Source organism: Haloquadratum walsbyi J07HQW2 (assembly GCF_000415985.1).
GTDB classification, from domain to species: Archaea; Halobacteriota; Halobacteria; order Halobacteriales; family Haloferacaceae; genus Haloquadratum; species Haloquadratum walsbyi_B.
Genome location: NZ_KE356561.1, coordinates 2002657 through 2117999, shown reverse-complemented (window position 1 = coordinate 2117999; position 115343 = coordinate 2002657). Strand labels below are relative to the sequence as shown.

The window sequence follows — 115343 nt, the reverse complement described above, 5'->3', positions numbered from 1 at the left end:
CAGTATTATTTATCTTCATTATCTGTCTTATCCCAAAATCAAGTGCCGTTTTCTCACGGTCATAATATTCTCAGAGATAATCGTCTCTACAGGTTTGGTTGGGACAACGCTCTCTCGAAGCGTCATCGTATCGCCAGTATTCATATTCTGCCCTACTGAGCCGTATGCAAAAAGCCCACGGCTTTGAGCCTATTTGCACAGAATTACTGTCTGCCTATAAGAAAATTAAAGAAGAAAGAGACACGACGATGTTCAAATTAATATCTTACAACTAGAGCCACTGAACAGTTACAATATTAATACACAGACGTACGCACTATGATTCAATCATTGGTCGTGTTCCGACGATATCACTCAACCAGGCGATAACTGCATCAGCCATCGCACCGCGACGGTGAATAATATTTTCTGCAGGGTCGACAACGGTGCTTTCAGTCCCAGTTGTTTCACCACCGTCGAGGACAATCGCTGCATTCTCTCGAATCGACTGATCTAACATATCTGGATGAACAATACTTCCAGTTCCACTCTGATTTGCACTTGTGGCTGTTACTGGCGTTGGAGCCACATTTTTGAGTAATGATAATGCAATATCATTGTCTGGGATTCGAATCCCAACTCGGTTTCGTCCGGCAGTGAGGACATCCGGAATCGTGGTCGAGCGTTCGACAACGACAGTGATCGGTCCTGGAAGAAATGCCTGAATGAACTGTATTGCTCGCTCACTTGGTTTAGCGTGGCGCTTGACTGCGCTTATGTTTTGAACAGCGAGAGATAATGGATTATCATAGTTTCGTCCTTTGATATCGAATACGCGTTCTATGGCATCACTGTTCGATGCGTCGACACCCAGTCCGTAGACAGTGTCTGTCGGATATACCACCGGTTCTCCAGATTTAATCGCTTTCACCGCGGTCGAAAGCGCAGTTGAATTATTTTCCATTGTTTGTCCGACTAGATCGGTACCGGTATTACTGTCAGTCCCACTTTGTGATCTCTTGTCGTCTACGTTTGTTCGTCGATCTGAATTATCCCTACCTGAATCAGGTGTCATTACTATTTCCTAAGTGTGTTCGCTGATAGCAGTCGCAATTTCATCATAATCTGGAAACGCTGGCCACTCCGTCGCAACCCACACGTATTGCACCGTCCTCTCGGTATCAAGAAGGAATATAGCTGGTCGATGCTCTGTTACTCCGGTCATATCATCAAGTGGGTTTGGAATGTTGTACTGCTCTGCGAGTTCTGCAGATGGGTCAGCATAAAGTCGTGCATCTATTTCACGCGATTCAAGCAAACTTGAGTGCTCATACGGCGATGAAACTGATACCCCAATGAGTGTTACATCGTCTCCAAACCCATGATCATCGATTGCATTCCACATGTATGTCGTTGGGAATGCACCATCCATTGGATGAAATACTAACAACGTTGGTCCTGACTCAGTTACCGTCGATAATGCCGTGTCTTCCCAGTACTCATCATTTACGAGTGGTCGGGTGAAATCCGGGACCGTTTCTCCAACCTCGGGGTGTGATACGGATGGTAAATCTGTCACTGAAAAATCAAGATCAGCCATTAGACCTCCTCCATCGGCTTCTCAGTGCTCGTTTCGGAATTAGGACCGTATGTTTGCTCTAAGTACGTGACGATATTTCCTGATTCTGACATTATTACACCAGTGTTTCCATCAATCAATGCTGGAACGGTTCGTTTTCCTGAAATCCGTTTAACCACATCCCGGTCTGAATGCATCGGCTCGACGAAACGCGAATGATATGACAGGTCAAGATCCTCGAGTAGACGAATCACCCGCTCACAGAATGGACATGCTTCGAGTCGATACACGGTTATTGACGTATCACTATTGACACTGTCAGCACTCATACTATACTATATACATGAGCGACTTCTAAGCGCTTCGCCTGTTGTATCCGTGCTCAGTCCGCAGTATTTGAATTTAACCCACAACTAACAGTAGGCTTGTTGAACTCTTGTATGAGATTTTCAATCACTCGGGTGCACAAGGGTGACATGTTCACCGAGACCGATATGTTGGTTTGTGTATGCATCATTGATCAGTATCTCCACGGTAGAAGATATCATATAGCGATTCTAGCGATCAATTGTTCGTGTGGAGGCTGTCAAGCGAGACCTCGCGGTTTCTCGATTGTAGAGAATCTATTTAATCACGCCTAAAAATATTTCATTTCAGACATTTTGAGGGGCAAATTTTAATTTATGGACTAAACAACATATTGTAGTTGTATGGGCTTATCACCGTCACTTTCACTCTTCATTGGTCAACTCGCCCCGATTCCAGTCACACAAACGACAGTTACAGTCGCTGGTGGATTTGTAATTGTATTATTAATTGGGTTCTCTGCATTTTTTTCATCATCAGAGATTGCAATGTTTTCGCTCGCGAAACATCGCGTTGACGCTCTTGTTGAGGATGGTGTCCCCGGTGCCGGTACTGTCGATGAACTTAAATCAAATCCCCACCGTCTCCTTGTGACAATTCTTGTTGGCAATAATATTGTCAATATTGCAATGTCTTCACTTGCGACAGCGCTTGTGAGTTTATATTTTGACCCTGGAGCCGCAGTATTAGTTTCAACATTTGGCATTACATCACTAGTATTACTTTTCGGGGAGAGTGCACCGAAATCATATGCTGTCGAAAACACAGAATCTTGGGCATTACGAATTGCTCGACCACTCAAATACTCTGAATACGTACTGCTCCCGCTCGTTATCATTTTTGACCGTCTTACTCGCATCATAAACCGCATTACTGGTGGTCGTTCTGAGATTGAGACATCATATGTTACTCGTGATGAGATTCAAGATCTCATTCAAACAGGCGAACGAGAGGGTGTTATCGAGGAGGATGAGCGAGAAATGCTCGATCGTATTTTTCAGTTCAATCAAACGATCGTTAAAGAGGTAATGACACCTCGACTCGATATGACGGCTGTCGCAAAGGATGCGACAGTTGAAGAGGCAATCGAGACGTGCATCCACTCCGATCACGAACGTGTCCCTGTTTATGACGGGAATCTTGACAACGTCATTGGCACCGTTACTGTTCGTGATCTTGTTCGAGAGAAACACTATGGTGAGGGTGATATCATTTTGACTGACATCGTCCAGCCAACGTTGCATGTGCCAGAATCGAAGAATGTTGATGAACTCCTCACTGAGATTCAGGACAATCGGCTCCGGATGGTAATTGTCATTGATGAATTTGGAACGACAGAGGGGCTCGTTACGCTTGAGGACATGGTCGAAGAGATTGTCGGTGACATTCTCGAGGATGATGAAGAAGAAGCATTTGAATTTATTGATACAAATGAGACGCTCATCCGTGGGGAAGTCAACATTGACGAGGTCAATGATGAGCTTGGTCTTGACCTTCCCGAAGGCGAAGAATTCGAAACACTCGCTGGATTTATTTTTAACCGAGTGGGGCGCTTAGTTGAGGAAGGTGAGCAAATCAGCTTTGATGGAATCACCATTTGTATCGAACAGGTTGATAACACACGAATCATGAAAGCACGTGTGATAGATCCCGGTCCATCCACCGCAGAACAACATTCACAGTCCGAATCAACATCAGAATCACAACCCGAACCAGAAATGCAGACTTCCAACGATGATATCGTAGAACCAGAGTCAAAGCCAGAGTCTGACACGGACGCGGACGCAGACGCCACCTCTACTCAAGATGTTGAGGCTAATTGAAAAGATCAAGCACCCACTCAATCACTATCCTAAATATCGCGCAGGCATACATAAAGACTTCCCAGTTACTATACGCTGACTGTCAACTCATCATATACTATCGATGATAACAAATAGACCATATGAGAGTGCGAACGCAAGTGCAAGCGAGCCAATCCATGCAAGCGCTGTTTTGACCATCTTCTCTCGACTTACATCGGATCCGCCAGCAGCATAGCCGCTTCCGATAATAGCACTCACGATAATCTCATTGAATGAGACTGGAATCCCAAGTGCAACCGCGGTTTGTGCAATCGCGAATGACGGAATCATCGCAGCAATTGATCGGCGTGGTCCAAGTGAGGAGTAATCTTGTGCGAGTGCCTTAATCATTCGAGGGGCACCAGTCCATGACCCGATGAGAAGTCCAATTCCCCCGCCAAGAAGCACGAGTGGTAGTGGAATAGCAACCACATCCAGAAGTGGTACGAGTGGTCCAAGCGCAAGACCGACTTGACTCCCACCAGCTGAGAACGCGACAAGTCCGCCAAGGACAAGCAGGAATCGCCGCTGTCCACGTGCCGTGCTTTGTTTCATATCTTGATATACTAATACCGCGCTGATGAGTGTGAACCCAATCGTTATGATGAGCGCTCCAATCAGAAGGTTACCTCCGGTTCCTCCCACTAGCAGTGTTTCAGCACCGGCATTTGCGATTGACCGCCCACGCTCACCTCCAAGCACTGCAAATCGAATATTTGCAACGAGTGCTCCGACTAGTCCTGCGAGGGCTGGAATGGCTATTTGTTCAGCAACAATCTCGTGTCGTAGCACCCGAGCGGTTAGGTAGGCAGTCCCACCACCAACAATTGGTGTGAGCGTCCATAGCGTCATGATCTCTCGATATTTCAATATTGCCGGTGATCCGCCATTTGCAAGCCCAACACCAACTACGGCCCCTGTGACAGTGAATGCGGTCGCGATTGGATACCCAGCAAACACACCAACTGCAACAAGTGCTGCAGCGGTGAGTAACGCAACAATAGATGCTGTTGCAGTGAGCACATTACCGATTACAAGTTCCGACCCAACTGCTTGTGTAACATTTGCTCCCTGTAATACAGCACCCGCAAGCCCAAGCAATCCAACAATGAATCCAGCCCGCATTATTGAGATTGCATTCGCTCCGACTGCCGGTGCAAATGGCGTTGATCCTGAGGACCCAGCGCCAATTGACCATGCCATGAACAAACTTGCTGATGTAGCGACACCAAGCGTCAAGAGTGTTCCAACGCCGACCATTATCGCCCGTCAGCTCTCCCGATAGCTCTCATCATACCCCTCACGAAGCCCGGTAAGTATCCGTCTGATGAATAAATATGAGAAGAAGGTGAACCCAAGTAGCATTGCGAGCAGCACAATGAGTGCTGGATGTGACACCACAAATTCAACAACGGTGTCAACTTGTCCAACAATTGTATTGATGTATGCTCGCTCTCGGAAGAGCATATCCGGCTGTTTCATAGGCGTGAGTATAGTCGTTTCGCCATTCCAGTGAGTGCAGATGAATATTATTAACTAGAATTATTTGCCTACTTGGAACTTTCGACAGACCATACTCGGGATTACTGATTATACGGTGTCGTCAGTTGTTATCCGACAACTCGTGAAATATGCGATATGCGATATGCGATATAATCGTATTACTGCAGGGGTGCGACCTCTATTCATAATCTCGCATAAAGTGAATCCACTGAGATGAATCCAAAGGATGCAATTTCTGAAGATATGTCTCTAAAGTGAATTATACTTGCTCGCCAACAGTCTTATCGGCTATTTCAACGAATGTTGAGCGTTCACTCATCGGGATTGTTGCTCCCGCAGCAATATCATGACCTCCACCCTCACCACCGACAGCGCTTGCTGCTTTTTGCATCACTGCTGAGAGATCAAGTCCATTACGAACAAGCCGTTGTGACCCACGTGCACTCACTTTTATTTCTGTGTCTGATTTCTCAGCAAATGCTAAGATAGGGAGATCACCCTGAATCCCCTCACCTCCAACCGCCATCCCAGCAACAATACCGACAATTGTCTCCCGGATTCGCCCACCGGCATCAAACCACTGTATATTTGATTCGGTCGTTGTCCCCTTCGAAGTGACCCACTGAAGTCCCTCTGAAAGATTCTGTCGATGTGTCTGTAATAAATGACGGGCTTGTGTCAATGCAGCGCCACGGTTACCAAGACACACTGCAAGTCCAACATCGGCTCTGCCATACCGAGCGGTTGCATTCAGTAACGTTGAGAATTCACTCACATCGCGCAACTCTGTGCCAGGCGCCTCTGCAGTGAGTGTATATGTTGTTCCGACAAGATCATTGATCTGCTCACCTGGAACGCCAGACGCAATTGCACGGTCAATGAGTCCGCTCACAACAGTTTGCCGTTCATTCATCGTCAGATCAATCCACCGACGCCACTCGCCATCTGACCGCGTTTGAATATCAATATCATTGAGGAACGTTGCAACGCCGGATTCATTATTTGTGATTCCCGGTATTTGCACATCGCTTGCGTATTCAAGCAGTTTCGGAAGTGGACGAGTCTGCCGGCCGTATATGCGGAGATCTGTCGTTTCCTCAATGACGCCCGCGGCTACTCCTTCTTCAACGATCGCTGCGTTCGCACCGGTAAGTCCACCTACTGAACTTTGCATATCACCGACCGCCCCGACAACTGCAAGAGCAGCGAGATCCCGGTTATTTTCCTCTGTGCTAGCATTCGCGAGTGCTCGCGCGAGGACATAACTTGTACCTGCCCCTGAAAGTTCACTTGCTCCATCAATCCCGACCAACAATGGGTTCAGATGATGCTGTGATTGAACTGCTGGATTGTCATCACTGGTCAGCGCTGGCTGGTGATGATCAGCAATGACCGCCTCAAAATGTCCACCACTGACATATGGATCCATGATATCGAGCTGTCCACTCCCAAAATCAGTGAATAAGATGGTATCGTAATCAGTTGCTGCGATTCGTTTGATCTCGTTGGCATCAAGTTGTTTTGCAAACACCGTCTCACACGGAATATTAGCCCGTTCAAGTGCTTTTGCTGCAATCGCAGCACTCGTCAATCCATCAGCGTCAATATGTGAGGCAATGAGAACACACTCTGCTGCGTGGAGACGTTCTGCACAGGCGATTGCTTTTTCCTCAAGCTCTGGGACCGGGATGATATCTGATTGCGATGCTGTATCCGCGTTTACACTCACGGTTACTATACATTCTTTCGGCACAGATTTAATTCTAACGAGGCTGTCATTAATTTCTACAGATAAGCAAGGCGAGTGCCCTGGGGTCGGGGCTTTGATACTGTACTGATGTGACCCCGAATCGTAAAGCCGGCATAAATAGTTACTACGCTATATAACTCATGGGACAGGACAGACAGAAAATCTCACAGACGGATCACCGACCTTCATTTACTGCTGGCTGCGATAGTCTGGAAATGTGGTCCTTCTCACCATCCGCCAGTGGCGGTGCGACGGGGACGGGGGTTTTACCGGGTCATGGTAGAGTGACCGGCTCCCACGGACACATCGGGTGTTCGGATGTTACTTCCAGCCGACCCCTCACGGAGGACAAAAAGGTCGGGAGGAATTGACTGAAATTCCCTTGCCGGGGCGCAGGGCAGGGCAGCGTAGCCTAACCAGGGAATCAGAGTCGGGGCTTGTCCCCGAGGTAATTCACAATCACGGTCTCTATCGATTCAATCAAATCACAGAATCGGAAGGACCCGTGAAACAACGAGTCACCAAAATCCGGGACGAGTCACCCGAACTGAAAACATGGAGTACAGACTTGAACGACGTGTACTCAAAAGTTTTACAAACCCATGCTGAGCGCATCACTCGAAACATCACCAACCTTGGGAAACTCAAAGCGAAGGGCTGCAGCGCAGGCTCGCTGAACTGGAAGAACCCACGTGAGTACTGGAGTGTCACGTAGAGTACGAGTCTCGCAACTAGGACAAACAACGACAGGTTGCGAACATCCACGCTCGGATGAATCAGAAGAACTGGGAATTCAAGAACAAGCTCGCACAATACTACACGGCCCATCATAAAGCAGTGTTCCTCGAAGACGTGAATGTGAGAGAGATGCTGAAAGGCTCGCAAAACGCCCGGAGCAAGGCTGAATCTGGCGCGGCTTCATCAGTATTTTCCAACACCATGGTAAAAAATGGGTGCTACGTGGTCACAGTCAACCCCGAGAACACAACCTTGGATTGCGCGTTGTGTGGGACGAGTGTGTACAAGCGGTTATCAGTTCGTGAACGCTCATGTCCAACGTGTGGGTTTGAGACGGGGCGGGGCGGGGCGGGGAGGGATTGGAATGCGGCGTTGAACGTCCTCTCACGAGGACTAAAGAAGCGAGGAGTAGGAGTGGTAGTGATTCACTCCGAAGAAACGCCTGTGGGAAGTGTAATCGCTGTGTCCGCTGACAATGGCAAGGATTAGTCCATATGATTGTGGATGCAAGTCGCGTCACAGAAGCAGGAAGCTCCGCCATCAAGGAAGCAACACGGAATGTCGTTGAGTAGGGCGGGGTAGTTCACTTGGGGGTTTCTGACACGACCTGTCGGCGGTGTTTCTTGAGGCACCAGGTTGTGCAGTTGAACTGGTCAAATATCACGAACCACTGGACGAGTCTGCTGTAGGTGTCGGTAATAATGGTATTGGTGCACATCATTTCGCGTTTGAGGCTGACGATATCGATGTATGGCATAATCGGGTAGTCAATGCCGGCGCCGCGGTGACGAGCGAGCCTGCTGATTTCGGTATCACGCCACGATTTTATTGTAAAGATTCCAAGGAGAATATTGTTGAACTACTCGAAGCAAAGTAATAGTTGATTCGGGTCACAACATAGCTTCTCTGAGGATACAGTCATGTCTCCTGGAGAATTAAAAATAAAATAAAATAAAATAGCTATATAAATAGAATATCTCTCGTAACTATATTCGTTGACTTCCGTGCTATTATTACTGTAAGATGATCAACAAAACGAACAATATTTCCTACCGACTAATATAAACGATAAGACCTAATAGTACTGCTGCAATTCCACTTAGTCCTGCGAGTAGAACCCACGCGAGATTATATCCTGATGTTTCAACAATAATTCCGAACAATGGTGGTGTCAGTACACCACCAATGTTGATTGCTATCTGCCCCCCTGCAGTCGCAGCGCCAAGCTCAGTATCATCAACAAGATCTGCCAGACACGAATAAAACACCCCTGGAGAGCCGTGAATCGATAATCCAAGACCGATGAATGCCACAATAACGACTAATATTGACTGTGGACCGACTGCGAGTGTAATAAACAGCACTGTCCCAAGTGTTAGTTGAGCAGCGGCGACGAGTGCGGATCCCTGTGAATCAGCCATCTGATGACTACGTAATCGATCAGCGAGACTTCCAGCCGCAATACGGGCAGCACTACCGGTAAGTTGTGTCAGTGCGAGCACACCACCTCCTATAATGGTGGCGGTGATCCCAAGATTTCCAACGCGTGAACCAAGACGCACGACATCAACAACGTACAATACAATATATCCAAGCATGCTGAAGATCGATGCGCCAATAAATAATCCAGCAACAATAAGCAGCGCATATCTTCGACCCTTGATTAGCCCCCACATATCTGGGATGGTAATTTCGCCCGATCCGGGCTTACCAGTGTATGTTCTGCCAAACCCGAGTGTGTACCCTCCGGCGATGATGGCGATTATCCAAAACCCGACCGGCCACACCACTACTGCGGCGACGCCGGTGATAACAATAGATGCTGCTGCGCTCCCCGTTGTGACACCAACTTGTTTCAGCCCCATTGCAAGATTTGCTTGTCCAGCGGGGGCATTGGCGACAATACCACGGTTTGAGGCTGGCATCGCCGTTGAGTACGCAGCACCAAGCACCCCAGCCGCTATGAGAATTGTCAGATATGTTGGAGCAAACGAGACGCCAACTGCTGCAGCCGCGAGCCCAAGGAGTCCAACGATCATCACGGGGCGCTCTCCATATCCGTCCACAGCAGCTCCGCTTGGAAACAACGCAAGGGTATATCCGATGAGCGCTGCAGCGAGAAATAACCCAACAAGTGATTCTGAAAGCGCGAATGTATTGCGAACGAAATCAGTCGCTGCAAAGATGCTATAATAACACAAACTCGCAGCAGTCTGCCATCCAGCGACAAGCCCAACCGGTCGCCACCGCTCCGAGAAAACGCCACTCACAACGGGCGTCTCTGCCATCTAGCGGTTTCATAATGTCGATTTTGCGATACACTCATCTGTCTATCTCTATATTCAATAATCATCTATCAAGCATAGGATTGTGAAACTGATATTGAAATGTGGGTTATCGGCTAAATAACGATGCATGAACTGGCGCAAATCCATTATCATCATCGGTACTTGACTCAGCCGTATCATGCACTGCTCGACCATTGATACCATCAGCGAGGAAATCTCGGAGTGGAGGTCCAACTTTGTCAGGCTCGACTAAAAACGCATCATGTCCGTGATCAGACTCAATCACGTGATGTGCAACCGGTGTCGATACAGAGCGAAATGACTCAGCGAGCGTTTCAGACTGCTCAGTCGTGAAATGCCAATCGCCAGTAAATGATACTAATAACGTCTCCCCCTCAAAGGCAGCAATGGCACGAGCGTCGTCTTCGTATCCCTCTGCAAGATCATAATCATCCATTGCACGTGTGAGATATAAATATGAATTTGGATCAAACCGTTCAACGAACTTCTCAGCCTGATAATCCAGATATGACTCAACATCGCGGTATGGAAAAAACGCCGCTGCTGGGTCGACAGGGAATGAGTCGCGACGGGCATCACGACCGGCTGCTCGACGGGAGAACTTCTGTTGCATTGATGATTTTGAGAGATACATCACGTGCCCTATCTGACGAGCAACTGCAAGACCGTCTGTCGGTGTTGTATCAGTCGTATAATACTCACCATCATTCCAGTCAGGGTCAGTCGTAATCGCTCGACGGGCGATTGCATCAAGTGCAAGTGACTGTGCATCAAGCCGAGCGGCAGCGGCGACAGCAATAATACATTCAGCATCATCAGGATATCGTCTTGCCCAATCGAGCGCGTTCATGCCACCGACACTTCCACCAACAACAGCACGAAGTCGACCGACGCCGAGTGTATCAAGAACCTGACGTTGTGCTCGAGTCCAATCTCCAACGGTCACCGGTGGGAATTCTGTTGCATAGACTTCACCTTCTGAGTCCGTCGACGCTGGACCAGTTGTTCCATAACATGATCCAGGAACATTTGCACAAACAACATAGTATTCGGTCGTGTCAACCGCCTTTCCTGGTCCAACAATATCATTCCACCAAGCACGGGCTTGACCATCAGCTTCCTCACCGGTGTAGCCAGCAACATTTTGACTGCCGGTAAGTGCATGACAGATCAAAACTGCATTATCGCCATTAAACTCGCCATACGTCTCGTATGCGACTTCAAGTGACTCGATTTTATCACCGCAGGCAAAGTCGAATTGACCAAGATCTGCTTTCCCACTCGCAGTTTTCATTCTGAGGAAACTACCTCTGTTGGTGTATTTTTATTATCACTGTTCTCTTCTGATATTATCGTTGCTGAGTGGATTGCCTGATTAAGATCATCGATAATATCATTGGGGTCCTCAAGCCCAACCGATAACCGAAGCATATCCGACGTAAGTCCAGCTGCTTGTTGTTCTTCGGTACTCAACTGTGCATGTGTTGTTGATGCTGGGTGAATAATCAGTGTCTTTGCATCGCCGACATTTGCAAGGAATGATATCAATGATGTTTCTTCACAGGTCCGCTTTGCAACCTCAAACCCATCTTCAAGTCCAAATGTGAGCATCCCTCCATAGCCTGCTTCGACAATGTCAGTCCCGAGATACTGCGTTGCTGTATCATGGGTTGGATGGTCGCTAAATCCTGGATATGAAACCCACGCCACGTCCTCGTGATCACGAAGGAACGTAGCAACCGTCCTTGCGTTCGCACAGTGACGTTCCATGCGAAGTGGAAGCGTCTCAAGACCTTGGATTGTCTGCCATGCATCGAACGGCGATTGTTGATTACCAAGTGTCCGAAGCGCACGCTGGCGGGCGACATGTGCGAAGGCGGCTGCTCCGTATCGGTCAACGAAATCAATCCCGAATGTAGGATTCTCGCCTGAGAGCTCATCATAATCAGCATGCTCCCATGGAAATGTTCCGCCGTCAACGAGGATTCCGCCGATAGTCGTTCCAGACCCATGCAGCCATTTTGTTGTTGACTCCCAGATGATATCTGCACCATACTCAATTGGCCGTGACAATGCCGGTGTTGCGAACGTATTGTCAACAACAAGTGGTGTCTTAGCCGTGTGTGCAATATCAGCGATTCGCTCGATATCTGGTGTTTTCAGTGATGGATTTGCAATCGTTTCGATGTGAACAAAGGCAGTGTCGGTGTCGATTACCTCACTATATTTATCATATGCGAGCGTATCGACAGTCCGGATTGTGATTCCACGTCGGGTCGCCATCTGGCGAAAATACGTCGCTGTACCACCATACATATCGGCTGCAACCACGATATTGTCTCCAGCGCGTGCAAGAACGCTTGTCGCTGCATCGAGTGCAGCCATTCCAGACGCGGTTGCAACAGCAGCGACACCCCCCTCAAGAGCCGCTAGTCGGGTTTCAAGACTGCGGACAGTTGGATTTGAAATTCGTGAGTATACGTCGCCGTCAGCATCTGGTGCGAGTGCATATAGATCAGCAGCCGTCTCAGCATCCTCAAAAACATATGAGGTAGTCTGATGAAGCGGTGGAGCGCGTGCCCCTGTTGTCTCATCCGGGTCCTGCCCGGCATGCAGGCTCCGGGTTCTGAACCCATCAGTCATGTATGATATGCATAATCGCGCACTATCTTATAACCGTTGGTTACGGAATAATAGCTATCGTTTGGTATTTTACTCTGTGGACACGTCATGTATTACCCTATTATCGATACAGACACAAGATTCCTTACTACAATTACACGTACGACTGGCAGGCGATTATGATAATCGCCTGGAACACTATGGTACAATATGATCAATAGACTGCTGTTGGCACTCAGACGGGCATACAGACCCAAAGCGATATTCACAAATACATATAGTTATATCTCCACAATAATTTCTGATTCGATTACTCCGATAATATCAATTAGTAAGAATATTAGTATGGTTGTATCACCGGTATCTGACCTTGCTTTCTTTCATCAACAACCACAACTCATCTGCGACGGCGGTCAAACTACTCAGACAATCGACGACGATGGTGAGACAACTCTCGGATACGCCGATCCAGATAACCCATATCTGACCGACCCAGATAGTGATTTCCGTCCAATTGAACAACTCTCAGAAGAAACCGCAATCGAGCAGACGACACAACTCCGTGAGGCAATTAGAGAGCATAATCATCAATATTACATCAAAGCCTCACCTATTATTTCTGATCGATCGTATGACTTACTTTTTGATCGGCTTCAGGCACTTGAAAATACCCTTGCTCTCAATATTGAAACGAGTCCAACACGTCGTGTCGGCGGTGAACCGGTTGATGAACTTGAGACAGTTGAACATGTCACCCCGATGCTCTCAATCGATCAATCAACGGCTGTTTCTTCGGTTCGAGATTTTGATGAACGCATTCGGGATGCTGTCGACGACCCACAGTATATCTGTGAGCCGAAATTTGACGGTCTCTCTGTTGAGGTGATCTATGAAGATGGCGAGTATATTCGTGCAGCGACACGTGGTGATGGCAGCCGCGGTGATGATATAACCACACAAGTGGAAACAATTGGTGCAGTGCCACTCAAACTCCATGGTGACTATCCCTCATATCTCGCTGTTCGTGGGGAAGTGTATATGCCGAAAGCGGGCTTCCATGAATATAACCGCAAACGAGTCGAACAAGATAAGAAACCATTCGCGAATCCACGAAATGCTGCCGCTGGGACGCTTCGGCAACTTGACCCAAATGTCGTTGCTGATAGACCGTTATCATGTTTTTTCTATGATATTCTTGATGCAACAGAAGTCCCACCCAATCAATGGACAACGCTGAATCAGTTACAATCATGGGGCATGCGGACGAATGAACGAATCAGTCGTGTCGATTCAATTGATGATGCGATTGCCTATCGAGATATGCTTCAAGCAGCGCGGGCAGAATTAAATTATGAAATTGACGGTACTGTAATCAAAGTCAATGACCGAGACAAGCGAGAGATGCTAGGGGCGACAAGTCGGTCGGTCCGATGGGCATTTGCGTACAAATTCCCTCCTCGTGCGGAAATTACACACATTACAGATATTGTCGTTCAGGTTGGGCGGACAGGACGATTAACACCTGTAGCATTGCTTGATCCAGTCGATGTCGGCGGTGTCACTGTATCACGTGCATCGCTACACAACCCTGAAGAAATAAATCGACTCAACGTAGGTATTGGTGATGAGGTACGGGTTCGCCGAGCCGGTGATGTCATTCCCGAAGTCGCTGAGGTAACAGAGAAACGTGCAACGGATGCATTCAATTTTCCAGAACGGTGTCCGATCTGTGACAGTCCCGTTGAGCGAGATGGTCCCTTAGCATTTTGCACAGGTGGACTTAGATGCAACGCACAACTCGTCCGAACAGTCATTCATTATGGAAGCCGCTCAGCACTGGACATTGAGGGACTCGGAGAAGAACGCGTCAAGCAACTTGTCGATGCAGGTGTTATCACAGAACTCGCTGATCTATATACACTGTCAGTCACGGACCTATCTAATCTTGAGGGATGGGGCACAACAAGCGCAGAAAATCTTATTCAGGCGATCGCCGATACACAGCCACCTTCGCTTACGAACTTTCTCGTTGGTCTCGGCATCCCGGAGGTCGGGCCGAGTATTGCACGGAATCTCACAGCGACGTTCGGTGATTTTGAGGCTATTCTTGACGCCGATGAAGCCGATCTCCGTGATATTGAGGACGTTGGACCGACCATCGCAACACACATCGTTGAATTCTTTACAAACGAACAGAACCGCACTGCTATTGATAATCTTCTTTCAGCAGGTGTTAAGCCAGAAGTACAGCAGTCAACAGCAACGACAAACGCAGCACTATCTGATCTGACATTTGTATTTACTGGCTCACTCTCAGTTTCACGGGCAACAGCAACAGAATTTATTGAGCGCCATGGTGGGAATGTAACCGGGAGTGTCTCAAGTAACACTGATTATCTCGTCATTGGTGACAACCCTGGCAGAACAAAACGAGATGACGCTGAGACAAACGACGTGCCTGAGATTGACGAGACAGAATTTACAACACTGCTTGCAGAGCGTGATGATACACTGACTTGGCCGCCATAAGCTATTATAAGCACAGAGCCGAGATTCATCGAATCCCACCGGCTTGGTATAGATAGTTAAATAATAAACATCTGATAGCTACAGATCCCGACGCTCAAATGCGACATATCCTACAACAATAGGGAGAATCGCCCACAGAATAAAGACAAATAGCAGTGCTCCCCCAGAGAAATACAGTGGGACAGACGATTCAAACTGCGATGCAAGCAACGAACGTTGTTGTAATGATGTATTCACAAGCCGAGCACTAGCCGGTGAACTATACAACTGTGCGGCAAGTGTCTCATACAATCGAAGGGGATTCACATACGATATTGCAAGTGTAAGTGTTGCCTGTGTCGTCTCTGATAATGAGAGTTCATTTATTTGATTAGTCGCTCTTGAGAGGATTCGTGGGATTCCACTGGCAACTGCTCCCCACAGAAGTGCAAACACTAAATACAATGCCATCGCTGAGAGAGTTGCCTCCCGGTTTGAGTTCGCTGCCGCAGAAATGCCGAGACCAATAGCGGCAAAAACAATACCTAATAACATTGTAAGTGCGATATGTGGAAGAAACATCCCAAGTTGAAGCTGGGTTCCCGTTGTGATGAGTATCACAAATGTAACCACAAATGCAATAACCAGCGATGCAACAACCACAGCAGTACGACCAAGGAACTTACCAACAACAACATCTTGCCGATCGTTTGGAAGCGAGAGAAGCAGTTTAATCGATCCTGATGCACGCTCATCAGTAATTGACCCGTATGTTGTCGAAAGCGCAATAAATCCGAGAATAAGTCCAATGAGTCCTGTAAATGAAAAATTAAATAACCCGAGGTTAATGAAAGTGCCAAACAGGAGTGATACTTCTTGTGCCTCTGAACTGAATATAAATCCGAAAACTACCCCTGTTGTACCAGCTATGAGGATGGTGAGAACAAGCGTTGCCCCCTGTAGCCACCGTGAGCGGACTGCATCACGAAATTCTTTTGTTGCTACTGCTTCCCAAGTCATTGCTCAACGGTTCCCTCATCTGTCTCAGTTGGAACGGTTGCTGTGTTTGTGCTTTGAGTTGTTTCTCTGTTTGATTCTGCCGAATTAACAGCATCATCACTCTCAGTGTATGCAAGAAATAGATCCTCGAGTGATGCTGATTCGGTCTCAAAGTCGGCAACATCGATTCCGACTGTCTCTAGTTCCGTTATCACAGCTGTCTTTGCAGCACTCTCACAGGAAACTTGAATCGATTGTGATCCATTTTGCGTCACTGTATCAACCCCTTTGATATCTGAAACTGTATTCACTGCGGTATCTATATCACCTGCAGCAAGCGTCAATGAAACAATCGTCTCAACATCGGCGGCTTTCCGAAGTCCATCAATTGAGTCCACTGCGATCAAGTTGCCTGCCTGCATAATTCCAACACGATCGCAAACTGCTTCGACTTGCTCAAGCACGTGACTTGAAAAAAATACGGTCGTTCCGTTGGCTGCTTCTTCACGTACAATATCGCGCATCGCTTTCGTTCCCGCAGGGTCAAGTCCAGATGCAGGTTCATCAAGAATAAGCAGATCTGGATCACCACTCAGCGCCATCCCCAGTGCAAGCCGTTGTTGCATCCCCTTTGAATATCCACTGGCCGGTCGGTCGGCAGCATCGATAAGTCCAACACGGTCAAGTATCGCTGTTGGATCAACATCAACCTCCTTTGAGTCGACTGCGAATTCAATATGAGCCCGTCCAGAAAGACGGTCATAAACATCGAATCCCTCCGGGAGAACTCCAGTTCGGCGGCGAACAGCGACGCTATCTGTATGTGCGTCAACACCAAGTGCTGTGACCGTTCCAGTCGTCGGTCGAACAAAATCAAGCAACATATTAATTGTCGTCGACTTACCGGCACCGTTTGGACCAAGAAATCCAAATACTTCGCCAGTCTCAATCTTCAAAGAGAGATCTGAAACAGCAGTGATATCGCCGAACTGCTTTGTCACCCCGTCGAACTCAATCGCACTCATACTGTACCATTATACAGTCTGCCGGTAAACTGTTCGGTAATAGCATCCGAGCGTCTTTATTCATGCCCTCTGTCTCTCATTTCAGTCAATATAGATAATAAACTGTAGCATCATTATTAATCCAGAACTGATCTGTTTCCATCGCTCATAAAATTAATCAAACCCTGGATTGAGATCCCGGAAGATATTCATATTGTCACTATACCCTCGATCCTCCTCATAATGTTCCTGTCGAATACAATATGATGTTTCATGTTTTTGCTACTGATTGTGCATGGCACCGACGTGTCTGGTCGGGTTGACCGAATGCATACCTGACACGGTTCGTATAATCACACTGAAACGCTAGTTACCAGAGACTCAGAGCAGTCAACAGAACTTCGCATACAACTCAGTCAAATACGTACCTATCGCGTTACTCTCAAGCCGGTGGACCCGATAAAATCTATTGATGAAACAGCGGGAACTGCGTGAACGTGCAGCCGAGCTACCGGCTGAACCAGGAGTTTATCAATTTCTTGAGGATGATACAGTTCGTTATGTTGGGAAAGCACTGGAACTCTGTGACCGCGTTCGCTCATATGCTGATCCACGAAGTGAGCGAATTAGACAAATGGTCGCTCGTGCAGATGATATTGATATTGCACTCACTGAGACCGAAACGCAGGCATTATTGCTTGAGGCAAATCTCATTAAACGGCATCAACCGCGATACAATGTTCGATTAAAAGATGATAAATCATACCCGCTTGTACAGCTCACGAACCATTCAATACCACGTATTGAGGTGACGCGCGATCCTGCTCCAGATGCAACTGTTTTCGGACCATACACGGAGGTGAAACGACTTGAAACAGCGGTCAAAGCGCTTCGAGAGGTGTATGGTCTCCGAGGGTGTTCTGATCATAAATACAAAAACCGTGATCGCCCGTGTCTTGACTATGAGGTCGGTCTTTGTGCGGCTCCCTGCACTGATGAAATCGACACAGCTGCATACCAGTCTGCTGTTGAATCTGCGGTTCAGTTTTTTGAGGGCGAAACGGGGATACTCTCTGATCCGCTTCGTCGCGAAATGCAAGCAGCTGCGACGGCAGAAGAATTTGAGCGAGCGGCAAATATTCGGGATCGACTCACTGTGATTGAGTCATTCCATGGTGGCGGTGAAGCTGCTGTGTCAACTGAGAATACCGATCATGGCGTCGATACTACGAGTGAACGTGCTGTTGATGTTCTCGGTGTTTCTATTGAGGGGACAACCGCTACAGTCGCGCGATTACATAGTGACAATGGTCAACTTGTGGATCGGTCTCAACACCGACTTGATGCACCGACTGGTGAAGATCGGGCGTCGGCAGTATTAACAGCGTTTCTAACCCAGTATTATGCTGAACGATCGCTTCCAGATGCTATCTTGTGCTCGGAACATCCGGGCGATAACGACGTTCGTGAGTGGCTCACTGCTGAGGGTGTTAATGTCCGTGTCCCGGGAACAGGAAGAGAGTCGACGCTCATTGACCTTGCACTCAAAAACGCGCGAAGTGGATCAGTACACGAAAATGAATCTGCTGCCCTTGCAGATGCGCTTGGTCTCTCATCGATTACCCGAATTGAAGGATTCGATGTCAGCCATAGTCAAGGACGTGCGGTTGTCGGCAGCAATGTCTGTTTTGTTGATGGGTCTGCGACAACCGACGCATACCGGCGAAAGCGCTTAACGGATAATAACGATGACTACGCACGGATGCAGGAGCTTCTCACGTGGCGAGCAAAACGAGCTCGTGAAGGACGTGATGAGCGCCCCGACCCAGATCTTATCGTAATTGACGGTGGCAAAGGACAGCTTCGCGCCGCCAATGAAGCACTTGAGACAACAGGCTGGGATATCTCAACGATTGCGCTCGCCAAGGCTGATGAACTCGTCGTGGCTCCCGATGGAGTTCATGACTGGAATGCTGATGCACCCCAGCTACACCTACTCCAGCGAGTTCGGGACGAAGCACATCGATTTGCTGTCCAATATCATCAAAGTATCCGTGATGACATTCATACCGTCTTAAACGATGTTCCAGGTGTTGGTGAACAAACGCAACAAGCGTTATTACGGCGGTTTGGAAGCGTTGAAAATGTTCGCTCAGCTTCACGGGATGCCCTCTGTGACGTCCCCGGCATTGGTAGACAGACTGCCGACACGATCGCTAATCGGCTATAACTCGGAGCTATACGATTCAGTCTATTGAATTCTCTCACTGCTACAACAATACATTTTTTACTCATCGTAACTGTACCGCTCTCATTGTAGATGAAGTAACTGTATCAGAAACCATGGGTATGTACAGATCTAGACATGCTCTCAGTTCTGAGGCTATGTCATATATAATATGTATCGTGGATTTCAACGTCCATACTCACTATGAGTCCATGCTATGATGAGCAATTATAGCTATGTCCACTCATCAAGTAATGGCGCCTCTGTTGTCCGCATTGACAGCCATGCGTCATCGCATGTAACATCTGCGATAACGAACTCTGATTGTGTAGGAGTAGCATCCACCGAGGACATCACCTCGGCGCGTGACGCGTCGGACTGTGTCGTCACATCGGGCGTCATGTATGGTAATCTATCTCACTCACATATAAATCCGTCGGATTCAGATAGCCATCTCTTCGATAAATGTTCACAAATACAATATAATGTACCACAATAGCTGCCTACTTACAGTATTTAGTGAACATACGGCTAAATATATTCATTATTTTGTTACGTGTATCCCGAGAATAAATCATAACGATATTGATATGCATAATGTTATTATAGACCTGTTGATCCTACCGTTAATTGATAATCAATAATTTCTAACTCGAAATGAAGTATTTTTCCAGCGAGTTTGTGATTAAAATTAAACTTAACAGTATCATCATGAACGGCAACAATGTCATCATGATGTTTATTTTCAGCCTCAACGTGCAATCCAAAATTCTGTCGATTGTCTCTCCAACATCGATAATAAATGCTAAGAGCTCATCACCCTCAGCCGCCAATTCGTTCTGCATCGAAACTTCCTGTCGTGATGTACTAAACTCAGTCCCATCGGCGAAGCGACCAACATATTCGACGATTATATGATCACCATCCTCACCCGTCATATTCTGTAGGATAATTTATGACCCCGTGAAACTGTCACTTCGCTTGATTCTCCAACGAAATACACATTGTCAAAATCTAATCCTTGCCTGCTCATCGTTCAGCACAACACCCATTCGTGAAGAACGAGGCGGTGATTATTGTAGATCAGTATTTTACCAGCGAAAACCGCTAGTAGAATATCCATACCCCTGACATAATCGTAGTAGCGATGGTGCAAATATACTTGCAATAAATCAAAAATAGACTTTTTTTACCGGATTCATAGTTGAATTCTCTAAATTCACATCAAAAAGCCAATTATTTGTTGATTCATGATTAGGAATAGAAATTATGTTGTATGAATATTAATGCTTATTCGGGAACGTAAGTGAGTGGGTGATATGAAATCTGAAAGCACCATCGACACGGAGTCATCAGACATGGATGACGGAATCAGCAAGCCATCGACTATCGGTCGGGTGTTATTTGGACTCGGACTTACATTACAAGCATCTGAGGACTTCCGCGATATGGATGAAACAATCGAGTACGCTGAGTCTGCAGATGTGCCCATGCCAGAACTTCTTGCACCGCTTGCCTCTGGAATGATGTTTATAAGCGGTCTTGGGGTTGTCCTCTGGCGATTCCCGCGACTCTCGACTGGCGCTACTGTTAGCTTCTTAGCTATCGTTACATCAACAATGCATGACTTTTGGAATGCTGATGAAGAGTCTCGTGATGGAGAGCGACTTGCATTTTTTGGCAATCTCGCAATGTTTGGTGCTGCATTGGTCTTTCTCCGAGAGGCATACGGCTATGAATAAAAATATCTGAACGGATATATATTGGAAGTGTCACTTCTCAATCTGCTCTCGTTCCTATTGATTGTTTGAGACATACATGTTTCTTTCACATGCACAACAGTAATATAACATATTAGCGATTCAAATAGGTCGTCCGGTTTATATCAACCTCGTGGCAAAATATAGTATGGCTGCGAATCGGAAAGGGGACCGTCGTGAGCGTGAGCTGGTAAATCGACTCGATGAAGCCGGCTTTGCAGTGATGCGCGCACCAGCATCGGGATCTGCAACCGAACGTGACCTCCCGGATGTTCTTGCAGGAGACGGTGATACGTTCTATGCAATTGAGGCAAAATCAAGTTCTGGGAGACCAATATATCTTACCGGCGAAGAGATTGAATCACTCATCTATTTTGCACAAAATTTTGGGGCAAAAGCGCGAGTCGGGATTCGGTTTGACCGTGAATCTTGGTTCTTCTTTCATCCTGGCGATCTCTATGTGACTGATGGGGGCAATTATCGTGTTAAGAAAGAAACTGCACTCAATGATGGCGAGGGATTTGACTCCTTCGTTGGTGGATTATCTCGGTCTTGATTGAGCGATGTTGACTCCGATGCTGATGTTCATGTTGATAATAATACCGCAGAAAGTGTGGACGAATGAGCATGAGCACAATCCTGCGATTAAGCAATACTAGTCTCACGGTCTTAGCGATCGGAGTTAACGATATTTGAGGTCTTTTTCAGTGATTCATTTATTTGTACTTCCACAGACATGATTCCGTTAGGTGGTGTACTCCGCATCAATGTTATCCGGTGAACAGCCCCACCGTATTTGTCAGCGGTCAGTTTCATCACCGCCGTGAATCCTGAGGCTTTCGGATTATACTTTAGTAATCGGCTACACGAAAAATATGATATCATCTATCGATTGCCAAGATGAAATCCACGGAATCAACATGATCGACAGGACAGGCGCACAATAGTGATTATGTCCTCGAAAGTATTTTAGAACGGCCACTAGAAGACCGAGTATGGATATTGATGCGGAGATGCGTCGAAAAATTGTCGTCTCCACCAGCTCAGTATTGTTATTCTTAGCAGTTTTTGTTGGGATTGGAATTACGTTTGGTCCGGACTTTGGCTCACAGGGAGCACTCGCTCTCGTCGCTTCGATTGCACTGTTTATTATCGCAATGGGCGGCGTCGGTGTGTTTCTTGATGAATGACTACATTACATATAACAGCATAGCAGAATGTCTGTACTGCCATCTGGATCTGTCTGTCAGTAATTATACATCACCGTAACCCTCAGAGTACTCCAATGGATTATCGGTTGCCTGTATCGCCTCAATATAGTATGATACTGGGTCTGTAATCTCCGCACACCGTTCATCTGGGTCTATGCAATCACCGTATGCCTTCATTGTTGTACACGAGGGGGGTGGATACTGTGTCCCTGCTCCCTGTCGGTCAGTCAAATATTGCACCCGTGTTGCGATTCGTTCGCGAGTCGTTGAGCTTGTTTCTTCTCTGTCGCTATGTGCAGTTTCCGAACCAGTGATCTCTTTATTCGTATCATGTCCTAATATTGATAAGACGGTCTCTACGTTAGCGTCCATCGCAACAAGAAATGACACGAGTGCGAACTCAGCATGATTATCTAGCTCTTCACCCTCACGTGCCCGATTGATGAGTGCCTGCATGCATGGCGGAAATTGACCTGGAGCAACGATGTCAACGTCTGCACTGACCCGGTCGGCTGCAGAACTATCACCTACGAGTTCCCGTAGATCAGCAACGGCGTCGGTAAGTGCATCTATAATTGCATCACCACCATCGCTTCCCTGAACGTCAAATGGAAGTCCTGAAGCAACCCGGTCTTCGATTGCTGATTCAATCAACACAAAGAGTTCTGACGCATCAACATATACCACCCCATCAGTGACTTCTCGTGCAGTCAATCGCCACTTCGTACCCCACTCCCGGTCTGCAAGTGAAAGATACGCTCCAAGTTCAATCCAGTAGCCATTTGGGTCTGAATGCTGCACTATCGGTGCGCCTAACTCTTTTTTTTGTTCTGTCAAGCTAGTCGCTTTATTAGATTGTGCCTTATAAACCGCTGAATTAAGCTCGAATTCTCTGAGGACCGCCTCAAATGAAATTGAGTGCTGTTGTGTGCTCTGCAATTGGTCTATATCATCATTATCTGCAATATCTGTCTGTAATCGGTCTCGCGCTGTCGCTGCTTCAGCGTGTGCATATTTACTAATCGCTGCTGGAATGTTAATAATTGAAACAAGAATTCGGGCAACCGGATAAGACAATACCTCTGTCTGAATACTCCATCGTCGGGGTGTCTCCGAATCGACCGTTCCAGAGAGGAGGGCGCGTTTAACCCGCTCATGACCACGGTCAACGGCTGGTGCGTCAGCTGTGATTATGGATGCTGGTGAGACATCTGCATCTCGGACGGCTGTTTGCGCTGCCTCAAAGAACGGATACCGAGCGTGACGCGGATCCACGTAGTTACTTGTGTATACTCAATACGCTGGAATAAGCGCGACGGTCCGACGCATCTAAATCAGTGCACCGTCACAGCATCGTCGTGCCGCAGTTTGAGTATCCCTGCCCTGACTGTCGATCAACGAGCAGTCTCCACGCATCTGAATGTCAGTTTGAGGGAACACCATGGTCAGCTGTAGAAAAAGCCTATACAGATATTATTATTCAATTAACCGCAGGACCAATCGATCGTGAGCTTCTGCCGACAGTTATTGACGGTGAATGGAGCGCACTTCATAATGCAGCGATTGAACGGCTGACACGGGATGAGCGCGTCACTGAACGAAATGGTATTGTCAGACTTCGAACAGCAGAAGAGTTTCGTGAGGAGGTCTCGGAGCCAACTCGTGAGCCAATGCGAACAATCTATCAACAAGGAAGCGTCCCAGGCTGTCATGATAATGCTGTTTTCGCAATGATTGCATGGTATGAGATGGTTGGTCTATCCTGGCGTGAAACTCGCGAGAATGTAATTACATGGCTGGAACAAAGTGGTGCATGGGCACGGGGTGGGTTTGACGAAACAACACCTGCTGAACTTGTCGATGACAAACGACATGTCTTCGATGCTGGGTACGGCTGGAAAGAAAAAGCACAGGCAGCAAAGCGTATTATTGATCGTCATCATTAGACGAATCAGTAACTCAGTTTTTGATGAGTGAACTTCTGCATTCCAACACAGAACTTCTAGTAATGAATCGATAGTAGACGATAGATTAGAATCAACTCATACGGGGAGTATGAAGATATAGCATAACAGATTACTCGTACCATACACAGTGATCTAAGCACCAGCTACACTCTATTTACCTTTTTATTCGTATGTATAACTGATAGATTCGTAGCGTTTCTAATTTTTGCTATCACGTACATATAGGAGTGACATTTGTATCGATTAATATGACAGAGTCTAATCGCTTTGAATCCGGGGTGCGAGCATATATGTGATCTCACCATATCCCTCTGCGATTCCATAATGAACTTTCACAGGGAACTCTTGTCCTAACTCAATCGTTACCTCTGCATCTTTTGGAATAGCCTTATTCATGTCCTTGAGATAATCAAGCGAGAATAACGAATCAGCCTCGCCGGCGGTAAGGGCAATGAGATCCTCTGTATCAAGTTTGAAATCAACATCATCAGTATCCCCTTGCGCTTCGATGTGGTATGCTTCGGTATCAGGGGCAACACGTAGCCGAACATGATCAGAAACCATATCAGCTGCTTTGATACCACGATCAAGTTGTGCTCCCTCAAGCATAATCTCAGCGGCAAGATCAAGATCAGGGATATCGGGTTCTTGTCGAATTGAATCAGGATCAATCAATGCAAGCGTCGATGAGAGTCCATCCATCTGGATATTAAGCTTTCGTGTTTCCTCATCAAGTTCGAGTTCAATCAATTGGTCACCACTTGCCATGCCAATAAAATCCTCAAGTTTTGAGAGGTTAACACCAATGACACCGTCGTCGGCTGTATACGATTCGAACGCGGCTGTATCAAGGGCTAAATCGACCATCCCGACATTAGCCGGATCCACGGCCCGAATCGCGAGTTCGCCTTCGTTGAGTCGGATCTTGCACTCATCGACGAGTACGCTCACGGAATCGAGCGCATCTTGGAGTGTTGACGCGCTCACGATGGCCTTGAACATATATCCTCTGATACGGTATAGGTCTTAAAAATACCCCTGATTTGCAGAAAGCATTCTTGGGATATATTGATACAATAGCCAATTATCGATCAAGAGCGGCAATAATATAGAATATATGCGGGATAACCTCGAATATGAATTATTTAACCAGCACGTTGTATGTCACGAGATAGATACATTTTCATATGTTCAATCAATTATCTGTTAGAAGACCATACTCTTATTTCCGCAATGACTGGGTCTGTTGAAAATAATCATACTGTTTGAATCATCCGACGTATCTATGTAACCGCACAGCGTTTCTTAATATACAGATATGATCAAAATGAACTTGGCTATTCTCTTGCAGAGAATATCAAAAACTAACCCAGGAAGTACATGACCGGTCGCGATGAGTACTACAACCGGGCGAAGCAGGAGGGATATCGAACACGATCAGCGTATAAGATTCAACAAATCGATGGTGACGCTGGGATATTTGCTCCCGGGAATACTGTAATAGACCTTGGTGCCGCTCCAGGCGGGTGGTTGCAAGCTGCCGCGGAAGCTGTTGGTCCATCTGGGACCGTCATCGGGGTTGATTTTCAACGAATTCGTGATCTTGACTCTGATATTGTTGAGACAATCCGTGGAGACATGACCGATAAATCAACGAAAGAAACCCTTCGTAAGCAGGTAGGCGATGCCGATGTAGACGCTGTCATCTCTGATATGGCACCGAATATGACTGGTGAATACTCAGTTGACCATGCGCGTTCGATTCATCTAGCTCGACAGGCATTTTCAGTCGCCACTGACCTGCTCCCAGCCGGTGGTGATTTTGTGGTAAAGGTATTCGATGGACGTGATCTTGCAGACTTTCGTCAGGACGTCGAGACGGAATTTGAGTACGTGAAATCAACTCGACCTGAGGCGTCTCGAGATACATCATCTGAGCAGTATCTTGTCGGAAAACATCGCGTTACGGCGCCCGTCAGTAAAGGTGACAAATTAGATGCAACAGTTGTTGACATTGGTAGCGAGGGTGATGGGATTATCAAAATTGACGGGTATACGCTCTTTGTTCCAGATGTTGACGATGGTGACTCCATTCGAGTCCGCGTCACTGATCTAAAATCAAACGTCGGGTTCGCAGAAGTTATTGAATAGTGGACGCTGACAATGAAATGAATTATATCATATCTATCGTTTCTTATATGATATATTCTAGAGATCACAGAATGACTCTTTGAGGCTTGACACAGGATAGCTCACATCATCAGCGTGTATATCAATGAGTTGTTGAGGTGTAAGTGATTTAATGAAAATCTCAGTAATAATATATTGTCCGCTCATAGTTTCGTCTTGACTATACCGATACAGGCATAATAAACTAAATTATAAATAAATTATTGAACTCCAGCAGTCCGGCTCGTATTAATTATGTATTTGGCTCAACCCCGCGATCACGGTCTGTCGCACGGTCGCGACGACCACCGACTGTTATGATGAACAACACCACAAGTCCGACTGCATATGCAGCCATCAGCGGGACGGTGATAAGGAACATCGTAAGAATATCAGCAGGAGTAAATATTGCCGCGATAGCAAGCATTGCGACTGTTACTTCGCGCCAACGACCTCGCATCGAATTATAACTAATACCAGCATTATTCAGTAATATCATAGCAATCGGAACGTCTGCAAGAAGCCCGATTCCAGCAGTTGTGAAGAAAATTAACCAGAAGAAATTGGTAATTCGATATGCGACAATCATATCGGATACAACGGCACTGTTGACGAGCCAAGAGATGACTGCTGGTGCGATTATTGTATATCCAAGAATGAATCCTCCGATGATTCCACCGCCGATTGCACCTGTCCAAACAAATACCATACGGCGGCGTTGCGCGATGATCTCTCGTTCACGTAATGCTGGCCAGGCATAATATGCAGCGAGCGGGAGGGTTGCAACAGCCGCAATGATTGTTGATAACTTCACCTCGAAAATGAGTGCCTCCATTGGATGGAGGGCAACTACATTTAATACCTCCTCAGGACGCACCTGTGCAGGAAGTCGGCGAAGGAAATCATCATACACTCGTCTGATACCACCAGTATAAAGCCATCCAAAGGTAACCGCAAGCGTTGCCATAAACACTGCAACAAGTCGGAATGCATTTGAAGTGACTGAATTGAGAATAAATGTTACATCCTTATAATATCCAGTAAATTCCTCTTCAGTGGTTTTTGTTGTTTCATCCGTGTCAGTATCAGTGTCGGCTTCTGTTTCCGTTTCACTTTCATCAAATTCCGAGAGGAACGTCTTTCCAGCGCGACTTGTCCTATCACGAATGGCTCCGATTGTGCCCTGTGATTGTTGTGAGGAATTAGCTGAATCAGGTGTGGTGTCTTCTGCATCTTCACCGTCTTGATCGAATCTATCGATGATTGCTTGTGCCTTCGTGCGGTTTCCAGCATCAATTGCGTCACTGGCGGCTGCCATTGCTTCTGGCTCACTCATCGCAGCAAACACCTCTGGGGGTGCAGCTTGGATTCCTGCCTCATCAAGGGTATCAAGATCAACTGATGCAGGGTCCCCGACGCCTGCCTCAACGGCTGCAAGATCATCTATGTTATTGTATACGGCGTATCCAACCCCGATTACACCTGTAATAACTCCGGTTATGAATACGTAGACGCTAAGGAGCACGCTACTTTCGGGTATTACTACTCGATACTGACTCTCAAGCATACCGAGTGCCATATTCGCAATACTAGCACCACCAGAGACAAAGAAGGCATATGCCAATCCTCCACCGAGAATAGTGAAGCCCGCAATAATATTCCAATGTGCGTTGATACTTGCAGTGATATCAATCTGTTTGCTCCCGCGGCGGGCAATAGTCACAATCTTCGTAAGATACAGACTAACACCATACAGTACGAGCACAGGGACTGCCCAGAGAATCTGTGTAAATGGATCCGGCGGAGTGAAAAGAGCTCCAGCAGCAAAGACACCAAGGACGGCATACCGCCATTTATCGCGAAATGTTTCATACGGAACAATATCGACATATGATAACCCAGGCATCGCCAGCGGGAGTTGACTAGCGAATCCGAATGAAATTGTCAGGAGAAAAATAAACTGTGCCCATTTAACGATTGAGTATGTTGGTGCGAACCCTGCAGCGACGGCGTTCTTTGCGAGAAATGAGAACGTAAATGGGAAAAACAGGAAATAGCCGTATGCAACGCCGACGGTGAACAGACCACCACCGATCATAGCAATAATAACCAATTTCCACCATGCTACTGGTGCAGATGGCCACAGTCCGCGCTGTTCTAGCGCATCACGACTGTAATAAATGAACACTGGTGCAGCAATGATAAGTCCGACAACAAGACCAATCTTTGCTTGAAGCAGAATGACATCAAATGGTGTTTGTGCAATGATTGAAACAGCACCTTTGATCTGTGCACTCATCTGTGCGACTGTCACCGATTTTAAAAACTCCCAAACGGCAAGTCTGAGCGTATAAAATGTACCGAGGAATCCAATCAAAAAGAAAATAAATACCTTTTGTAAGTCCTTTTGTGCAGCTCGCAACATTGCGCCTGCAGTTTCCCGGCCGGTGCCGAGCGCCTGCCGCGCATCATCATCGAGCGCACTAGCCATGTTTGAATAAGCTCACTCGTCGTTATCAATCTTTTTCACTGGTACCTCAACAACGGCTTGAATCTTCAACCACAGTATCCTGTATAATTTTCATGAATTGACTGCTAATATTTTTATTAGCTACGTATACTGAGACACATACCAAACGAGAGTTCGTCAATTCCTATAGGCAAAACAGTAAGTATGTCGGATGGAGCGGGGAAACCCTCGATATTTTCGACTTTATCATAAGTATATAACTGGTGCTTTCAGCTGCCGATTGTACTCAATATCAGTCCATCCGGAAAGGCATATAAGAAGCGGGCGGCGATTCACAGGCGAATGGGCGAGAATTCGGAGACATCGGCTGACACGCCCGACGATGAACACGTCATAAAAGGCGCTTCCGACGAACCGGACGCTGACACGTCGACCGATACAAATGATATTACAGCAAGCGATGCTGGTGGCGATACTAATACTGACACCGATACCGATACCGATATCGACTCCAATATTCACACACACAACGAGGCTGATTTTCACCCATCAGATTCCTCAACTGGCATAGGCGAAGATGCGTCGCCTGTTGTAGACGATCATAGCGACCAGCAAAAACACACTGAGTCATCAACGCCAGATACAGACACAAACTCAGATACATCACAGATATCATCAACAGGACCTGAATCGAATTGAATCTGAATTCGAACCCGAGTCTGAGACCGCAGGATCATCGACTACTGACACTGATACAACGACACAGTCTCCGATAGATGACGATACGGCATCGAGAAATGATGAGCAAGGCGACATTCTTAGTAATACCGACAATACGCCCGTTGACTCAACAGTAGGGAAGCCGCCATCTACTATTGCCGATACGGATGGAGGCGAGCCTGCTTCAGGTAATATGTCTATGGTTGAAACTGAGACAGGGCCCGGGCAGACGGATTCATATACCCCAGATGTGGACGATGGAATCGTTGGCGAGGGGCCAGAGAGCGACGAGGAGATGCCATTGGCTGATCACATCGAAGAGATGATCAGACGAGTGGCAATCGTCCTAGGTGTTTCCGGTATTGTAACGATGCTGTTGTATCCCGGAGCAGATCTTGTAAATACAGCCTTTGGCTTTGAACTTATCAGTTCAACTGAAGTTATTGATTTCTTGTGGAATAAACATATTCCAGGTGCGCCTGGGATTGAGGCTCGTCGTCCTCGTGTCTATGGTCCACTTGAGTTGCTACTCACCGAGCTAAAAGTCGCTGCACTAGGTGGGTTAATAATTGGCTTACCAGTGTTCGTATATGAAACGTATCTATTCATGCGACCCGGGCTGTTTCCACAGGAGCGGCGTTACTACCTTGCTGCAGTTCCGACAAGCGTTGTTCTTGCGTTTATCGGGATTTCTTTTGCACACTTTGCGGTTCTTCCAGCCATATTTGCATACTTTACTTCATATACAACAGGCACTGCGGTCGTCGCTTTCGGGCTCCGAGAGACATTCAATCTCATTTTGATATTGATGGGATATAATGCAATTATTTTCCAGATTCCACTATTCATTCTCCTGGCGATTATGATGAATCTCGTCACACGACGGTGGTTACTAGACCGTCGGCTCATCTTCTGGGGAACGTTCCTTGGACTCGCATTTCTTATTAGCCCGGATCCAACCGGCATGGCACCGATTATTATTGGTGTAACGATGATTGCTTTGTTTGAACTGACACTTCTTGTGTTAGGCTGGGTTCGACCTGATAGCCCACACAGCGGGTGACTATGTTTTTCCGGTGAAATCAGACAATAATTAATTTTCACTCGGTTGGATATGAGGATTCAAGTACAGCATCAACGGAGAATCCGGCATCCTCATTAGTATTCGAATCATTCTCTGTATTCGCGGTTGAGCTATTGTTTGGTGTTGTTTCAGTATTCTCGTCATTACCCTCCGGACTAACGCTCCCAGTTTCATATCCGTGGAGATCAAGTGTCACATGCTCGAAGCCGAGTTCCCGAAGCCGCTCACGAACCGCAGTGACAAAGTCAACATCCAGTGCATCAGCAAGTTCATTGCTGCCAATCTCAATCCGTGCGAGACCATCATGATCGCGGACACGGAACTGTGAAAACCCCCACGTTCGGAGTGCTGCCTCAGCAGCCTCGACGCGATTCAGTCGGTCCTCAGTTACCTCAAGCCCTGTTGGAATTCGTGACGAAAGACAAGCCATCGATGGTTTCTGTGCGACAGATAACCCATAGGCTGCTGCGATGATCCGTACGTCTTCTTTATCAAGTCCATGCTCACGCAGTGGAGATTTAATATTCAATTCATCAACTGCATCGAGACCCGGTCGATGCCCTCCATCGGTATCTGAGGCATTTGTTCCATCACAGACCGTCTCGATTCCATGCTCGTGTGCAGCATCATACATACGACCAAGTCGCATTGTTCGACAGTGATAGCACCGATCCGGTCCATTTTCGACGAAATTTGCGTCATCGAGTTCTGAGAAAGATACAATTTCATGTGGCAGACCAATCTCACTTGCAACCTGACGCGCATCTTCGAGTTCAGCCGCTGGAAGTGTCTCAGACTTAGCTGTACATGCAATGGCGTCTCTCCCGAGCGAATCGAACGCTAATGCAGCGACAACCGCTGAGTCGACACCACCAGAAAACGCAATGAGAACACTATCACAATCCGCAAGCGAATCCCGAGCAACTGTCGCACGGTCAAGTGCTGTAGTAATCTTCTCTGTATGAGCATCGACATCAATACTCTCATCTCGATTGACTGGAGAAGCGAGCGCATCTGTGTGTATATCAGTATTCATCGACGCCATATGAGATTGAGACGATGATACTGTATCTGTATCTGTATCCTGTATCCGTATCCGTATCCGTATCCGTGTTTGCGTCTATATCTACATCTGCGTCTATGTTATCTCCTGCACTCCCGTTGGATGACATAACTGCTCATATCACAGCAAGGTGCAAAAACACATTGTCACACATAATCCAATTAACGGACATGTCTGATATCACTCGCCATGTTAAACTCCTCTGAACTCAACTCCTACCCGGTGACTTCTTTACTCGAAGATAACCTATGAGAGCCAATCAGTCGTGAGGGCTTATCGAAGTTTCCAGATAATAATTCCGGTCAAATGATAGATCATTGAATTATACTGCGTTGATATGATCGAGAAAGTCATGAAATATGAAATGATGACCCGCAATGTTTTGTCGAGGGGGATTCGAATGAGTGCTGAATGCAGTTCGAGGATATCCCCGGTGTCGGTCCGAAAACAGCCGCGGCCCTCGAAGAGCTTGATGACGCTGAGCGGGCGCTCCGTGACGGTGATATCGCGGCGCTCGCACGGTCACCTAAAATTTCAAATGGGCGAGCAACGGCTGTCGCGCGAGGTGTAATTCGGAAACGACACCACGATGATAGTGATTTTCTGACGACAAAACGTGCTCGAGAGGTATATCAAGACGTCCTTGCGTTGCTTCGTGAGCGAGCAGTAACCGAGTATGCAGCAAACCGGCTAGCTACGTTCTATCCAACGGCATCCTCAAGCCGTATTAGAGAAGCCCGTGCGTTTGTGACGACAGCAATTACCACTGAGGTTCCCATTGATGATTCAATTCAGGAAGCACTCAGTGACGTCGAGCCGCTCACAAGACCGACAGTATCACGCATTCGAGACCGCTGTCTCGCGACATCCGACCCTGAGCGGTACGCAGAAGCCGATGACGTATTCCCTGAGATCTCAGTTGAAGTTGTTGAAGATACGCGTGAACTTGCAGAACTCGCCCGTTCATACTCGACTGTAATTGTACTTGATGAGCGGTTCGCTGGAGTTGATATTGAGGGTGATATCAAGATCCGCCCTGATGCAACTGACATACCCAATGAGATCGTTCCAGAGCGTATTTTGCAGTACTTTGCAGCCAATCGCGATCAAATCCTCGCTGCTGTGAATGTGCATGAACAAACAGATCTTGACCCACCTTGCTCAATTTCTACCCTTCGTGATGCACTCACACAAGTCGATACTGATGGGACCGTCATCGGAGATGCAGAATTGACCCGACTCACGACTGCTGTTGCTGATCTTGATGCTGCTGTTGCGACTGCTGAGTCAGTCGCGAATGACCGTCTTCGTGATGCGATTCGCGAACGAGATGTGACCATTGAAGGGACTGATTTTCTTTCACTTGTTGAACAGGGAGCTCGTATCGATTCATTATTTGGACGTGAATTGAATGATGAATATGACGCTGCTGTCGCTGCTGCGCGAGAACATCTCATCGAAGCAATTGAACTGCGTCCATCAGAAGCAGACTTCGCAGAGCGTGCATTCCCAACGGACCCAACATTTCCTGTCGAACACGAATCATCAGTCATCTCGCGGTTGCGAACCGAACTTACGACAGCACGTGACCGAAAAGCAGCACAACGAAAACGTGAGGTCGCAGACAAACTCATTACACTTCAACAACCCGTCCAAAAATTAGTACGCGCTGCACTTGAACTGGATGTCAAACGTGCAATTGCGAAATTCGCACATGACTTTGAGTGTACGATGCCTGTTTTTATCGATGATACTGCGACTGGAACTGATAATGAAAAGAATCATACCGGTAACGATACCCAGACAGACACGACTGAAGATTCTGCTGCTTCCGACATTGACTGTGTGTCTGAGACTGCAGAGATGACTGGATCTGATGGGTCTCTCAACCGTGGATTCAGCATCACTGGCGGTCGGTCGCCACTTCTTGATATTGCATTCTCGGACATCGAGGCTATTGATTATCATGTTTCTGGTGTTACACTTCTTTCCGGTGTCAACTCAGGTGGAAAAACATCCACGCTTGATCTTGTTGCACTCATTGCTGTTATGGCACATATGGGATTCCCGGTGCCTGCAACCAGTGTCCATTTAGAGCGATTTTCAGAGCTACATTATTATGCGAAGACGCAGGGAACACTTGATGCGGGTGCATTCGAGAGCACGTTACGAGACTTTCGTGATCTCACGGATGGAGCGTCTAACCGACTTGTTCTTGTTGACGAACTCGAAAGTATTACCGAGCCAGGAGCGTCTGCAAAGATTGTCGCTGGAATCTTAGAGGCATTAGAGGATCAATCAGCAACAGCCGTTTTCGTCTCTCATTTAGCCGATGAAATCCGTGAGGCTGCTGACTTTCCTGTTGCTGTTGATGGGATTGAGGCTGTCGGACTCGAAGATGGAGAGCTCATCGTGAATCGGTCACCAGTAAAAGATCGGCTTGCTCGCTCAACACCAGAACTCATTGTTGAAAAATTAGCCGACAACGATGGTTCTGAATCACAGTTTTATTATCGACTACTACAGAAATTCTGAATTGGTACTAAATTACCTATATTTGTTGAGATTCTCCCCGTCGTAAACGGCGAGGATTCCTGACAGTTGGCATATTACGATTCGCAACACCTGTCCGCTCGGGTGGAACGACCCAGAGGCAGAGGTTTGATTGAACAGGGAGGCTACTGACCGTGCCAACCGACCGTTACTCATATGCTCCGTTGGAGTCGAAGGTGGAGGATTCTGAGTTATTTTCCTCCGACTGTTCACCGCACCTGTGCATTCATCGTCGCTCCGCACGAGTCATACACGTACAGCCCACGCTCCACACGATTGGCGCTTCCCTTTCCGGTCACAACATGAACACGTCTTTGACGTGTCCCGCTCGCTCTTTCGGTCAGCGACAATACCATGTCCTTCGGCCTGGTACTCTAACAGCGTCGTGAAACGGTCGAACTCCCACCCACCCGTGGAGTTTCTTGCTCCCCCGCTTGCCTCTCCGAGAGTCACAGGTCTCGTCGCGTTGGCGTGGATTGTACCGACCCGGTGACCGACTCAGCGAGCTCTTCGAGAACTCGTTGACTTGGCTGAGAGTGGAGATCACTGCATCGGTCGTGTTCGTTAAGTTCGGATTTGAGTTCACTGTCGTCAGGGATTTTTCCATCCTCGTCCCACTGATCCTGCGTGTAGCATCTGGCGACGTTCCACAGTTTCGACGCCGACGCGGATAACCCGCAGTCATCGAGGTCATCACTCACTTGAGAGTGATTATCGACTGTCGCTCGATAGGTGTGGGTCGTCTCCAACATCGAACTATATGCATAATTAATTGCAAAATATTGTGGATCAAATCTAACGACCGGGCGTGGAATATCCAGCAGTGCCATCGAAGGTGGTTAGCAGAGGAATTGTCGGCTGTATCATCCTAAGGGGCGAGGTCAGGGTTTAGCCTTGTCTCTTTCATAATCACCAACCGTTAAGTGACCACAACAACCTCTTGCACTCGATGAATAACGACCCCGATGAGGGGATGTTGTCGTGGGATGAGTCCATCTTCAGAGATGAACATGTCTTTGAGATCGATTATATGCCAGAGACGTTTGACCATCGTGAGACACAGCTTGAGAACCTCAAATATGCGCTTCGACCGGCAGTTCGTGGGTCACGACCACTAAATACTGTTGTCCGTGGTCCACCAGGAACAGGTAAGACAACTGCTGTGCAGAAGCTTTTTGCTGAACTCGGGGCGCAGATGGGAGTTCAGACCGTCCGTATCAACTGCCAAGTCGACTCAACACGATATGGTGTTTTTTCACGTATCTTTGAGCACATATTCGAGTATGAACCACCATCATCGGGTCTGTCATTCAAGAAATTATTCAGCCAGATTACAGACCGACTGGCAGACTTAGATGATATTCTTGTTGTTGCGCTTGATGATGTTAATTATCTATTTTATGAAAATGAGGCATCTGATGTTTTGTACTCATTACTGAGAGCACATGAGACACATATCGGTGCGCGGATTGGTGTTGTGATTATTTCCTCAGATCTTACGCTTGAAGTTATTGAGGAGCTTGATGATCGGGTTCAAAGTGTCTTCCGACCTGAAGAGGTGTTTTTTCCAGTATATGATATCACCGAAATTTCTGATATTCTCCAATCCCGGACCCGAGATGGATTTTATGATGAAGTAGTTGATTCATCAGAGCTTGATCGGGTTGCAGAGCTAACTGCCGAGACTGGCGACCTTCGAGTTGGGATTGATCTTCTTCGACGCGCAGGTCTCAATGCTGAGATGCGCGGAAGTCGAAGTGTCACGAATGAGGATATCGAAACAGCATATGAAAAATCGAGACATGTTCATCTTTCCCGACGACTTCGAGAACTCTCTGAAACAGAGCGAGAACTGATTGAGGTTGTCGTTGAGCACGATGGTGACCGTGCTGGAACTGTGTATGAAGCATTTCACGAACAGACCGGACTTGGATATACACGTTACTCTGAAGTCGTTAATAAACTCGACCGCTTAGGCGTAATTGAAGCAAGCTACACCGATATTGATGGTCGTGGGCGGACACGGTCGATCTCAATTGCGTATGATCTCGATGCAGTCGCTGAACGTCTGTGAGTACTGTACATGCCTACTATTCTAGTATAAGCTGCATTTGGCTATCATCATATATCTGAGTTGATATTATACATGATCAGCATAGTATATATTTTGCTGTAAACTCAAGATGACAGTGCAGTTGATATGACAATAACAGTCACTGCACAAACACGTTTGTATTTACGTTAATCTAATCAAATCAATATCAAGATGAAAACAACAGGTGGCTCAGACGAGCAAAAACAACGAGCTGGTGAGAAAGCAGTTGAATATGTGAACGATGGCGATATTGTTGGTCTAGGGACTGGAAGTACGGCTGCAACAGCAATTGATGCCCTTGGAGATGCGGTTACAGCAGGGTATGACATCCGTGGTGTACCCACATCTCTTGCAACACGCGATCGTGCAATTGAGCAAGGAATTCCACTCACTCAGATTGAAGCCGTTGATCAAATCGATATTGCAATTGACGGTGCTGATCAAGTCGATAATGAATCAACTCTAATTAAAGGTGGAGGCGCTGCACACGCCCGCGAAAAGGTTATTGATGCAATCGCCGATCAGTTCATTGTTGTTGCTGATACCTCAAAACTGGTTGAAACGGTTTCAGAGCCCATCCCGGTGTCTGTTCTTCCGATGGCACAGACACCAGTGAAACGCCATCTTGAATCACTTGGAGCAACACCAACACTTCGATCAGCAGACAGGAAGGACGGACCAGTGATCACTGATAATGGAAATCTTGTATTTGATTGCGCATTTGGATCAATTGAAGACGCTGAATCAGTTTCACAATCCCTTGCTGGAATTCCCGGTGTTGTAGCACACGGGCTGTTTGTTGACCTTGCAGACATTGTCTGTGTCGGGACTGAAGATGGGGTTGACATATATCCTAAGGAATAAACTTGTAAGATCAAAAATAGCGTAGCCTGTACTGTATAATATAATTTAGCAAAAATACGATTATTGCGTCTCGTCGTGAGGCATATTCCGGGCACAGCCCGGTTCATGCTAGTTTACAACGGTTCGGTGCGCTCTATTGAATTTTGAGCGAGCTACAGGTCGCGAGGCTGAACGGTTTTTCGGTCGTTCTGCTCGGCACGACGGGCTGCATCCTCCAGTAGTTCAGTCACTTCACCATCGAGTGCATCGTAGAAGTCAGAAGCGACATTCTTGTCTTCGAGCGCTTCTTTGACGGCCGCTTTAACGATTAAGTCTGCCATACGCTACTGCTTACACTGGCCCTATATAAAATATTTTCCAAAATCCCCCGCTCTCCGGTTATGACTGTCGTATACGACCGTTTGATTCAAATTGTTTATATACGGTCTATACCACGGACCACTCTTTACTACCGAGTTGATCATGAAAGAACTATCATCAACTGCTTACTCACCACTATGATCGCTCATTACTTGAGGCGGAGACTAAAGCTCTCTGTCGCAATCAAGAGCGCTATCTAAACTATCGTGACTTAATCATATATCAACTCGCTCGTATACTAACGATCGGTGATCGACTGGGGCGCTGTTTCTAGATTGAGCTACATCTGATCGTATAGCAGAAGCCGTCTGATACTATTACAATGGTATACACCAAATCTAGTATATCTTCTCGCGTTTTGGCGCTTTCTTTTTCAATAACTAGGGATGCATACTGTTTATTTAAATTCAGGCGTATGACCCCTTCCTCAAGGAGCGACCGAAGTGAGCGAGTAGGGAGGGGAGGGGATACGCCCGAAAACACACACGGTAAGTAACCTAATGGTACGCAGTATAACGTGGATGCAAATCGTGCGGTGAATATGGCTCGAAAGAGCATAGGTAAGCCCAATTCAGAACTATTCAGCTTTGCGGAGGGTGTCGAGTCGAGGAGAGCGGGCTGTGGACACCACGCCCCACAACAAAGAAACCTCTCTGAGCGTGCATCTGCATCTGCATCTGGGCAGACATTGACGGAAACGTCGGTTTCGTTGGAAGCCCTGTCGGTAAGGAACGCCCGGCGACGAGCCGTGTGAGTGAATAGGTCGGGGGAATTCACTATCGATGCAGTGTTTCTTTTATTATCACAGTTGATACTAGATTCAATCAAAAACAGATGCCATGACGACTGCACAAGCAATGGACAGCTCTCGTAGTAAATCGATTCTGACGCTAGATAAATATACTAATATTTTATTCAGTAAAATGTGAATTACTCTCATAATATAAGCAGTATCATGGACAAAAATGGTACTCTCACGTGCGCGCGCGAACCCATTTATATAAGTCGTTCATAATATATATACCGGCGATAATGATTTGCCGGATGTACACATATGACAAGCTGTGACCATTGCGGATCGCACGTTTCCGACCGCTTCGAACGCGTATTTGCCGATGAGAATGGGCGACTGCTTGCCTGCCCTAATTGTTCAGCGAATGCAGGAATCGCAGAAGCGGCTCGACAGCGAACCCGTTCTGTATGAGCATCAAAAGAATCCTCAAACGCATAGTATCGACATATAACGAGTTTAAAACACCTGATTCGTCTATTTTTATTTAATTACGCCATCTATCTGCTATATATACCTCTCATGTGATACTTATTTTTCAACCGGAAGCGATAGGTATGCCTCGGGCACGTGTGCACACAATGAGTGATGAGTACTCAATTCTACTTACAAATGATGACGGTATCGACGCACCAGGACTCGCAACACTCCGGACTGAATTAACGGCACTCGGTAATGTGACGGTTGTTGCTCCGGAAAGTAATCAAAGTGGTGTCGGACGAACACGAAATCCTACTGCTGTTGTTCGTGATCATCCATGGGGATGTGCATTAACTGGGACACCTGCAGACTGTGTTGCATACGGGCTTCGTGGTCTCGAAAATGATATTGATATAGTCGTTGCCGGAGTGAATAACGGTCCGAACGCCGGTAATTACGTTGTTGGACGATCTGGGACAGTCGGTGCTGGAATTGAAGCCGCATTCCTTGGGACGCCTGCGCTTGCTATCTCGGCGTATCATTCAACAGATTTCTTTATTTCACCACCAGAAGAGTATGATTTTGCTCGCCCAGCACGGATTGCCCGTCGATTAGTTGATCGAGCTCTCAATGCAAGTGTGTTTGAAGATGTTGACCTATTAAATGTCAACGCACCAGTCGATTCAGCAGATCCACCTGTAATGCTAACTGATCCATATCATGATTATGAACAGGAAGTTGAACAAGCCTCAGCCGATGAGATTTCCGATGATGTCAAACTTGGATCAAATGAACATTTGGTCCAACTTCGCGATCGAACATGGCCAGGGGCTGTTGGATGGGAAAGTCCATTCCCACCAACAGATGAACATCGACGGCGGTATCCGGTCGGGACCGACAGACGGGCTCTGGTTGATGCAGCAGTGAGTGTTTCTCCATTATCCGTCACGCATGGATCCCCAGATAGTGCAGCTCTTGCAACTGTTGTTGAAACCGTTGATGCTACATAATTTACCTGAGGCGTGTTGATAAACGTAGAATCATGATATTGATATTAGTACTCCACCGATATTTGATATCTACACAATTGGTTAATTTATGATGTCATTTGACGGCGAAACATATGAGTAGTGATCATTACGTATATATAATTGAATGTAGTGACAATACTCTGTATACAGGTTATACAACAGATGTTGAGCGTCGAGTTACAGAGCATGACGCCGGTGAAGGTGCAAAATATACTAGAGGGCGAACACCGGTTCAACTCGTCTATGTTGAGTGTTTTGACGCTCGATCAGCCGCTCTCTCACGTGAATATGAGATCAAATCATACACCCGCAATAAAAAACAACAACTGATTGATAATAACCCAGACGTCGATCTTTGAAGTCAAGATCGTGTTTGCATATCGGCGCCCACTACCACTCATTTTACTATGATATCTGTTTTCAATCCGCTCTATATCATCTGACAAAATCGATATTAAGTAGATAAAAACCACTTTACTCTGTATGTCCATCCGCCAAAAGATGACATATTGACCTCTTCTGCTACCTGAAGACGAAAGTATCTATTTGTCGCTCTATAGGTATAAAAAGCGGACTGCCGCACTTTTTTATCATTACTGACTGAGAAGTACACATGGAACATATCTCATTTGGGACCGACGGATGGCGCGCCACACTTGACACATTTACTGATGATCGCGTTCGCATCGTCGGACAGGCTGTTGCAGATTATCTCCATGCTGAGGGATTTACTGCCCCGGTTGCTGTTGGGTATGATGCCCGAGAAACATCTGAGGGATTTGCTGAATCGCTTTCTGAGGTACTTGCGGGTAATGGATTTGACGTCATCCTTCCAGAACGTGACCGCCCAACACCGCTTATCGCGACAGCTGTCGTTGACCGTGAACTCGCTGGTGCATTGATGATAACAGCGTCACACAACCCCGCAGAGTACAATGGTGTGAAATTTATTCCCTCCGATGGCGCTCCTGCCCTCCCCTCGGTGACCGATGCAGTTGCCAGTCAACTCACTGAGCCTGACCTGCGTCATATGAGCAACTGGGGGACAATCAAGCGGGTTGATCTTCAAACGCCGCATGCTGAACAGGCACACAGTCTTGTTGATACAGACCTCAGTGACGTAACTATTGCATACGATGCGATGCATGGGTCTGGTCGTGATGTGACAGATGCCCTTCTTCGCGAGGCAGGTGCAACGGTTCACACTGTCCGTGTCAATCGTGATCCGACATTTGGCGGGAGCTCACCAGAGCCAAGCACCGAACATCTTGAACCACTCATCAATTCGGTTGCAAAGCATGATGCGGATATTGGCATTGCGAATGATGGTGATGCAGATCGTGTTGGATTTGTCACCCCAGATCGAGGACATCTTGATGAAAACCTGTTTTATGCAGCGCTATATGACTATCTTCTTGAATTTGACTCTGGACCGGCAGTGAGAACCGTCTCAACGACATTCTTAATCGACCGCATTGCTGAAGCACATGACGAATCAGTCGTTGAGACCGAGGTCGGCTTCAAATGGGTTGCTGACGCGATGAGAGAACATGATGCACTCGTCGGTGGTGAGGAGTCTGGCGGGTTTTCGATTCGAGGGCACGTGCGTGAAAAAGATGGTGTATTGATGGGGCTACTCGGTGCTGCTATGACGGCTACTGAGCCGATTGATGACCGTGTGGATCGATTACTTAATATCCATGGTAATATTGTCGCCGATAAAATTAGCGTTGATTGCCCTGATGATAAAAAGACACTCGTTATTGACAATCTTGCAGATGACCTACCAGAAACAATCGAGGGTCGCGATATTGCTGATGTGGTCTCCGTAGATGGATTTAAACTTCTCTTAGAGGATGGGTCTTGGATCCTTATTCGTCCATCCGGGACTGAGCCGAAAATGCGTGTGTATGCTGAGGCATCGAGTCAGGAACACGTTGCCATGCTTCTTCAGGCTGGTCGTGGTCTGGTTGAGCCGCTTATCTGAGCGTTCCTCGGTAATATATCGATATATCAGATGATACTGAGTCAGCTGTACACGTCGATGCCGATTCCAGAATATTTGCTGTAGATTCGGTATTATCTGATTCATCATCGATATGTCTGTTATTCGTATCTGCAGGAACCGGCGCGATATCGAATCCAAGCGTTTCGTAGAATGGACACACTGATTGATGGAACTGAGCAACAATTGGACCGGGTGCTGTTGCTAGAGCAGCCATAACAAGTCGTGACCCAATTCCATTTGCCTGTTGAGAGTGCGTGACAGCGATGTGTGTAATCTCGGTTGGACAGTGTTGTGCTACTAGAGGGTATGAACCGGTATTCGATGAAATATAATCATACTCACCAGTAGGGACGGTCAGACATGCCCCAACAACCCGATCTTGATTAGTGTCGTGAGCGACCAATGCAGACCCAGGAGAGGACTCTGTAAGCCGATTATGAACTGTCTCTATTGTGATCTGGAGCACCGCCTCATCAAATAATCTCATTAACGCGTCTGTGCTATCCTTGCGCTGTATTCCTGATCGAATCTGAACTGAATCACCCATCGTTAATCACTACAAGATTTCATATACGAAAATTAGGATATAAACTAATATATTGGTAACTAAGAGGCGTTATCTATGATTTATTCATTTAAACATTTCAGTAGTGGTTGTTTCATCTCTCCTCTTAGTCACCCGATTTGAGCGAACATACGGTTCCAAACATAACGCGGACTGTTTATCTCTCCGGGTCTCACTATCACGTATATGAGTGAGGCTGACGCATCCGATGCCGCCCCAACTGGTCGTGAGATTTGGATCGAAAAGTACCGGCCAGCGACGCTTGAAAATATCTACGGACAACAAGATATTGTTGATCGTCTTCAATCATATATTGATCGCGATGACCTCCCGCATCTTCTCTTTGCAGGTCCAGCAGGTGTTGGTAAATGCGTCACTGGTTCAACACCAGTACTCACCAATAAGGGGCTTAGAAAAATTGAGGAAATCGTTGGTGATGTTGATGGTTTTGCACCAGCGCCACAAGATCTTAAAGTATGTTCATTGACTGATGATGGTTGCTTTGAATATCGATATCCATCACACGTATTCGGAAAGCATGCTAATGAGCTACAGCGGATTGAAACAGATGATGGTGCAGCACTGACGGTCACTCCAGAGCATAAACTGCTTACTCGCATTCCTGAGGATAACAGCCAGAGATGGGTCCCAGCCGCTGACATCACAGCCGGTATGGAAATCCTCCGAGCAAGAAATCTTCCACTCCCAGCTGAACTACCAACATCAGCTAGTCCTTCTGATAACACATTAGCAAGTCCGCATATTGAGGACGAATCTGGCTATCATGACAGTCTTATGTGTGATATCGCTGTTCGAACCACGACTCTTGAAACACTGATTGCGGAGTATGGTGAACGAGAGTTGGATGGAAGCCTGCGATTCAAACTCGTAGGTACCCACACGCCCGCTATATCGACCGTGTCGTATCTTCTTGCGACAGTCGGAATCGCAAGTCGTCATACCTCTACCATACTGGATTCTCAAAAGCAGGTTCACTCTGTCAGTATCAACGCATCTGAGACAGCACGTCTTGATGAGATGCTCGAAACTGACTGGGATGCGGTCACGACCGAGCGGGCAGCATCAGTAACAACTCGGGATCAATCGCATCTCGCGTATGGCGATATACAAACACAAGAGTATCTCACATACACTGACGGGGGAACTACACACCCATCAACACAGTACTCACCGCTACATGCTGATACTGTCACGGTCAGTGAATCGGTTGATACTGAGCAACGTGTCTATGACCTCACCGTTCCCGGCGTTCGAAACTATGTTGGAGGACATATTCCGACAGTGATGCATAATACGACTGCTGCAACGGCAATCGCACACGCTGTCTATGGTGACGATTGGCGGAATAACCTTCTTGAACTGAATGCGTCTGATGAGCGAGGAATTGACGTTGTCCGTGATCGAATCAAAAACTTCGCACGGTCATCCTTCGGTGGTTATGATCATCGGATCATCTTTCTTGATGAGGCAGATTCACTCACCGATGACGCGCAATCAGCACTCCGCCGGACAATGGAACAGTTTGCTGATAACACCCGATTTATTCTTTCATGTAATTATTCTTCAAAAATTATTGATCCAATTCAATCACGATGTGCTGTGTTCCGATTTTCTCCACTTTCAGAGGCAGCTGTTCGTGGGCAGATCAACGATGTTGCAGCAGCTGAGAATATCGAGCTGACGACAGATGGATTGGATGCGCTCGTATATGCTGCTGGCGGCGATATGCGACGAGCAATTAATTCCTTACAGGCAGCGGCTACAACCGGTGAGACTGTTGATGAGGAAACGGTGTATACGATAACGTCGACTGCGCGTCCAGAGGATATTGAAACAATGGTCACTGCAGCGATTGAGGGTGACTTTGCAACAGCCCGTTCACAGCTACAGACCCTTCTGGTCGATACCGGTATGGCTGGTGGCGATATCATCGACCAGCTTCATCGAACAGCGTGGAATCTTGATCTTGATGAGCAGACAACTGTCCGATTACTCGAACGCGTCGGCGAAGCGGATTATCGAATCACTGTTGGTTCAAACGAACAAGTCCAACTCGAAGCACTCCTCGCCTCACTTGCTGACACTGAGTAACTGAGAGCCACTCATTGGCAAACATCGATTTGGATGATTACCAAGCGAACTCGAACGGTGCGGAGTTATCGTTTGAACTATAGCCAGATCAGCGATCCGTGATTAATCATTCTGCAATCGTAATTTCTGATACATCGATTGTAAATAATTCAATCATCTCTGTGGTCATACATCTTGAACCATACTTTCCGTATCCGAACTATTTTATCTAATCGCAGGGCATTCATCGATAATGAGTGAACTCGAATCGGAGTATCGTCTCGAATATTTCGAGACTGAAGGGTTCCATCGGAAGCAGTGTCCGGTGACAGATGTGCATTTTTGGACCCGTGATCCCGACCGCGAGACTTGTGGTGAACCGCCGGCAGATGATTATTCCTTTATTGATAATCCTGGCTTTGACGAAGAATACTCGCTGTCGGAGATGCGTGAAAAATTCCTTTCATTCTTTGGATCACGTGAGCACGACCGTATCGAACCATACCCTGTCGCTGCAAACCGATGGCGTGATGATGTCTTGCTTACACAGGCGTCTATCTATGATTTTCAACCGCTTGTAACAAGCGGACAGACGCCACCGCCGGCAAATCCACTTTGTATCAGTCAACCATGCATTCGAATGCAAGATATCGATAATGTCGGTAAAACTGGTCGTCACACGATGGCTTTTGAGATGATGGCACATCACGCGTTTAACACCCGCGAGGATGCGAGTGATGAATATGCATATAATGATGAAGTGTACTGGAAAGATGAGACTGTTCGTCTGTGTGATGCCTTCTTTGAGCACATGGGTGCAGACTTAACCGAAATCACATATATTGAAGATCCATGGGTCGGTGGCGGGAACGCCGGTCCTGCATTTGAAGTGTTATATCGTGGTGCTGAACTTGCGACACTTGTATTCATGTCGATGGAACAGGATGACTCGGGCGAGTATGAAATGAAAGATGGAAATCGATACTCCCCGATGGATACATACGTTGTCGATACTGGGTATGGACTTGAGCGATGGACCTGGGTGTCACAGGGAACGCCAACTGTCTATGAGGCAGTATATCCTGATACTATTGAATTTCTAAAAAATGATGCTGGTGTGACGCACACAACAGCTGAAAAAGAACTTATCCAGCGGGCAGCAATGTTATCTGGGTATCTTGATATTGATGAAATCGACAATCTTGCATCCGCTCGAGCGGATGTGGCTGATGAACTTGATGTAGATCCATCGGTTCTCACTAACTTACTTGAACCGCTTGAGTCTATTTATGCGATTGCTGATCACTCCCGAACGCTTGCATACATGTTTGGCGATGAAATTGTCCCGTCAAATGTCGGAACAGGATATCTTGCACGGATGGTGCTTCGACGAACCAAGCGATTGATTGATGATATCGGGATCGATGCTCCACTCGATGAACTCGTTGACATGCAGGCCGAGCGACTTGGATATGAAAACCGGGATACAATACGCGATATCGTTCGCACTGAAGACCGAAAGTATCGTGAGACGCTCAACAGAGGGCGCAGGCGAGTCGAGACGCTCGCAGATGAGTATGCTGACCGTGATTCATCAATTCCAGTAGATGAACTTATTGAGCTATATGACTCACACGGGATCCAACCAGACATGGTCACAGAAATTGCGAGTGACCGTGGGGCAACTGTTGAGGTTCCTGATGATTTCTACTCACTCGTTGCTGACCGTCATACGGGTGAGGATATCGCAGAAACAACTAACAAACGTCGTGACCGACTTGCGGACTTTCCAGAAACTGAGCGTCTTTACTATGACGACCAGACAGGAACCGAATTTGAGGCTGTTGTGCTTGATGTCTTTGAGCAAGACACCGGGTATGACATTATTCTTGATCAGACGATGTTCTATCCAGAGGGTGGCGGTCAACCAGCAGATCATGGAACGTTGACGACTGAGAAAAAGACAATTGAAATCACAGATGTTCAATCACGAGATGGCGTTATCCTGCACCGGGCAGATGAAAATCCTGGAAAAGGCGATTTTATTCGTGGGCAACTTGCGATTAAACGACGACGTCGTCTCATGCAACATCATACGGCGACACACATTATCGGGTATGCAGCTCGAGAGGTGCTTGGTGATCATGTTCGACAAGCGGGCGCACAAAAAAGGATTGACAGTGCACGATTTGACGTGACGCACTATGAGCGAATCGATCGGACGGAAGCCAAAGCAATTGAATCGGTCGCGAATGAACTGATTCGACAGAATATCTCGGTCAGACAACACTGGCCAGACCGACATGAGGCTGAAAGCGAACATGGATTTGACCTATATCAGGGCGGCATTCCGCCGGGACAGAATATTCGGACGATCACAGTCGGTGATGATGTCCAAGCATGTGGTGGGACACATGTTACACGCACCGGTGATATTGGCACAATTAAACTCCTTACGACAGAGCCAGTTCAAGATGGCGTTGAACGAATTGTATTTGCCGCTGGAGATGCAGCAATTGATGCTGTACAAACGACCGAGGACACACTCTTTGATACCGCAGAAATCTTCGATGTGACTCCAGAGGACGTTCCTGAAACAGCAGATCGGTTCTTCAGTGAATGGAAACAGCGTGGCAAAACCATTGATGAACTCAAATCTGAGCTCGCTGAGGCTCGCGCTAAGGGGGTCACAGCAGACTCTGTCACTATCGATGGTATCGATGCGGTCATCAAAACTGTAAATGGTGATGCGGATGAACTCCGAAAGACAGCCAATGCTATCGTTGATGAGGATGCTGTTGCTGTCCTTGGGTCAGATACTGACGGCAGTGCACAGTTTGTTGTTGGTGTTCCAGAGGATGTCGCGATCAATGCGGGTGACGTTGTCGGACAGTTAGCGCGTAAGGTTGGCGGTGGTGGTGGTGGGCCACCAGATTTCGCACAAGGTGGCGGACCAGATGCGGCGTCACTTGAGGTCGTCTTAAACGATGCTACATCAGTATTACGCGACGTGCATGAGACGTAACTCGAATAATTGTCCGAACCTTCCGGAGACAAGCAGGTTAGTTATGTTTTTGTGGCATGTAGTCTCCGTTCTCTTTGTGTGAGTAAACACAGTATGCATCATTGGTGAACATGTCATACCATGCAAATCTGATTGACCAGACGGTATCACAGACAGATAGACACTCCCAGAAATAATACTAATACAGTACATGGCTTATGCCTCGAATGACGGCGTTCAATTGTATTATGAGATAGATGGTGATGATAATGCTGATACTGAGGGGACAACTGTTTTTATTGGTGATCTTGGATATGGTGCTTGGCAATGGGGATGGCAGTATCCTGCCGTGGCTGGAGAGTATACAGCAATTGTCCCAGAACTTCGCGGGACTGGACGGTCGGATTCGCCAGCGGGACCATACAGCGTTTCTACATTCATTGATGATTTGATGATTGTTCTTGCTGATGCTGAGGTTACCTCAGTGCATCTTGTCGGCGCAGGTCTTGGTGGGATGATCGGACTCGCGATTGCGCGACAGCATGCACGCGTCACATCGCTGACTGTGATTGGAACGGCACCTGCTGCGACAATGCGCAAGCAAAACGCAGATGCCGATCTTGAAACACTGTGGGCTCCACCAACGGATCGAGAATCACTCACCGAATCGGTTGAAGCAGCGGTCTCATCATCATTCTCTCACCGACATCCGGATGTCATTGATCGAATTGTTGAATGGCGTGTTGATGAGGATGCATCTCGACCAGCATGGGAGTCTCAAGTTGCTGCTATCCATGAGTTCGATCTTACTGACTGTCTGTATGAAATCACTGTCCCGACGCTCGTTATCCATGGCATGGCTGATACCGTCTGGCCACCTACGGCGGCAAAGCAACTTGCAATGGAACTGCCACGGGGTGAATGGGCACCAATCGAGGATGCCGGTCACCTTGTCCATGCTGAGGCATCGAGAGTTGTCAATGATACTCTTATTGGATTTTTAACTGATCACTGATCACCAATCATAACCGAATAATATCCAATACTGATACAAAGATCCATAAGTTAGATACCAACTCCATAGCCACTACAAGATTATATAGATTTCAACACACTACCGTAGATACCGATTCCGATTTCAATTATATGGATAACTCAAACAGTATGTTACTCTATTGCATAAGAGACTTTTAGACGCATATATTGTATGGTAGCGATGGCCATGGGGAACGACCGCCCTCGAGTTGCGTTGTTAAACGCATCACACAATGACGAAGAAACACGCCGTAACTTTCGACGTGAACTTGATGCTACCCTTGTTGAATATAATGTCACAGAAAACGAACGCCCAACAGAATTCGATTTCGATGGAATCGTCATCACCGGTTCGCGTTCATCAGTTTATTGGGACCGCGATTGGATTCAACCACTAATTCGCTACACTGCTGCTGCCGATGACCGCGATATACCAATTCTTGGTGTTTGTTATGGACATCAGGTTCTTGCTGTAGCGCTTGGTGGGCATGTTGAATCAATGGATGAATATGAACTCGGATATCGTAAGGTTACACAGACACAATCAGATGCGTTGTTTGAGGATATTCCAAACACATTCACCGTCTTTACAAGCCACTCAGATAGAGTCACTGAGCTGCCCTCAGATGCAACCACACTCGCTGAGAATGATTACGGTATTCATGCGTTTCGTCGTGAGAACGCATGGGGCGTTCAGTTTCATCCGGAGTATGACCGCGAGACAGCACGCTCAATTACGACAAACAAAGATCTCTCGACGGATCAGATTGAGTCCGTTCTTGATGGAATCACCACCGAAAACTACGCAGCGGCTTGTAAAGTGAAACAACTATTTGAGAACTTCACCGCATATATTCGGACAGTGCAGTCCGACTACTACTCTGAGATGAGTACGGAAGGCGAAGTTGAACTCGAAGCAGAATAGTGTCAGTATGATGTAAACAAGACGAAAACACTACCCTGTGTCATTTACTAATTATCGAGGATAATAAACGCGATATTATTCATGAACATTACACGCAGACCGGTCATACCGACGATGTTTTGCATATGAGTCTTGTATCAGTCTAATAATGGGTATCGATCCGAACTTCGACCGGAATCGAGAGGTCGTTAATGAGGAAAACGGTGTTGAAGTATGGGGTCCGACCGAACCGCCAGAGCAACTTGGTATTCACGGAACGCACGTTGCAGTTGATTATGATATCTGTATTGCAGATGGAGCGTGTTTAGAGAGCTGTCCAGTTGATGTGTTCACCTGGGTTGAGACACCTGGACACCCACAATCAGACCGAAAAGTTGAGCCATCACATGAAGCACAATGCATTGATTGTATGCTGTGTGTTGATATCTGTCCGGTCGATGCGATTGATGTTGATGGGTCACGAACCTGACTGATCTTTTTGCTCATCAAATAACCGCTTGAGATTCTTTCATCGTAAATTCAAGCCGGATACCCCGAGCTTGACCTCAGGGAGGAAGCCGACAGCCATCTCACAGGATGATATGTATTCCCATCACTTCACAGCGTGAGTATACTGACTGGGAGCCACAAGCGTTCCCAGTTATGGGCTGGCAGTCACCCAGCCCTCAAAATCGGGGTCGGGGTCGATGAAGCGTGACCGCCCAATTATCGGGATAGAGTAATACTGAGCAGTTTGGGTAAGACGTTGTAACTCCACCAACAAGCCTCGGAGTCGGGGCTTGACCCCGAGGCAGTTGACACATAGCGGAAATTCACAGTTACTAATAAACTCGATGTTAGCATCTATTCGGATATTCAGCTGTATTGCCGAATAATGGATCAATTCCGGCACTCCCGCCCGCAAACACCGGTGCCCTAACAGCACCAGATAGCAGATACAATATCATTGAGATACCACCCCAGAGTGGACCCAAAAATACCCCAGCAAAGAATACATCAAGAACCTGCAAAGTGACAGGCACAGGTGAAAGTGGATTTGGAATTGATACATATACGAATGTACCAGTGAGCGCCGCCAATAGCGTTGCTCTGACAATATTACCGATAACTTCCTCTCCGACGAGTTCAACAAACTCAAACTCAAACTCAGACCCAGATTCTAGATCTCGATCCGAACATATGTCATCCTGTTTCATAAACCGGCATCAAATATTTGATTTACAATGCTGGGGACAACATTTTTACCCGAGACAGTTCGACCGGAGCCAATGGATGAGAAGACAGCCGATCTCCGGGATATTTTTCTTGAGACAACCGGTACGGAAACGGTGACCGACAAGCAGGATAACGACCGTGGATCCCTCATTGATAATAATGATGCGACTATCGAGGACCGTCTGCAGACAATCATTAGCCAGCTTCGTAATCAATTCGCAGATGATCTTTCAGTATCTGATGAGATCTTATCGCAAATCGCACGCGGATTCTTCGATCCTGAGTTGAATCCAGAGACTCAGAGTGACACCCAATGGTCACAGGCGGCTGATGCAAAACTCGCTGCATCAATTGCTGATTCAGACATCGATGCTGATACTGTATTTGCAGCACGAATGTCATTACATCTTGTTACTGATGCGGATCGTGAAGCTCCGTTTGATCTTGATCGATTACGTTCACTGCTCGCCGAGGGAAAAAGTACGACAGCGTGCGCAGAAACACTCGAAACCACCCCCACAACGGTTGATCGACTTCAACGCGTTATTGAAGCGGAAGCTGAATCAAGACAAGTAAGCCATCGATTTCGCGCCTCCCTTGCTGACCTTCTCAGTGATAATGCGCTGTCAGAGCGATTGGCGACTGATGCGCGACGCGATGGGCTCGAGCCGGCGATTGATGATCTCGAGACTGACGTTTCATTATGAGTATCGATATATGATATTCACTGAGCGCGTTTTCAGATCCTGTCTATATCCGTCTGGTAGTGGCGAAGATTCTTACTCAATGAGATATTTATTACTAAAGCGATGGCACAGGCCCCACAGGATCCACAGGACCTGACCGATCGATTTATTCAGTTCTACCGGAAGTACTATCGTGACGATATTGGGACTCTTGCACAGCAGTTTCCACACGAGAAACGCTCGTTATATATCGATTATCACGACCTGTATGCGTTTGATGTTGAACTTGCAGAGGACTACCGGCGGGAACCGGATCAGATACGAGAATATGCTGAGGAAGCACTCCGACTCTATGATCTTCCAGCGGATATTAAACTCGGACGCGCACACGTCCGGATGCGAAATCTCCCAAGTACAGTTGATATCCGGAATATCAGGGTTCATGATGATCACATCGGACATTTGATTGCAGTACAGGGTATTGTCCGGAAAGCAACAGATGTCCGTCCAAAGATTACTGAGGCGGCATTTGAATGTCAGCGCTGTGGAACGATGACATATATTTCACAATCTGATAGTGGATTTCAAGAACCTCACGAATGTCAAGGCTGTGAAAGACAGGGACCATTCGATGTCGACTTCGACCAATCAGAGTTTATAGACGCACAGAAAGTTCGCGTCCAAGAAAGCCCAGAAGGGCTTCGTGGCGGAGAAACGCCACAGAGCATTGATATCGATCTTGAGGATGACGCAACCGGTGCAGTCACCGCAGGCGATCATGTAATCACGAGCGGTGTTCTTCATATTGAACAGCAGACAAATGGGAATGAAAAGACCCCAATTTTTGATATCTACATGAGCGGTCGTTCAGTCGAAATTGAGGATGAAGAGTTCGACGATATGGATATCAGTGATGAGGATATCGCTGAGATTATTGAACTCTCAAATAATTCAGATATCTATCAGCAGATGGTCGACTCTGTTGCTCCCTCTATCTATGGATATGAAGAAGAGAAACTATCGATGATTCTTCAGTTATTCTCTGGTGTAACCAAACACCTTCCTGATGGATCCCGTATCCGGGGGGATCTACACATGCTCCTGATTGGCGACCCCGGAACTGGAAAATGCGTCGCTGGAGAGACGAATATCACTCTCACGGATGGGACAACAACTAGAATCCGTGAGCTGGTCGAATCAGCGCTAGATGATCCAAAGCCAGTTGATGACGGTGTCTGGGATACTGCAGATTTTACCGTCACATCAGCGATTCACACTGGAGAAGTCATCGAACGAGATGTGACGCGCGTGTGGAAACGTCAATCTCCAGATACGATGTATCGAGTTGAGACGGCAAGCGGACGATCAGTGACAGTTACACCATCACATCCGTTATTTATTGAACAAAACGGGACGTATGCCGCACGACGCGCTGATTCACTGTCTGTTGGTGAGTTAATCGCCATTGCTGGTGATATCAGTACCGATGGTGGTCTCTGTAAGACCGAATCCAATGAATCAGCACTTCACTCTGAAGCCGCAGCAACGAATACAACCGATCATCTCAGGGCTGACCGGATAACTGCAATCGAGACGTTTACACCGACCACAGAATGGGTGTATGATCTTGAAGTCGCGGACACGCATGCTTATTTCACGAATGGGATGCTCTCACATAACTCCGCGATGCTTCAATATATACGAAACATCGCTCCCCGGTCGGTGTACACATCAGGAAAAGGAAGCAGCTCAGCTGGACTCTGTGTCACTGGAGAGACACGAGTTCATACAATAGATGGATTCGTACCCATCAGACAGCTGGCAACGAAATATCATCCAGATACAGTTACTACAGAAACAGCTGCTGAATATGAACGCGAACTCTACACAGTTGAGCGACCAACGGAATCTGCGGAAGTAACGCAGACTGAGAGTTCACACATATGGCGAATGCCTGAAAAACACTGTCGTCGAATCAGAACTGCATCTGGAAAGCAATTAGAGGCATCTGTCAATACGCCTGTCCTCACTGCCGATGGGACGGAAACCACATGGAAACCAATCAGTGCGGTTGAAGCCACTGATCGTGTCGTTATTCCACAGTACAAAAATATCGAACGATCATCCGTTTCAATCGCAGATCTCTTTGAGTTCACACAGGAACGAATCCAACTAACAGAAAGCTCAGCTACGACTCTTCATAATAAAATTACCTCACAATATCAAAATATAGCTGCAGCAGCAGATGCTCTCAATACTGATGTGCATTCAATTGAGATGCTCATTACAGGACAGCCTATTGCTTATACCGTAATTGATCGTGTTTGTGATGCCGTCAATATTGCATTTGCAGATCTCACTATCCACCATGTCATCGGTCCGAGTGAGACTCCGATCGATATACCAGCGGTAATTACCGAAAATCTACTATATCTTCTCGGCGCGGCGTTTGCTTGTGGTGATATCATCACAGACAACGCTGATGGCAATGAAGAACGATGGATTCAATTCCACACTGCTGAGGAATCGCTTAGTGATCATATTGTGGATGCTGCAGTTGCAACGTTTGGTTCCGAATCGGTACAGAGCGACACTGAGCAGACGAATATCGTTCGAGTGACCAGCACAACTGTTACGCGACTGTTCGAGACACTTGGACTTGAACAAACAGCAAACTCAACTCCTCGTGAGATTCATCCACGACTGACTACTATCACTGGGGCTGATGCGTTTCTTCGCGGACTATTCGACACTGGTGGGGAAATCAATAAAACGAACTCGTCTCAGATTACTTTTGAGACACCGAGTGAGCCACTTATTGAGCAGGTACAATTACTATTTGAGACATACGGTATCGCCTCGCATCGAGGCATGTGCAATCAATCAGGTACTGATATCTCAAGATTACCCGCAGCAGGGTCATCATCACAGAAACATTATGTGACGCTCACCGGATCCGATGCAGAAATATATCGGACAGTTATCGGAACGAAAGTCGAAGCTGAATCATCATGGTATCGACAGATATCTTCGCTATCTGCGGAACCAGATGCAGATACTCAACCACGCCTGACTTCGAGTTTAACTCCGACAGACACCCAAGTGAAAATACGTAATGACACGGCGTCGGCTGTATCCGCAACTGATATGTCTACTGTAGCTGCTCGGACCGAAAGTGACGGTGGAATACCGCAACCGTCTCAAACAGATGAAATTCAGACCGAGACGGTCGTCGAAGCAGTTGATACCGGTAAGAAGGAGGTATTCGATCTCACAGTTCCGGACACACAGAATTTCATCGGAGGCGGTATTGTTACACATAACACTGCAGCTGCTGTTCAGGATGATTTTGGAGATGGTCAACAATGGAGCCTCGAAGCCGGAGCACTAGTCCTCGCAGATAAAGGAATTGCAGCTGTTGATGAGCTTGATAAGATGCGGTGCGTCACCGGTGAGACGTTGGTCAGTCTCGCCGACGGACGTCATGTTCCGATTGCGTCGTTAGCCACGGACGCATCCAAGACAGGACACATCGAGTCAAGACCAGATGGAACTGGACAGACGATTCGCGGTATTGATGACCTTGCTGTGTGGACAATGACAGATAATGAACAGCTCACAAAACGGTCAGTCACAGCGATTCATCAGTATAATTCACCTGACACCCTCTGGCGTATCACACTCACCGATGGCAGTGAGGTGACGACAACCGCAGATCATCCGTTCTTCATTATCGAGGGAGACGACAAATATGAGTGTCCAGCTAAAGACCTCACCGAAAATGACGAACTGTATGTTCCCGCAGACGATCATACTGCTTCGAATTCTGTTATTACATCCGATCCGGAGTCGCGTCATAACGGTATCCCCGCTGGTGGTATGACCCGTACACAGACAGATCAGTACTCATCTTCTAAATCCACTGTCGATATCTCTAGTGATGGTGCAGACGATGTCACAACTGAGACAATTGCCCGTATTGAAACGGTTCAGCCTCCCGCTGAGACAAGTGTATATGACCTCACCGTCTCCGGAACACACAATTTCGTCGCTGATGGCATGATTGTTCACAACTCCGAGGACCGATCAGCAATGCATGAAGCACTTGAACAACAGTCATATCATCCAACCTCGGAAGTATTACTAGCCGATGGACAGCGCGTCAACATTGGCTCCTTTGTTGATTCACGAATTGAGAGACATGATACGGATGTAATTGACGGCGTCGACTGCGAGATTCTCCCAGTTGATGATATAGATGTATATAGCGTTGACACTGATACTGGCTCTGTCAGCACGGTCTCCGTTGATCGAGTAAGCAGACATCAAGCGCCTGCAGAATTTACCAAAGTCACGTTCTCCAATGGTCGGTCAGTGCTTGTGACCCCAGAGCATCCAATGTTTGTCGATGATGGCTCCGAAGTAAAAACCGTTCAGGCAGACACATTATCCGGTGGTGAATTTGTCCCGGCACCACATCAGCTTCCAGGGGTAAACGCAGACGCTTCAGTTGCCCCTGATGACGATTGTGACATCTCAACGGTAGGAACACAGACAGAAACGAGAGCAGAACGCAATGCTGGAGCACAAGTAGATGATAATGAGTTCAGACTCATCGATGGTGCACAGGCACTCGGTATCATCACCGCTGTTGGGAAGACATATATCGATGATCAAGAACGCGGCATTGCTGTCGACATGACTCACGCAGTCGATTCCTCTGTGGATATCATCAGCGATGCTCTCGGATCTGTCATGCCACCGCATGATAACAGCACAGTAATCCAGTCATCAAAACCAGATACTCGATTGACTGCAAAGCAGTGTCGATGGTCTGCAGACTCATTTGTAGAATGGATGACCGAGATTGCGCCATCGATCACGACTGACCGTCGGAATCGTCGCGTTCCAGACGCAGTTCTTGGAGGGTCTGAGGCTGTCGTCCGACGATTTCTTAGAGGTGTTATGATCGCTTCTGGATGCGTCTCAGATGGCACAATCAGACTCAGTTCTCCTTCAGACGAACTCGCATGCGACTACGCAGATGCATTGTTGAAACTCGGCATTACGGCGTCAGTGCAGGATGGTCCAGCAGAAACAGCAGCACAGACTGTCATCAACTGTGATTCTGATTATGACCGAGCTTGCAGCGTATTTGCTCTTTCTGAGCTAAAGCCAATATCATCTGATACGTCCACGCAGGCTGACCAACGTGTGGCATCCGAACAGAGCACGGATAATAATCAGATGTCAAACTCTGAGATACTACCAACGGGTATTGCAGATGAACTTCAGTCGATTAGACAACTATTGAATATCTCAGCAAATGAGCAGTTAGTATCTATCAGTGAAGCAGATCGCGGTATTGAGTTATCCACTGCACGCGCTGAAATCGACATACTCCGGGATCATATTGAATCACTCCGAGTGAATGCCAATCACGGTCACATACCTGTGCGGACAAACGCTGGTGTTGCGTCCTCGACACTACCCTCATCCGAATATGTGCATACAGAAGACGATACTGTATCACAGAAAACAATAGCATCGTCGAAACAATCTCAAACACAACATGTTGGGACAGACGAAGGCGTTGTATCTTCATCGACAAGTCTAAATTCAGCCTCAGTCACAGCCGGTGTTACTACTGAACAACTCATCACAGCAACACAACGACTTAATACAGTGGATTCACGTTGCAATCGGCGATACCACCGCGTAGTAGCCGTGGATACGGTTCCAAACGCCGGTCGTCATGCCTGCGAATGGGTCTATGATATCACGGTTGAGCCGACAAACACATTCATTACTAACGGAGTTGTGTTGCATAATTCAATTTCTGTCTCTAAAGCCGGCATTAATGCAACGCTGAAATCACGATGTTCATTGCTTGGTGCTGCGAATCCAAAGTATGGTCGTTTTGATCAGTACGAACCAATCGGTGAACAGATCGATCTTGAGCCAGCGCTCATTTCACGATTTGACTTAATATTCACTGTGACTGATGACCCCGATCCAGATACGGATGCACAACTCGCAGACCACATTATTAACACCAATTATGCGGGCGAACTGCACACACAGAAGGCAAACATCCCGAATTCGGAATTCACAGACAGTGAAGTTGAGAGTGCAACTGCTGAGGTCACGCCAACAATCGATGCTGAATTGCTTCGAAAATATGTTGCATACGCCAGGCGTAATTGTTATCCGACGATGACCGATGAAGCTCAGGAGATTATCCGTGATTTCTATGTTGATTTCCGCGCCAAAGGTGCTGATGATGATGCACCAGTTCCTGTGACCGCTCGAAAGCTTGAAGCACTCGTCCGACTCTCAGAGGCGTCCGCACGATTACGACTTTCTGATACAGTTGAAAAGGAAGACGCAACACGTGTCACCTCAATTGTTGAATCCTGTCTTCGAGATATCGGGATGGATCCTGAAACGGGTGAATTTGATGCTGATATCGTCGAGACTGGGACATCAAAGAACCAGCGTGATCGGATTAAGAATCTCAAACATCTTATTGAGAACATTGAGGCTGATTATGATGAGGGAGCCCCTGTTGATGAGGTGATTGAGCAAGCAGTAAGTGAACTTGGATTGACCGAATCAAAAGCTGAGGGAGAAATTGAAAATCTTCGTGCGAAGGGTGAGGTGTATGAACCGCGGACCGGTTCGCTCCGGACGACATGATTACAACACTGCAGAATCGTTTCACCATACTACACCCGTAATTGGATGTAACATAGCTCTAGACCCGAGCAGTTGGTCTGGGGGAATTATACTTAGTATTTACACGTAGACACACAGCATCGTCATTTTATCGCTGGTCTCATCAGTATCTTTAATAACAAACCCGTAATCGTAAATCAAATAAAAATCAATATAAATATTGATACTTATAGACCGAATCTCAGCACTGAGAAATATTGAGGGGTCACTGTACGGTTTCAACACAAGGGAACTCAGATCTCACAACGGTTGAACAGCGAGTTATTGGTGTGCTTCGAACGTACGCCGCAGAACTTGAGACAACCTCTGCAGAGTTGTGTGCGTATCAAGCAAGTGGGAGTGAACGAGTTACAGGTCTCATTGTTGTTTCACTAACCAAATCAAAAGCGCGTGAGCGGATTGCTACGCTCTTAGATTTTAACCGATCCGATCTTAGTGATGAAGTCAGTATGACTCCCGTTTGATGCGGTATGTAATCTCTATGCTGACTCCTGTGAGATAATCTCGAACAGAAAGACGCGTGATTTTTATATTACCGCGTGAATTCGAAGCTCAGCCGTGTTGTTGATTGTAACCTATAGCCCTCATGCACGCCAAACACTTCGGAACGCCTGCCGGTCACACACGGAGAGTGTCGTGCGCCGATTTGGGCGAGCTGCGCTTTTCACAGAAACAGAGTACAGTGCATTTCTTGCCTGTCGGCTGCGCGCTCGCCATGGTGCGGATGTCCAAGTCGAACGGACAAGGCCATTTAATGAGTTTCTTGACGTCCCTGAGGAAATTCGAACAGCTGCAACAGCATATGAACGCCGAGAGACACCGAGTACACCATATGATAAATTTGCCGTGGGAACTGAGTATCCAAGCTCTGAGTCGATGCGCACCAGAAAATTATGAGCAGCCATCATGCTACTCATTATACTCACACTGATAATCACAATTCGACATCTGCCGTGCCTCCAGCAGCAACTATTGAGCTTCCTAGTGGACAGCAACTACAGGGACATATAATTGAATTCTCAGATTCGCCTATTCAACCAGACTCCAGTGATCAAATTATCAGTTCTGATTCTAAGAGGAGTCAAAAAGCTATTCGACCTCGATCGAATTCACAACTTGAACTACGGTATTGCTCACATCAATTAAATACAGATATCTCGCTTGTTGAACTTGATCAAGCTGTGCATGCGGGCGCACCGACACCATCGAAGAGTCTATGTATTTATTCACCAGCCCCGACGCCCGTACGTGAATACATCGGTGTAATTACTCATAATCCGAATATTAAACGCCGAGATGCACTCATCGCTATTGGGCAGCTCTGGGGAATTAAAACATCGTATGACGCTTCTTTTCGAAGTGTGCAGTCAGCTATCGATCAACTAGAATCATCATCGGTGCCTGATCTTACAAGCGCACGAGAGCGCGTTGCTACCGCTGGAGTGGATGTTGAGCGCTTACATGAACGTGTTGCTATGCTTCGTGGTCGTATGGCTGTATATCACGAGAGTGATGCGACGGCTGATATCACTGAAACGGAAGTTGCACTCAAAGACACGATCCGAACACTTTCTGAAGCTTCAACAGAGGAAATCGCCGCAGCTCAGCGACTTGCACAATTGATGGATATTGCTCGCAGTGCTCGTGATCAAAAAGAGAAACGTCTGTCACTCATCGATCGCCGTCAGAATCTAACCCGCCGCATCCGGACAGCAATTTTTGATGCGGTAAAGACTAAATTTGACAATATCAGACAGACGCCGTGGATTACTGACGGTATCCATTCGAATGATAATCATACATCTGCACTTGCTGATGCGCTTGCAATCTCCTTACTCACTCCTCTTCGGGCACCGTTAGTCATACATAAGCACGTGGCATCTACATTTGGTGGCGCATCAGCACTTGCAATTCGGCTTAATGCGACAGTAATTGTCGGTACTGCCACTACGTGAACTGTTTCAAACCCACATCCAAACTCCAATTTCATAGCATTTGATCGGTAGCGTCATAAATACAGTGTAACCACATATATTCACTCTCAATGCTCGATTTGAGCAAACCTCATCAAAGAGAATATAGCTATTAGGTGGGTATAACAAGGTTTGATATGTGAATACGCAGCTATTGTCGATATGCAGACTATTGTTTCAACGGATCAGGCCGCTGGCGTGACACCTGTTGCTGTCATAGTGCATAACAACACAGGTATTTGACTGTAGGGTGTACGTTCAAAACAGACTCAATGGACCTGTGGTTCCCTCTCGACAAGCAGGTCTCCCGACAACCGGATGGGATACTACAGGGTATAACGGACATGTTCCGGCTGGCAAACAAATGACGACTGGGCACATGTGTCCAAGTGATGATAATCCGACACCGTCGGCGAATAAAATTGTCTCTGTTGAGGCGTATGCAGAGGAGACGATGGACAGTTACTCACAACCAGATGCGAGTATTACTTCATCAACGAAAACGGTCATTCGAACACTTGGATGTGCTCGCCCACCGATCGATGCAGTTCCAGATTCAACCCCAACCACAACTCCTACTCCTACTCCTACTTCTACTTCTACTTCTCAGAATGATACTGAAAAGATCACAACGACTGACACAGATTCTGATACTACATCTACAATCTCAGAATCTATAGAAAAGCAGACTCTGTTACTACCGTGTGTCGACGTATGGCTCGCTGACATCGAGAGTCGGCTCATTCAATCACTGGACATCGATGCGTCAGTAGCTGATGGTAATCGACAACCGGGATCAAACCAGCCAGATGCTGGACACAGTCCATACGCGTCATCTGAGTCGAGACAGCGTTCAATCGACACAGATTATCAAGCACTCCAGGATATTACCGAACGAATTGACCAAATTACGATAGCTACATCACATACTCTCGATCAACCTATTAGAATACTCCGTCAAATCGCGACACACACTGTCAATACCTCGTCGTTTGCATCTGCTTTTGATGTACAATCTATGGAAGCATCTGTGGCTGATGACCGCAAAATGAGGTATAATTCTACTAACATGGTAATACAACCGGTAACTCAAAAAATGTCGATCTGTTGGTGTTTGCTATGGTTGAGAAAGTTTTTGCCGTGCGGCATGGACAACGACAAGATAGTGTTGACCCTGATTGGGAGACACATGCTGATCGTCTTCATGATCCAGGATTGACTGACCTTGGTCGATGGGCAGCATGGCGAGTTGGTCGGCGGTTTGCTGAAATGAATATCTCAATCGATGCTGTGTACAGCTCACCGTTTCTTCGTGCTGTTGAGACAGCTAGTGAGATTTGTGCAGAAATTTCAGCGTCATTTGCAGTTGAGCCCGGACTTGGTGAGCACAGAAACCCTGAATGGTTTGACGCTGAACCACAGACGATTGCTCTTGACCGTCTCGATATACAATTTGAGAGACTTCATCAAGAACATGTACATGTCCCGAAAATTAAACCGAATTATCCTGAATCCTCTACCGAGGCGATGGACCGGATTGGTGAGACAACGCGTCAGCTTGTTGAATCAACCTCTGGCGCGCTCGTTCTCGTCGGGCACGGGGCGACAATCGGCGGTGTCGTTGATGGATTGATTGGCACAACCGAAGATGTCGATGCACCGTTATGTGGAATATCGAGACTCGATTGCAATCAAAGCGACACGGTAAGCAGCACTGAAACGAAAATAAACGGGAATAATAATTGGCAGCTCAAATACAGCGGTGATACAGCACATCTTGATGTTTGACCCGCTCACATAATATGAGTGATCACTCAGTTGACAATGGCGTTAACTCACGGAGATCATGATATGTTGCCCGGAGCGTTACCGGCGTGACATCTGCAATATTGGCTGCTGTCTGTTGTGTAAGTTCAAATCCAATATCACGAGCAGCAGTATACAGACACGCAGCAGCAACACCGCTTGGATTTCGTCCAGCACCGATTTCTTGAGCTGTTATCATTGAGACATACTCGCGAGCGCACCGTTCTATATCAGAGGGAAGTTCCAATTCAGAGGCAAATCGCGGAAGATACTGTGCTGGATTAATCGGTCCAATCGGAAGTCCAAGCTCACGATTGAGTGCAGTGTATGCGGCACGTTGCTCAGCAGGTGTCGCCTTTGCAATCTCAGTAATCTCTTCAGCAGTCCGAGCAACATCGGCGACTCGACAGGCAGCATATACACACGCAGCAGCGAAGCCCTCAAGCGAACGACCCCGAAGTAAATCCTCAGATTGTGCAGACCGGAATAGCGAACATGCATCATCTCGAATCTGCTCTGGAAGTGAGAACGCACCTGTAAGTCGGCGGATCTCGGTAAATGCATATACTTGATTACGCTCACGTTTCGTTGAGATTCGAGCGCGATTATGCTGACGACGGAGACGAGCAAACTGTCGTTGCTTGCGCCCAGTAAGACGAATTGACCGACCGATTTCAGTAGACAGACCACGGTCGTGTCGCGACCGTGTTAGTGGTGCTCCAGTCCGTTTTGGATTTGTTGTATTATCTGCGAGCGACCGCCATTCAGGTCCATGATCAATGCGATATTCTGATAGTACTAATCCACAGTCTCCACAAATGGTCTCTTCTCCTGTACTTTTGGGATATCCATCGCATTCAGGACACGGCACCGGCGTATCTGTCGCGAGAGATGTCTCAGTATTGGTTTTATCTCTTTTTTCAGTGTTGACAGGTGTACTGTTCATCACATATATAACTCGGCTATGAATTGATATTTAACTCTAGCACAAATGCTACTGATTCGAATTGAGATAGCCATTGTAACTAACCGGTTACCGGTTAGTTCTAATTCTCAGAATCGATACCCCGGACCAATATGTTATGTACTAGAGTGAGAACACCACACTCAATGGGATTGTCGGATATTGCCGCAGGAATTGAGTCAACAACAAAACAGCAGACGCGTCAGGTTACAACAATCGATGATACCGATATTAGTTTGCGAGAGCGTCTTGATGAACACGAATCAGAGCTTCCCTGTACAGCGGCTGCCGCAGCGACAGTTCTTGAAGCATATGATACTGGGACTGGGATAGAGGCTGCCGCGATGGCTGCGGGAGTTGCACCTGTTACTGCCGCAAAGACGCTTTATCGATGTGGTAACCCGGGCATTATGCCACTGACTCCAGGGGGACGACAGGTGCTTTCCGATTGGCTTGCAGGGCAACTCTCTCGGGTTGACGCGCTTGCGCTGACACAAACCGATGAGTCGACGTTCGCACTTGCCGCGTATATCGAAACACATGGGATAATTGAACCAATCGCGGACGTCGTACGCCGTGATGTAACCAATTCGCTTCGTGAGGATACCTCTATTTCAAACTCACAGACATTCACTGAGTTGACACCTAATCGCGCTGATCTGTAATAATCGAATCCAAATACGAATACCAACAGTAATACTCAGACACATGACACGAACACACATTTTCAAATACCACCTCACCGGTGTAGCTATCATCGGATATCCAAAACTGAGCTGTCGACGATACTTCTCACTCCTCCTGGATTATTCAACGACGCTGTCAGTGACCACAAGAAAAGATATACTCAAATGAAATCCAGCAATAATGTCAGCGAGCAGTACTCAAGGACAGTTATAATTACACATTACTTCACCATACGAAACCAACCACAGTTTCATACATCAATATAAAGACAAATCTACTAAACTGTGCGTTCAGCGAGCAGCAAGACAAAGTATTGATCGTCACGCTCAGGCAGTTATTCGACAGCAAAAATCAATATCAGTTGTGTCATCGGATTGTGTCCGATATGATCCGACTCTGGTCTCCGCGACAAAACGAGTGCAGACATAGCAATGACAGCATCTAATCAGCCAACGATTACTACGACTATTGATACAACCGGTGCAACCGGTGGAGCGGGAACAACACGGACAACGGTTGAGGTAGCAACAGCACTCGCACGGACCGGAGCGGATATTACCTTTGATGCTGCAGTCGGGCCACAGGGCTTCCAGGCTAATTGAGGGTCGCCTTGACCCAGATTCTCACAACAGTTCTCACAGATGCAGTCAACAATACACTATATTGTCTGCTGTGCTTTACTCATTTCCATGGAACGATACAGTATCAGGAGATCTCAGTGTCTGTCCGATCGCTGCCCCATTTGAACGGCTTGCCCGTGCACAGTCTGTCGCAACCGCGGAACAGTTTGAGGCACGAATAACAACTGCAGCTACACCGTTCTGATTGACTTTCCACCGATCAGTGCGAATATTGAAGTTGCAGCCGCGCATGCTGCTAGCCATCAAATTGTCATAACGCCAGCAACAACTAGAGAAGTGACGGCACTTCAGCGAATGTATGACCGTCTTGCTGATGTGCAATTTGAGACCTCAATCAGTGTCTCAACGTTTGGACAAAGCGATAAGGCTGAGACTACCACTCCGACCCTCACCGGCACTGACACAATGGTGAATTCAACACCACACGATTCAGACACATGGGTATGCAAGTTTAATTACCCATCTTGCTGTTGTGATCGCAGGACAACCACGAGCAGATTACAGATAATACGGCTGGTTTATTAATCGATTTAAGTAGCGCTTCCTGGGATAGTCGCAATCACGACTGCAACTACAATCACACACCCAAATCGATAGACGAGACTAAGAATGTCGTCATACACACCATTTCATATAAGATATCTTATCAGCGCAAAATATTGAATTGGCTATCTACGGATTACGAAGCGAGTGCTTCGGGGCTTGATCCCAAGGCAGTTCAGATGTTGTCTGCTGATTCGATATTCGCTGCAATATCATCAAGTTCGGAATCACTCAACTCTGGACGTGTGCCAGCAACAGCATGAATTGGACCACCTCCATCGTCATCAAATCGGGGGATAATGTGGATATGCACGTGTGGGACCTCTTGGCCTGCCGCAGATCCATTATTAATACCAACAGTTGTTGCATCAGCGCTCACTGCGGTCTCAATAGTCGGTGTTAACGATTGCGCACTCGCCCACAACTCCGCCGCAACATCATCAGGAAGATCTCCAATCTTGGTATACGCCTCTTTTGGAATAATAAGTGTATGCCCCGGCGCGAGTGGATTTGCATCAAGAAACGCAAGAATCGTCTCGGTTTCATGAACGATTCGAGCTGGAATTTCACCAGCAGCAATCTGTTCGAAGATCGTTGAATCTTCACTCATATATTATCAGTTTATACGACGACAGCAAGTAGGTTCGGGTTACCACGTTGTGTTTGCTCTGACAGCAGTCTCTCCAAAGATAACGTCGAATGATTCTTGATATGAGATTGAAACTCACCGCATCTCAACATCAACTGCATTGATGGCTGTTGCGACAGTTGGAGCGACTGAGACGACACTCACCTCTTGTTCAATCGTATCGGTTCCAATAACCTGTTCAATACCAGCACGTTCAAGCTTTGTTCGAGCACCCCGAGCCAGTAGGGGATGAATACACCCGATATAAACACGTGCTGCGCCACCATCATTGAGATGACTAACGGCTGTACTCATCGTCACCCCAGTAGCAATAATATCATCAACAACGACGACATCCCGGTTAGATACATCTGTATCACTTGTGATCATCTCAACATCGGTCCCAGAATGACGTGTTTTCTCAAAGTAATCAGTACTACCAGTTCCATATGTATCTCGGACAGCAGTGGCGAGTTCAACGGCACTCGAGTCTGGAGCAATAAATAGTGGCTCAGATAGCCCAGATGGCAGTGACTCCGCGAGATGTGGTGCTGCATCACAAATCGTCACATGTCCATCAAAGAAATCAGCAACCGACTGTTCGTGCGGATTAATCAGGACAACACGGTCAGTCGTTGGTGAAATTGCCCGAGCCATTGCGCGTGCAGAGACAGGATGCCCAGATTTGAACGCTCGATCCTGTCGTGTGTATCCCATATACGGAATAACTGTTATGACTTCTGTAGCACCTGCCTCTGTCACAGCATCCTGTAGCTGCAACAACTCAACCCACGTATCGTTCGTGTCGGTTGTCGCGACAATAATCGCTCTATCACCACCGAATTCAGGTACGGCAGCAAGCGTTTCGCCGTCGGGAAACCGATCATACGTAACTTCGGCGAGAGGTTCATTGAGTTCTGTCGCAAGAGTTGAGGCGAGTGCTTGCGAGGAGCTCCCAGGAACAATCATAATTAGTGTCTTCAGTCCGTAGTAAAACCCCTTTTCAAATGTCGGTTTCGGGTAACTCACGAGGACATGTGGGAAACAGCAACGGCAACAACACCTGTCACACCAAGACTCCGATGATGCCACTCAGCCTCGTCTTCATCAGCATTTTTATTTCCATTATCAGGGTTGTCATCCACACATGCCACAAGCGTCCCATCAGTCGTAACAGCATACGTTGCTGTTGGACTATGTGTTACAGCCACAATCGGCTCTGTGATTGGAAGGGTAACTGACTCCCAGCAAGCACCCATATCAGGCACAAGTCCACCTGTATCGCCTACGTGACATGCAAATAGACTACCGCCACAAACAGCATGTGCTCGCACGGTCTCAGCAGAAGACCGTCTAATATCAACGGATTCAGATACCTGTCCGATTGAGGGAATACTCATCCATCCATTCGCAAGCACATAGAGTCCATCTGCAGTCGCCGCAATTGGCTCAGCCTCAGCGTCAACATCATGAGTGCTGTCCAATCCAACGTATGAAATGGTAACACCTGCTGGTGCATCAGGTGATACCTCAAAAACCCCGTCAGTGGTCGCAACGAGTGGCATGTCAATCGCATTAATACTGCTAGATACGTCGACAGAGTTCCATGCAGCGAGTGTTCGCTCGGCACTCTCAAACACATCATCCAGCGGTGTCGTGAGTCGGTGGATTCCTCCAGACATATCCCCTGCGATGAGCGCGATTATCTCTGAGTCATTTATTTCAAATTCAACAGCAGTGGCAGTATCGATGCCGACACCGATGTTATGAAACTGTAGTTCATCTGTAGTGGGTTCATCCTCACCATCCTCAACAGATGTCCGTCGATGGTCAGCGAGCAAAACGCCGTCATCGGCAGCCACAGAAATATACGGACCCGCGGTTGCAATATCATGCACTGATCCGCGATACACGAGACTGAACTCACCAACGACTGCGTCGGACACGGTGACACGAAGAACTCCTAATTCACTGCCAAGATAGACAGTTTCCGTGCCTGCGGCGTCTGTATATACCCGCTTTTCATCGATTGTTGGCATGTGGCTACCTTCTCACATCGCCAATAAAAGCAGTTGGGAGCAATGTGAACCAGGAAGCCGTGTTCATCGCTTTAGGCCCTCTCAGTTCACACAGACTAATAGATCGTAGCCGCATTTGGGCGGTCTACATGCTTCGATAGAGTTCTTTCCAGCTCGGATTAGGGGAGCAACCCACCACTAGAGTCTGATTCTTTGGCGAGCTCATCAAGAACGAATGATACTTTCTGCTCAAAGGTGAGATGTTCAACCGGAACATCAGCACGATCATTGACTACCGACTCTAAGCGTTCCTTTAGGTCTTCACTTACACTCGGGCGTGGCATATCTCCATATTATTGCTGATAGTAATAAATGGGCACATGACCGTCCATATAGCTCTTACCATCGGGACTGATAACCAGTCACAATCAATCCCAAATATATAATCCAGACGGAGGAAATATCTGAAGGAGTATATCACACCCGACAGTGATATGATCCCCAGCGCTTACTCATCCATTCTGCACAATATTATATTAGGACAGTGAGACACTTACTCAACACACCAAACAGCAAGCGAGATTAGAGAGCGGACCATGGTCGATGCTGACACAATGGTCACAAACCACCGTACGACAAACGCTCTGGCGACCAATTAAGAATCGTATGGTATACCTGAAAGTGTTAGTCGAATCAACATTGATCGATTAGGGTTATCCGTGAGGATAATATCATGACTGACCACATTGAGTGAGCGTCAGGATTCCTGGCATTCTGCGACTGTGCAGGACTGCCCATGTATCATCACATACGGGTAGAGGGAACCTTGCCCATTCCGCGCGTGCGCGTGCGCGTGCCGCCCGACCACCCAAGATAGTTTTGTACACAGTCTATTTCATTCTATTCGTTGAGAAAGATGAGATATGGAGTCGTTAACTCGGTGTCTATTTGGGTATACATTAGTCGGTACTCAGTGGGTTGATTGCAACGCTGATATCATATGATCCAGGATCAGCGGTATCGCTGAGTTTAGCGAAAATGGCGACGCTGTTGATCTGCGAGCCTTCGTCGGTGTCGGCACGATTAATCGTCGTTATGAACGTTTCTTCGCCGGTTTGAACAGCACCACTGGACGCTCCATTACCATTGAGATTAGAGTTTCCAGAGCTACTATCATTTGAGCTGTTACCCTTCTTTCGCACATCAATATCGATGGGATCAGGCGAATCTACAGCAACCTGGACATCTAGGTCATCTGCTGCGCTGTTTTCAACCTCAGCATCGAACAGTACGCTGTCACCGTTGTTCAATTCGACGGCTGCCTGGAACTCAGTATTATCATCGCTTGTTCGAGTGAAGGATACGTCTTGATCGCTACTTCTGATAGTTACATCAGCCACAGTCAATGCCTGCTCAGCTTGGACGTCCGCTTGTCCTTCAACACTTCCTTCAGGTTCTGACTCAGAGGCTGTGACTCCTACACCTGCAGCGGCGAGTCCCGCTGTGGCGAGTATAATTGACCGTCTCGTAAAACTACTCATCTACTCTTTTTAGGGGATACAGGCACATGTATGTCGCTCCGGCGTGCGCGAGTGCGCACGGGCGCATGACCGCACAACCGGTCGTCCCCGATGGGTTCGTCCTGTCTACAGCCTGACTCATTGTATGATTTGCTGAATAACATTCACTGAATTGTGTGGTCAGCAATCATTGGACAGTCGGTCATTCTATTTATCGCGATTACAGTGGGCATTCTGCTGGAGAAGACCCTAGTTTGATGTTAAGATTGAGGAAAATCTGTGTCGGTGAGGTCAGCACCAGAAATGTCAGTACTGATGAGGTCAATACCTGTAAGATCGGTATCTGTGAGGTCGACGTAGCGGAGGTTGACACCAGAAAGATCAATGTCTGGAAGGTCAGCCCCCGCGGGGTCGGTATCCATGAGGTTAGCACTGGAAAGGTCGGCGCTTGGGTGAATATCAGCAGACGAAATGTGTTTTAGATATGAAGAATCCCTCATTCGTCGAGCACTACACTGCGCAATAGTATATCTAACATACTGGACGCATATGACTTAATATTGTATCATCTTCTAGGGATATTGGACCTATTATGCAGAGTCTGAAATTGGCTATATCCGTTGTACACATTTAGTTAGATAGATACTATATTTATAACTCGACATATGATCTTTCAAATTAAATTGACAGCGTGATCTATACTTAATCATGTTGACACACTCTGAACTGCTGGGTATCGCTATCTCAACAATTATCCCCAGCAACGCGACGATGTAATCCTCACGCTCCTGCAGGATATTGGTGTTTGTGCCAACGATCGCATCGCTCATCATGCGGTATTCGAGAAGTATTGCTGATGAGTCTGGTGATACGCCGTTTAGCTGAATATTGGTGCTAATCCCCATCCCCATCCCCCGCCCCCCCGTCCTCACGGAACGAGCGAAGCGAGTGAGTACGGCGGGGGCGGCGGCGGGGATATAGCACTGTCATCAGTTATGCAGAGAGTTCAATCGATACAGGTACTATCCTGATCCTGCTTGTCGGACTGAATAGTCCGATACTTCCCACGCTTCTGACGATATTCAAGCGCAACACAAAGCGCGCACTGTTGATTGTAGGCGAGTATCCACAGCACAGGTATGAGTGGTTCACTCCGAACCGCCCGTGAAGCGAAATCGCCTGCGGAGTCTGGAACCCCTGTGCCCACGGTAGGTATCAATTCTGACACAGAAACAGGAAGCCCTATGCTTGACAAGCGAGGGGCGAGCAGCCCCGAGCGCGGTAGGGCACGGTAGGTCACTAATGCCGGACAATCATCGACTGTGACCGCACAGACTACGCCGACGAACCCACCACCCAAGCTGTTGTTATCGGGAATTTCAGATCGTTGAATAAGCATCACAAGCCATTATTTCGGTATCAATGACTCAGAATTAAGATATTAGATACTCCTTCCGACCCATAGATAAATTATCAATATTGACACAAAATGTGTAATCTACTTCGACTGTGATAAAATGACTATCTCAGTCTAGCAGTACAGACACGAATCCAACTCAGTCACTTAATTTGGTGTGATTACCGCACGTCCTTCGATTTCACCATGTTCAAGTTGTTCGGCAGCAACGTTGACAGAGCCGAGGTCGTATCGGCTTGTTCGCAACTCGACATCACCACGCTCAACCAATCGGACAAGTTCCTGTAGTTCAGTGTACTGTCCCACAATCGTTCCACGATATGCGAACTCTGCATCGACAAGTGCCTGTGACGGTTCATGAATATGACCACCGTACCCGATGATATGGTGATCGCCACCGGGGGCGATTATATCCGGTGCATAGCCTGTTGTAACATCAGCACCAACAAAATCAAGTACCTGTTCAGCACCATGCTCATCGGTGAGATCATCAATTGCTATTGAAACATCTTCGCTCGTTGGATCAACTGTGTGACGTGCGCCAAGATCAGCCGCAAGTTCACGAGCTGCCTCCTTCACATCAAGGGCAATAATATCTGCTGCACTCATCGCGTTAAGACATTGTAGTCCAATATGTCCCAATCCGCCAACACCGATGACAATAGCTGGATCGCCTGGATTCAGTTTATCAACAGCCTTCTTAACCGCGTGGTATGCAGTAATTCCAGCATCAGCGTGTGGGGCAATATCAACAGGGTCAACACCGTCAGGAAGTGGTATTGCTGATCTTTCACTCGTGCGGAGATACTCTGCAAATCCTCCATCGGTCGTGAGACCAGGGAATGAAAGATTCTCACAGTACATATCCTCACCAAGACGACACTGTCGACAGGTCCCACACGTCATTACAGGATGACAAATTATGTTATCGCCAACATCGATTGTTTGTACCTCATCACCAACCGCAATTACCTCGCCGGTATTCTCATGCCCAAGTGTCATTGGGAGGTCTTGATCAACGTAATCGGTCCACATTCCCTCAATAATATGATTATCCGTCTGACACCACCCAGCGCCAGCGACCTCCACAATGATATCATCGGATCGTTCGACAGTTGGTCGGTCAACATTGTCGATACTCAGCGCACTATCCATATCTTCTGTATAACTGTGGAGTCTTGCTGCGTCCATAGTATTCAGAATTCGCGCTAGTCTGTAATAAATGTTCACGATAAAAAGTCATGAACATCCGAATACCACATATCATGATAATCAATGGCGCCGATACGCTCAGCAACCGCCGTTGCGAGGACGTGCCAACAACACTGTGTAGGGTCTGTCGGATCAAGATTATATAAACTATCTTTACACGTACATCCTCCAGCCTCGACGATGTACTCATCATGATGTCCGACAACAACAGTAAAATCACGATATCGCTTCACACGTTTTTCTGAGACTGCTTCAATAGCGCGAGTACCTCTATCTCCGTGGTATGTAATAATTGAATCAACGATCGCTGGTGTTAGTTTATTTGTCTCAGCTAGTTCTTTTCGCCACCTAGCTTCGGCCTTATCATCAACATTGTTCGAGACAACATGATGTGTATTAGCATCTGGATCATCAAACATCTCGTTTGTTTCGCTGTTTGTCATCATTGATGCCTCCTCGGCTGCGTCGGCTGACTCAAAATCAGTGGCTGCTATATCGTGAGTTGTGGTTTCCGCGTCCGCGTCCGCGTCTGCGTCCGTATCCGCATCTGTCTCCGAGTTTTGATTACTCTGATCACTGTTGCCCCTGATTGCAACTCGATCCACGTCTCTATTGATGTCTCTATCGCGTTGCGTGGCTGAGATAATGTCATTATCAGTAGACACTGAATCGAAATCGCATTCGCCGTCGACCACGAATATATCACACCCTGCACAGACAAAGTCCCACCGATACATGAGTATAGTCTGGTTTATATGTCTCCTTGGAGATATACACACTTTATTTGCATACTGTTTGATCAGTATCGAACATCGACCACAACATGACAATACCATGACCCGCTTTGTGAGAAACACACACGACAGGAACAATCATACCGACTGAGCGAATATTAAACCGAATGAATGGGAGCATGAGCATCGTAGACCGCTTTTCCTGTCTAGAAAGCTTAGCTAAAGAACGGAGACGTTGATGAGTTAACTGAAGAGTTGAAGTAAATTCTGTGTGGAATCTCAGTATTTCTCTGCGCAGATGAAAGTCAACTTATCAGCATATCATATCGCTTTATTTTTCGATGCTTGGTGATGATGTCATATAATGAATGTTGATGAGGGCGCTGTCGAGTTCACCGTGCCGGCGGCTCGTGATGGGGCTGATGCGGGGGTCGGTGACGACGTCTTCTATAATCCGACACAGGAACTCAATCGCGATATTACAATCGCGACACTTCGCGCGTATCAAGAACGTGAGCCACGCACTGAGACGTATCTTGATGCGATGACTGCAAGTGGCGTTCGTGGACTTCGAGCCGCAGCATCTGGATATGAGGTCACCTGTACCGACACTGACCCTGATGCAGTTGCTCTTGCACAATCGAATCTCAAGGAAAACGAGCTTGATGGACAGACATTAAATATGGATGCAAACGCCGTCCTGTATCAATCTGGCCCGGAATCACCCTATGGACCCGAATCAATCTTCGATATTGTTGATCTTGATCCGTTCGGAACACCAATACCATTCGCCGATGCAGCACTCTCGAATGCCCGAAATCTCGTCTGCGTTACAGCAACAGACACTGCGCCGCTATGTGGTGCTCATCAGCAATCTGGTATTCGAACATATTCGACACTCCCACAGAATACTGAATATCATCCTGAAATGGGACTTCGAGTACTACTATCGGCACTTATTCGCACCGCGGCACGCTATGATACGGCAGCAACCCCCATTCTCTCACATGTCACTCGTCATTATGCCCGGACATATCTTGAGCTTGATACCCGAGCGACCCATGCGGATGAATTAGTCTCAAATCTTGGGTACGTCCATCACTGCGAAGACTGTCTAACGCGACGCCACGAGTTCAGCCATACCGCACACCCACCATCGATCTGTAATCATTGCGAAGGTGATCGAATTCTAACTGCTGGTCCGTTGTATCTTGGATCGGTTCGTGAACAAGCATTCACACGTCATGTTCGGAATCATATTACCGCAGAAATGGGAGAGGCACAAAAAGCGGACTCAATGCTTGAAACAATCGAAAATGAAATTGAGACGCCAACACATTATGACCAACATCGACTCTGTAAGCAATGGACCCGGTCAGCAATTGCTATGGATGAATTTATTGAGCAACTCCGAACAGCAGGCTTTGATGCAACACGAACACATTACAGTGGGACTTCATTCAAAACAGATGCAAGCATTGAGCAAATAAAATCGGTGACCACTGATTCAAATGAAAGCTAATCAATCGCCAATAATTCAGAGCTGTCGTATATTTCGCTGGTGATAAACGACATATTCAATGATTAATTGATAGCGCTATCTCATTGAATGAACACTAGGATAGACCGGTAGGTACAACATATGCCAGACCGACGTGCAGACCAGACCAGATGATGAGTGCGGATGATGAGACATCACGTGAGACAGACGGAGTTACCGGGGAGAGTGATGCAGATAACCACGACGATGACACTAATGATGACACTCAACCAGATGATACAACACTCGAGATAGACACAGAAATGTCAGACTCGACCACAGCTGATGATTCTACAGCAGATACCACCGAAGATGCCACCACGGTCGACCCACAGGGCGCACCAGATATCGAGACATTACAACGTGAAATTGAGACGTTGCGAGCCGATCTTGATTCATTCGAAGAGGAGGTCGAATCACGGACGGTTGATCGACCAACGCTTAAGACTGATCTCGAGGAATATACTCGGAAGCAACTCCGGCGTGGTAAAGCCCGGGGATGGGGACCGTACTTGATTTTATTATATGGAACCGCAACAACAATTGCTGCATTCTACCTTTTGGATGATCTTGTTGCCCTTGTTGCGATGATTGTCACATACCTCTCGACGCTGGGTTTGTATGCACTATTTGTCCTCTTCGGTGTTGGATTCAATGCAGTCGATACATCTCGGAACTTGCTTGATCGGATACGATAACACGGATATGAGCTTTTTTACTGTATTGACTACGCGTGGGATTGGTGAATCACGCATCCTTAGCGATGTTCCAGAAATAGTGGTGGCGGTCTTTCGGATATTAACGCATCTCGGAAGTCCCTACACACTGTTTGCTATGGTATCAGTATTATATCTCCTTGGTCGACGTGGGCTTCTGGTTCGACGACGAGCAGCATTCATGCTTGCAATCGGAGTCGCTGCAATCGGACTCACAATCGGGTTGAAGCATCTGTTTGCGTTACCTCGCCCACCAGCATCATTTCGTAGTGGGTTTGGGTTTCCAAGTGGACATGCAATCGGGATAACTGCATTTTGGGGTGCAGCAGCGCTATTGATTGAGCGTGGACAGTGGCGGCACCGAGCTGTCCTTGCTGGTAGTGTGATTACTCTCGTCGCTGCATCTCGAGTTATTATTGGCGTGCACTATCTTGTCGATGTTCTCGCCGGCATTGCGATTGGTATTGGTCTGTTAGTCACTCTCGTCACTATTGGACCGGGATTCGAGATGAGAGGACAGATGAGTGCGCTTGTCCGCCCAACACATACAGACGTCACAGCAACATTTGGAGTTGCCACCCTTTTGACGATTATCTCCATTGTGATTGCACCAGATGAGACGGGAACGCTGCTTGGAACTGGTATGGCAGCGGCAAGTACTGCTATTTGGCACAGATACGGACGAACGCTTGGTGCTATACAACTGCCAATCAAATTACGAACCCTTCTGGTCGGAGGAACGTCTCTCGTAATCGGATTTGGCGTGCTCATAACCGCTATGATAGTAAATGATACAACATACGTAGCTCAAATTGGAGCGATAGCTGGGTCAATCCTAATAATACCGTATGCTATCTCAACAGGCATCTTTGCTGCAGTAACAATCCTCACGACGCCATTTATCGCTAATCGGGCTGCAGATATCTGAACTTGAATGTATAAAAATCAAGATGAGCGCTTTGGAAATTAATCCTGAAATACTTCACACACAGATTGATGACCCGCCTCTTCCCGATTATCTGGACTAAATAGATTTTATTGTAGAACTGATTGGGTTGCTGCTCTCTCACTCAGAGAGTATTATTGTGTAATCCTGAGATTAACTGACTGATATCAGGAGTTCGTTATGTCAATCTAAATGTCAAAAGAATCCGCTTCGATCATAATCTAAGACACGTATCAGATAATCTGATTATGTCATTAGCGGATAAGTACTTTAGTACGTTTCGAGGTACCGATCAAGCTCCCAGTCGGAGACATCGACACGAAACTCGTCGTATTCCTGTGTTTTTGCTTCAACGAATTTATCATACACATGACCTCCGAGAGCACCCTCGATGACCTCATCGGACTCAAGTTCATCAATAGCCTCGCCAAGGTTGCCTGGGAGAGTGTTAATTCCGTACTCCATCCGAGTTTCTTCATCAAACTCATAGATATTCTCACGGATTGGATCCGGAGCTTCAAGTCCACTCTCAATACCGTTCAATCCAGCAGTGATGATCGCTGAAAGTGCAAGATACGGATTACATGATGGATCTGGTGAACGGAGCTCAATTCGTGAGGCTGCTGGAACTCGAGCGGCTGGTTTTCGGACTAAGGCTGAACGGTTGCGGTCAGACCACGCAACATACACTGGTGCCTCGTATCCAGGAACAAGCCGTTTGTAACTATTTACGGTTGGGTTTGCGATAGCTGTGATAGCCGGTGCGTGTTCAAGCACTCCAGCAAGGAATGAGTGAGCCGTTTCTGAGAGATTGAATTCATCGCTCTCATCGTGGAACGCATTATTTCCGTTTTCATCGAACAGCGAAATGTGCGTATGCATTCCTGAGCCGTTGATCCGTGAAATCGGCTTCGGCATGAATGTCGCATGCAGATCATGTTGTGCTGCGATAGCACGAACAACCGTTCGGAACGTCGCAATGTTGTCAGCGGTTGTGAGGGCATCTTCATACTCAAAGTTAATTTCGTACTGTCCCTCTGCAACCTCATGATGGCTCGCCTCAATGTTGAAGTCCATCTCTTCGAGCCCTTTGATAATATCTCGACGAATGTCTGATGCGAGGTCTTTCGGTGCAAGGTCAAAATAGCCACCTGCATCGTTCGTCTTTGTCGTTGCTCGTCCCTCTTCATCCTCTTCAAAGAGGAAGAACTCCGGTTCAGAAGACGTGTTGACCGTGAATCCCATCTCAGATGCACGTTCGAGTGTATCCTTCAATACCGCACGTGGGTCTCCTTCGAATGGCTCACCTGTTGATGTATTAATAACATCACAGATCATACGTGCCGACTGACCATTACGCCATGGGAGAGCAGCGAATGTTGATGGGTCTGGTTTCAACCGCATGTCGGATTCTTGAATCCGAACAAATCCTTCAATACTGGATCCATCAAAGTAGACACCATCTTTGAATGCCTTTTCTGCCCGTGAAGCCGGAATTGATACGTTCTTAACGGTACCGAGAATATCGGTGAATTGTAACTGAAGGAATTCAATATCTCCTTCTTCAATTTGATCGACGACACGCTGTGCTTCTGCTGAGAGACCACCGTCAGTGGCTGTCGAATCAGACTTATTTTCGTCCGTCATTTTGTATACAGTCAAAATCGAAGACGCCGAGTATAAAGACGTTATCGTTTGGTGCAAATGCCCCAAGTTGGGCTAGTAACTGGATATTCGTAAAATTCTAGTCCCCCCAAAGCGTCAGTAGTTGTAATGACGTACGAAAATCTCGACGCAAAACTAATTAATGCATTACTTGGGGATGGCCGTGCCAGTCTTCGAAGTCTTGCTGAGGAGCTTGATGTTTCTGTCACAACGGTCTCGAATCACCTCCGTGATCTTGAAAATGAAAGTGTTGTCGAGGGCTATAGTCCGCGTGTCAACTATGATGCAATCGGCTATGATGTAACAGCAATCATCCAATTGAAAGTTGAAGGAAGTGCACTTCCAAGTATCACGGATCGACTTGAGGAACAAAAACAGATGATAACTGTGTATGAGGTGACTGGTGATTACGATGTGATCGCTGTTGGAAAGTTCCGCGATACCGATGGGATGAACGAACAAATTAAAGAGCTACTTACAGATACTGATATCCGCGAATCAAACACCAGCGTGGTGCTTAATCCGGTTGCTGAAAATGAGCAGTTTAATTTAAAACTAACTCAGTAAAATATCACTGACGAAGTTCATATAGTAATCATCCGAAACTGTCTGAGAATATATAGTAATATCAGACATATAATAGACATATCATACGACTGAGTCATAAACTATCCCAGAGAAAGCAATATTACTTCCCTGTAAGATAGTTGATCTAGCTGAGTGTACCTATGATGAATCACCTCACACAGCTTTGTTTCTCAGTAGTGAATTTTCAAGCGTATCTTAGCTAAAAGTCGTCTTCAAAAACGAATGTCCCATTTCGCTGAATAGTCTCACCGTCAACTTCGATTGTTGAGTTCTCACTCATATCAACGATCATATCGACATGTTCCGCACTTTGATTTTGTTCATTATCTTCTCCGACTGTCTCTGCATACGCTGACCCGACAGCCATATGGACTGTATCGCCCATCTTCTCATCGAATAGCATATTATAGCTAAACTGGTCAATAGCGCGATTCATTCCAATGCCAAGTTCGCCAAGATATCGTGCTCCATCATCAGTCGCAAAGATTCCATCAAGAACAGCCTCATTCCGACCAGCGCTGTAAGACTCGACATAGCCCTCCTCAAACTGCACTCGGACATCTTCGATCTCTCGACCTTGTCGATACAGCGGCATATCGAAATGAACCTCACCCTCAACAGAGTGCTTGATTGGCGCCGTAAAGACCTCACCGCCTGGAAGATTCTTCTCGCCGTAATCATTGAGAGCGGTATTTCCAGCGATACGCATCGTTATATCCGTGTTTGATCCTGATTGGATCCGAACCTCATCAGCATCAGCAAGGATATCAACCAACTGTGATTGATGCTCACGCTGGGCATCCCAATCTAATCCAACTGCGTCCCAGACAAAGTTCTCATACGCCTCAGTGCTCATCCCAGCTAACTGTGCGTTACCTGTGGTCGGATACTGTGTTAGACACCATGTTTTTGATAGTCGTTCTTGAAGCACTGGCTGCATTGCTCGACGATATGCAGCATTCGTTTCAGGGTCAACATCAGCAGTCTCGGTTGCGTTTTCATCACCACGGACGGCAATGTATGCATCCATCTCCTGATATAAGGCCAGTAGATGTGACGGCGTTTCGAAGTCATCATCACTGTGATTCTGTAGGAATGCTCGTGTTGCCCGGGAGTCACTCTGTAATGAAACCGGATGTGCACCTCGGTTTGCACATTCCTCATACAGTGCAATCACGAGGTCTGAAGCTGCTGCAGGTGCGCCAATGACAACGCGGTCTCCGCTGTCGATATCCGTTGAATGATCAATTATCGTCTGTGCGTGATCCCGAATACGCGGGTCCATACAAATATATGTCGCGTCAATAACAAACTCCTTTCGACACCAATACTAGTGATACATTAATCACGTGTGTATTTTTGTCTATCCATGCTGATAATTATACATGGTACAAGCGCGAGGCGTGCAGCTTGACATCCTCCCACGCCTAAAGACGTGGGAATCCCACGATACCACACCGCTGGTTTGGGATATGAAGGTCTACGACACTAACCTTTCTTGAGGCTCGAACGAGCCAGTTCCTTTGTCAAACAGGTAGGTCGATGGCTGTGCCAACCAGCCGTTACTTCTATTCTCACGCTGAGGACTCGAAGTTACTTGTTTTCTAATGTTCTCAGCACCGTTCACGTCAGCATTCGCAACCAAATCACACTCGTCACACACGTACAATCCACGCTCAACTCGGTTTGTATCACTCTTACATCCACACGAGGAACACGACTTTGACGTATTCTTTTCAGACACGCGTTCAACATCACATCAATTCCAGCTTCTTCAGCTTTGTATTCAACCATGTCTGTGAAGCGGTCAAACGCCCACGAGTGCAAGTGCAAGTCCAAGTTCCCGTTCCCGTTCCCGTTCCCGTTCCCGTGTTTGCCCCAGCCCCAGTTCTTCGTCTCCCCATCTTCATCCTCACGGATGCCACTGAGGTCACCGATTGCAATCGCACCAACGTTCTCGTTAACACATTGTTGGATGATGTGTTTCGAGAGCGTGTGGAAATAGTGCGTCCGACGATTCGACTTCTTGACATTTAATCGAACTGTCTCTTGGGACGTGGAATCATCACAGCGAGCGATATGCTTGCTGAAATAGTAATTGTCCCGTTTGAGACAGTTCAACGGGTATAGTTCGGACTCTTTGTCTTCAAAGGCGAGGGCAGCGAAGTGACAGATTCCAAGGTCAATACCAAGGGTTTTCTCCGTGTTTCTCTGACACAGTAATTTCAATATTGCAGACGATGTGGAGTTCCCACTCATCTTGATCTCGTTGCTTGTTCCAGACAGCACGAATCTGTTCTGTTGGACGCTCTCAATCGCAGAAAGGTCAACATCAGACCGTGTTTGGATGTCGCAGAGAGCGAAGTCTGTCCAGTACTCTTTCAGGTTCTCACCTTTGGAGAGTCGAACTCGTCCGTTGTTCGTATCGAACTTGAAGCCAGCACCTTTGAAAGTAAGTGTTGAGCGTGGATGCTCGTCGTCGTGTTTGCGGTATGGTATGCTGGTGGATTCGCTTTCGTGTCCCCATTTTGGCGTTTCCCGTACCAGCTGTTGAACGCTTGAGAGCTCTTTGAGAACTCGCTGACTTGACTGCGAGTGTAGGTCATCATAGCGTTCGTGAGACTTGAGGTACGATTTCAGTTCGCTGTCTTCGGGGATGTGGCCTGTTTCGTTCCAGACTCGTCCGCTTGTCCAGCGGGCGACATTCCAGAGTTTACTGGCGGCGAATCCAAGCGAGTCAAGCTCATCCTGCACTTGCGAGTGGTTCTGGATGTAACCAGTAATAGTGCGTTTGACGACCTGTTTCGCCATAGACGACTTCTAATAGCGAGCAATGCTAAATGCATTGATTTCAGCTAGCGTGGAATATCCAGAAAGTTAGTAGACATTTATTGCGTCAGCGAGTGACGGCTCGTATCCACGCCGTGAACGATGTGACGTGGTATTGCGCCTGCTCCATGTATAAGATCTTGATTCAAAAATAACTCGAGTGTAGTGCTAAGATGTGTCAGAAATATAGTTTACAAAACTCTATACTCCTTTCACCAAACGGACTATTCTTGTGTGCATTTGAGTAACGTTCAGTATGCTCACAGTTATTTCTGATACGCATAGCACTGATGATCATCGGTTATCGGGGCGGACTCACGAGGCAGTCCGAGACGCAGACATAGTTGCACATGCAGGCGATTTCATGCGCGAGTCTGTGTTAGACGCATTCCAGCGCGAGGCGACTCAATTACTCGGCGTTGCTGGCAATAATGATGATGCTGGGATCTGTGATCGACTACCTACGACACGACAGTTTACCTTTGCAGGTGTGCAATTTGTTATGACACATACGAGACGCGGAGGGTCAACTGAACTGTCATTACTTGGTCGTGAGCGAGATGCCGACGTCGTGATCTTTGGTCACAGTCACCGCCCGACAGTTATCGCAACTGAAAAGTGTACACTCGTCAATCCTGGTAGTCATGCCCAACCACGTGGACACCGTGCAGCACACGCAGAGTTTGAGGTTCAATCAGAAAGAAAACTAGATGGTCGACTCATCACCGTCGACGGCGATGTGTTTGAGTCATTTACAATCACAAGCTGAACCTAACTCATAGCAGGACACTGATAACAGAAATCACGGACTGATATTTTACTCTACGTGAATTCAAAAGAATCCATTATATGAACAATTGAAGCTGTAACGATGCTCCTCCGCTATCGCACTCCGAACTTCATCTACTGGTGGCTGCGACAGTTTGGAAGTGTGTCTTCTCTCATTATCTGCTACTGGTGGCTGCGACGGGGACGGGAGTTTCACCGGGTCATGGCGGAGTGACAGTGACCGGCTCCCACAGACACATCGTGTGTTCGGGTGTGACTTCCAGCCAACTCCTCATGGAGGGGGGGGACGTCGGGAGGAATTAAATTCCCTTGCTGGGGCAGTGCAGCCTCGGAGTCGGGGCTCGTCCCCGAGGGACTTCACTATTCTTGCTCGACGCTTGACTCCTTGTGATATCTCTATCTAGTGAAACTCCAATTAATGGTAAATCCAGATGAATTTCATATATACCCGGTGGTTGAGACTGACCTTCTTGATGCATATGACCCTCGAACCGCTTCGTGGTCGATATGATTTCTCTTTTCTCGGGTTCAAAGCTTTCACTCCTAATGCTCTTTCCAGCGGATCACGTATCCAAAGTGAATAATGTTCATGGATTGAGATACCTTCGATAACACGAGCGAGGACGAGATCGAATATCTTTCTCCCCCAGACCAGGCCCTCGGGTTCCTCGCCGCCAACGAGGATCGGGCGTTCAAGCTTCGCGAAATCTCCTCATGGCTGAGGTCAATGAAGGGGCAAGTCAGCACCGCTCTCTCACGGCTAAATGACTGTAGTCTCGAACACAGGGCGACGTATCGGGCGGTGACTGACGACGCCCGGCGACTCGACGGATACAGCAGGTGAACAGGCAACGGCGCTGTTCAACGATCAACTGAGTACGGAGGACAGGGATTCTTGACGTGATCACACACACCACAGGAACCACACCCAAGATCGAGGACGAATAGTGATCGACGGAGAGAAACCAGTCTTTGAGCGTTGTGACGTCGTCCACGGTGATGATCCATTCAAATGCGAGGAAGACACTCAACCTGGCTTATTCTCTCGAATCATGAAGACTGTCCGTTTCACCACGATCAGTATATCATGCTGACGTTGACGTCGAAATCTTAGATGGACAGTCTGATCAACATCCCCGGGAAGAGTTGGCCTTATGATGGAACTCCTAGTGAGAGTCGGGTCGTCCCGTGGGGCGTCCACTTGATCACGAAGACATAGACATCGACTTCTGGCAGGGTCGTCTTGACAGCGACCTCACCGACGAGGCGGTCGCTGCTCTCGTCGAAGAACTGTGTTAGCAGCATACTCGGTATTTCACTTGGACAGAATTCTAGTGAAGAAGGAGATGGAAATCGGATAGTAACGGGATTCAACCCGTAGTACCGTGGTGTCCGAGTGGCTACGCTGCCGGAAGTTACCGACATTCGCGTGTATGCTTGGTGGTTCAACAAGATTGACTGTTTGAAGAGCAATCTGAATCAATTTCCGTTCATTGAATCGGTCGAAACAGCGCATCACAGCTCCACGATACCCTCTGTAGCCTCAACTCCCAGTATACCCATTTGATATAGCATCATACGGTTTATCAGAACAAAACTTCAGTAGTTGAGACTACTCTTCTCGATCCATACGCCACTCTGGCGCAGTTCATACATAGTATGAAAACGTAGACTCGGATAGACAAATGGCTCGAATCACTGGCTCCTATCCGGATGACCTCGATCTACTCATCGAGGGTGCTGTCGAGGCTGGCGTGTTCGGAGGCAAGAGCGATGCGTTGCGCGAGTTCGTCCGCGAATACTTCGAAGACCACGAGAATGAGCGCATTGCGGCTGCGGTTGCGCTCTACGAACGCGAACGAATCACACTCGGTGATGCTGCGCGGCTTGCCGATGTCGATCGCTGGACGATGCGTGATCTCCTCCGTGAGCACGGCGTCGAACCCCGCCTCGGACTCGTTGACGAAGACGACGCAGCCTACGAAGTAGAGGCAGCGAGCGGACTCGAATTTGAGGATGAGGACTCGGAGACTGAGGAATCGCCTGCGAAATGACAGGCGATGATATTCCGGCGAATCCGAGTGTCCTGAACACGACTGTCCTCTCGAATTTTGCGTACATCGACCAGTTGTGGGTGGTTGCAGGACTCTCTGGGATCTGTACGGTTCCGGTTGTTCGCGAGGAACTCGAACACGGCGTTGCTGATCATTCGTATCTCCAGACAGCACTCGATACACTCGACGACGGGATTCCAGTCGCGACCATTTCGGGCACAGTCGCAAACAGAGAGGCTGTTGTCAGTAATCATCTCGATCCGGGCCGGGTGAAGCACAGGCGTTCGCCCTCGCAGACGCACACGACGGCCGATTGCTGACCGACGATGGCGATGCCCGATCATTTGCGAAAGAACAGGGCGTGACCGTTGTCGGGTCGGTCGGCGTGCTCCTCGCCGCGATCAATGCTGGGAAGATTACTGAGCAGACCGCTGACGGATGGCTCTCGACGTGGATCGATGAGATTGGCTACTACGTGCCCTATCGAGATATCGCAGCGTATCGATGATTGATCCACTGTGTGGACCCATCCATCACAGGTATTGAGAATCGATGATTTCAGGCTTTTTCGCACGGGAATGGAGAGGCAAGGATGACCGCGTATCGCTTCCGGGTCAAATTCGCTCCCGATCCGACATCGCTGTGGCGGGACATCGTCGTCGGTGCTGACAGAACGATTGCTGAATTCCAGTCAGCGATCAATCCTGCAGTCGGTCTCGACCAGACCCATCTCTGGTTCATGGGGACCGACGAGGAGTACTGGGATAGTGAAGTCAAGTATCAGTGCCCACAGGAATACGAGCAATCGAGTGGCGGTGATCCGGTTTTTCGCACCGAACGTCTTGAGAATGCGGGTGAGGTGACGATTGGTGAGATGGCGAGACAGTTGGACCTCGAACAGTACGACCGCATCTGTTACCTCTACGACTACGGTGACGAGTGGCGCTTCTACGCTATCCTGAAGGAAGTCCTCGCCGACGAACCAAGCGATACGGAACCAGCAGTTGTGAATACCGAGGGAGAATCGATCGATCAGTATGGCTCATCAAGAGAGCGGCGTTTTTGAGCGAGTCGTGTTCAGCGTCTCGTAGTGGCACCAACTCGTGAGTCTCGCCGGAGTGTCTTTCGACGGATTGCCCACCGACCACACGCTGATTGGCCAGTGTACGATTCGACGCCGCTGTACGGGCAAAGCTCGCTCGACGGGCTGGAGTCAGATGTTCGGATCGTCTCGCAGACTTGGTTCAGGCACGACCGCCACGAGTCGGTCGAAAAGTTCGTCCACTCACTCCCGTTGACGTATTTCGACTTCGACGCGCACGACCGCTACGCGGGCCCAACTCGATACGGGATGGAAATCCTCTTTCGCGTGTTCTTCCTGAAAGAGTGCCACGGCTGGGCCCATGAGACAGCACTCGTCGAGTATCTCGATCGGCGTCCAGAACTCTGCGAGCAATTGGGTCTGGAGACAGTGCCGAATCAATCGACGCTGTGGCGCAGTTGCCACAAGCGGTTCACTGCCGAGTTTCGCAGTACAATCGAGACAGCTGCGCGAACCATCCTCATCAAAGCCCAGAGTGCGGGTGTCAATGTTCCGCGCAAACCAAAGCGACACCGTCCGTCTCACGGTGACGAAGAGTTCGAATCGGACCCAGACGATCAAGCTGTCCTCGACGAAGCAGCACCGATTACGGAGCATGTCAGCCGCGTTGTCTTCCCGGCATTCTCGCTGGACCGAGGGAAGGGCTGTGAGATCCACGAGAACGCCTACTGGGACTTACAGACGTATCTCGGACTTCGCGAAAATCTGGCTGCCAACGAAGGCGCTCGCAGCTTTACCTACGAGTCAACTCGAGAGCGGACACCTTTGGGCCACGCTCACCGCGAGCATATTCGTGATCTCTCGGTATTAGAGATTCGTGAGATGTACCGGCAGGCCGTTAATAGGCTTCTGAACCAGGTCGCGGAGACGGAGCAGTTCTTTCGGGCTGGGATTGTTGCAATCGACATCACTGAAGCCGATCCTTTCACCGGCGACAGGACCGGCCACGAGAACGAGATCATCGGGACGAAGGAGAAGACCGACGAGTACGCCTATCAGTGGGCCACCGTCCAATTAGTAGGGAATGCCGTCCCAATCGTGCTGGACGCGAGACCAGTTCAGAAGGGTGAGTCCCGCTTAGAAATCGTTGAGGACCTCCTGGAGTCGGCTGAGGAGATGGTTCACGTCGATAACGTGCTGATGGATCGAGAGTTCGACAGTCAGCACGTCCTCGAGATGCTCAGCCAGCGCGGCCTTTCCTACGTCGTGCCCAAGCGGATGCAGACCAGCGAGAAAGCTCAGGCAAAGCGGTTGCTCCGACGAGATCAGGACCGGTATGAAACCGACAGGAAGCTCCATCTCGGCAAGAACAAGTGGCACGAGACGACGCTGATCTATCGACGGAAAGAGAATTCAGAGCATAACGATCATCGGCAATACTCAGTGTTCATGTCGAATCGGGGGAGCGGATTTCTCACTGAGTACGGGTACCGGTGGGAGATCGAGAGTGGCTATCGGTCGATCAAGCGGTTCATGGCTGCGACGACCTCGAAGAATTTCGGACTGCGGTTCTTTTACTTCGCGTTCGCGTGTCTGCTGTACTCGATTTGGCGAGCGGTGGACCTGCTTGTGCAGGTCAAGTTGACTGGTGAGTACGAGCATTCGCCGATTGTGACGGCCGATAATACGCTGACGCTGCTGAAGAAGGAGACAGGAGTCGGATAGTAACGGGACTCACCCCGTGGTAGTGCGGTGTATGAGTGGCTACGCTGTCGGAAGTCACCGAAATTCGCGTGGGTGGTTGGAATCTCAGCAAGATTGACCGTGTGGAGGGCACTCTGGGTCAGTTTCCGCCCACTGAATCGGCCAAAACCACGCTTCACAGCCCCGCTAAACCCGGTGTAGCCTCAACTTCCAAGATGTGAGGAAAATAAACCATATATCGCTATACGAAATGCCAACCATGAGAATACACATTCCGATGTGGTGATAGCTGCTCTCACCAACACGAATCGCTTCGAACCGCAACGAACGGTCTTGAGATGCGCGGTATCGACTATCTTTGGATTGGGACGGCAACCGACTGGTTCCTCATGATCTCAAACCAACAGGGCGACGCTTGAGACGACCGACTTTTGCGGGGTAGGTGAGGCACAATTCGTATGACCGACTCGACTGAGATATCCACTCGATTCACTGATACTGTGGTGATTATATGTGAAGTATTAGCACACAAATTCAATGCAATCACATATCGGAAGCCAAACCTCCCGAGAAAACAACAATCAATATCTGGATGGTGGAGACTTCTCTTGACGATGCCGACGAAGTCCGGAGAAAAGAGGGACACAAAGTCGTTGCGATTCCATCCGTGACATACTTAAACATATGATTAGGATCCTGATTTCAACTGAGCGGAGCTAAAGACGATGCTTGCGAATAAAGTCAATATTCGACAGGGGAACACGCAAACGATGAGGTGAGAGCGGATCATGGGCTGGTCACAAATAGCGACGATGAGTGAAGAGTGGCAGTGAGGTTTACCGATATGGTCAATCAGCATTTGATAATCTCGACCAAACCTCATAGAAGCTCTTCAATAGTATCACCAGTTCGACGAGCGAGAATATACCGTAGTCGGTTGTGGCTAATAGAGAAAAATCCGATTATCGACATGACACTAATATCTGATGGATACATACTGGCACTAATCAACTGGGCATCGATCAATTCCAAGCACACGATATAGCAGACACCGTCGTGTTGCACCTTCAATAAATAACACCACCCCAGCAACACCTAATCCGACTGCAGAAAACACTGGAACACTTATACTACCAATCGCGACAAGAATTGCAAGTACTGCAATCATAGTTCCACCTGCAATTCGGATGAGTGCATCAACTCGACCAACGTTTCGTTTCATATCACCTATGAGTACTCGCTAGTGTAAAGTGTTGAGTCGATTGACACTGACGTTAGCTACGATTCATAATAGTATATTCAACGTGAACTCCAATGCGTACAAGAGTTCCTCTGTCGTGGCAAACTGAGAGTGTAACTGTATTATTGAGGGTTGTGACGATCTATTCGATGGTCAGCCCAGGTTTATTCTAAGCTTGTCTCTGCTGTCAGGGAGTTTTATACTTGCCACTGATCAGCAGCATGACTCGAAGCTGATCTAAATCCTGTATTTGGAATATCAGTCTACGTGTCTACTATTAGTAACACAAAATCAATATGAGTGATTGCCGACTTTCTCATCATCCATATCGAACTTAGTTTGACGGAACAACAACTGAGAGTAATTATAATGACGAACTGTCTTCAGAAACCTCTTATTTATATTGTTACGTCACAAGAATGCGAGCATAGGTTCAAACTCGCGAGATCATTCAAATCAAATAGCATAAATAATATACAAATGTCTCAAATCAAAAATAACTCCAGATTCAAAAACTCACAGACCACCCACTTCGTGTTAGGAGGGAACCGAACTGGGATAGCAATAGCCGAGCGGCTGCAGATGGACGGACACAGCGTTACAATAGTCAATGAGACGCATAATTCCGATACAGTCCCTGGGATCAAAGGTAAGCCGACAGATATTGAATTGCTCACAGAATCGGGATTGGAAACAGCAGAATCAGTGGTCGTTGGGACTCAGTCAGACGCGCGGAACCTCCTTGTTGCCCAACTGATTCGAGTCCACTTTGATATCCAACAGATTACCGTGCTTGTGTATGATCCCGAGCGTATTTCTGCAGTAGCCGAAGCTGGTCATGAACCACTCTGTGTGACAACGATACTATCTGAGACGGTCGCAAAAAGTATATGAAGGAACTTGAACGCGATCTCGGGCTTTCATCGGTACTCGCAATAAGCGTTGGTGCGATGATTGGCAGTGGAGTCTTCATTTTGCCTGCACTCGCTGTTGGAATCGCTGGACCAGCGGTAATCTTCGCATACGCACTTGCAGGAGTACTTGTTGTACCGGCAGCCCTCTCGAAATCCGAGATGGCGACTGCGATGCCCGAAGCTGGGGGGACATACATTTATATTGAGCGAGGCATGGGGCCACTGCTTGGCACTATTGCTGGTGTCGGTACATGGTTTTCATTATCTTTCAAGGGGGCACTCGCGCTCGTGGGTGGTGTTCCATATCTACTGTTATTATTCGACCTCCCACTAAAACCAGTCGCGCTGGGTCTTGCTTTGGTGTTAATATTAATAAACATCGTCGGCGCGAAACAAACAGGGCGTCTACAGGTAGGGATTGTTGTTGTGATGCTTGCTGCTCTCGGTTGGTTTGCAGCTGGAAGTGCTCCCAGCGTTGAATCGGCTAACTATGCGAATTTCTTTGTAGATGGAATTGGTGGGCTCCTGGCTGCGACTGGATTAGTATTCGTCTCATATGCGGGTGTGACAAAAGTTGCCAGCGTCGCCGAAGAAATTGAAAGTCCGGCTCGAAATATTCCACTCGGTATTCTCGGGTCACTCGCATTTACGACCATTCTCTATGTGGCAATCGTGGCAGTGTTAGTCGGCGTCACGGATCTAAGAGGTATCGCTGGGTCGCTGACGCCAGTAGCAGTAGCTGCGGAGTCGACGCTCGGTCAACTCGGTGTTATCATTGTCATTCTTGCAGCTATTCTTGCTTTAGTATCAACGGCTAATGCAGGAATCCTCTCTTCATCGCGGTATCCATTCGCAATGAGTCGCGATAAACTCGCTCCGCCGTCGTTTTCAACGGTAAGTGAGCGGTTTGGAACGCCCGTGGCTTCGATTACACTCACTGGAGCGGTATTGTTGATGTTGATTGCCTTCGTTCCGATTCTTGATATTGCCAAACTTGCTAGCGCATTCCAAATTCTGGTGTTCGGGCTGATCAATGTGACCGTCGTTGCATTCCGCGAGGGTAATATCGCGTACGAACCCGAGTTTACTGCACCACTGTATCCATGGATGCAGATATTCGGTGCCATCACCGGTTTGCTCTTGTTGACACAAATGGGAACAATCGCTCTTACCGGAGCTGTCGTAATCATTGTCGGGAGCATTGGCTGGTACCTATTTTATGTTCGGTCGCGAGTGAGTCGAGAGGGAGCAGCAACAGATGCGGTCCGTCGACATGTCGGTAAAGAGATACTCGCAGAAACCGAATCCGCGATAGACGATACCCCACGCGAGGTGCTTGTTGCGCTCACAAAGAATCTCGATGAGAGTCGAGAAGAAGCATTAATCACCATCGCTGCCGATCTCGTTCGTCCCGACGATGGTCGTGTAGTCGTTGTTCAATTCGAGGAGGTACCCGATCAGACACCTCTTACAGAGAATATGACAACACAGTCGTCATCCGATCTCTCATATGAATCTCAGATTGGCTCGCTCTCGGCGAAATTAGGTGTCGACATCGAAGCCGACGAGATTGTGAGTCACGACACGAAACATGCAGTCGTCAATTTTGCAGATGATCGAGGGGTAGATTCGATACTGACCGAACATGAGCCACTACGGCTTCGATCTCGATTATTCGGTGACCCGATTGACTGGGTAGTCCGTCATGCACCGTGTGATGTTCTTCTCGTGGACAATCTTGGCTATGACTGCCCGAGACAGGTTGTACTCTCAGGAGATGCTGGACCATACTCCCCGCTAGCGGTGAACGTCGCCGGGGCTATCGCCACTGCGAATGACAGCGATATCTCACTTTGGCAACCCACTGATCAGACCGAGACTGAGACCGAGACTGATGAGTACACACAGACACTCAATGATTATCGGACCGAACTTTCGGAGATGCTTTCCATCTCAGTTCAGGTAGAGGAAATTCGAGCTGACGGAGGACGACCATCAATTCCCGATGTGGTTGTACGACGCGGCACTGTTGGAAGACTTCGAGGCGTACTATCTGATGATAGTCCGATGTTTCCAAGACCAGGATGTACAATCATAACTACTTATGTACACAAATCCCGTCGGTCAGGATCTGTTCGTTGTCTACTTCAGCATCTTACATTCTAGTTTATACGTCTTGACAGGGACATCAAACGTATTATTTTGATGATAACACGGTCGGTATGATCTGCATGACATACGCGTTGATACTTACAAATTCAAAATAAAGAGTTAGATATGCTGAAATTTTATTCATTTGTGAATATAGGCGGAGACACAATTTAAAAATACAAAAGTTATATACGTTATCTTATAGAATCAGGAACCATATGACAACGAAGAATCCATCCGTCTCCCGCCGCGGAGGAAAGGGGTCAAAAATTGAGCGGATAGCTGGTGAATATGATCTCCAGGGGTTGGGTGATGAATTAGTCTCTCGATGGCTTGGAGAAGGTGAATATGAACGCGAGAGTCTTCGAGACTTGGCTGATCGAGTAAACAACCGCCTTATCCACGCTGCCGTTGATGATTCAATTACACTACTTGATGGGGAAGCTGAGAATATTTGTCGACTTCTTATTGATGATAACGTTACCGCGGGGATGCGAACAGAGGCTCGACAAAGTCTCAAGAACAAAGGGATTGATATCGATAATCTTGAGTCAAATTTGGTATCGTATCAATCAGTATATAATTATCTTAAACGTGATAGAAATGTCTCTCGGAAGTCTCAGGAAACGACTCACACTTCAGAGGCAGCTCTTGAACCAATCCAAAAGCTTGCCAATCGCCTCCGAGCCATTGTGGCGAACAATATTGATCAGTGGATTCGAAAGGATGTCGTTACCCATGGATCATATACTGTAGATGTTGCTGTGCGGGTCACGTGTCAACACTGTGGTGAACGCTGGTCGCCAGCAGCGTTCCTTGACGACAACGGATGTCAATGCACTCATAATACTGAATATTCAAACACATAACAACTTAGATTACATTTATACGAATTTATTTTTGAACAGTGACTACTATCAGTTATCTATATATTTTAACTTTTTAGCTGAATTAAATTACTATCATTTAATTAGACCGCGCCAACGTGACACCCATACTCGTGTCACAATAGATCTGAGTGTGAGCGAAATATGAAATTCAATAATACAATGTTAATACGAAAACATCCGATTGAGGTATAAATCAATTTGTCGATGAGTAAATTTTGAGAGAAATAGCCACCGTAAGATTACCCACTGATAATGATCGTTCATTCGTTCAGTTCAGATTTAATTGAATTGACTCTGGAGTGTATGAGCAGTGATTAAAAGCCGGAGCTTAGAGCATGTCAATATTCTAATAGCGGATATCCTACCGTGATCATATTTGATTGTTTAAGCTCACATCTAGCGGACTTTAGGTATCATTCTGTTGTTTTATCTCGTTTAATATGTATCTAGACTTATGAAAATCTGACTGTGTCGACCAGGTGAGAATGCCTTCTATGACCTCAGATCGATCAATGTCTGATTCATGACATTCTGCAACAAGCAGATCAATCTCAAGCAGCATCTCTTGGCTTAGACAAAGCTCAACTTTTTGACTATCGCGATCAGACATGACAAATACTATTCACGGTCACACGATAATTTTTATCTACTAATTTGAGTGACATAGCACTAGATTCGTGGCTATTAGCCTACAATAATACACTATGATATAAATGTTTTTTATTATGCAATATAAGTCAATATACTTTCGCAAAAAAGATACATAGTGCAAAATTATATAAACAGAATATGATGTGTATTTTATATTACTTCCTAACAACAATTTCACTGTCAAAACAGAATAATTAGAACGCTGTTATCAACTACACTGATACCCAAAATAAATATATAATTTATAACATTACTATAGCATCTCTAGAGAAGTACTCGTTGTCTTCGAGTGTTATCCTATGTCTTGACATATATTTGAAACAATAATAAATACAGCTGATTCATCGAATTTGATCAGAAGATGACGTATCAGAGACGATCAAAATTATTCTATCAATTATTACGCATACCGCGTGTCTAATAGTGTATAATATGATAATCGCTAAGCAAATGATACGCAATTATTATTCTGTGGATTCAGCATAAAGTATAAATAAGCAGTGTATTTAACAGATATTTAGCTAATAGCACATATTAGATTACGTATACAAGATGAGTACCAATGATACCCTGTGATATCTCCAGCCGCAGGCAGGGTTGAGGTCTGATACTGCACTGGAATGCCCTCGATTATTGGATCACTGAGGGTTACGATTGCATGACAGCATTTCCTCTCTCATCGTGTCACGAGAGGAATTCTTTCCCCCTTTCAATTTTTCATATTATTACTTGCTCAATATAGCTCCGTTGCCTCGCCGTATTGTAATTATAGTTGCTTTTGATACTCGTATTTATCCCATCGTTGCTGGTTATCACCAGATGCAATTATTTCTGCTGTGTCCGAAAAATTTGTAATTAGATATCTACCAGTAGTACGATTATGGCTTACAGACGTCATGAGATATATATCTTCGTTGAATGTCACCTGGCGACCGTTGATTATCTGACCGAGTGGTTGGACAAAAATATCCAAATACGGATAGATTAGCTACTGAAAAGCCGTCGGTCAGCTCGTTCATGATTCATGCCCATCACATCGACCATCGGTGCAAATGAATACATCGCACGAAGGTCATCATCATGATATTCTGTGCAGATATTCTCGATAACCGGGAATAGATTCGAGAGTTGTGCCTGAATTGCTGTGTGCCCAAAGCGACCAAGTCGCTGGGCCGCCCCAAGCAGTCCAGTAACTGAGCTGTATGCACTCACTAGTGCTGTCTCACGGCATCCGAGACCAGATGCTTGACATACGACGCCAAGAGCAACTGGAAGATGTCCTGCAGTCTGACCTTCCTCATAAGCGATTGTGTAATCACTCACCGATCCACCCGTCTCAGTATCTGTGTTCGTGTCGGCTAGTAGATCACTATCGATGTCATCGAGTAACTCCAACAACTTCCCACCGGCTTTTGTTGAACTGTTACGGAACTCCGCCGGCAGTGTCGCCGCTCCAAGCCGTTCATCAGCGGCTATGATAGCATCAAGATCACCACTCATCGCTGATCGATAGGCATGACCGAGTGCAACGATCTCTGCCGGACCGATTACCCCGTGAAGATATCCCTCAATAAGATTTCCGAGCTCCTCAGGCGTATCAATGCTACCCTCATTGAGATACTGTTCGATCCCATAAGAGGCGGTGTATGTGCCAACCGGTAACATCGAGTCCGAAAGTCGCATTGCTGTGAGCAATGCGTTCATTTCAGTCATTGTGTATCCTCATCGAGTGAATCAGTTGATACCAACTCTGAATTGGATTCATCGTCGCACACATCGGCATCGGGACACGTCTGGTCGTGATCAGTCTCATTGCTGTTATAACTGATTTGGTTACGACTATCATGGTTATGATCGTGGTCATAATCATGACTGTGGTCGTGTTGATGAACGTGAGCACTCTCATCGTGGTCTTGATCTGATTGCCCGTGCGTATCACTAGTATTGTGTGTGTTCGTGGCTATGCTCGTTTTATCGGTATTATTGAGGAACTGTTCGGCATCGACAGTCTCATAATATGTTGTTGCCCCAGCCGGAATATACGGTCTCAACACTTCTTCAATAATTGCGCGATCAGCCTCAACTGGAATGTAGATCGTCTCATCGTCGACAGCGATATCCCAGTGTTGATTCCCGATTCGATGTCCAAGATCAATAGCCGTTGATACTGCTAGTTGTGGCGTTGAAAAGTCAATAACAAACGCTTCCCGAGCCTCGAAAGCGACGATAACAGCACGATCGGTATTACGTATCAGTACATCGCCAGCAGTGAGTTCTGGCTGATCGACAAGAACACCAAGATCGGTTCCCGCGTCTGTCGTCACACGAATTCGTGAGCGTTTACGTTCAGTATCATCAAGAACCACCGTTTCTAATGTATCAGCTTCTTTATGATCGGCGATGGCACTGGCAAGAGCGGGGTCAGAATTGATATTCCCGACAATACCGTCAACTCGCTTCATCGACGGTCTCCAAATGGCGCGCCAACATCAAGCAACTCTTGTCGAGTTTCATTCCATGCAGCCTCGATTGCGGTCGTTACATCTGCACTCCGATCACCAAGCACACGAACGGTGACACCAGCCTCATTCCGAAGGGGCGAAACACCAGCAGCGACTTCATGATCGGTTAGCCGTCCGTGAATCATCTCCGTAATTGTCGCCGTGTCAGCACTCGGTGCAAAGACGTACAGGGTACCAATAACAGTATACTCACCAATAGTTGCCAAATCACGAGGGTCGCGTTGATCCGGTCGGAGATTGACAGCGTCAGCACACATAAGATTCTCCTCAACCCTTGCATTGACTCGACTCTGATAATGGTCAAAACTGAATGGCTCATGTGCGGACAGTCCATCAGGAACAAACACGTCCCCAACAATCACCGTTGCATCTGAAGCCATCTCAACAGTCGTTGTCTGCAGACACCGAGCATCCTCGTTCAGAATCGTTGGCTTTGGGAGATATTCGAGATACGCCCCTGATTCAGCGATCAACGTTGCCTCAAGATGTGCATAACTAGCTTTCATTGTCTGCACTTTTGAGGCACTTTGATCTGTTATGTGAGCATGTGCATCTGGGCGTGCTGTGACAGTGAGACTGTGCCGGTCGCCCTGGGTGATTGCACCAGTTGGATCCTGCAAGCAGATTGTAATCAGTTCATCGACTGGGTCACTGTCAAGTGTTCCTGAAAGGTGATATGGCACCCGTGTGAAATCTGATAACAGTCGAGTTGGGTTATCTCCTTCACGACCGACAACCAGGTCGGCAATTCCGTGTTTCCCGTGACTGAACGCAGGCGATTGTTGCAGTTGTTGTGTGTCGTACTCTTGGAACGCCGGCGGGATTGGGTGCGTACGGTTGCTATCAGTATCGATGTCAGTGTCAGTGTCAGTGCCAGTGCTCACGCGAATAGGACGCTCCGTTCGACAGAATTGATTATTTTGTTAATCCCTTCTCCAGCTTTACAATTAGTGAATGCTGTGGGGTCATCACCACGAACCTCCGTTGCATCCTTTCGAAGCACCTCAAGATCAACATCGACATGTGGTGCAAGATCCGTTTTATTGATTACCAATAGGTCAGCTTGCGTAATCCCAGGTCCACGTTTCCGTGGGATATCATCACCCTCAGCGACTGAGATGACAAACATGAAATAATCCGCAAGCTCGGGATTGAATGTTGCTGCAAGGTTGTCGCCACCAGATTCGATAAGGACGACATCCAACTCAGGGTGATTCTCACTGAATTCATCGATCTTATCGAGATTCATTGATGGATCCTCACGTATTCCAGTGTGTGGACATGCCCCGGTTTCGACACCGGCAATGAGGTCTTTCTCAATCCGACCGGCAAATGACGATTGCAGTCGTTGTGCATCCTCTTGAGTCATAATATCATTTGCAATAACACCCACATTATAGCCGGCATCATCTAATCGTGGAACAAGTTCCTGTACAAGTGCCGTCTTTCCTGACCCGACAGGACCACCAAGCCCGACTTTTGCAACATCTCGATATCCCATTATTCCACTTGTTCCCGTGTATCGCCACGAATTGGGTCGTGCACTGTAACGAGTTTTGTGCCGTCTGCGAATGTCGGTTCGACCTGTACCATATCAATCATTTCTGGGACGCCTTCCATGACATCTTCACGAGTCAACAGACTCGTTGCCTCCTGACGAATCTCAGCAACATCCATTCCGTCACGAGCGCGTTCACAAACCCAATTAGAGATATACGCGATTGTCTCTGGATGATTTAGTTTCACGCCTCGTTCTTTGCGTTGTTTGGCGAGCTCTGCAGCCATGAAAATCTTCAGTCGTTCGTTATCTTTCGGTGAAAGTTTCATAATGTATACCGTTTTGCAAGTGGGAGCTCCTCAGCCGGCTCACAGGTGACGTGTTCACCGTCAACCTCGACCTCAAACGTCTGTGGGTCGATATCGATATCCTCTGGTGCGTAGTCATTATGTCGCATATCTTCTTTACCAACATCACGAGTTCCCTCAACAGGGCGTACGCGCGATTCAAGACCAAGTTGATCGCCGATATCATTTTCATACGCTGCTCCACTGACAAATGTTGTACTTATTGCATGCTTTGCCTTACCGACTGCACCCATACGAGACCGCTGCATCACCGGCTCACACGTCATTAATGAGCCATTTGCTTCGCCCATCTCACTATGCACTGGGAAACCGCCTTTGATCACGTATTTGGGTTTGATACCGTAGAACTCTGGCTCCCAGAGCACGATATCTGCCATCTTCCCCGGCTCTAGTGAGCCAACATAATCGTCGATGCCGGCGACCTTTGCGGGGTTGATTGTGTATTTTGCAACGTATCGCTTAATACGAGCGTTATCTGCGTCTGTTCCCACGTCGCTCGGGAGCGGTCCACGTTGGGACTTCATTTTATGTGCTGTTTGCCATGTCCGTGTGATTACTTCACCCATCCGCCCCATTGCCTGTGAGTCGGATGTCATCATGCTGATTGCGCCCATGTCGTGAAGTACATCTTCCGCGGCAATAGTCTCAGAACGGATGCGGGACTCGGCAAATGCAACATCTTCTGGCACGTCTGGATTAAGATGATGACAGACCATCACCATATCAAGATGCTCATCAAATGTATTGACTGTATAGGGCATCGACGGATTCGTCGATGACGGGAGCATGTGATCATAGCCAATGAGTTCGAGTACATCCGGTGCATGACCACCACCGGCTCCCTCAATATGGAAGGTATGGATCGTTCGACCGTCGATTGCGTCGAAGGTGTCTTCGAGGAAGCCTGATTCATTGAGCGTATCGGTGTGAATACACACTTGCACGTCTTCCTCATCAGCAACGGTAAGAGCAGTATCGACGACGTCAGGCGTTGACCCCCAATCTTCGTGTAATTTCAACCCACATGCACCAGCCTCAATCTGTTCGACGATTGGGTCAGGACCACTTGAATTACCCTTTGCGTAGAACCCAACGTTTACTGGATATTCCTCGGCAGCCTGAAGGAATCGCTTGATATTCTCCGGTCCGGTCGTACAGGTGGTTGCACCTCCACCGTAGCCACCACCGAACATCGTCGTCACACCACTAGCCAGTGCATGTTCGAACAGCTCCTTACTGTTGAAATGAATATGAATATCAAGTGCTCCTGGTGTTGCAATCAGCCCATCCGCCGGTGCGGTGTCTGTGCTTGGTCCAATAACGAGTTCATCATCGACCCCGTCCATCGTGTCAGGGTTCCCAGCCTTGCCAACACCGGCGATCTTGCCGTCACGGACGCCGATATCGCCTTTCTGGACTCCCAAAATAGGGTCAATAATAACGGCATTGCTGAAGACCCAATCGAGCGCGCCTTCCGCTTGAGTCGTCCCTGACTGCATTCCCATGCCGTCTCGCATCGTCTTCCCACCACCGAAAACTGCCTCATCACCGTATGTGCTGTGATCCCTTTCGATCTTAGCGAGCAGATTGGTGTCACCAAGTCGTAATCGATCACCCTCAGTGGCACCGAATAGGTCAGTATAGGCTTCTCGAGAGAGTTTTCGACTCACCGTTCAGCCTCCATGTATTCTGCCTTTCTTGCCCGCTCGAATGCTCGCTCGCGTACCTCGTCATTATCGAGTTTTCCGTTGACCAACCCGCCCATCCCTTTGACAATCCGGTCACCGCCAATCGCGACAAGATCAACATCTTTCTCACAGCCAGGTTCAAATCGAATTGCAGTTCCTGCTGGGATATCGAGTCGCATTCCGTATGCTTTCTTTCGATCGAATGAAAGTGCTGGATTTGTCTCGAAGAAATGAAAATGCGAACCAACCTGAGATGGTCGATCACCGGTGTTTTCAACGGTAACCGATGCTGTCTCACGGTCAACATTAATCTCGACTGGTTCGTCAGCCGGAATCAGTTCTCCAGGCGTAATATCACTCATGACGCCAGTCCCTTCGGTTAATCCAATCTCTACGTGTCGATGAATGAACTATCATAACAAAATGAAATTCGGACAAGGATGATAAAAATATTTCTCTTAGAAGCACGCTGATGTAATAAGGAAACATCGAATAAATTGAAAGGTTAAAATAATCAATCGTATGATTATCAGCCTCATTATAGATAATCAATAGAAATCTTTGAATTATATCGACAACATGAACCCTAAACTCTCTCCGACATCGATGATTAATAGCTAATAAAACAATGTCGGCTAAAATTCTTGACTTGCGAGGAGTTTGCGGGCTGCCTCAGCGGTTAGTGGAATATCGGCGGTTGGCAACACTCCTTCAAATATTTGTACCGTCTGTGGTGGTCGGAGCCCATGATTTGACAGTAACGCACGATCTGTCAGCACCTCACGAACGGACCCCTTAGCAGCGATTGACCCATCTTGACTCATGAGAATCACTCGATTGGCAATCGCCGGAACTAGATCAAGCGATGGTGTAAAGACCAGCATCGCACCGGTATGATTGCTGAGAAGACTCCGAACTCGTTTGCGATACGTGGCATCGACTGCGCCAAAGGGCTCATCTAACAGAAGCACATCCGGCTTAAACGCAAATACACTGGCAATCGCAGCTCGTTGTTTCTCACCACCTGAAAGACGAAACGGTGGTCGATCAAGTAACTCATCCAGTCCGAGTGTATCTGCAAGCGACTTGATACGGCGCTCTGTGGTCGCCCGGTCATGACCCAACTGTGCTGGACCGTATTCGATATCTTCCCGAACGGTCGTATTGAAGAGATAATCATCGGGATTCTGTAGTAACACTCCAAGTTGTTCTCGAACTGCCTCGGCATCGGTTGTTGTTTCAAAGAATTCGATTGATCCAGCAGTTGGCTCAACAAGCCCACCAAGAACGAGTTGCAGCGTGGTTTTTCCTGACCCATTCGCTCCGATGACTGCGACCCGCTCCTTTTGTTCAATCGTTATCTCAATACTCTTGATTGCGGTCGTCCCATCAGGATATTCATGTCGTACTCCAGAGGCGTCGATCACAGACTCCATCGAATCACTCCTGAAATCATAATCGTAACGGCTGAAACAGTGAGCAGTGCGTAATCGTATCTATCAATCTGTTGTAATCGACCATACGGTGATGGAGCGCGTGCACCACCGCGAGCTCGCATTCCCCGACCAACTCGTTCACCTCTATTCAGTGTTCGTAATAGAAAACTACCAGCCATACGGCTCGCATCTTGCCATGCACCGCGGAGTCGGGTGCGACCGGTTGTCCGGCTGTTTCGTGCGAGAACCAACCGCTGTAACTCATCAAAAAATAAGAATAAATATCGGTATGTGATGGCGATGACCCATACAAGTGCAACTGGGATATGTAGTGAGCGCATTGCTGCGATTACTTCCGAAAACGGTGTTGTGAGTACAATTAGCGATAGAAGTCCGACACCGACGCCAACACGAAGGGTGAACAAAATAACGTACTCGACGCCAGCTACAGTAACGGTCATCCCGGCAAACGACACAAGCGTATCTCCAGGCATAATAACCGCTTGTGGGAGAACGATCAATGCTGATACGAGTGGTACGACTGCTGATCGTTTAGCTAACTGTCTTACTGGAACTGCTGATGTGCGAGCTAGTATGACCGTCAACAGACCGAAACAAACTGTCACTGATATTCGTCGGGAAAGCATGACCGCCAGTGCAAATCCCGCAACGGCGATCAGCGTCACCCGCGGGTCACGTCGTTGAAGAAAGCCATCATTTTCGGCAATCTGCTCGGCAGTGAATACAGCCCGGAGTGCACCTGTAATGGACTCGACAGACTGAGCAACAATACCGGTCACTGCTCAAGAAGCCGACCAGCGCCGAGAGCAACGATCAGTGTCAACGCTGTTCCGACTCCAGCCGAGATGAGTGTCCCAAGCGGAGTTGAAACCCCTGGAACGGTATAATCGGGGAGTATACCAGAATTAAGACTCACACTCGCATCAGTGGCACCTGTCGTTTCTGCGGCGTTGTTGAGTGGCTCGGCGTAGCCGACAGTACTAGCTGTCCATCCGAAAATAGGGGCTGCTATGACAAGCACCAGAAGGATAAGACCCGCTCGCTGCAGCCACGACTCCGTTATGTCCATCATGCGCTCACGTCCGGAGACGGATTCTTATTTTCAAATCGAGTAGGAACAAGATCGGGTCGAGCAGCAGCGACGTATGCGTAAACTCCGGCAGTGATCGCTCCTTCAATAACTCCAAGAATCGCGTGACCGCCAGCCATGATGGTGACTGTTGTGGCTACCTCATACGCGAACGCTGAGGAAAAGCCGACACCAAGGGCGACAACGAGTGCTGAGGCTATTACTGCTGCCCATCCGGCGATAAACGCGGCTCCTGATTCATGAGTATCTCTGAGCACTCGGAACAACCCATATCCGATTACCACATTAACCACAGCTATCGCAAAGAGATTGCTTCCAAGTGCGATAATTCCACCATCACCGAACACAAGCGCCTGAATTGTAACAACAGCGGTCATCGCGAGGACACCAAGAGACGGTCCCAGCAGAATTCCAGCGAAGGCACCACCGACAAAATGTGCGCTGGTTCCGCCAGGAATCGGCCAGTTCAACATCTGTGCAGCGAAAATACCTGCTGCAATAACACCAAGCAGCGGTGTGCGTTCATCACCGAGCTCGCCGCGGGCACGTCTTACCGCAAGCCCGATTGCAGCCGCTGAAGCAAGCCAAAATAGCCCTGCCACCAGCGGGTCAAGAAAGCCATCGGGGATATGCATTCTATGCGATATACGATACACCTGCTTAATAATACTTTTCGAGACTATCGTAATATGTTATGAGTTACTCCGACTCAATTGCACGCACATGAAGAATTAAACGGTTAGTCGAAAACCTGCATTTATGAGCCAAGATGTTGACCGTATGAGCGTAACACTTCCACCAGATCTCCTGTCTGAATTGAATGATGTTGTCGACGCCGGTGAATACAATAGTCGCTCGGAGGCAACTCGGGACGCACTTCGTGCATTTGTTACAGAGTTCAAGCAACAAACCGGACTATCGGAAACTCTCAGTGGGACAGTGGTTGTCCTCTATCAACACGAGCATAGTGGCGTCACCAATGAAATGAGTGAACTTCAGCATGATTTTACAGATACGATTGTTGCTGTTCATCATGTCCATCTTAGCGATCATCTCTGTTTAGAGTCCATTGCTGTCGATGGATCGGGTGCTCGAATTGAAGCATTACTGTCCCGGATTCGACCACTAGAAGGTGTGCATCAAGTCAAGCTCGCCATGGTCCAAGCCGAACGCAACACTGATACTCACACCGACGCACACGCCAGCGAGTGAGCAAATACCGCTGTAGCATACATTGAAACTATTATTGTCCTCTTCCTGTACTCAGCTCGCATCATAACCGAAACAATCGGGTTTGATTTAGATATATAAGAGCCGATGCAATAATAACTGAGTCGAATATGCTAACATCTCTAGATCGGATGATCACTACTACATAAAATATATGATATATTACTGGATACTGTCTGGACTTCGTTCGCGTGGCACATCATAATGTCACAACGAACGGAAATTGCGTGTCGATATGAAGAAATATGATGATAGATCAGTGTATGAAACGCAACACTAAGAAACAACATTAAGCTATACTATCGATACATTGTTTAGAATAGGAAATATGAAGACATCAAAATACTTTTTTGTAAATTTGGCGACGACACAGAATAGATTACGCTGGATATACGGTCAGAATATAATGATATATGAATAAAAAGAAGAATACCTAGACGTATATCCACTTATTTCAAGCCACTTAGAAGGGTTTATATCTTGTAGGTATTTTCAAGAACATATCGAAATGAGTAGTTGCTTGCAAAATAATTCTGTCATATGCGTTGCAAATACATATAAACGAGATTCATTTGTGGAGGAATTTAAATGAGCGATAATCGTATGTCCCGAAGAGCCGTGCTGGCGACAGGCGCGGTTGGTCTTGGTGCATCACTTGCTGGCTGTTCTGGCGGCGGTGGGTCCGGTGGTGGTAGTAGTTCCGGTGGAAGTGGAAGCTCCGAAAGTGACACAATCAAAATCGGTGTTCTTGAGGATCGCTCAGGAAACTTTTCACTCGTCGGGACACCAAAGTGGCGTGCCAGCAAACTAGCAATCGATGAAATCAATGCAGATGGTGGGATCATGGGCAAACAGATTGAACTATTTGATCCTGACCCACAGTCAGATAATGAACGATATCAACAACTCACCTCTCGGTTAATCCAACAGGAAGACGTAGATGCATTGTGGGCTGGGTACTCCTCAGCAACTAGGGAAGCAATCCGACCGACGATTGACCGCACCGAGCAGCTGTACTTCTATACAACACAGTATGAAGGCGGCGTCGCTGATGAGTATACGTTCTGTATGGGACCAACAGCCCGCCAGCAACTGGGTAGTGTTGTCCCATACATGATTGAGAACTTTGGGTCAAGTATCTACACCATTGCTGCTGATTATAATTTTGGTCAACTATCCGCCGACTGGGTGAAAGTAATTGCAAATGAAAATGACGCAGAAGTCATTGGTGAAGAATTCATTCCACTGTCAGTGCAGAACTTCGGCTCAACGATTAGTAATATTCAGGATGCTGACCCAGACTTTGTCATGGCTATTCTGGTTGGTGCAAATCATTCCTCATTCTGGAATCAGCGAACTTCTGCTGGGCTTGAGCTCCCAATGGGTACCTCAACCGTGATGGCTCAGGGGTATCAACACAAACGACTCGAAGCGCCAGCACTCAAAGATGTCTATGGCGGATTTAATTACATGGAAGAGATCCCGACAAGTCGAAATGAAGATTATGTAAGTCGGTATTACGACAAATTCCCTGATGCTGGCTACGCAAATGAGGAGTCAATCAATAATTACTTCTCGATTTATATGTATAAAGAAGCCGTTGAAGAAGCTGGTACGACCGATCAAGAGGCTGTCCGAGACGTTCTTGAAAGTGGCATGGAAGTTACTGGTGATATGTCTCCAGAGGGAGATATCAGCTTCCAGGGTCCGGTCCATCATATGACCCACAACATGCGAGTCATGCGATGTGATGCTGAGCATAATATTACTGTTGAAGACCAACGTAAGATTCCTGAGCAGTTCCTCTCTGAGACAGTCGGAATAGATCTTTCCGGTGAGGACGACGGAATGACAAAACAATTCACACCGGTTGAGTACTTTGACGAAGCGGGTGGATGATTGATGTCATTGGGTCTGGCTGAAATTACCGGTATGACTCCACTATTTATTGCTGAACTACTGACAGGGCTCGACAGTGTTGGGGTACCGGTGACACAGCTTCTGCAAATGGCAGATAGTATTGCGTTTATTGCACTTGCAGCGATTGGTCTGACAATCATCTTCGGGATGATGGGTGTGATCAATCTCGCACATGGTGAGTTCATCATGATGGGTGCTTACATTACAACCCTCTCTATCAATGTTGCATCATTACCATTGCCGGTAGCCATGCTGCTTGGAGCACTCGGCACTGCAGTTTTTGGAGCGATTGTTGAACGAACCATCATCAAACGGCTGTATGGTCGGCTGTTAGACTCGATGATCGTCACGTTCGGACTCGGGCTGATTCTGACACAGGGCACCCGAATTATATTCGGTAATTCATTGCGGTCGATTGGTACTCCACTTGGGCAAGTTCCAGGATATACCTACTCTGGATACCGCGTTTTGTTGTTGCTTGCAGCGATTGCAGTGCTTGGCTCCGTGTATCTTGTATTCACGCGCACGAAGTTTGGCGTCCACGCACGTGCAACGATTCAAGATCCTGAGACCGCTCGAGCGATGGGAATTGATACAGATCGAATGTATACAATCACATTTGCCATTGGCTCTGGACTTGCCGGATTAACTGGTGCATTGTATGCGCCTTCAGCAACAATTGTTCCAGGAATGGGACAGTCATTCCTCGTTGAATCATTTGTTACAGTCGTCACCGGTGGATCTTCAGTATTACTTGGGACAGCACTCGCCGGTGGGATCCTTGGGATGATCAACGCGGTTTTTTCAAATCTCTATGGGAATTTCTTCGGACAAATCGCATTGCTCATCACGGCAATTCTCATCATCCGGCTCCTCCCGGGTGGTTTGACAGGGCTTGCAAACGCTATCCGTAATAAATTGGGTGAACAACAATAATGAAACTGAGTTCAGACATGCTCCCTTCACAGCTCAACGGCATTATCAGCAAACTGAATGGTCCAAATACACTGGGTAATTCACGGGTATTCTGGGCAGCCTTTGCAGTTGGACTGCTCATATTAATCGCCCAGCCAATTGTCCGCGGTTCATACGCAGCGGGTCAGTTTTCGCTGTTTCTTGCTTATGGGTTACTTGGACTGTCGTTATCGCTCATCTGGGGATATGCCGGCATTCTCAGCTTCGGGCAGGTCGCCTTCTTTGGAATCGCCGGCTATACGTATGCAGTTGTGAGTCTCAACCTCGGTGGTGCAATCGGTCCAACTGTCGCATTGCCAATTGCGATCGCCGTTGCAACAGTGTCAGCGTTTATTCTCGGGTACTTCATGTTCTATGGAGGTGTTCGGAATGTCTACGTTGCCATCCTCACGTTGGTCGTGACGCTCGTGCTTGAGACATTTATGGCACAAACAGCGGGCGCCCAATGGTCAATTGGAAGTGTTAAACTCGGTGGATTTAATGGAATCCCTGGAGTTCAGAATTTCACACTCGGGGTTGGCGAAAGCTCATTCACTCTCTCAGGATCAAGATTTTACTGGTTCGTACTTGGTGTATTACTCTTCGCATATCTTGGCTCACGGGTCCTTGTCAACAGTAAATACGGATACTCACTGGTGGCGATCCGTGAAGATGAGGAGCGAACGGCAATGCTTGGTTACAATGTTAAGAAGGTAAAACTCGCTGTATTCACATTTGCAGGCGCGTTAGCCGGACTCAGTGGGATATTCTACGCCAACTGGGGCAATTATGTGGACCCAAGTGTGTTCTCACTTACTTTTGCCACGATTCCGATTGTCTGGGTAACACTAGGCGGACGAGAGTCCTTACTTGGGGCTATTGTCGGGACAGTCATTATTGAGTGGCTTCGCAAGTGGTTCTCGATTAATGCCTCAGAATTCGCCATTGTTTTTGTCGGCTTGATTCTGATGGTGACAATTCTGTTTATCCCACGAGGCATTCTTCCAGGAATCAAAAATATGTACGTGTTTCTCAGCACTCACGGACTCCGTGAGGGTGTCGAATACGGTCGTGACACGATTCAAACTCGAGTCAAAACGTTGCTCGGCTCGGTTGGTATTAATGTCTCTGAATCAGATACACCAGGGAGTTCTGAGGTGATGCGCGAATGAGCACTCCACAAAACATGGGTGTCAACCAGCAACCAGCGGTTGCAGCAACCGGTAGTGATCGATCGGCAATTCTTTCGACTAGTCAGCTTACAAAGAAATTTGGTGGACTTACAGCTGTTGACGGTGTTGAATTCACTGTCGAAGAAGGCGAGATCCGATGTCTGATCGGTCCTAATGGAGCTGGGAAAAGCACATTACTAGAGCTCATCACCGGACAACTCTCCCCGACACAAGGAGATATCTACTTTGATAGTCTTGATTTGACCACACTTGAGCCTCATGAGCGGATGGATGCTGGTATCAGCGTCAAATTCCAGTCACCACATATCTATGAGAGTCTCACCGTTGAACAGAACCTTCGGGTGCCGCTTCAGCGAACAAATAGAGAGATTGAGACCGTTCTGACAGACACGCTTGACCGCATTTCTCTCGAGACACAAGCCGATGCGTCAGCGAGTGATCTCTCACATGGAGAGAAACAGCGCTTAGAAATCGGAATGGCGGTCACGCTTGATCCAAAGCTCATGTTACTCGATGAACCCGTCGCAGGAATGTCGATAGATGAAACGGCTGATATTGCCGAGTTGATTCGGTCACTGCATGATGACGGAATGACGTTCCTTGTCGTTGAACATGATATGGAGTTTGTTCGGAAGATTTCCGAACAGGTGACAGTGCTCAATCAGGGGTCGATCCTTCGACAAGGACCGATTGGAGGCCATCGAGAATGATGACGAAGTTCGTCGAATATATTTGGGTGAGAACGCATGAGCCTTGAGGTCACTAATCTTAATGCTGGTTATGATGGAACCCCGGTTATCAGAGATATTTCATTTGGCGTTGATACCGGAGAAATTGTCGGCATTGTTGGTCGTAACGGTGTTGGCAAAACAACGCTACTGAAAACAATCATGGGACTTCTCACGCCCGAGTCAGGTCGGGTTATGTATGATGGCGAAGATATGACCGAGAAGTCCGCAGATACTCACGCCAAACAAAGTATTGGATACGTCCCACAGGGACGCGATGTATTTCCCGATTTGAGTGTCAAGGAAAATCTACTGATTGGTGAATCAATTGGTGGTGATGATAAAACACGATATGAGCAGGTATATGATTATTTCCCAATTCTTGCCGAACGGAAAGGGCAGTCTGCCGGGACGATGAGTGGAGGACAACAACAGATGTTAGCCATCGCCCGCGCCCTCGTTGGCAGCCCGGATTTATTACTGGTCGATGAGCCATCTGAGGGAGTACAGCCGTCAATCGTTCAATCGATCACAGAGGATCTCCGGCAAATCAATGAGGAATTCGACACGACGATTCTCTTCGTTGAACAGAACCTTTCGGTGATTCAGGGACTGGCTGATCGGTGTTATGCGATTGATCATGGAACAATCGTTGATGAGATTACCGGCGAGGCTGTTAGTGAACGCGATCAACTTGAAGAATATCTTGTTGTTTGATTGTTTAATTAAAATCCGGTTATCTGACAGCCGAGTTGTGTTGACAAGTGTGTTATTTTGCCATTGACTATTCAGATTATGTGATTCATGACGAGATTAACTCGGACAGTCGTGTAGAGATTCGCTGAGTAGCCTCACAGCGCATTCGCTGTGAGCTTGGAACTTCATACGTCCACTTCATCTGATTGTTTTGTGTTGCCGACAGTGGCGGTCTGAGGCACTTCTGTTGAATCGCGTTACTCACTTTTGTGGGAGAATCGTTGAGTCATTAGACACCTCGGTTGAGCTTACTACGATGTATGACCGCTGGCATGCGATAATAAGCTAGTGCCGTGACAACCTGCCAGTATCATACTATTTTCTGGAAATAAAAATCGAATTCCGACCGTCTTGAGAGTGAGTGATCGTCGAAATAGAGTCGTATATCGCATCGTAAATATCAGAACACATGAATTCTTGCTGAACGTTCAGGAATGAAACTCGTTAGCAAATAAAAAAGAATATATCAGTGCAAATAGAAGTATATTTGACTTATTAATCCGTCATTACAGACGATATCTGACAAAGTGAGCTATATTAATATTAAAATTACTTACGTTAGTGTAAATTTATAGAAATACTTCTTAAATTCATGTAAATATGAGAGATAAATATTAAATTGATATATTGATATACAGATTAGTATCAAATGCGCTGTATACGTAGCTTCCAAGACCCTTATTTGGAATTATAACCGCAGATATCGGATGCATGAGTAGGAATTATTCTCTGAGTATGACAGCTCCTCGATCAACAACGGGCAGCATATGACCTGATACGACTCATACGTGGCATATCGTCGAGGTAACGAGGGTATATCAGCGTCAATATGTATCTCGCGCTTGATATTGAAACGATAGTCATCAATTGATTATATTCGCGATACTGAATTTTTGTTATCTTTTTTACCAGTACACGTAATTATAAGTATAAGGGAATAATTCAGTTGATGATAACAAGCGACTGAGACGTCTCAATGACGCCCTGTGGATATTCCCAGTAGCAGGCAGGGTCGAGGATAATACTGCACCGGGACATCCCCATATCGTAAATCACTGTGTGAGTGGGGTCGCATGGCAGTCCCCGTATGGCGTTGCTTCGACTAAATTGAAAATCTCTCACCTATGCCCTCGCATTCCCCCCTCTTCAGTTTGCAGCTCGACTCTCGCGTTAGCTTACCCAATAGATCTTGACCATCATTTCTAGATATGATAAAATAAAATGATCAATATACTGCCAATTAACCTCAAAACCGCGATTGTGTTGAGCATCTGTATACTGAGTCTCTCGACTGGTATCGTTACCCCAGTAGCTGGAATACTCGACTTATCGGACACACCTACATCTATATCTCGCATCTGCATCTATATCACCTATTCCCGACTTTTCAGATTCTGCTTCTTCAGATGTCTATGATATATGCGACAATCAAACTGAGAGTGGTCAATGTCGCGACAGTTCACAGAAAAACGTCGATAGTATTAATCCGGTATCACAGAGTGCAACCGACTCAGACGGTGATGGGATAGATAATGCTCGTGAGCAGCAGTTAGGCACTGATCCAAATAATGTCGACACCGATAATGACGGGATTGAAGATGGGACTGAAACAAATGGCGGACAGCGAATTGACACAGACGACGATGGGACTATCGATGCACTTGATCGTGATTCAGACGGTGATGGCATTTCTGATAGAGAGGAAGGAAGCACAAACGCAGGGCGACCAAGCGTCGGATTGGACGAACCGCCTGACACTGATGCTGACGGCACGCCTGATTTCCGCGATACCGACAGCGACGGTGATGGAATCAATGATACGATTGAGGACAGTGGCGACAGGGACAACGATGGCATTCCGAACTATCGCGATAGTGATGCAGACGGTGATCGGGTCAATGACACACTAGAGACCAGTGTCGATACTGATGCCGACGGATTGCCGAATTTTCTTGATACCGATAGTGATGGTGATGAAATAAACGATACAATTGAAGCGAATGCTACCGGTGGGGTTCCCGCTTCAGTATCTGCTGTTTCTGCGTTACGCGATACTGATGCAGACGGGACTCCAGATCTTCAGGATACGGATAGTGACGATGATGGAATTCCTGACGTGGTTGAAGGCACAGTCGATACCGACTCTGATGGGATCCCAAACTATCGAGACCGCGATAGCGACGGTGATGCAAATATCGACAGCGATAACGACGGAGATGTAAATCAAACACAGATAGATATCGACGGTGATGGCGATGTGATTCTCGGGAAATTGGACAGGAATGAGGGAGTAACTGATATTGATGCCGATGGAACGCCGAATTACCGAGATCCGACCGACTCGGAAGGACCGAGTGGGGATCTCGATGGTGATGGACTTCGAAATATCGTTGAACGTAATCCCGACCCGGACCTAGGGCTTGGATTGGACCCTCGCGATAGGGATACAGACGGCGATGGGATCAGCGATGGAACCGAAACAAATGGTGGAGTTGCAATCGACACAGACGACGATGGGGTGATTGATGCACTTGATGCTGACTCAGATGATGACGGTATCGACGATAGTGTCGAAGGGGAAACGATCGGCGGGACACCAAGCTTACTATTATCTGACGGTCCTCCTGATACCGATGGTGATAATATACCTGACTTTCGTGATACTGACTCCGACGGCGATGGCTGTCCTGACAGTATCGAAGGTACTGCTGATATTGATGGCGACGGGACGCCAAATTACCGCGATAGTGATTCGCTAGGCAGAGGCTGCCCGGCTCGAACAACACCAACCGATACGCCGACGGATACGCCGACACCGACACCTAGAGATGGTGGCGATGGTGATGGTGGCGATGATGAAACACCTCAAACAAATACATCAACCCCAGTCGTATCTCCAGTGTCAACAGAGACGTCGACATCAACACCTGGAGATGGAAATGGGAATGGAGGTGGAGGTGGTGATAACGATCCACCTCAGGTAGATACCCCACGCGATGATGGCACGGCTGTCTCGGGAGGGGGAGGCGGCGGTGGTGGCGGAATTTTGGGAGTCGCTGAAAGTATAGGCATTTTGCCTGAGCGGAACGAGAGTCCGCTTGGTACCCCTACCCCTGCCGGTACTCCGATGGAGAGGGGGCAGCAAGCAGCACAATCCGGCGAGACGCCTAGTGCGGTGAGACAGTCGGAATCAGGATTGTTATATCCACTTCAAATCATCATTTCTGGCATTTTATGGCCGTTCCTGCTTTCGCTCATTCCAGTCGATATGTTTTATCGCGCTCAACGGCGGTATTATCAATTGGACTCAGTTTCCGGCCAGCCGTCAATCAGCACGCGTCGTGGGAACATCCCATGGCTGCTATACCTCCCGGTGGTCACATTCTTTACCACCCGTGTCTCTCTTTACATTCGACAGGCAATTTTGAAAGTATCCAATAGAATATCACGATATAGAGGTGATGATGACCAACAAGGTCCACTCAACGGTAACCAGGAACTAACACAGCCATCAGATATCGAACTTGCTTTCGATAGTACAACGCGAAGTCACCTACGGTATCTGACGCTGCGGTTGCTCACTGCGTATCTTATCAGTGTATTGATTACGTTTATATCTGCAGTGGGGCTGGCACAGATAGGGATAGTTGGGTCAGTAGGTGTGATCCTCACGACAGCCGTCGCCTCAATCATTCTTATTATTCTTGGATATGTTTTTGAGCCGAGTCGCGCCATAATTTAAATAATTTTTAATTAACGTTTGAGTGGAGATTCGTTGAAGACCATACATACGAGAAAACTTGTTGAGAACGATTGAGTATAATGGGTCGCTCGGTGAGCAATTATTATCTTCAACATAAACCCTTCAATCAACTTCGTATCATCTTCAATGGGCCTGTCTCATCATGTGAGTATCCGAACTGTTCGACCGGATTGTCCACCATACGGTTCCACTCGGACCGTCACATCACGCCAATATGGTGTTGTCCATACGACCTGCCCTCGCTCAGCATCTCCTTTGATGACTGTCTCCCGGGGGAAGCTCTCTACAACATCATTTGTGGCACCGTTATTTACAGTATGGTTTGTGTCTGTTACATCGACGAATGTCCATTGATCTCGACCGACGGTAATCGCATTCCCAGGGTTCGCACTGATCCATACCTCTGCAACGACGAATCGTTCATCATCTGGAGCATCACGTGTTCCGCCTCCCTGTTTTTGAATTGTCTCTGTAACACGGTATTCGACAACCTGCACCCTTACACTCGTTCCATTATGTGTTGTTTCAACCCATTCCCCGACTGTTCCAGCAGCTGGCTCAGGTGTTGGCGTTGGGGTGGGCGTCGGTGTCGGCGTTGGAGTCGGGGTGGCTGTCGGCGTTGGAGTTGGTATTGGTGTCGGTTCGGGCGTCGATGTTGCGGTTGGCGTAGCAGTTGTGGTTTGTGTTGGTGATGATTCAGACGTTGTGGTGGTAGATACTCCTGCAGATCCTTGTGGGTCGGTTCCACTCGTGTCATCAACTCCTATACTGCCTGTAACCGCAGCAGTGACACCTGGAATTTCTATGGCTCCAATAGCACCAGCAACGATCACAGCAGTGAATACTAACAATATTATCGTTGTTATAGCAAGTAGTCTAAAATTATTGAAAATACTGTCATCATTAGATATCTCTGGAGGGTCTGACTTAGCCGCCTCAGGATAGTCGATTGACAACGTATCGTCAGTGGTTTCTCTATCGGATTTAGGTGAATCCTCATCGGTCTGGTCGTCTACCGTTGTATCTGTGGTTGTTTCCTGTTGTGTCGAGTCTCCATCGTATGTTGTCTGCACTGCCTCGAAAAACGAGTCGAGTATCTCCTCTTCATCTGCTGAAAGATCTCCTGGCGAGTAGGCTGATTTCGTTATCGCTTCTGATGTCGTAGTTATCTCTGATTCAGACAGCGATGTCTCCTGCCCAAGTCGATTGATATACTCCGCCTCTGTCTCAGCAGCCCCCTGTTTCGTCTCTGTCACCTCCTCAAGTCGCTCAATATATGTCGACACATCATCCATATCGCTATTATACCATAGTGGCGGCTTGATGCTTTTTGTTATTTTGATTATGGGTTATCGTATACTATCGATAAGATCGTTTGAGTACTCCTCACTGTGAGCGGCTACTCATACGCTTACTAAAGATGTGTAGGGTCGATGCAGCCGATGAGTGTGTTTATTACACGTCGCTGATTGGCTGAGGTCTGAGTATCTGTTCAGGATTCTGTCTCAGAGTGCCCAATTCGATATCGGTGGATGCCCCACACGATTATAGCAAAGCCTCCAGTCACGATTGTCGGCTCTGGCTGTGTGCTTAGATACAACCCTGGAGCTGGTGTTGTGTATTGCGTGAGTGGCCACAGCAACTGTGTCGTTCGACCTGTAGGTGTGAGTAATAAACTATCCGTCAGAAGGTGAGTCAGCACCCCAAGAGCGAGAAGTGCTCCTCCTCTGCGGCGCTCTGTCGTCGATAACAACACAATACCAATCAGCATACTCAGTAGCACGCCACCACCCGTAGCGAAACTCCCCCAATCGAATGGAATCCCGAGTAGTTGCTCAACTCGCCAACTTGGAATCACTAATTTGATTTTCACAAGATCTGGAATGAACGCACCGACCATTCCAAGCGTGATGTATTGACTCGTGAGCCATGATACTCGCCATGAGAGAACTCGGCAGACGCTGTACGCAATGAACACATGTGCTAACAGATCAGGCATCTCGGTCACCATCGAGTGATGTCGGGATCTGATAGATGTCTCTCAGTGAGAGTGGTCTCTCTCGACGTTGAAACCGAATCCGTGCCCAATCGATCCTCCAGTGTCGAATAAGTCGAGTGAGTACCCACAACCCGGCAAGGAAGGAAATACCCCATGCATACCATCGTCCAGTCTGCGGCACAGCGAATCCACTTTGGCTCTGAACCCTTCCGGCAGCAGTGAGTGTCCCGAATACACGAACCTTGTCACCAACCTCAGGACGAAACGCGCTGTCAGTAATCGTTATTTCGCGTTGTCCCTGTGTTGTTTCGAGTTCAATAATGAGTGGAGAGACCTGTTGCACGATCCCTCCCGTGACGACGGTATCACCAATATATCGCTCTGGTGTCTCTGTAAATTCATTATCATCTGCATATACTCCTAATTCGGGATTCACCGGCTGTTGTGCATAGAGCGGGCACAGCACAGCGAGCGAAGTAAGTAGGAGAGTAACGGCTAAAACGCGTCCCTTCGCCGTATGCAGCATTTATTATTTGATTTGTCTTGGTTCGTACACTAAATCATATCGAAAGGGTACACTCTGATGAGTGCTGATTAACATGTACTGTTGCCGGCTCACAGGCTGCTGACCGAAAACAGACACACCTCGCGACGAGTGAAGATTGTCGAGGAACAGCACGATCCCCTCGATAATATTCGGTTCCCCGAATTCGTCGGCATCACCGTCTCGGGCGTTGTCGATGTCGGTAGCACTATTTGATATCCCGTTAGCTGATATGTTTGTTTTGAGGATGTATCTCGACGTCGCGTCCAGTATGTCACTGGTTCGTTAGATCCGTTAGGACTACACTGCACGTAGAACTGGAGTGTTCTTTCGAAGGCGTCCTACTGACCCGGAACGACATATGACCCAAACTGTCTCATATGTGGCACACGTAGGATATGAATGATGAAAGATCAGAGACGACCAATCGAAGCGGGTGAACAAGACATCCTTGATCATCTTGAGGCGTATATCGACGCAAACACAGATGACGACACGCTCACGCGTGAAACGGCAACCGTATATCTCATGAAGCAGGGTATCGGACGTGTCGAAGTCAACAACCGGCTCAAGCAGTTGCTCCTCAAAGGCTATCTGTATGAGGTAGGCGAGGAGATTCGGATTCCGCCACGACCCTGACGAGTTGGTGGCTGGCTGGATGTCTTGAAAGCCACTACGTGGAGCCATGCGAGGAACACTACGAGCGCTCAAGTTCTGACTCCGCTATTCTCTGATACAATGGCTAATAGTTGTGCCCACAGTGGCTGAAATCGGGAATCGATTAGATAGCCGAATATCTTGTCACGGATTCTGGAGAGTGACCAAGACAAACCACCGTTGAATCCGAGCCTGCGGCATCATCAGGACCTGTCTTAAGCTCATCCGAATCAGCAAATGCACCCCAGAGGAACGACCACCATCGTCTGAGCCTGTCATGATCATCGAAGAGAGACTTAATATCATCTCCTGGTCGAATCCCCTCGATATACGCTGTTTTGAGATTGGGTAAGTCGTAGTGAGTCATCAGATGGCACATGACTGCACTGGCAACATCACGTGGGAATTCAGCATAAAGAATGCCCGTGTCTGGGTCAGGGTCACAGAAGGGTTCGTCCCGATCACTCTGTGGTGTCCACCACGGTTCTAAGTGTGCCTCCCACCGGCGGCGTCCCTTGACTTCGCGTGGTTCGATACTATCCCAAGCGGCGAGTTCGTTAATATAACGATCATAACTACTTGCGGAAATATCGGCGGTATCAATAATCTCAGACCGACCCATCGGATCATCAGCGTTGAGCAATGTCTTGAGGAGTTTCGTCGCTGTTGGAGGGAGTTCAGGCAAGAGACGCTTTGTGGGAAGATTCGACAATCCGAATGAGATGTCTTGGACAGTGAGGAAATCGTAATTCTGTGTGGATTGGGCAATGTGGAGCATCGCTTCGACCACGTCGTGAGGACACGCCCGGTGTGGTTGATCTTCTGTTCCAAGGACACGGAGGAACAATCTGACGAGTCGTTC

Annotated in this window: 98 protein-coding genes and 10 pseudogenes; 55 read left to right on the top strand and 53 right to left on the bottom strand. The window is 47.4% G+C overall.

Going from position 1 to position 115343, the window contains the following annotated elements:
- Nucleotides 1-316: 316 nt before the first annotated feature.
- From J07HQW2_RS09935 to J07HQW2_RS09925, 3 genes are all read right to left on the bottom strand, one after another.
- Nucleotides 317-943, bottom strand: a complete 627-nt coding sequence (locus J07HQW2_RS09935) for an L-threonylcarbamoyladenylate synthase (RefSeq protein ID WP_048075616.1) — start codon at nt 941-943, stop codon at nt 317-319.
- 120 nt (nt 944-1063) lie between these two features.
- Entirely contained in the window at nt 1064-1579 is a 516-nt protein-coding gene (locus J07HQW2_RS09930) for a redoxin domain-containing protein (RefSeq protein ID WP_021055358.1), read from the bottom strand.
- Nucleotides 1579-1887: a glutathione S-transferase N-terminal domain-containing protein gene (locus J07HQW2_RS09925; RefSeq protein ID WP_021055357.1), complete on the bottom strand. Its 309-nt coding sequence runs from the start codon at nt 1885-1887 to the stop codon at nt 1579-1581. The genes J07HQW2_RS09930 and J07HQW2_RS09925 overlap by 1 nt, the downstream gene beginning before the upstream one ends.
- Nucleotides 1888-2268: 381 nt before the next feature.
- Here J07HQW2_RS09925 and J07HQW2_RS09920 point away from each other — a divergent pair, with 381 nt between their 5' ends.
- Nucleotides 2269-3747: a hemolysin family protein gene (locus tag J07HQW2_RS09920; RefSeq protein ID WP_021055356.1), complete on the top strand. Its 1479-nt coding sequence runs from the start codon at nt 2269-2271 to the stop codon at nt 3745-3747.
- A gap of 90 nt (nt 3748-3837) precedes the next feature.
- Here the strand turns inward: J07HQW2_RS09920 and J07HQW2_RS09915 are convergent, their stop codons facing one another.
- From J07HQW2_RS09915 to J07HQW2_RS09905, 3 genes are all read right to left on the bottom strand, one after another.
- Nucleotides 3838-5028, bottom strand: coding sequence for an inorganic phosphate transporter (locus tag J07HQW2_RS09915; RefSeq protein ID WP_021055355.1), 1191 nt, complete (start codon nt 5026-5028; stop codon nt 3838-3840).
- Nucleotides 5029-5037: 9 nt separating this feature from the next.
- A complete protein-coding gene (locus J07HQW2_RS09910) occupies nt 5038-5235 on the bottom strand; it encodes a DUF7859 family protein (protein ID WP_303704064.1) in 198 nt (65 codons plus the stop codon).
- A 295-nt stretch (nt 5236-5530) separates the two neighbouring features.
- Nucleotides 5531-7000 carry a RecJ family nuclease gene (locus tag J07HQW2_RS09905; protein WP_021055353.1) on the bottom strand — a complete coding sequence of 490 codons (1470 nt, stop codon included), beginning with the start codon at nt 6998-7000 and terminating at the stop codon, nt 5531-5533.
- An 888-nt stretch (nt 7001-7888) separates the two neighbouring features.
- Between J07HQW2_RS09905 and J07HQW2_RS09895 the strand changes: the two genes are divergently transcribed.
- Both J07HQW2_RS09895 and J07HQW2_RS09890 read left to right on the top strand, forming a co-directional pair.
- The gene (locus J07HQW2_RS09895) at nt 7889-8248 is read left to right on the top strand and encodes a zinc ribbon domain-containing protein (protein WP_303704063.1); all 360 of its coding nucleotides are present in this window, start codon (nt 7889-7891) and stop codon (nt 8246-8248) included.
- Between the two features lie 127 nt (nt 8249-8375).
- Nucleotides 8376-8636, top strand: coding sequence for a VOC family protein (locus J07HQW2_RS09890; protein ID WP_021055351.1), 261 nt, complete (start codon nt 8376-8378; stop codon nt 8634-8636).
- A 172-nt stretch (nt 8637-8808) separates the two neighbouring features.
- On the opposite strand, the gene J07HQW2_RS09885 is transcribed toward J07HQW2_RS09890, so the two are convergent.
- The 3 genes from J07HQW2_RS09885 to J07HQW2_RS09875 form a co-directional block, all read right to left on the bottom strand.
- The gene (locus tag J07HQW2_RS09885) at nt 8809-10047 is read right to left on the bottom strand and encodes an MFS transporter (protein ID WP_021055350.1); all 1239 of its coding nucleotides are present in this window, start codon (nt 10045-10047) and stop codon (nt 8809-8811) included.
- Between the two features lie 106 nt (nt 10048-10153).
- A complete protein-coding gene (gene metX, locus J07HQW2_RS09880; protein ID WP_021055349.1) occupies nt 10154-11362 on the bottom strand; it encodes a homoserine O-acetyltransferase MetX in 1209 nt (402 codons plus the stop codon).
- Entirely contained in the window at nt 11359-12711 is a 1353-nt protein-coding gene (locus J07HQW2_RS09875) for an O-acetylhomoserine aminocarboxypropyltransferase/cysteine synthase family protein (RefSeq protein ID WP_021055348.1), read from the bottom strand. Before J07HQW2_RS09875 ends, metX begins: the two co-directional genes overlap by 4 nt.
- Nucleotides 12712-13035: 324 nt before the next feature.
- Here J07HQW2_RS09875 and ligA point away from each other — a divergent pair, with 324 nt between their 5' ends.
- On the top strand, nt 13036-15219 hold the full coding sequence (gene ligA, locus J07HQW2_RS09870; RefSeq protein ID WP_021055347.1) for an NAD-dependent DNA ligase LigA: 2184 nt from the start codon (nt 13036-13038) through the stop codon (nt 15217-15219).
- Between the two features lie 78 nt (nt 15220-15297).
- Here ligA and J07HQW2_RS09865 read toward each other — a convergent pair whose 3' ends face one another.
- The gene (locus J07HQW2_RS09865) at nt 15298-16218 is read right to left on the bottom strand and encodes an ABC transporter permease (protein ID WP_021055346.1); all 921 of its coding nucleotides are present in this window, start codon (nt 16216-16218) and stop codon (nt 15298-15300) included.
- Complete coding sequence (locus tag J07HQW2_RS09860; protein WP_021055345.1) at nt 16215-17222, bottom strand: ABC transporter ATP-binding protein; 1008 nt, start codon at nt 17220-17222, stop codon at nt 16215-16217. The genes J07HQW2_RS09865 and J07HQW2_RS09860 overlap by 4 nt, the downstream gene beginning before the upstream one ends.
- Before the next feature lie 451 nt (nt 17223-17673).
- Here J07HQW2_RS09860 and J07HQW2_RS09855 point away from each other — a divergent pair, with 451 nt between their 5' ends.
- The gene (locus J07HQW2_RS09855; protein ID WP_021055344.1) at nt 17674-19431 is read left to right on the top strand and encodes an excinuclease ABC subunit C; all 1758 of its coding nucleotides are present in this window, start codon (nt 17674-17676) and stop codon (nt 19429-19431) included.
- 231 nt (nt 19432-19662) lie between these two features.
- Here J07HQW2_RS09855 and J07HQW2_RS18435 read toward each other — a convergent pair whose 3' ends face one another.
- On the bottom strand, nt 19663-19830 hold the full coding sequence (locus tag J07HQW2_RS18435; RefSeq protein WP_021055343.1) for a DUF7556 family protein: 168 nt from the start codon (nt 19828-19830) through the stop codon (nt 19663-19665).
- A 245-nt stretch (nt 19831-20075) separates the two neighbouring features.
- On the bottom strand, nt 20076-20366 hold the full coding sequence (locus tag J07HQW2_RS09850; protein WP_021055341.1) for an FKBP-type peptidyl-prolyl cis-trans isomerase: 291 nt from the start codon (nt 20364-20366) through the stop codon (nt 20076-20078).
- Between the two features lie 420 nt (nt 20367-20786).
- Between J07HQW2_RS09850 and J07HQW2_RS09845 the strand changes: the two genes are divergently transcribed.
- From J07HQW2_RS09845 to J07HQW2_RS09835, 3 genes are all read left to right on the top strand, one after another.
- Nucleotides 20787-21170 (top strand): DoxX family protein, encoded by a 384-nt coding sequence (locus J07HQW2_RS09845; protein WP_048075613.1) that lies wholly within the window; start codon nt 20787-20789, stop codon nt 21168-21170.
- A gap of 166 nt (nt 21171-21336) precedes the next feature.
- A complete protein-coding gene (gene hjc, locus J07HQW2_RS09840; protein ID WP_021055339.1) occupies nt 21337-21744 on the top strand; it encodes a Holliday junction resolvase Hjc in 408 nt (135 codons plus the stop codon).
- A 439-nt stretch (nt 21745-22183) separates the two neighbouring features.
- Nucleotides 22184-22378 carry a DUF7472 family protein gene (locus J07HQW2_RS09835; protein ID WP_021055338.1) on the top strand — a complete coding sequence of 65 codons (195 nt, stop codon included), beginning with the start codon at nt 22184-22186 and terminating at the stop codon, nt 22376-22378.
- A 63-nt stretch (nt 22379-22441) separates the two neighbouring features.
- On the opposite strand, the gene J07HQW2_RS09830 is transcribed toward J07HQW2_RS09835, so the two are convergent.
- A complete protein-coding gene (locus J07HQW2_RS09830; RefSeq protein WP_021055337.1) occupies nt 22442-23674 on the bottom strand; it encodes a eukaryotic-type DNA primase large subunit in 1233 nt (410 codons plus the stop codon).
- Nucleotides 23675-23757: 83 nt separating this feature from the next.
- Between J07HQW2_RS09830 and J07HQW2_RS09825 the strand changes: the two genes are divergently transcribed.
- Nucleotides 23758-24345, top strand: coding sequence for a DUF7474 family protein (locus tag J07HQW2_RS09825; protein WP_021055336.1), 588 nt, complete (start codon nt 23758-23760; stop codon nt 24343-24345).
- Nucleotides 24346-24624: 279 nt separating this feature from the next.
- On the opposite strand, the gene J07HQW2_RS09820 is transcribed toward J07HQW2_RS09825, so the two are convergent.
- Nucleotides 24625-25368, bottom strand: a complete 744-nt coding sequence (locus J07HQW2_RS09820; protein ID WP_021055335.1) for a DNA polymerase sliding clamp — start codon at nt 25366-25368, stop codon at nt 24625-24627.
- Nucleotides 25369-25746: 378 nt separating this feature from the next.
- On the opposite strand from J07HQW2_RS09820, the gene J07HQW2_RS09815 reads away from it, so the two are divergent.
- Nucleotides 25747-26517, top strand: coding sequence for a 23S rRNA (uridine(2552)-2'-O)-methyltransferase (locus tag J07HQW2_RS09815; RefSeq protein ID WP_021055334.1), 771 nt, complete (start codon nt 25747-25749; stop codon nt 26515-26517).
- 271 nt (nt 26518-26788) lie between these two features.
- On the opposite strand, the gene J07HQW2_RS09810 is transcribed toward J07HQW2_RS09815, so the two are convergent.
- On the bottom strand, nt 26789-29026 hold the full coding sequence (locus J07HQW2_RS09810) for a twin-arginine translocase subunit TatC (RefSeq protein ID WP_021055332.1): 2238 nt from the start codon (nt 29024-29026) through the stop codon (nt 26789-26791).
- Between the two features lie 321 nt (nt 29027-29347).
- Here J07HQW2_RS09810 and J07HQW2_RS18430 point away from each other — a divergent pair, with 321 nt between their 5' ends.
- Nucleotides 29348-29704 carry a hypothetical protein gene (locus tag J07HQW2_RS18430; protein ID WP_021055331.1) on the top strand — a complete coding sequence of 119 codons (357 nt, stop codon included), beginning with the start codon at nt 29348-29350 and terminating at the stop codon, nt 29702-29704.
- Nucleotides 29705-29981: 277 nt separating this feature from the next.
- Nucleotides 29982-30788, top strand: a pseudogene (locus J07HQW2_RS09805) (twin-arginine translocase subunit TatC); the annotation flags it as partial.
- 37 nt (nt 30789-30825) lie between these two features.
- On the opposite strand, the gene larE reads toward J07HQW2_RS09805, so the two are convergent.
- Nucleotides 30826-31761 (bottom strand): ATP-dependent sacrificial sulfur transferase LarE, encoded by a 936-nt coding sequence (gene larE / locus J07HQW2_RS09800; RefSeq protein WP_048075612.1) that lies wholly within the window; start codon nt 31759-31761, stop codon nt 30826-30828.
- A 73-nt stretch (nt 31762-31834) separates the two neighbouring features.
- Nucleotides 31835-31981, bottom strand: a complete 147-nt coding sequence (locus J07HQW2_RS18425; protein WP_021055328.1) for a hypothetical protein — start codon at nt 31979-31981, stop codon at nt 31835-31837.
- Between the two features lie 302 nt (nt 31982-32283).
- Between J07HQW2_RS18425 and J07HQW2_RS09795 the strand changes: the two genes are divergently transcribed.
- Nucleotides 32284-34407: a MutS-related protein gene (locus J07HQW2_RS09795; protein WP_021055327.1), complete on the top strand. Its 2124-nt coding sequence runs from the start codon at nt 32284-32286 to the stop codon at nt 34405-34407.
- A gap of 87 nt (nt 34408-34494) precedes the next feature.
- Here J07HQW2_RS09795 and J07HQW2_RS09790 read toward each other — a convergent pair.
- Nucleotides 34495-35177 (bottom strand): annotated as a pseudogene (locus tag J07HQW2_RS09790) (zinc ribbon domain-containing protein); the annotation flags it as partial.
- A 197-nt stretch (nt 35178-35374) separates the two neighbouring features.
- Between J07HQW2_RS09790 and J07HQW2_RS09785 the strand changes: the two are divergent.
- Both J07HQW2_RS09785 and rpiA read left to right on the top strand, forming a co-directional pair.
- Nucleotides 35375-36499, top strand: a complete 1125-nt coding sequence (locus J07HQW2_RS09785) for an ORC1-type DNA replication protein (protein WP_021055325.1) — start codon at nt 35375-35377, stop codon at nt 36497-36499.
- A gap of 192 nt (nt 36500-36691) precedes the next feature.
- Nucleotides 36692-37384 carry a ribose-5-phosphate isomerase RpiA gene (gene rpiA / locus J07HQW2_RS09780; protein WP_021055324.1) on the top strand — a complete coding sequence of 231 codons (693 nt, stop codon included), beginning with the start codon at nt 36692-36694 and terminating at the stop codon, nt 37382-37384.
- 152 nt (nt 37385-37536) lie between these two features.
- On the opposite strand, the gene J07HQW2_RS09775 is transcribed toward rpiA, so the two are convergent.
- Nucleotides 37537-37704, bottom strand: coding sequence for a hypothetical protein (locus J07HQW2_RS09775; protein ID WP_021055323.1), 168 nt, complete (start codon nt 37702-37704; stop codon nt 37537-37539).
- A gap of 1094 nt (nt 37705-38798) precedes the next feature.
- Between J07HQW2_RS09775 and J07HQW2_RS18420 the strand changes: the two genes are divergently transcribed.
- The 4 genes from J07HQW2_RS18420 (at nt 38799) to J07HQW2_RS09760 (ending at nt 41972) form a co-directional block, all read left to right on the top strand.
- Nucleotides 38799-38948, top strand: coding sequence for a DUF7563 family protein (locus tag J07HQW2_RS18420; RefSeq protein WP_303704062.1), 150 nt, complete (start codon nt 38799-38801; stop codon nt 38946-38948).
- 167 nt (nt 38949-39115) lie between these two features.
- The gene (gene surE / locus J07HQW2_RS09770) at nt 39116-39964 is read left to right on the top strand and encodes a 5'/3'-nucleotidase SurE (protein WP_048075611.1); all 849 of its coding nucleotides are present in this window, start codon (nt 39116-39118) and stop codon (nt 39962-39964) included.
- A gap of 113 nt (nt 39965-40077) precedes the next feature.
- Nucleotides 40078-40344 (top strand): GIY-YIG nuclease family protein, encoded by a 267-nt coding sequence (locus J07HQW2_RS09765; RefSeq protein ID WP_021055320.1) that lies wholly within the window; start codon nt 40078-40080, stop codon nt 40342-40344.
- Nucleotides 40345-40598: 254 nt separating this feature from the next.
- A complete protein-coding gene (locus J07HQW2_RS09760; protein ID WP_021055319.1) occupies nt 40599-41972 on the top strand; it encodes a phosphoglucomutase/phosphomannomutase family protein in 1374 nt (457 codons plus the stop codon).
- Here the strand turns inward: J07HQW2_RS09760 and J07HQW2_RS09755 are convergent.
- Nucleotides 41965-42540 (bottom strand): GNAT family N-acetyltransferase, encoded by a 576-nt coding sequence (locus tag J07HQW2_RS09755; RefSeq protein WP_021055318.1) that lies wholly within the window; start codon nt 42538-42540, stop codon nt 41965-41967. The genes J07HQW2_RS09760 and J07HQW2_RS09755 overlap by 8 nt on opposite strands.
- Nucleotides 42541-42744: 204 nt before the next feature.
- Here J07HQW2_RS09755 and J07HQW2_RS19595 point away from each other — a divergent pair, with 204 nt between their 5' ends.
- The 5 genes from J07HQW2_RS19595 (at nt 42745) to J07HQW2_RS09730 (ending at nt 50082) form a co-directional block, all read left to right on the top strand.
- Nucleotides 42745-44670 carry a replication factor C small subunit gene (locus J07HQW2_RS19595; RefSeq protein WP_021055317.1) on the top strand — a complete coding sequence of 642 codons (1926 nt, stop codon included), beginning with the start codon at nt 42745-42747 and terminating at the stop codon, nt 44668-44670.
- Nucleotides 44671-44902: 232 nt separating this feature from the next.
- Nucleotides 44903-47674: an alanine--tRNA ligase gene (gene alaS / locus J07HQW2_RS09745; protein WP_021055316.1), complete on the top strand. Its 2772-nt coding sequence runs from the start codon at nt 44903-44905 to the stop codon at nt 47672-47674.
- 190 nt (nt 47675-47864) lie between these two features.
- Nucleotides 47865-48668 (top strand): alpha/beta fold hydrolase, encoded by an 804-nt coding sequence (locus tag J07HQW2_RS09740; protein WP_021055315.1) that lies wholly within the window; start codon nt 47865-47867, stop codon nt 48666-48668.
- Nucleotides 48669-48869: 201 nt separating this feature from the next.
- On the top strand, nt 48870-49613 hold the full coding sequence (locus J07HQW2_RS09735; protein WP_048075236.1) for a type 1 glutamine amidotransferase: 744 nt from the start codon (nt 48870-48872) through the stop codon (nt 49611-49613).
- Between the two features lie 148 nt (nt 49614-49761).
- Complete coding sequence (locus tag J07HQW2_RS09730) at nt 49762-50082, top strand: 4Fe-4S dicluster domain-containing protein (protein ID WP_021055313.1); 321 nt, start codon at nt 49762-49764, stop codon at nt 50080-50082.
- Between the two features lie 382 nt (nt 50083-50464).
- Here the strand turns inward: J07HQW2_RS09730 and J07HQW2_RS09725 are convergent.
- Nucleotides 50465-50809, bottom strand: a pseudogene (locus J07HQW2_RS09725) (biotin transporter BioY); the annotation flags it as partial.
- A 72-nt stretch (nt 50810-50881) separates the two neighbouring features.
- Here J07HQW2_RS09725 and J07HQW2_RS09720 point away from each other — a divergent pair.
- The 6 genes from J07HQW2_RS09720 (at nt 50882) to J07HQW2_RS09690 (ending at nt 62013) form a co-directional block, all read left to right on the top strand.
- Nucleotides 50882-51535: a hypothetical protein gene (locus J07HQW2_RS09720; protein ID WP_048075609.1), complete on the top strand. Its 654-nt coding sequence runs from the start codon at nt 50882-50884 to the stop codon at nt 51533-51535.
- Nucleotides 51536-51637: 102 nt separating this feature from the next.
- Nucleotides 51638-58213 (top strand): LAGLIDADG family homing endonuclease, encoded by a 6576-nt coding sequence (locus tag J07HQW2_RS09715; RefSeq protein ID WP_021055310.1) that lies wholly within the window; start codon nt 51638-51640, stop codon nt 58211-58213.
- A gap of 236 nt (nt 58214-58449) precedes the next feature.
- Nucleotides 58450-58716, top strand: coding sequence for a DUF7854 family protein (locus tag J07HQW2_RS09710; protein WP_021055309.1), 267 nt, complete (start codon nt 58450-58452; stop codon nt 58714-58716).
- Nucleotides 58717-58810: 94 nt separating this feature from the next.
- Nucleotides 58811-59149 carry a DUF7855 family protein gene (locus J07HQW2_RS09705; protein WP_021055308.1) on the top strand — a complete coding sequence of 113 codons (339 nt, stop codon included), beginning with the start codon at nt 58811-58813 and terminating at the stop codon, nt 59147-59149.
- The gene (locus J07HQW2_RS09700; protein WP_021055307.1) at nt 59146-60207 is read left to right on the top strand and encodes a DUF7856 family protein; all 1062 of its coding nucleotides are present in this window, start codon (nt 59146-59148) and stop codon (nt 60205-60207) included. Before J07HQW2_RS09705 ends, J07HQW2_RS09700 begins: the two co-directional genes overlap by 4 nt.
- Nucleotides 60208-61344: 1137 nt before the next feature.
- Nucleotides 61345-62013: a histidine phosphatase family protein gene (locus J07HQW2_RS09690; protein ID WP_021055306.1), complete on the top strand. Its 669-nt coding sequence runs from the start codon at nt 61345-61347 to the stop codon at nt 62011-62013.
- Nucleotides 62014-62035: 22 nt separating this feature from the next.
- Here the strand turns inward: J07HQW2_RS09690 and J07HQW2_RS09685 are convergent, their stop codons facing one another.
- Nucleotides 62036-62977, bottom strand: a complete 942-nt coding sequence (locus tag J07HQW2_RS09685; RefSeq protein ID WP_021055305.1) for a transcription initiation factor IIB — start codon at nt 62975-62977, stop codon at nt 62036-62038.
- A 164-nt stretch (nt 62978-63141) separates the two neighbouring features.
- On the opposite strand from J07HQW2_RS09685, the gene J07HQW2_RS09680 reads away from it, so the two are divergent.
- The 3 genes from J07HQW2_RS09680 (at nt 63142) to J07HQW2_RS18400 (ending at nt 64507) form a co-directional block, all read left to right on the top strand.
- Nucleotides 63142-63660, top strand: coding sequence for a DUF7858 family protein (locus tag J07HQW2_RS09680; protein ID WP_021055304.1), 519 nt, complete (start codon nt 63142-63144; stop codon nt 63658-63660).
- Between the two features lie 453 nt (nt 63661-64113).
- Nucleotides 64114-64284: a hypothetical protein gene (locus tag J07HQW2_RS18405; protein ID WP_021055303.1), complete on the top strand. Its 171-nt coding sequence runs from the start codon at nt 64114-64116 to the stop codon at nt 64282-64284.
- Nucleotides 64285-64345: 61 nt separating this feature from the next.
- Entirely contained in the window at nt 64346-64507 is a 162-nt protein-coding gene (locus tag J07HQW2_RS18400) for a hypothetical protein (RefSeq protein ID WP_303704061.1), read from the top strand.
- A 534-nt stretch (nt 64508-65041) separates the two neighbouring features.
- Here J07HQW2_RS18400 and J07HQW2_RS09670 read toward each other — a convergent pair.
- The 9 genes from J07HQW2_RS09670 to J07HQW2_RS09630 all read right to left on the bottom strand — a co-directional run bounded on the left by J07HQW2_RS09670 (nt 65042) and on the right by J07HQW2_RS09630 (nt 72080).
- Nucleotides 65042-65476, bottom strand: a complete 435-nt coding sequence (locus J07HQW2_RS09670) for an HIT family protein (RefSeq protein WP_021055301.1) — start codon at nt 65474-65476, stop codon at nt 65042-65044.
- Between the two features lie 114 nt (nt 65477-65590).
- Entirely contained in the window at nt 65591-66463 is an 873-nt protein-coding gene (locus J07HQW2_RS09665; RefSeq protein WP_021055300.1) for a ribose-phosphate diphosphokinase, read from the bottom strand.
- A gap of 56 nt (nt 66464-66519) precedes the next feature.
- Nucleotides 66520-67533: an HVO_0234 family beta-propeller protein gene (locus J07HQW2_RS09660; protein ID WP_021055299.1), complete on the bottom strand. Its 1014-nt coding sequence runs from the start codon at nt 67531-67533 to the stop codon at nt 66520-66522.
- A gap of 158 nt (nt 67534-67691) precedes the next feature.
- Entirely contained in the window at nt 67692-67856 is a 165-nt protein-coding gene (locus tag J07HQW2_RS18395; RefSeq protein ID WP_021055298.1) for a hypothetical protein, read from the bottom strand.
- Between the two features lie 615 nt (nt 67857-68471).
- A complete protein-coding gene (locus tag J07HQW2_RS09655; RefSeq protein WP_021055297.1) occupies nt 68472-69053 on the bottom strand; it encodes a hypothetical protein in 582 nt (193 codons plus the stop codon).
- 239 nt (nt 69054-69292) lie between these two features.
- A complete protein-coding gene (locus tag J07HQW2_RS09650; RefSeq protein ID WP_021055296.1) occupies nt 69293-69532 on the bottom strand; it encodes a pentapeptide repeat-containing protein in 240 nt (79 codons plus the stop codon).
- Between the two features lie 506 nt (nt 69533-70038).
- Nucleotides 70039-70431 (bottom strand): hypothetical protein, encoded by a 393-nt coding sequence (locus J07HQW2_RS09640; RefSeq protein ID WP_021055295.1) that lies wholly within the window; start codon nt 70429-70431, stop codon nt 70039-70041.
- A gap of 165 nt (nt 70432-70596) precedes the next feature.
- Nucleotides 70597-71640 (bottom strand): NAD(P)-dependent alcohol dehydrogenase, encoded by a 1044-nt coding sequence (locus J07HQW2_RS09635; RefSeq protein WP_021055294.1) that lies wholly within the window; start codon nt 71638-71640, stop codon nt 70597-70599.
- Nucleotides 71641-71675: 35 nt separating this feature from the next.
- Nucleotides 71676-72080 (bottom strand): zinc finger SWIM domain-containing protein, encoded by a 405-nt coding sequence (locus J07HQW2_RS09630; RefSeq protein ID WP_048075605.1) that lies wholly within the window; start codon nt 72078-72080, stop codon nt 71676-71678.
- A gap of 679 nt (nt 72081-72759) precedes the next feature.
- Between J07HQW2_RS09630 and J07HQW2_RS09625 the strand changes: the two genes are divergently transcribed.
- The 3 genes from J07HQW2_RS09625 to J07HQW2_RS09615 all read left to right on the top strand — a co-directional run bounded on the left by J07HQW2_RS09625 (nt 72760) and on the right by J07HQW2_RS09615 (nt 75579).
- On the top strand, nt 72760-73917 hold the full coding sequence (locus J07HQW2_RS09625; protein ID WP_021055292.1) for a tRNA (guanine(26)-N(2))-dimethyltransferase: 1158 nt from the start codon (nt 72760-72762) through the stop codon (nt 73915-73917).
- Between the two features lie 149 nt (nt 73918-74066).
- Nucleotides 74067-74633: a hypothetical protein gene (locus J07HQW2_RS09620; protein WP_048075234.1), complete on the top strand. Its 567-nt coding sequence runs from the start codon at nt 74067-74069 to the stop codon at nt 74631-74633.
- A 7-nt stretch (nt 74634-74640) separates the two neighbouring features.
- Nucleotides 74641-75579, top strand: a complete 939-nt coding sequence (locus J07HQW2_RS09615; protein WP_021055290.1) for a phosphatase PAP2 family protein — start codon at nt 74641-74643, stop codon at nt 75577-75579.
- Between the two features lie 288 nt (nt 75580-75867).
- On the opposite strand, the gene glnA is transcribed toward J07HQW2_RS09615, so the two are convergent.
- Nucleotides 75868-77244 (bottom strand): type I glutamate--ammonia ligase, encoded by a 1377-nt coding sequence (gene glnA, locus J07HQW2_RS09610; RefSeq protein ID WP_021055289.1) that lies wholly within the window; start codon nt 77242-77244, stop codon nt 75868-75870.
- Between the two features lie 126 nt (nt 77245-77370).
- On the opposite strand from glnA, the gene lrp reads away from it, so the two are divergent.
- Nucleotides 77371-77829 (top strand): HTH-type transcriptional regulator Lrp, encoded by a 459-nt coding sequence (gene lrp, locus J07HQW2_RS09605; protein WP_021055288.1) that lies wholly within the window; start codon nt 77371-77373, stop codon nt 77827-77829.
- A 220-nt stretch (nt 77830-78049) separates the two neighbouring features.
- On the opposite strand, the gene J07HQW2_RS09600 is transcribed toward lrp, so the two are convergent.
- From J07HQW2_RS09600 to J07HQW2_RS09595, 3 genes and pseudogenes are all read right to left on the bottom strand, one after another.
- Nucleotides 78050-79135, bottom strand: a complete 1086-nt coding sequence (locus tag J07HQW2_RS09600; protein WP_021055287.1) for an aminopeptidase — start codon at nt 79133-79135, stop codon at nt 78050-78052.
- 195 nt (nt 79136-79330) lie between these two features.
- On the bottom strand, nt 79331-79594 hold the full coding sequence (locus tag J07HQW2_RS18390; protein ID WP_303704059.1) for a zinc ribbon domain-containing protein: 264 nt from the start codon (nt 79592-79594) through the stop codon (nt 79331-79333).
- A gap of 68 nt (nt 79595-79662) precedes the next feature.
- Nucleotides 79663-80661 (bottom strand): annotated as a pseudogene (locus J07HQW2_RS09595) (transposase); the annotation flags it as partial.
- A 274-nt stretch (nt 80662-80935) separates the two neighbouring features.
- Between J07HQW2_RS09595 and J07HQW2_RS09590 the strand changes: the two are divergent.
- The 7 genes and pseudogenes from J07HQW2_RS09590 (at nt 80936) to J07HQW2_RS09570 (ending at nt 86289) form a co-directional block, all read left to right on the top strand.
- Nucleotides 80936-81448: a metallophosphoesterase gene (locus J07HQW2_RS09590; RefSeq protein ID WP_021055284.1), complete on the top strand. Its 513-nt coding sequence runs from the start codon at nt 80936-80938 to the stop codon at nt 81446-81448.
- Between the two features lie 648 nt (nt 81449-82096).
- Nucleotides 82097-82367: pseudogene (locus J07HQW2_RS18385) on the top strand (MarR family transcriptional regulator).
- 48 nt (nt 82368-82415) lie between these two features.
- A pseudogene (locus J07HQW2_RS20010) lies at nt 82416-82767 on the top strand (type II toxin-antitoxin system PemK/MazF family toxin).
- Nucleotides 82768-83153: 386 nt separating this feature from the next.
- The gene (locus J07HQW2_RS09585; RefSeq protein WP_021055282.1) at nt 83154-83522 is read left to right on the top strand and encodes a UPF0175 family protein; all 369 of its coding nucleotides are present in this window, start codon (nt 83154-83156) and stop codon (nt 83520-83522) included.
- A pseudogene (locus J07HQW2_RS20005) lies at nt 83519-84030 on the top strand (twitching motility protein PilT). The gene J07HQW2_RS09585 and the pseudogene J07HQW2_RS20005 overlap by 4 nt, the downstream one beginning before the upstream one ends.
- Nucleotides 84031-84114: 84 nt before the next feature.
- Nucleotides 84115-84561 (top strand): annotated as a pseudogene (locus J07HQW2_RS09575) (hypothetical protein); the annotation flags it as partial.
- Nucleotides 84562-84612: 51 nt separating this feature from the next.
- Nucleotides 84613-86289: a transposase gene (locus J07HQW2_RS09570; protein ID WP_021055279.1), complete on the top strand. Its 1677-nt coding sequence runs from the start codon at nt 84613-84615 to the stop codon at nt 86287-86289.
- Nucleotides 86290-87271: 982 nt separating this feature from the next.
- On the opposite strand, the gene J07HQW2_RS09565 is transcribed toward J07HQW2_RS09570, so the two are convergent.
- Complete coding sequence (locus tag J07HQW2_RS09565) at nt 87272-87490, bottom strand: YgaP family membrane protein (RefSeq protein WP_021055277.1); 219 nt, start codon at nt 87488-87490, stop codon at nt 87272-87274.
- 498 nt (nt 87491-87988) lie between these two features.
- On the opposite strand from J07HQW2_RS09565, the gene J07HQW2_RS09560 reads away from it, so the two are divergent.
- The 3 genes from J07HQW2_RS09560 to rdfA all read left to right on the top strand — a co-directional run bounded on the left by J07HQW2_RS09560 (nt 87989) and on the right by rdfA (nt 91442).
- Nucleotides 87989-88402, top strand: coding sequence for an NAD(P)-binding protein (locus tag J07HQW2_RS09560; RefSeq protein WP_021055276.1), 414 nt, complete (start codon nt 87989-87991; stop codon nt 88400-88402).
- Entirely contained in the window at nt 88399-90588 is a 2190-nt protein-coding gene (locus J07HQW2_RS09555; RefSeq protein WP_021055275.1) for a universal stress protein, read from the top strand. The genes J07HQW2_RS09560 and J07HQW2_RS09555 overlap by 4 nt, the downstream gene beginning before the upstream one ends.
- A 203-nt stretch (nt 90589-90791) precedes the next feature.
- Entirely contained in the window at nt 90792-91442 is a 651-nt protein-coding gene (gene rdfA / locus J07HQW2_RS09550) for a rod-determining factor RdfA (RefSeq protein ID WP_021055274.1), read from the top strand.
- Between the two features lie 427 nt (nt 91443-91869).
- Here the strand turns inward: rdfA and J07HQW2_RS09545 are convergent, their stop codons facing one another.
- The 12 genes from J07HQW2_RS09545 to J07HQW2_RS09490 form a co-directional block, all read right to left on the bottom strand.
- Nucleotides 91870-92073 carry a hypothetical protein gene (locus J07HQW2_RS09545; RefSeq protein ID WP_021055273.1) on the bottom strand — a complete coding sequence of 68 codons (204 nt, stop codon included), beginning with the start codon at nt 92071-92073 and terminating at the stop codon, nt 91870-91872.
- Nucleotides 92074-93098: 1025 nt separating this feature from the next.
- The gene (locus J07HQW2_RS09540; protein WP_021055272.1) at nt 93099-93827 is read right to left on the bottom strand and encodes an urease accessory protein UreF; all 729 of its coding nucleotides are present in this window, start codon (nt 93825-93827) and stop codon (nt 93099-93101) included.
- The gene (gene ureE, locus J07HQW2_RS09535) at nt 93824-94576 is read right to left on the bottom strand and encodes an urease accessory protein UreE (protein ID WP_021055271.1); all 753 of its coding nucleotides are present in this window, start codon (nt 94574-94576) and stop codon (nt 93824-93826) included. Before ureE ends, J07HQW2_RS09540 begins: the two co-directional genes overlap by 4 nt.
- Nucleotides 94573-95490, bottom strand: a complete 918-nt coding sequence (locus tag J07HQW2_RS09530; protein WP_048075604.1) for an urease accessory protein UreD — start codon at nt 95488-95490, stop codon at nt 94573-94575. The genes ureE and J07HQW2_RS09530 overlap by 4 nt, the downstream gene beginning before the upstream one ends.
- Before the next feature lie 26 nt (nt 95491-95516).
- The gene (gene ureG, locus J07HQW2_RS09525; protein ID WP_021055269.1) at nt 95517-96137 is read right to left on the bottom strand and encodes an urease accessory protein UreG; all 621 of its coding nucleotides are present in this window, start codon (nt 96135-96137) and stop codon (nt 95517-95519) included.
- The gene (locus J07HQW2_RS09520; RefSeq protein WP_021055268.1) at nt 96137-96463 is read right to left on the bottom strand and encodes an urease subunit gamma; all 327 of its coding nucleotides are present in this window, start codon (nt 96461-96463) and stop codon (nt 96137-96139) included. The genes ureG and J07HQW2_RS09520 overlap by 1 nt, the downstream gene beginning before the upstream one ends.
- Nucleotides 96460-98172 carry an urease subunit alpha gene (ureC, locus tag J07HQW2_RS09515; RefSeq protein ID WP_021055267.1) on the bottom strand — a complete coding sequence of 571 codons (1713 nt, stop codon included), beginning with the start codon at nt 98170-98172 and terminating at the stop codon, nt 96460-96462. The genes J07HQW2_RS09520 and ureC overlap by 4 nt, the downstream gene beginning before the upstream one ends.
- Nucleotides 98169-98552: an urease subunit beta gene (locus tag J07HQW2_RS09510; RefSeq protein ID WP_021055266.1), complete on the bottom strand. Its 384-nt coding sequence runs from the start codon at nt 98550-98552 to the stop codon at nt 98169-98171. Before J07HQW2_RS09510 ends, ureC begins: the two co-directional genes overlap by 4 nt.
- 273 nt (nt 98553-98825) lie before the next feature.
- A complete protein-coding gene (locus tag J07HQW2_RS09505; RefSeq protein WP_021055265.1) occupies nt 98826-99626 on the bottom strand; it encodes an energy-coupling factor ABC transporter ATP-binding protein in 801 nt (266 codons plus the stop codon).
- Nucleotides 99614-100426 (bottom strand): cobalt ECF transporter T component CbiQ, encoded by an 813-nt coding sequence (gene cbiQ, locus J07HQW2_RS09500; RefSeq protein WP_021055264.1) that lies wholly within the window; start codon nt 100424-100426, stop codon nt 99614-99616. The genes J07HQW2_RS09505 and cbiQ overlap by 13 nt, the downstream gene beginning before the upstream one ends.
- On the bottom strand, nt 100423-100719 hold the full coding sequence (locus J07HQW2_RS09495) for a PDGLE domain-containing protein (RefSeq protein WP_394324610.1): 297 nt from the start codon (nt 100717-100719) through the stop codon (nt 100423-100425). Before J07HQW2_RS09495 ends, cbiQ begins: the two co-directional genes overlap by 4 nt.
- Entirely contained in the window at nt 100716-101372 is a 657-nt protein-coding gene (locus tag J07HQW2_RS09490; protein ID WP_021055262.1) for an energy-coupling factor ABC transporter permease, read from the bottom strand. Before J07HQW2_RS09490 ends, J07HQW2_RS09495 begins: the two co-directional genes overlap by 4 nt.
- Nucleotides 101373-101496: 124 nt before the next feature.
- Between J07HQW2_RS09490 and J07HQW2_RS09485 the strand changes: the two genes are divergently transcribed.
- The 7 genes and pseudogenes from J07HQW2_RS09485 to J07HQW2_RS09455 all read left to right on the top strand — a co-directional run bounded on the left by J07HQW2_RS09485 (nt 101497) and on the right by J07HQW2_RS09455 (nt 111260).
- Entirely contained in the window at nt 101497-101949 is a 453-nt protein-coding gene (locus J07HQW2_RS09485) for a CopG family ribbon-helix-helix protein (protein ID WP_021055261.1), read from the top strand.
- A 606-nt stretch (nt 101950-102555) separates the two neighbouring features.
- Nucleotides 102556-103866: an urea ABC transporter substrate-binding protein gene (locus J07HQW2_RS09480; protein WP_048075233.1), complete on the top strand. Its 1311-nt coding sequence runs from the start codon at nt 102556-102558 to the stop codon at nt 103864-103866.
- A 33-nt stretch (nt 103867-103899) separates the two neighbouring features.
- Nucleotides 103900-104823 (top strand): urea ABC transporter, permease protein UrtB, encoded by a 924-nt coding sequence (gene urtB, locus J07HQW2_RS09475; protein WP_048075603.1) that lies wholly within the window; start codon nt 103900-103902, stop codon nt 104821-104823.
- Nucleotides 104823-106013, top strand: coding sequence for an urea ABC transporter, permease protein UrtC (urtC, locus tag J07HQW2_RS09470; protein ID WP_021055258.1), 1191 nt, complete (start codon nt 104823-104825; stop codon nt 106011-106013). The genes urtB and urtC overlap by 1 nt, the downstream gene beginning before the upstream one ends.
- A pseudogene (locus J07HQW2_RS09465) lies at nt 106010-106784 on the top strand (ABC transporter ATP-binding protein). The gene urtC and the pseudogene J07HQW2_RS09465 overlap by 4 nt, the downstream one beginning before the upstream one ends.
- Nucleotides 106781-107479, top strand: a complete 699-nt coding sequence (locus J07HQW2_RS09460; protein ID WP_021055256.1) for an ABC transporter ATP-binding protein — start codon at nt 106781-106783, stop codon at nt 107477-107479. Before J07HQW2_RS09465 ends, J07HQW2_RS09460 begins: the two are co-directional and overlap by 4 nt.
- A gap of 1777 nt (nt 107480-109256) precedes the next feature.
- Complete coding sequence (locus tag J07HQW2_RS09455; protein ID WP_021055254.1) at nt 109257-111260, top strand: hypothetical protein; 2004 nt, start codon at nt 109257-109259, stop codon at nt 111258-111260.
- Between the two features lie 161 nt (nt 111261-111421).
- Here the strand turns inward: J07HQW2_RS09455 and J07HQW2_RS18365 are convergent, their stop codons facing one another.
- The 3 genes from J07HQW2_RS18365 to J07HQW2_RS09440 all read right to left on the bottom strand — a co-directional run bounded on the left by J07HQW2_RS18365 (nt 111422) and on the right by J07HQW2_RS09440 (nt 113746).
- A complete protein-coding gene (locus J07HQW2_RS18365) occupies nt 111422-112576 on the bottom strand; it encodes a hypothetical protein (protein WP_021055253.1) in 1155 nt (384 codons plus the stop codon).
- A 197-nt stretch (nt 112577-112773) separates the two neighbouring features.
- Complete coding sequence (locus J07HQW2_RS09445) at nt 112774-113280, bottom strand: metal-dependent hydrolase (RefSeq protein WP_048075232.1); 507 nt, start codon at nt 113278-113280, stop codon at nt 112774-112776.
- Nucleotides 113273-113746, bottom strand: coding sequence for an OB-like fold-containing membrane protein (locus J07HQW2_RS09440; RefSeq protein WP_303704054.1), 474 nt, complete (start codon nt 113744-113746; stop codon nt 113273-113275). The genes J07HQW2_RS09445 and J07HQW2_RS09440 overlap by 8 nt, the downstream gene beginning before the upstream one ends.
- Before the next feature lie 480 nt (nt 113747-114226).
- On the opposite strand from J07HQW2_RS09440, the gene J07HQW2_RS09435 reads away from it, so the two are divergent.
- Nucleotides 114227-114463: a hypothetical protein gene (locus J07HQW2_RS09435; RefSeq protein WP_021055250.1), complete on the top strand. Its 237-nt coding sequence runs from the start codon at nt 114227-114229 to the stop codon at nt 114461-114463.
- Between the two features lie 142 nt (nt 114464-114605).
- On the opposite strand, the pseudogene J07HQW2_RS09430 reads toward J07HQW2_RS09435, so the two are convergent.
- Nucleotides 114606-115343, bottom strand: a pseudogene (locus J07HQW2_RS09430) (plasmid replication protein RepH); the annotation flags it as partial.

Excerpts from the sequence above, each read along its gene's own strand:
- J07HQW2_RS09925 (WP_021055357.1), bottom strand. The coding sequence starts at position 1,887 with ATGAGTGCTGACAGTGTCAATAGTGATACGTCAATAACCGTGTATCGA.
- J07HQW2_RS09795 (WP_021055327.1), top strand. The coding sequence starts at position 32,284 with ATGCAGTTCGAGGATATCCCCGGTGTCGGTCCGAAAACAGCCGCGGCC.
- glnA (WP_021055289.1), bottom strand. The coding sequence starts at position 77,244 with ATGACGGACGAAAATAAGTCTGATTCGACAGCCACTGACGGTGGTCTC.
- J07HQW2_RS09630 (WP_048075605.1), bottom strand. The coding sequence starts at position 72,080 with ATGTTTGATGATCCAGATGCTAATACACATCATGTTGTCTCGAACAAT.
- alaS (WP_021055316.1), top strand. The coding sequence starts at position 44,903 with ATGAGTGAACTCGAATCGGAGTATCGTCTCGAATATTTCGAGACTGAA.
- J07HQW2_RS09730 (WP_021055313.1), top strand. The coding sequence starts at position 49,762 with ATGGGTATCGATCCGAACTTCGACCGGAATCGAGAGGTCGTTAATGAG.
- J07HQW2_RS09435 (WP_021055250.1), top strand. The coding sequence starts at position 114,227 with ATGATGAAAGATCAGAGACGACCAATCGAAGCGGGTGAACAAGACATC.
- urtC (WP_021055258.1), top strand. The coding sequence starts at position 104,823 with ATGAAACTGAGTTCAGACATGCTCCCTTCACAGCTCAACGGCATTATC.
- metX (WP_021055349.1), bottom strand. The coding sequence starts at position 11,362 with ATGAAAACTGCGAGTGGGAAAGCAGATCTTGGTCAATTCGACTTTGCC.
- J07HQW2_RS18420 (WP_303704062.1), top strand. The coding sequence starts at position 38,799 with ATGACAAGCTGTGACCATTGCGGATCGCACGTTTCCGACCGCTTCGAA.
- J07HQW2_RS09635 (WP_021055294.1), bottom strand. The coding sequence starts at position 71,640 with ATGGACGCAGCAAGACTCCACAGTTATACAGAAGATATGGATAGTGCG.
- J07HQW2_RS09585 (WP_021055282.1), top strand. The coding sequence starts at position 83,154 with ATGGCTCGAATCACTGGCTCCTATCCGGATGACCTCGATCTACTCATC.
- J07HQW2_RS09760 (WP_021055319.1), top strand. The coding sequence starts at position 40,599 with ATGGAACATATCTCATTTGGGACCGACGGATGGCGCGCCACACTTGAC.
- J07HQW2_RS19595 (WP_021055317.1), top strand. The coding sequence starts at position 42,745 with ATGAGTGAGGCTGACGCATCCGATGCCGCCCCAACTGGTCGTGAGATT.
- J07HQW2_RS09775 (WP_021055323.1), bottom strand. The coding sequence starts at position 37,704 with ATGGCAGACTTAATCGTTAAAGCGGCCGTCAAAGAAGCGCTCGAAGAC.
- J07HQW2_RS09740 (WP_021055315.1), top strand. The coding sequence starts at position 47,865 with ATGGCTTATGCCTCGAATGACGGCGTTCAATTGTATTATGAGATAGAT.
- J07HQW2_RS09860 (WP_021055345.1), bottom strand. The coding sequence starts at position 17,222 with ATGAGTGCGATTGAGTTCGACGGGGTGACAAAGCAGTTCGGCGATATC.
- J07HQW2_RS09460 (WP_021055256.1), top strand. The coding sequence starts at position 106,781 with ATGAGCCTTGAGGTCACTAATCTTAATGCTGGTTATGATGGAACCCCG.
- J07HQW2_RS09540 (WP_021055272.1), bottom strand. The coding sequence starts at position 93,827 with ATGACTGAAATGAACGCATTGCTCACAGCAATGCGACTTTCGGACTCG.
- J07HQW2_RS09640 (WP_021055295.1), bottom strand. The coding sequence starts at position 70,431 with ATGCTTATTCAACGATCTGAAATTCCCGATAACAACAGCTTGGGTGGT.
- J07HQW2_RS09490 (WP_021055262.1), bottom strand. The coding sequence starts at position 101,372 with ATGCATATCCCCGATGGCTTTCTTGACCCGCTGGTGGCAGGGCTATTT.
- J07HQW2_RS09755 (WP_021055318.1), bottom strand. The coding sequence starts at position 42,540 with ATGGGTGATTCAGTTCAGATTCGATCAGGAATACAGCGCAAGGATAGC.
- J07HQW2_RS09935 (WP_048075616.1), bottom strand. The coding sequence starts at position 943 with ATGGAAAATAATTCAACTGCGCTTTCGACCGCGGTGAAAGCGATTAAA.
- J07HQW2_RS09720 (WP_048075609.1), top strand. The coding sequence starts at position 50,882 with ATGGATGAGAAGACAGCCGATCTCCGGGATATTTTTCTTGAGACAACC.
- J07HQW2_RS09600 (WP_021055287.1), bottom strand. The coding sequence starts at position 79,135 with ATGGACCCGCGTATTCGGGATCACGCACAGACGATAATTGATCATTCA.
- rpiA (WP_021055324.1), top strand. The coding sequence starts at position 36,692 with ATGAAAACAACAGGTGGCTCAGACGAGCAAAAACAACGAGCTGGTGAG.
- rdfA (WP_021055274.1), top strand. The coding sequence starts at position 90,792 with ATGACAACGAAGAATCCATCCGTCTCCCGCCGCGGAGGAAAGGGGTCA.
- J07HQW2_RS09835 (WP_021055338.1), top strand. The coding sequence starts at position 22,184 with ATGGATATTGATGCGGAGATGCGTCGAAAAATTGTCGTCTCCACCAGC.
- J07HQW2_RS18430 (WP_021055331.1), top strand. The coding sequence starts at position 29,348 with ATGGGCGAGAATTCGGAGACATCGGCTGACACGCCCGACGATGAACAC.
- J07HQW2_RS09820 (WP_021055335.1), bottom strand. The coding sequence starts at position 25,368 with ATGTTCAAGGCCATCGTGAGCGCGTCAACACTCCAAGATGCGCTCGAT.
- J07HQW2_RS09510 (WP_021055266.1), bottom strand. The coding sequence starts at position 98,552 with ATGAGTGATATTACGCCTGGAGAACTGATTCCGGCTGACGAACCAGTC.
- J07HQW2_RS09700 (WP_021055307.1), top strand. The coding sequence starts at position 59,146 with ATGAGCAGCCATCATGCTACTCATTATACTCACACTGATAATCACAAT.
- surE (WP_048075611.1), top strand. The coding sequence starts at position 39,116 with ATGAGTGATGAGTACTCAATTCTACTTACAAATGATGACGGTATCGAC.
- ureG (WP_021055269.1), bottom strand. The coding sequence starts at position 96,137 with ATGGGATATCGAGATGTTGCAAAAGTCGGGCTTGGTGGTCCTGTCGGG.
- J07HQW2_RS18365 (WP_021055253.1), bottom strand. The coding sequence starts at position 112,576 with ATGGATGATGTGTCGACATATATTGAGCGACTTGAGGAGGTGACAGAG.
- J07HQW2_RS09660 (WP_021055299.1), bottom strand. The coding sequence starts at position 67,533 with ATGCCAACAATCGATGAAAAGCGGGTATATACAGACGCCGCAGGCACG.
- J07HQW2_RS09910 (WP_303704064.1), bottom strand. The coding sequence starts at position 5,235 with ATGCTCTTCCGAGAGCGAGCATACATCAATACAATTGTTGGACAAGTT.
- J07HQW2_RS09850 (WP_021055341.1), bottom strand. The coding sequence starts at position 20,366 with ATGACGGGTGAGGATGGTGATCATATAATCGTCGAATATGTTGGTCGC.
- J07HQW2_RS09930 (WP_021055358.1), bottom strand. The coding sequence starts at position 1,579 with ATGGCTGATCTTGATTTTTCAGTGACAGATTTACCATCCGTATCACAC.
- J07HQW2_RS18405 (WP_021055303.1), top strand. The coding sequence starts at position 64,114 with ATGACAGCATCTAATCAGCCAACGATTACTACGACTATTGATACAACC.
- J07HQW2_RS09560 (WP_021055276.1), top strand. The coding sequence starts at position 87,989 with ATGTCTCAAATCAAAAATAACTCCAGATTCAAAAACTCACAGACCACC.
- J07HQW2_RS18435 (WP_021055343.1), bottom strand. The coding sequence starts at position 19,830 with ATGACGCCCGATGTGACGACACAGTCCGACGCGTCACGCGCCGAGGTG.
- J07HQW2_RS09785 (WP_021055325.1), top strand. The coding sequence starts at position 35,375 with ATGAATAACGACCCCGATGAGGGGATGTTGTCGTGGGATGAGTCCATC.
- J07HQW2_RS18425 (WP_021055328.1), bottom strand. The coding sequence starts at position 31,981 with ATGTCATCCAACGGGAGTGCAGGAGATAACATAGACGCAGATGTAGAT.
- J07HQW2_RS09480 (WP_048075233.1), top strand. The coding sequence starts at position 102,556 with ATGAGCGATAATCGTATGTCCCGAAGAGCCGTGCTGGCGACAGGCGCG.
- J07HQW2_RS09845 (WP_048075613.1), top strand. The coding sequence starts at position 20,787 with ATGGATGACGGAATCAGCAAGCCATCGACTATCGGTCGGGTGTTATTT.
- J07HQW2_RS09650 (WP_021055296.1), bottom strand. The coding sequence starts at position 69,532 with ATGAGGGATTCTTCATATCTAAAACACATTTCGTCTGCTGATATTCAC.
- J07HQW2_RS09555 (WP_021055275.1), top strand. The coding sequence starts at position 88,399 with ATGAAGGAACTTGAACGCGATCTCGGGCTTTCATCGGTACTCGCAATA.
- J07HQW2_RS18395 (WP_021055298.1), bottom strand. The coding sequence starts at position 67,856 with ATGCCACGCCCGAGTGTAAGTGAAGACCTAAAGGAACGCTTAGAGTCG.
- J07HQW2_RS09735 (WP_048075236.1), top strand. The coding sequence starts at position 48,870 with ATGGCCATGGGGAACGACCGCCCTCGAGTTGCGTTGTTAAACGCATCA.
- J07HQW2_RS09810 (WP_021055332.1), bottom strand. The coding sequence starts at position 29,026 with ATGGCTAGTGCGCTCGATGATGATGCGCGGCAGGCGCTCGGCACCGGC.
- J07HQW2_RS09565 (WP_021055277.1), bottom strand. The coding sequence starts at position 87,490 with ATGAAACGAAACGTTGGTCGAGTTGATGCACTCATCCGAATTGCAGGT.
- J07HQW2_RS09620 (WP_048075234.1), top strand. The coding sequence starts at position 74,067 with ATGATGAGTGCGGATGATGAGACATCACGTGAGACAGACGGAGTTACC.
- J07HQW2_RS09495 (WP_394324610.1), bottom strand. The coding sequence starts at position 100,719 with ATGATGGACATAACGGAGTCGTGGCTGCAGCGAGCGGGTCTTATCCTT.
- J07HQW2_RS09545 (WP_021055273.1), bottom strand. The coding sequence starts at position 92,073 with ATGTCTGATCGCGATAGTCAAAAAGTTGAGCTTTGTCTAAGCCAAGAG.
- J07HQW2_RS09895 (WP_303704063.1), top strand. The coding sequence starts at position 7,889 with ATGCTGAAAGGCTCGCAAAACGCCCGGAGCAAGGCTGAATCTGGCGCG.
- J07HQW2_RS09715 (WP_021055310.1), top strand. The coding sequence starts at position 51,638 with ATGGCACAGGCCCCACAGGATCCACAGGACCTGACCGATCGATTTATT.
- J07HQW2_RS09485 (WP_021055261.1), top strand. The coding sequence starts at position 101,497 with ATGAGCCAAGATGTTGACCGTATGAGCGTAACACTTCCACCAGATCTC.
- ureE (WP_021055271.1), bottom strand. The coding sequence starts at position 94,576 with ATGAAGCGAGTTGACGGTATTGTCGGGAATATCAATTCTGACCCCGCT.
- J07HQW2_RS09680 (WP_021055304.1), top strand. The coding sequence starts at position 63,142 with ATGGGATTGTCGGATATTGCCGCAGGAATTGAGTCAACAACAAAACAG.
- J07HQW2_RS09920 (WP_021055356.1), top strand. The coding sequence starts at position 2,269 with ATGGGCTTATCACCGTCACTTTCACTCTTCATTGGTCAACTCGCCCCG.
- J07HQW2_RS09625 (WP_021055292.1), top strand. The coding sequence starts at position 72,760 with ATGAATGTTGATGAGGGCGCTGTCGAGTTCACCGTGCCGGCGGCTCGT.
- J07HQW2_RS09875 (WP_021055348.1), bottom strand. The coding sequence starts at position 12,711 with ATGACTGATGGGTTCAGAACCCGGAGCCTGCATGCCGGGCAGGACCCG.
- J07HQW2_RS09690 (WP_021055306.1), top strand. The coding sequence starts at position 61,345 with ATGGTTGAGAAAGTTTTTGCCGTGCGGCATGGACAACGACAAGATAGT.
- urtB (WP_048075603.1), top strand. The coding sequence starts at position 103,900 with ATGACTCCACTATTTATTGCTGAACTACTGACAGGGCTCGACAGTGTT.
- J07HQW2_RS09505 (WP_021055265.1), bottom strand. The coding sequence starts at position 99,626 with ATGGAGTCTGTGATCGACGCCTCTGGAGTACGACATGAATATCCTGAT.
- J07HQW2_RS09685 (WP_021055305.1), bottom strand. The coding sequence starts at position 62,977 with ATGAACAGTACACCTGTCAACACTGAAAAAAGAGATAAAACCAATACT.
- J07HQW2_RS09765 (WP_021055320.1), top strand. The coding sequence starts at position 40,078 with ATGAGTAGTGATCATTACGTATATATAATTGAATGTAGTGACAATACT.
- hjc (WP_021055339.1), top strand. The coding sequence starts at position 21,337 with ATGGCTGCGAATCGGAAAGGGGACCGTCGTGAGCGTGAGCTGGTAAAT.
- J07HQW2_RS09615 (WP_021055290.1), top strand. The coding sequence starts at position 74,641 with ATGAGCTTTTTTACTGTATTGACTACGCGTGGGATTGGTGAATCACGC.
- J07HQW2_RS09445 (WP_048075232.1), bottom strand. The coding sequence starts at position 113,280 with ATGCCTGATCTGTTAGCACATGTGTTCATTGCGTACAGCGTCTGCCGA.
- J07HQW2_RS09815 (WP_021055334.1), top strand. The coding sequence starts at position 25,747 with ATGACCGGTCGCGATGAGTACTACAACCGGGCGAAGCAGGAGGGATAT.
- J07HQW2_RS09855 (WP_021055344.1), top strand. The coding sequence starts at position 17,674 with ATGAAACAGCGGGAACTGCGTGAACGTGCAGCCGAGCTACCGGCTGAA.
- lrp (WP_021055288.1), top strand. The coding sequence starts at position 77,371 with ATGACGTACGAAAATCTCGACGCAAAACTAATTAATGCATTACTTGGG.
- J07HQW2_RS09915 (WP_021055355.1), bottom strand. The coding sequence starts at position 5,028 with ATGGTCGGCGTTGGAACACTCTTGACGCTTGGTGTCGCTACATCAGCA.
- J07HQW2_RS09885 (WP_021055350.1), bottom strand. The coding sequence starts at position 10,047 with ATGGCAGAGACGCCCGTTGTGAGTGGCGTTTTCTCGGAGCGGTGGCGA.
- J07HQW2_RS09520 (WP_021055268.1), bottom strand. The coding sequence starts at position 96,463 with ATGAAACTTTCACCGAAAGATAACGAACGACTGAAGATTTTCATGGCT.
- J07HQW2_RS09865 (WP_021055346.1), bottom strand. The coding sequence starts at position 16,218 with ATGACTTGGGAAGCAGTAGCAACAAAAGAATTTCGTGATGCAGTCCGC.
- J07HQW2_RS09665 (WP_021055300.1), bottom strand. The coding sequence starts at position 66,463 with ATGATTGTTCCTGGGAGCTCCTCGCAAGCACTCGCCTCAACTCTTGCG.
- J07HQW2_RS09670 (WP_021055301.1), bottom strand. The coding sequence starts at position 65,476 with ATGAGTGAAGATTCAACGATCTTCGAACAGATTGCTGCTGGTGAAATT.
- ligA (WP_021055347.1), top strand. The coding sequence starts at position 13,036 with ATGGTTGTATCACCGGTATCTGACCTTGCTTTCTTTCATCAACAACCA.
- J07HQW2_RS09655 (WP_021055297.1), bottom strand. The coding sequence starts at position 69,053 with ATGAGTAGTTTTACGAGACGGTCAATTATACTCGCCACAGCGGGACTC.
- J07HQW2_RS09590 (WP_021055284.1), top strand. The coding sequence starts at position 80,936 with ATGCTCACAGTTATTTCTGATACGCATAGCACTGATGATCATCGGTTA.